This window comes from Lactobacillus crispatus, assembly GCF_018987235.1.
GTDB lineage: Bacteria > Bacillota > Bacilli > Lactobacillales > Lactobacillaceae > Lactobacillus > Lactobacillus crispatus.
In genome coordinates, this window is sequence record NZ_CP072197.1 from 2,132,838 (window position 1) to 2,239,089 (window position 106,252).

95 protein-coding genes, 2 tRNA genes, 4 pseudogenes and 2 other annotated features (1 of these 103 running past the window's edge) are annotated in these 106,252 nt (G+C 37.1%); of the genes and pseudogenes, 45 read left to right on the forward strand and 56 right to left on the reverse strand.

The genetic code is table 11. The features are described from left to right. Positions 1-253, reverse strand: partial view of an adenylosuccinate synthase gene (locus tag J6L97_RS10480; RefSeq protein WP_023487745.1) — the beginning only. 1,037 nt of this gene lie to the left of the window's left edge; the window shows 253 of its 1,290 coding nt (coding positions 1-253); the start codon lies at positions 251-253; its stop codon lies off the left edge, out of view. A gap of 197 nt (positions 254-450) precedes the next feature. Between J6L97_RS10480 and J6L97_RS10485 the strand changes: the two genes are divergently transcribed. From J6L97_RS10485 to J6L97_RS10495, 3 genes are all read left to right on the forward strand, one after another. Further along, positions 451-1,443 carry a GMP reductase gene (locus J6L97_RS10485; protein WP_013087027.1) on the forward strand — a complete coding sequence of 331 codons (993 nt, stop codon included), beginning with the start codon at positions 451-453 and terminating at the stop codon, positions 1,441-1,443. Between the two features lie 197 nt (positions 1,444-1,640). Beyond that, positions 1,641-1,714: transfer RNA gene (locus tag J6L97_RS10490), tRNA-Arg, on the forward strand. Between the two features lie 8 nt (positions 1,715-1,722). After that, positions 1,723-1,796: transfer RNA gene (locus J6L97_RS10495), tRNA-Pro, on the forward strand. A 76-nt stretch (positions 1,797-1,872) separates the two neighbouring features. Here J6L97_RS10495 and J6L97_RS10500 read toward each other — a convergent pair. Beyond that, on the reverse strand, positions 1,873-2,931 hold the full coding sequence (locus J6L97_RS10500; protein WP_005720009.1) for a DUF871 domain-containing protein: 1,059 nt from the start codon (positions 2,929-2,931) through the stop codon (positions 1,873-1,875). 124 nt (positions 2,932-3,055) lie between these two features. After that, positions 3,056-3,305, forward strand: a binding site (T-box leader). Positions 3,306-3,366: 61 nt separating this feature from the next. On the opposite strand from J6L97_RS10500, the gene asnA reads away from it, so the two are divergent. Further along, a complete protein-coding gene (asnA, locus tag J6L97_RS10505) occupies positions 3,367-4,380 on the forward strand; it encodes an aspartate--ammonia ligase (RefSeq protein ID WP_057726671.1) in 1,014 nt (337 codons plus the stop codon). Between the two features lie 64 nt (positions 4,381-4,444). Here asnA and J6L97_RS10510 read toward each other — a convergent pair whose 3' ends face one another. The 12 genes and pseudogenes from J6L97_RS10510 to J6L97_RS10560 form a co-directional block, all read right to left on the reverse strand. Continuing rightward, positions 4,445-5,836 carry an APC family permease gene (locus tag J6L97_RS10510; RefSeq protein ID WP_023487749.1) on the reverse strand — a complete coding sequence of 464 codons (1,392 nt, stop codon included), beginning with the start codon at positions 5,834-5,836 and terminating at the stop codon, positions 4,445-4,447. Positions 5,837-5,848: 12 nt separating this feature from the next. After that, entirely contained in the window at positions 5,849-6,577 is a 729-nt protein-coding gene (locus tag J6L97_RS10515; protein WP_057726672.1) for a gamma-glutamyl-gamma-aminobutyrate hydrolase family protein, read from the reverse strand. A 160-nt stretch (positions 6,578-6,737) separates the two neighbouring features. After that, on the reverse strand, positions 6,738-7,190 hold the full coding sequence (locus J6L97_RS10520; protein WP_223876357.1) for a hypothetical protein: 453 nt from the start codon (positions 7,188-7,190) through the stop codon (positions 6,738-6,740). Positions 7,191-7,218: 28 nt separating this feature from the next. Continuing rightward, positions 7,219-7,713: an HNH endonuclease signature motif containing protein gene (locus J6L97_RS11165; protein ID WP_223876358.1), complete on the reverse strand. Its 495-nt coding sequence runs from the start codon at positions 7,711-7,713 to the stop codon at positions 7,219-7,221. 219 nt (positions 7,714-7,932) lie between these two features. Further along, positions 7,933-8,124 carry a hypothetical protein gene (locus J6L97_RS11170; protein ID WP_023487752.1) on the reverse strand — a complete coding sequence of 64 codons (192 nt, stop codon included), beginning with the start codon at positions 8,122-8,124 and terminating at the stop codon, positions 7,933-7,935. A gap of 231 nt (positions 8,125-8,355) precedes the next feature. After that, positions 8,356-9,456 carry a hypothetical protein gene (locus J6L97_RS10530; protein ID WP_057726674.1) on the reverse strand — a complete coding sequence of 367 codons (1,101 nt, stop codon included), beginning with the start codon at positions 9,454-9,456 and terminating at the stop codon, positions 8,356-8,358. Positions 9,457-9,517: 61 nt separating this feature from the next. After that, the gene (locus tag J6L97_RS10535) at positions 9,518-10,891 is read right to left on the reverse strand and encodes an amino acid permease (protein ID WP_057726675.1); all 1,374 of its coding nucleotides are present in this window, start codon (positions 10,889-10,891) and stop codon (positions 9,518-9,520) included. A gap of 72 nt (positions 10,892-10,963) precedes the next feature. Further along, positions 10,964-12,313: an amino acid permease gene (locus J6L97_RS10540; RefSeq protein WP_057726676.1), complete on the reverse strand. Its 1,350-nt coding sequence runs from the start codon at positions 12,311-12,313 to the stop codon at positions 10,964-10,966. 163 nt (positions 12,314-12,476) lie between these two features. Continuing rightward, positions 12,477-13,109 (reverse strand): signal peptidase I, encoded by a 633-nt coding sequence (gene lepB / locus J6L97_RS10545; RefSeq protein ID WP_005723684.1) that lies wholly within the window; start codon positions 13,107-13,109, stop codon positions 12,477-12,479. A 113-nt stretch (positions 13,110-13,222) separates the two neighbouring features. Next, positions 13,223-15,349: an ATP-dependent Clp protease ATP-binding subunit gene (locus J6L97_RS10550; RefSeq protein WP_057726677.1), complete on the reverse strand. Its 2,127-nt coding sequence runs from the start codon at positions 15,347-15,349 to the stop codon at positions 13,223-13,225. A gap of 330 nt (positions 15,350-15,679) precedes the next feature. Beyond that, positions 15,680-16,570, reverse strand: coding sequence for an alpha/beta hydrolase (locus tag J6L97_RS10555; protein WP_057726678.1), 891 nt, complete (start codon positions 16,568-16,570; stop codon positions 15,680-15,682). Further along, positions 16,551-17,153, reverse strand: a pseudogene (locus J6L97_RS10560) (PTS sugar transporter subunit IIC); the annotation flags it as partial. The gene J6L97_RS10555 and the pseudogene J6L97_RS10560, both read right to left, overlap by 20 nt. Positions 17,154-17,278: 125 nt before the next feature. Here J6L97_RS10560 and J6L97_RS10565 point away from each other — a divergent pair. Continuing rightward, complete coding sequence (locus J6L97_RS10565) at positions 17,279-18,457, forward strand: IS256 family transposase (protein WP_005728142.1); 1,179 nt, start codon at positions 17,279-17,281, stop codon at positions 18,455-18,457. A gap of 61 nt (positions 18,458-18,518) precedes the next feature. Here the strand turns inward: J6L97_RS10565 and J6L97_RS10570 are convergent. Both J6L97_RS10570 and J6L97_RS10575 read right to left on the reverse strand, forming a co-directional pair. Further along, a pseudogene (locus J6L97_RS10570) lies at positions 18,519-19,238 on the reverse strand (PTS sugar transporter subunit IIC); the annotation flags it as partial. A gap of 71 nt (positions 19,239-19,309) precedes the next feature. Next, positions 19,310-20,488: an IS256 family transposase gene (locus J6L97_RS10575; RefSeq protein WP_005728142.1), complete on the reverse strand. Its 1,179-nt coding sequence runs from the start codon at positions 20,486-20,488 to the stop codon at positions 19,310-19,312. Between the two features lie 223 nt (positions 20,489-20,711). On the opposite strand from J6L97_RS10575, the gene J6L97_RS10580 reads away from it, so the two are divergent. The 3 genes from J6L97_RS10580 to J6L97_RS10590 are packed head-to-tail and all read left to right on the forward strand — an operon-like array spanning position 20,712 to position 24,246. After that, complete coding sequence (locus J6L97_RS10580) at positions 20,712-21,413, forward strand: ABC transporter ATP-binding protein (RefSeq protein WP_057726766.1); 702 nt, start codon at positions 20,712-20,714, stop codon at positions 21,411-21,413. 9 nt (positions 21,414-21,422) lie between these two features. Next, complete coding sequence (locus J6L97_RS10585; protein WP_057726765.1) at positions 21,423-23,963, forward strand: ABC transporter permease; 2,541 nt, start codon at positions 21,423-21,425, stop codon at positions 23,961-23,963. A gap of 46 nt (positions 23,964-24,009) precedes the next feature. Next, the gene (locus J6L97_RS10590) at positions 24,010-24,246 is read left to right on the forward strand and encodes a hypothetical protein (RefSeq protein ID WP_005721863.1); all 237 of its coding nucleotides are present in this window, start codon (positions 24,010-24,012) and stop codon (positions 24,244-24,246) included. 102 nt (positions 24,247-24,348) lie between these two features. On the opposite strand, the gene J6L97_RS10595 is transcribed toward J6L97_RS10590, so the two are convergent. Beyond that, positions 24,349-25,965 (reverse strand): putative polysaccharide biosynthesis protein, encoded by a 1,617-nt coding sequence (locus J6L97_RS10595; protein WP_081036415.1) that lies wholly within the window; start codon positions 25,963-25,965, stop codon positions 24,349-24,351. 289 nt (positions 25,966-26,254) lie between these two features. Here J6L97_RS10595 and J6L97_RS10600 point away from each other — a divergent pair, with 289 nt between their 5' ends. After that, positions 26,255-27,205, forward strand: a complete 951-nt coding sequence (locus J6L97_RS10600; protein WP_005719986.1) for a GH25 family lysozyme — start codon at positions 26,255-26,257, stop codon at positions 27,203-27,205. 71 nt (positions 27,206-27,276) lie between these two features. Here the strand turns inward: J6L97_RS10600 and J6L97_RS10605 are convergent, their stop codons facing one another. The 9 genes from J6L97_RS10605 to J6L97_RS10645 all read right to left on the reverse strand — a co-directional run bounded on the left by J6L97_RS10605 (position 27,277) and on the right by J6L97_RS10645 (position 35,332). After that, the gene (locus J6L97_RS10605; protein WP_023487764.1) at positions 27,277-27,993 is read right to left on the reverse strand and encodes a DUF975 family protein; all 717 of its coding nucleotides are present in this window, start codon (positions 27,991-27,993) and stop codon (positions 27,277-27,279) included. 315 nt (positions 27,994-28,308) lie between these two features. Next, positions 28,309-29,250 (reverse strand): serine hydrolase domain-containing protein, encoded by a 942-nt coding sequence (locus J6L97_RS10610; RefSeq protein WP_005719984.1) that lies wholly within the window; start codon positions 29,248-29,250, stop codon positions 28,309-28,311. Continuing rightward, the gene (gene dltD / locus J6L97_RS10615) at positions 29,250-30,536 is read right to left on the reverse strand and encodes a D-alanyl-lipoteichoic acid biosynthesis protein DltD (RefSeq protein ID WP_054832848.1); all 1,287 of its coding nucleotides are present in this window, start codon (positions 30,534-30,536) and stop codon (positions 29,250-29,252) included. Before dltD ends, J6L97_RS10610 begins: the two co-directional genes overlap by 1 nt. Beyond that, positions 30,529-30,768 (reverse strand): D-alanine--poly(phosphoribitol) ligase subunit DltC, encoded by a 240-nt coding sequence (dltC, locus tag J6L97_RS10620; RefSeq protein ID WP_005719981.1) that lies wholly within the window; start codon positions 30,766-30,768, stop codon positions 30,529-30,531. Before dltC ends, dltD begins: the two co-directional genes overlap by 8 nt. Positions 30,769-30,804: 36 nt before the next feature. Then, the gene (dltB, locus tag J6L97_RS10625; RefSeq protein WP_057726764.1) at positions 30,805-32,043 is read right to left on the reverse strand and encodes a D-alanyl-lipoteichoic acid biosynthesis protein DltB; all 1,239 of its coding nucleotides are present in this window, start codon (positions 32,041-32,043) and stop codon (positions 30,805-30,807) included. Then, positions 32,043-33,557 carry a D-alanine--poly(phosphoribitol) ligase subunit DltA gene (gene dltA, locus J6L97_RS10630; RefSeq protein ID WP_057726763.1) on the reverse strand — a complete coding sequence of 505 codons (1,515 nt, stop codon included), beginning with the start codon at positions 33,555-33,557 and terminating at the stop codon, positions 32,043-32,045. Before dltA ends, dltB begins: the two co-directional genes overlap by 1 nt. A gap of 15 nt (positions 33,558-33,572) precedes the next feature. Then, positions 33,573-33,725 carry a teichoic acid D-Ala incorporation-associated protein DltX gene (locus tag J6L97_RS10635; protein ID WP_054832847.1) on the reverse strand — a complete coding sequence of 51 codons (153 nt, stop codon included), beginning with the start codon at positions 33,723-33,725 and terminating at the stop codon, positions 33,573-33,575. 148 nt (positions 33,726-33,873) lie between these two features. Continuing rightward, positions 33,874-34,170, reverse strand: a complete 297-nt coding sequence (locus tag J6L97_RS10640; protein ID WP_013087054.1) for a hypothetical protein — start codon at positions 34,168-34,170, stop codon at positions 33,874-33,876. A 25-nt stretch (positions 34,171-34,195) separates the two neighbouring features. Beyond that, positions 34,196-35,332 (reverse strand): YncE family protein, encoded by a 1,137-nt coding sequence (locus tag J6L97_RS10645; RefSeq protein WP_057726762.1) that lies wholly within the window; start codon positions 35,330-35,332, stop codon positions 34,196-34,198. Positions 35,333-35,915: 583 nt separating this feature from the next. Here J6L97_RS10645 and cbpB point away from each other — a divergent pair. The 3 genes from cbpB to J6L97_RS10660 all read left to right on the forward strand — a co-directional run bounded on the left by cbpB (position 35,916) and on the right by J6L97_RS10660 (position 39,782). Next, complete coding sequence (cbpB, locus tag J6L97_RS10650) at positions 35,916-36,386, forward strand: cyclic-di-AMP-binding protein CbpB (protein ID WP_057726761.1); 471 nt, start codon at positions 35,916-35,918, stop codon at positions 36,384-36,386. Between the two features lie 118 nt (positions 36,387-36,504). Beyond that, complete coding sequence (locus J6L97_RS10655) at positions 36,505-38,367, forward strand: heavy metal translocating P-type ATPase (RefSeq protein WP_057726760.1); 1,863 nt, start codon at positions 36,505-36,507, stop codon at positions 38,365-38,367. 150 nt (positions 38,368-38,517) lie between these two features. Beyond that, positions 38,518-38,574: a sequence feature (sodium ion sensor (DUF1646 type); this cis-regulatory element may regulate processes involved in with the transportation of sodium ions), on the forward strand. 38 nt (positions 38,575-38,612) lie between these two features. Next, positions 38,613-39,782 (forward strand): cation:proton antiporter, encoded by a 1,170-nt coding sequence (locus J6L97_RS10660; RefSeq protein WP_057726759.1) that lies wholly within the window; start codon positions 38,613-38,615, stop codon positions 39,780-39,782. A 39-nt stretch (positions 39,783-39,821) separates the two neighbouring features. Here J6L97_RS10660 and J6L97_RS10665 read toward each other — a convergent pair whose 3' ends face one another. Next, the gene (locus tag J6L97_RS10665; RefSeq protein ID WP_054832846.1) at positions 39,822-41,381 is read right to left on the reverse strand and encodes an ATP-binding cassette domain-containing protein; all 1,560 of its coding nucleotides are present in this window, start codon (positions 41,379-41,381) and stop codon (positions 39,822-39,824) included. A gap of 345 nt (positions 41,382-41,726) precedes the next feature. Continuing rightward, complete coding sequence (locus J6L97_RS10670; RefSeq protein WP_057726758.1) at positions 41,727-42,344, reverse strand: DUF4097 family beta strand repeat-containing protein; 618 nt, start codon at positions 42,342-42,344, stop codon at positions 41,727-41,729. A 94-nt stretch (positions 42,345-42,438) separates the two neighbouring features. On the opposite strand from J6L97_RS10670, the gene J6L97_RS10675 reads away from it, so the two are divergent. Continuing rightward, the gene (locus J6L97_RS10675; protein WP_057726757.1) at positions 42,439-43,299 is read left to right on the forward strand and encodes an Rgg family transcriptional regulator; all 861 of its coding nucleotides are present in this window, start codon (positions 42,439-42,441) and stop codon (positions 43,297-43,299) included. Between the two features lie 77 nt (positions 43,300-43,376). Here the strand turns inward: J6L97_RS10675 and J6L97_RS10680 are convergent, their stop codons facing one another. The 3 genes from J6L97_RS10680 to J6L97_RS10690 form a co-directional block, all read right to left on the reverse strand. After that, positions 43,377-43,733 (reverse strand): hypothetical protein, encoded by a 357-nt coding sequence (locus J6L97_RS10680; RefSeq protein ID WP_013087062.1) that lies wholly within the window; start codon positions 43,731-43,733, stop codon positions 43,377-43,379. 235 nt (positions 43,734-43,968) lie between these two features. Next, positions 43,969-44,622, reverse strand: coding sequence for a CPBP family intramembrane glutamic endopeptidase (locus tag J6L97_RS10685; protein ID WP_013087063.1), 654 nt, complete (start codon positions 44,620-44,622; stop codon positions 43,969-43,971). Positions 44,623-44,691: 69 nt separating this feature from the next. Then, a complete protein-coding gene (locus tag J6L97_RS10690) occupies positions 44,692-45,549 on the reverse strand; it encodes an IS982 family transposase (RefSeq protein WP_118992340.1) in 858 nt (285 codons plus the stop codon). Positions 45,550-45,687: 138 nt separating this feature from the next. On the opposite strand from J6L97_RS10690, the pseudogene J6L97_RS10695 reads away from it, so the two are divergent. The 3 genes and pseudogenes from J6L97_RS10695 to ppc all read left to right on the forward strand — a co-directional run bounded on the left by J6L97_RS10695 (position 45,688) and on the right by ppc (position 51,994). Further along, positions 45,688-46,795 (forward strand): annotated as a pseudogene (locus J6L97_RS10695) (YdcF family protein). Positions 46,796-46,809: 14 nt separating this feature from the next. Then, entirely contained in the window at positions 46,810-49,149 is a 2,340-nt protein-coding gene (locus J6L97_RS10700) for an ABC transporter ATP-binding protein/permease (RefSeq protein ID WP_057726918.1), read from the forward strand. Between the two features lie 106 nt (positions 49,150-49,255). After that, positions 49,256-51,994 (forward strand): phosphoenolpyruvate carboxylase, encoded by a 2,739-nt coding sequence (gene ppc / locus J6L97_RS10705; protein WP_057726917.1) that lies wholly within the window; start codon positions 49,256-49,258, stop codon positions 51,992-51,994. 91 nt (positions 51,995-52,085) lie between these two features. Here the strand turns inward: ppc and J6L97_RS10710 are convergent, their stop codons facing one another. Then, complete coding sequence (locus J6L97_RS10710; protein ID WP_005719951.1) at positions 52,086-52,691, reverse strand: ECF transporter S component; 606 nt, start codon at positions 52,689-52,691, stop codon at positions 52,086-52,088. A 305-nt stretch (positions 52,692-52,996) separates the two neighbouring features. Between J6L97_RS10710 and J6L97_RS10715 the strand changes: the two genes are divergently transcribed. The 5 genes from J6L97_RS10715 to J6L97_RS10735 all read left to right on the forward strand — a co-directional run bounded on the left by J6L97_RS10715 (position 52,997) and on the right by J6L97_RS10735 (position 59,036). Further along, positions 52,997-54,091: a BMP family lipoprotein gene (locus tag J6L97_RS10715; protein WP_057726916.1), complete on the forward strand. Its 1,095-nt coding sequence runs from the start codon at positions 52,997-52,999 to the stop codon at positions 54,089-54,091. 142 nt (positions 54,092-54,233) lie between these two features. Continuing rightward, positions 54,234-55,319: a BMP family lipoprotein gene (locus tag J6L97_RS10720; RefSeq protein ID WP_057726915.1), complete on the forward strand. Its 1,086-nt coding sequence runs from the start codon at positions 54,234-54,236 to the stop codon at positions 55,317-55,319. Between the two features lie 81 nt (positions 55,320-55,400). Beyond that, complete coding sequence (locus J6L97_RS10725) at positions 55,401-56,939, forward strand: ABC transporter ATP-binding protein (RefSeq protein ID WP_023487779.1); 1,539 nt, start codon at positions 55,401-55,403, stop codon at positions 56,937-56,939. Beyond that, complete coding sequence (locus tag J6L97_RS10730) at positions 56,932-58,080, forward strand: ABC transporter permease (protein WP_005726928.1); 1,149 nt, start codon at positions 56,932-56,934, stop codon at positions 58,078-58,080. The genes J6L97_RS10725 and J6L97_RS10730 overlap by 8 nt, the downstream gene beginning before the upstream one ends. Beyond that, complete coding sequence (locus tag J6L97_RS10735) at positions 58,080-59,036, forward strand: ABC transporter permease (protein ID WP_005719946.1); 957 nt, start codon at positions 58,080-58,082, stop codon at positions 59,034-59,036. Before J6L97_RS10730 ends, J6L97_RS10735 begins: the two co-directional genes overlap by 1 nt. 105 nt (positions 59,037-59,141) lie before the next feature. Here the strand turns inward: J6L97_RS10735 and J6L97_RS10740 are convergent, their stop codons facing one another. Further along, on the reverse strand, positions 59,142-59,969 hold the full coding sequence (locus J6L97_RS10740; RefSeq protein WP_057726914.1) for an aldo/keto reductase: 828 nt from the start codon (positions 59,967-59,969) through the stop codon (positions 59,142-59,144). A gap of 125 nt (positions 59,970-60,094) precedes the next feature. Between J6L97_RS10740 and nagB the strand changes: the two genes are divergently transcribed. Next, positions 60,095-60,814 (forward strand): glucosamine-6-phosphate deaminase, encoded by a 720-nt coding sequence (nagB, locus tag J6L97_RS10745; RefSeq protein ID WP_057726913.1) that lies wholly within the window; start codon positions 60,095-60,097, stop codon positions 60,812-60,814. Between the two features lie 136 nt (positions 60,815-60,950). On the opposite strand, the gene J6L97_RS10750 is transcribed toward nagB, so the two are convergent. The 6 genes from J6L97_RS10750 to J6L97_RS10775 all read right to left on the reverse strand — a co-directional run bounded on the left by J6L97_RS10750 (position 60,951) and on the right by J6L97_RS10775 (position 68,990). Further along, on the reverse strand, positions 60,951-61,985 hold the full coding sequence (locus J6L97_RS10750; RefSeq protein ID WP_123811765.1) for an IS30 family transposase: 1,035 nt from the start codon (positions 61,983-61,985) through the stop codon (positions 60,951-60,953). Between the two features lie 104 nt (positions 61,986-62,089). After that, positions 62,090-62,941, reverse strand: coding sequence for a MurR/RpiR family transcriptional regulator (locus J6L97_RS10755; protein ID WP_057726329.1), 852 nt, complete (start codon positions 62,939-62,941; stop codon positions 62,090-62,092). Between the two features lie 12 nt (positions 62,942-62,953). Then, positions 62,954-63,991: a MupG family TIM beta-alpha barrel fold protein gene (locus J6L97_RS10760; protein ID WP_054832968.1), complete on the reverse strand. Its 1,038-nt coding sequence runs from the start codon at positions 63,989-63,991 to the stop codon at positions 62,954-62,956. A 68-nt stretch (positions 63,992-64,059) separates the two neighbouring features. Next, complete coding sequence (pbp4b, locus tag J6L97_RS10765; protein ID WP_057726327.1) at positions 64,060-66,042, reverse strand: penicillin binding protein PBP4B; 1,983 nt, start codon at positions 66,040-66,042, stop codon at positions 64,060-64,062. A gap of 53 nt (positions 66,043-66,095) precedes the next feature. Next, positions 66,096-66,986, reverse strand: a complete 891-nt coding sequence (gene murQ, locus J6L97_RS10770) for an N-acetylmuramic acid 6-phosphate etherase (protein ID WP_057726325.1) — start codon at positions 66,984-66,986, stop codon at positions 66,096-66,098. A gap of 21 nt (positions 66,987-67,007) precedes the next feature. Further along, the gene (locus tag J6L97_RS10775) at positions 67,008-68,990 is read right to left on the reverse strand and encodes a glucose PTS transporter subunit IIA (protein WP_223876335.1); all 1,983 of its coding nucleotides are present in this window, start codon (positions 68,988-68,990) and stop codon (positions 67,008-67,010) included. 398 nt (positions 68,991-69,388) lie between these two features. Here J6L97_RS10775 and J6L97_RS10780 point away from each other — a divergent pair, with 398 nt between their 5' ends. The 3 genes from J6L97_RS10780 to J6L97_RS10790 all read left to right on the forward strand — a co-directional run bounded on the left by J6L97_RS10780 (position 69,389) and on the right by J6L97_RS10790 (position 71,320). Then, complete coding sequence (locus J6L97_RS10780; protein WP_057726323.1) at positions 69,389-70,036, forward strand: deoxynucleoside kinase; 648 nt, start codon at positions 69,389-69,391, stop codon at positions 70,034-70,036. A gap of 24 nt (positions 70,037-70,060) precedes the next feature. Beyond that, a complete protein-coding gene (locus J6L97_RS10785; RefSeq protein WP_057726322.1) occupies positions 70,061-70,747 on the forward strand; it encodes a deoxynucleoside kinase in 687 nt (228 codons plus the stop codon). 114 nt (positions 70,748-70,861) lie between these two features. Beyond that, entirely contained in the window at positions 70,862-71,320 is a 459-nt protein-coding gene (locus J6L97_RS10790; RefSeq protein WP_054832969.1) for a hypothetical protein, read from the forward strand. A 48-nt stretch (positions 71,321-71,368) separates the two neighbouring features. Here the strand turns inward: J6L97_RS10790 and J6L97_RS10795 are convergent, their stop codons facing one another. Beyond that, the gene (locus J6L97_RS10795) at positions 71,369-72,169 is read right to left on the reverse strand and encodes a Cof-type HAD-IIB family hydrolase (protein ID WP_057726321.1); all 801 of its coding nucleotides are present in this window, start codon (positions 72,167-72,169) and stop codon (positions 71,369-71,371) included. Positions 72,170-72,397: 228 nt separating this feature from the next. On the opposite strand from J6L97_RS10795, the gene J6L97_RS10800 reads away from it, so the two are divergent. The 5 genes from J6L97_RS10800 to J6L97_RS10815 all read left to right on the forward strand — a co-directional run bounded on the left by J6L97_RS10800 (position 72,398) and on the right by J6L97_RS10815 (position 76,771). Continuing rightward, positions 72,398-73,705, forward strand: a complete 1,308-nt coding sequence (locus J6L97_RS10800; RefSeq protein WP_005719937.1) for an NCS2 family permease — start codon at positions 72,398-72,400, stop codon at positions 73,703-73,705. 372 nt (positions 73,706-74,077) lie between these two features. Continuing rightward, positions 74,078-74,320 carry a helix-turn-helix domain-containing protein gene (locus J6L97_RS11175; RefSeq protein ID WP_223876334.1) on the forward strand — a complete coding sequence of 81 codons (243 nt, stop codon included), beginning with the start codon at positions 74,078-74,080 and terminating at the stop codon, positions 74,318-74,320. Beyond that, positions 74,304-74,891 (forward strand): XRE family transcriptional regulator, encoded by a 588-nt coding sequence (locus J6L97_RS10805; protein ID WP_223876333.1) that lies wholly within the window; start codon positions 74,304-74,306, stop codon positions 74,889-74,891. Before J6L97_RS11175 ends, J6L97_RS10805 begins: the two co-directional genes overlap by 17 nt. A gap of 204 nt (positions 74,892-75,095) precedes the next feature. Then, the gene (locus tag J6L97_RS10810; protein WP_263974520.1) at positions 75,096-75,620 is read left to right on the forward strand and encodes an ATP-binding cassette domain-containing protein; all 525 of its coding nucleotides are present in this window, start codon (positions 75,096-75,098) and stop codon (positions 75,618-75,620) included. Beyond that, the gene (locus tag J6L97_RS10815; RefSeq protein WP_057726317.1) at positions 75,620-76,771 is read left to right on the forward strand and encodes an ABC transporter permease; all 1,152 of its coding nucleotides are present in this window, start codon (positions 75,620-75,622) and stop codon (positions 76,769-76,771) included. The genes J6L97_RS10810 and J6L97_RS10815 overlap by 1 nt, the downstream gene beginning before the upstream one ends. A gap of 51 nt (positions 76,772-76,822) precedes the next feature. Here J6L97_RS10815 and J6L97_RS10820 read toward each other — a convergent pair whose 3' ends face one another. Further along, complete coding sequence (locus J6L97_RS10820) at positions 76,823-77,548, reverse strand: MerR family transcriptional regulator (protein WP_057726316.1); 726 nt, start codon at positions 77,546-77,548, stop codon at positions 76,823-76,825. A 183-nt stretch (positions 77,549-77,731) separates the two neighbouring features. Here J6L97_RS10820 and J6L97_RS10825 point away from each other — a divergent pair, with 183 nt between their 5' ends. The 7 genes and pseudogenes from J6L97_RS10825 (at position 77,732) to J6L97_RS10860 (ending at position 83,155) form a co-directional block, all read left to right on the forward strand. Next, positions 77,732-79,042, forward strand: a complete 1,311-nt coding sequence (locus tag J6L97_RS10825) for an NCS2 family permease (protein WP_013087079.1) — start codon at positions 77,732-77,734, stop codon at positions 79,040-79,042. Between the two features lie 166 nt (positions 79,043-79,208). Then, the gene (locus J6L97_RS10830; RefSeq protein WP_005720719.1) at positions 79,209-79,475 is read left to right on the forward strand and encodes a type II toxin-antitoxin system RelB/DinJ family antitoxin; all 267 of its coding nucleotides are present in this window, start codon (positions 79,209-79,211) and stop codon (positions 79,473-79,475) included. After that, entirely contained in the window at positions 79,465-79,797 is a 333-nt protein-coding gene (locus J6L97_RS10835; RefSeq protein ID WP_013087080.1) for a hypothetical protein, read from the forward strand. The genes J6L97_RS10830 and J6L97_RS10835 overlap by 11 nt, the downstream gene beginning before the upstream one ends. Before the next feature lie 182 nt (positions 79,798-79,979). Then, positions 79,980-80,745 (forward strand): annotated as a pseudogene (locus J6L97_RS11180) (SDR family NAD(P)-dependent oxidoreductase). Positions 80,746-80,786: 41 nt separating this feature from the next. Continuing rightward, on the forward strand, positions 80,787-81,392 hold the full coding sequence (locus tag J6L97_RS10850) for an AraC family transcriptional regulator ligand-binding domain-containing protein (protein ID WP_057726314.1): 606 nt from the start codon (positions 80,787-80,789) through the stop codon (positions 81,390-81,392). Between the two features lie 3 nt (positions 81,393-81,395). Next, a complete protein-coding gene (locus J6L97_RS10855) occupies positions 81,396-81,773 on the forward strand; it encodes a helix-turn-helix domain-containing protein (protein ID WP_057726312.1) in 378 nt (125 codons plus the stop codon). Between the two features lie 167 nt (positions 81,774-81,940). Next, positions 81,941-83,155 (forward strand): ATP-binding protein, encoded by a 1,215-nt coding sequence (locus J6L97_RS10860; RefSeq protein ID WP_057726309.1) that lies wholly within the window; start codon positions 81,941-81,943, stop codon positions 83,153-83,155. A 37-nt stretch (positions 83,156-83,192) separates the two neighbouring features. Here the strand turns inward: J6L97_RS10860 and J6L97_RS10865 are convergent, their stop codons facing one another. Further along, positions 83,193-83,966, reverse strand: coding sequence for a Cof-type HAD-IIB family hydrolase (locus J6L97_RS10865; RefSeq protein ID WP_013087085.1), 774 nt, complete (start codon positions 83,964-83,966; stop codon positions 83,193-83,195). Between the two features lie 153 nt (positions 83,967-84,119). On the opposite strand from J6L97_RS10865, the gene J6L97_RS10870 reads away from it, so the two are divergent. The 6 genes from J6L97_RS10870 to J6L97_RS10890 all read left to right on the forward strand — a co-directional run bounded on the left by J6L97_RS10870 (position 84,120) and on the right by J6L97_RS10890 (position 88,898). Then, positions 84,120-85,430 (forward strand): NCS2 family permease, encoded by a 1,311-nt coding sequence (locus J6L97_RS10870; protein WP_057726307.1) that lies wholly within the window; start codon positions 84,120-84,122, stop codon positions 85,428-85,430. 99 nt (positions 85,431-85,529) lie between these two features. Continuing rightward, complete coding sequence (locus tag J6L97_RS11185; RefSeq protein WP_057726305.1) at positions 85,530-85,784, forward strand: hypothetical protein; 255 nt, start codon at positions 85,530-85,532, stop codon at positions 85,782-85,784. A 101-nt stretch (positions 85,785-85,885) separates the two neighbouring features. Then, the gene (locus J6L97_RS10875) at positions 85,886-86,326 is read left to right on the forward strand and encodes a CopY/TcrY family copper transport repressor (protein ID WP_054832713.1); all 441 of its coding nucleotides are present in this window, start codon (positions 85,886-85,888) and stop codon (positions 86,324-86,326) included. Next, positions 86,290-86,658 (forward strand): cupredoxin domain-containing protein, encoded by a 369-nt coding sequence (locus J6L97_RS10880; RefSeq protein WP_054832714.1) that lies wholly within the window; start codon positions 86,290-86,292, stop codon positions 86,656-86,658. Before J6L97_RS10875 ends, J6L97_RS10880 begins: the two co-directional genes overlap by 37 nt. 12 nt (positions 86,659-86,670) lie before the next feature. Further along, positions 86,671-86,958, forward strand: coding sequence for a cupredoxin domain-containing protein (locus J6L97_RS10885; RefSeq protein WP_005724722.1), 288 nt, complete (start codon positions 86,671-86,673; stop codon positions 86,956-86,958). Then, positions 86,958-88,898 carry a copper-translocating P-type ATPase gene (locus tag J6L97_RS10890; protein WP_057726303.1) on the forward strand — a complete coding sequence of 647 codons (1,941 nt, stop codon included), beginning with the start codon at positions 86,958-86,960 and terminating at the stop codon, positions 88,896-88,898. Before J6L97_RS10885 ends, J6L97_RS10890 begins: the two co-directional genes overlap by 1 nt. On the opposite strand, the gene J6L97_RS10895 is transcribed toward J6L97_RS10890, so the two are convergent. Then, positions 88,890-89,534, reverse strand: a complete 645-nt coding sequence (locus J6L97_RS10895) for a Crp/Fnr family transcriptional regulator (RefSeq protein ID WP_005720745.1) — start codon at positions 89,532-89,534, stop codon at positions 88,890-88,892. The two genes, J6L97_RS10890 and J6L97_RS10895, sit on opposite strands and share 9 nt — an antisense overlap. Positions 89,535-89,626: 92 nt before the next feature. Here J6L97_RS10895 and J6L97_RS10900 point away from each other — a divergent pair, with 92 nt between their 5' ends. Both J6L97_RS10900 and J6L97_RS10905 read left to right on the forward strand, forming a co-directional pair. After that, entirely contained in the window at positions 89,627-90,181 is a 555-nt protein-coding gene (locus J6L97_RS10900; protein WP_005720746.1) for a hypothetical protein, read from the forward strand. Positions 90,182-90,306: 125 nt separating this feature from the next. Further along, positions 90,307-91,671 (forward strand): MFS transporter, encoded by a 1,365-nt coding sequence (locus J6L97_RS10905; RefSeq protein WP_057726300.1) that lies wholly within the window; start codon positions 90,307-90,309, stop codon positions 91,669-91,671. A gap of 56 nt (positions 91,672-91,727) precedes the next feature. Here J6L97_RS10905 and J6L97_RS10910 read toward each other — a convergent pair whose 3' ends face one another. The 13 genes from J6L97_RS10910 to rpmH all read right to left on the reverse strand — a co-directional run bounded on the left by J6L97_RS10910 (position 91,728) and on the right by rpmH (position 105,777). Next, positions 91,728-91,880 (reverse strand): SPJ_0845 family protein, encoded by a 153-nt coding sequence (locus tag J6L97_RS10910; RefSeq protein ID WP_003624933.1) that lies wholly within the window; start codon positions 91,878-91,880, stop codon positions 91,728-91,730. Between the two features lie 60 nt (positions 91,881-91,940). After that, the gene (locus tag J6L97_RS10915; protein ID WP_057726298.1) at positions 91,941-93,050 is read right to left on the reverse strand and encodes a hypothetical protein; all 1,110 of its coding nucleotides are present in this window, start codon (positions 93,048-93,050) and stop codon (positions 91,941-91,943) included. A gap of 133 nt (positions 93,051-93,183) precedes the next feature. Beyond that, on the reverse strand, positions 93,184-94,323 hold the full coding sequence (locus J6L97_RS10920; RefSeq protein ID WP_081036400.1) for an SLAP domain-containing protein: 1,140 nt from the start codon (positions 94,321-94,323) through the stop codon (positions 93,184-93,186). 109 nt (positions 94,324-94,432) lie between these two features. Continuing rightward, positions 94,433-94,570: a helveticin J family class III bacteriocin gene (locus J6L97_RS10925; RefSeq protein ID WP_041811115.1), complete on the reverse strand. Its 138-nt coding sequence runs from the start codon at positions 94,568-94,570 to the stop codon at positions 94,433-94,435. A gap of 36 nt (positions 94,571-94,606) precedes the next feature. Next, positions 94,607-96,166 (reverse strand): ClC family H(+)/Cl(-) exchange transporter, encoded by a 1,560-nt coding sequence (locus tag J6L97_RS10930; protein WP_054832719.1) that lies wholly within the window; start codon positions 96,164-96,166, stop codon positions 94,607-94,609. Positions 96,167-96,266: 100 nt separating this feature from the next. Continuing rightward, a complete protein-coding gene (gndA, locus tag J6L97_RS10935) occupies positions 96,267-97,670 on the reverse strand; it encodes an NADP-dependent phosphogluconate dehydrogenase (protein WP_005723621.1) in 1,404 nt (467 codons plus the stop codon). Between the two features lie 331 nt (positions 97,671-98,001). Continuing rightward, positions 98,002-98,556 carry a hypothetical protein gene (locus J6L97_RS10940; protein ID WP_223876331.1) on the reverse strand — a complete coding sequence of 185 codons (555 nt, stop codon included), beginning with the start codon at positions 98,554-98,556 and terminating at the stop codon, positions 98,002-98,004. 204 nt (positions 98,557-98,760) lie between these two features. Continuing rightward, a complete protein-coding gene (gene spxB / locus J6L97_RS10945) occupies positions 98,761-100,569 on the reverse strand; it encodes a pyruvate oxidase (RefSeq protein ID WP_057726294.1) in 1,809 nt (602 codons plus the stop codon). 368 nt (positions 100,570-100,937) lie between these two features. Next, complete coding sequence (mnmG, locus tag J6L97_RS10950) at positions 100,938-102,836, reverse strand: tRNA uridine-5-carboxymethylaminomethyl(34) synthesis enzyme MnmG (protein WP_035442900.1); 1,899 nt, start codon at positions 102,834-102,836, stop codon at positions 100,938-100,940. 7 nt (positions 102,837-102,843) lie between these two features. After that, complete coding sequence (mnmE, locus tag J6L97_RS10955) at positions 102,844-104,229, reverse strand: tRNA uridine-5-carboxymethylaminomethyl(34) synthesis GTPase MnmE (protein WP_057726292.1); 1,386 nt, start codon at positions 104,227-104,229, stop codon at positions 102,844-102,846. A gap of 110 nt (positions 104,230-104,339) precedes the next feature. After that, positions 104,340-105,215: a YidC/Oxa1 family membrane protein insertase gene (locus J6L97_RS10960; protein WP_005721891.1), complete on the reverse strand. Its 876-nt coding sequence runs from the start codon at positions 105,213-105,215 to the stop codon at positions 104,340-104,342. Between the two features lies 1 nt (position 105,216). Further along, a complete protein-coding gene (rnpA, locus tag J6L97_RS10965) occupies positions 105,217-105,585 on the reverse strand; it encodes a ribonuclease P protein component (protein WP_005726675.1) in 369 nt (122 codons plus the stop codon). 51 nt (positions 105,586-105,636) lie between these two features. Continuing rightward, on the reverse strand, positions 105,637-105,777 hold the full coding sequence (gene rpmH, locus J6L97_RS10970) for a 50S ribosomal protein L34 (protein WP_003549412.1): 141 nt from the start codon (positions 105,775-105,777) through the stop codon (positions 105,637-105,639). Between the last annotated feature and the right edge of the window lie 475 nt (positions 105,778-106,252).

A 106,252-nucleotide genomic window follows, 5' to 3' on the forward strand; every position in this document is an offset into this window, starting at 1 on the left:
TTTCTAATTCGCCAAACATTACTTCTGGATTGATTACGACACCATTACCAATAACTGTATTGTCCTTGGCTGCAAAAATACCAGAAGGAATTAAACGCATCTTGAAAGTTTGACCATTAATATCAATAGTATGACCTGCGTTGTTACCACCATTTGAACGAACTGCAACTGCAGCATCCTTACTCAAAAAGTCAGTAATCTTTCCCTTACCTTCATCGCCCCATTGGCTTCCTACGACTGCGACTGCTGTCATTTAAAATTCACCTCATAAAAATCTCTATAAATATTACGTATGCTAGTCTAGCAATTAATTTACAAATAATCAATATAAAATCCGAATTATTTTATTTTTAAATTATTTCATAGTTCGATTTTCATATTGACAAACACAAATTATTCCCATATAGTATGTCTCGGTCAACAAACAAGATTAAAGGGAGCAGTTTTAAAATGAGTAACTACTTTAGTATGGAAGCCTTTGACTATGATGATATTCAACTTGTACCTAATAAGGGTATCATCAAAAGCCGTCGTGATGCAGATACCAGTGTCAAATTCGGAAACCGAACATTTAAAATACCGGTTGTTCCTGCCAATATGGAAAGTGTCATTGATGATAACCTTGCTATTTGGCTAGCCCAAAACGATTATTATTACGTAATGCATCGTTTTGAACCCGAAAAGAGAATTCCCTTCATCAAAATGATGCATCAAAAAGGATTATTTGCATCTATTTCGGTCGGCATTAAAGACAGTGAATATGATTTTATTGATGAATTAGTCAAGGAAAACCTTAAACCAGAATATATTACTATTGATGTAGCTCATGGTCACTCCGTTTACGTGATTAAGATGATCAAGTATATTAAGGAAAAATTACCTGATTCATTTTTAACAGCGGGCAATATTGCTACGCCAGAAGCCGTACGTGAACTCGAAAATGCAGGCGCCGACGCAACCAAGGTTGGTGTGGGACCTGGTAAAGCATGTATTACGAAATTGAAGACTGGCTTTGGTACTGGTGGTTGGCAATTAGCCGCATTAAGAATGTGCAGTAAATCTGCTTCTAAGCCATTAATTGCCGACGGTGGGATTCGTCATAACGGCGATATCGCTAAGTCAATTCGTTTTGGCGCTACCATGGTTATGATTGGTTCAATGCTGGCCGGTCATGAAGAATCACCTGGTAATGTAATCAAAATTAATGGTAAAACTTACAAGCAATACTGGGGCTCAGCCTCTGAGGTTCAAAAAGGTGCTTACAAAAATGTAGAAGGTAAGCAAATGTTAGTGCCATACCGTGGCTCAATTAAGGATACTTTAAAAGAAATGAAGGAAGACTTGCAGTCATCCATCTCATACGCTGGTGGTCGCGATCTTAATTCCATTAAGTTAGTCGACTACGTAATCGTTAAAGACAATATTTTTGATGGTGATAAGTAATTTTAATAAAGTTTTTGCATTTTTATTATTTTCCTGTTAAGAATATTACGATAATATAGTATTATCTATCTTTTTTCGATAGAATAATATAGGTCGAGTTATTGTAGGGTAGTCAATAACTCGGCTTTTTTTGATTATTTTTTAAAAACGATTGGACAGAGTTTTAAATTGTGTTATACTAGTTGTCGTTGATGAATGCGCCCTTAGCGCAACTGGATAGAGTGTCTGACTACGAATCAGAAGGTTGAAGGTTCAAATCCTTCAGGGCGCACTTAAAAACGGGAAATGGCTCAGTTTGGTAGAGCACCTGGTTTGGGACCAGGGGGTCGTAGGTTCGAATCCTGTTTTCCCGATAAGTTAACCGCACTTCATTGAAGTGCGGTTTTTTTGTGTAAAAAAATAAGTATTTCCTCGGAAATACTTATCATGCTATGCCCCTTTAGTAGCTCGTCTAAAGATAATCTGTGTATCTGAATCTACATATTTCAATAACGGTAAATCGTAATCCTTAACCTGGGCCAAAACATTTACTTTCTCATTGCATGGCAAATCGCGTTTAGTAATCTCGATTTCGCCTTCATAACGCGGATACAAATGATTATCAATCGTCACGCTGCCAGTTGGTCTAGCATAAATATTATCTTGCGGCTCTGTTGACAAAAACATCTTTTTTCTGCTTTCCTTTAAGCGAACTACGTCACGCGCCACATCTGGACGATTATGCCAATCATTGCCAAACAATTCTGGTATATCAGTATCTAAATGCAGTGTAATTGCACCCTGTTTTTGATAATTAGTAATCGATTCAATTGCATCCCTCGTAAGTTGCGGATCTCCTACAAAAATGTGATCGCAATCATAATCTTTCAATTCTAAGATCGCAGCTAATGGGTTTTCATATCGCTGCTTCTCTAACGTTGGCAATCCTGCAAAAATTGGTCCACGCAATTTGCCATTTCCTGAAATAAAGGCTGCTGTTTTCAAACCATATTGCTTAAGCCACTCATTCTTCTTTTGCATCCAGTGTGCATCAAGACCTGTTTCAGGACGTGGGTAGAAGTTATGTCCTGCTGTTAATTTTTCAAAATTTGCATTGCTATAACGCAGATCATCAATATTTTGTTGCGTAATAATGCTGGCATTTAGAACTATCGGCATTTCTTTGGACAACTTGGCAATAATATCAGTAGAAAATCCATGATCTACTCTAAGACCAGTTAGACTCAAACTTTTAATTTGCTCAACACTATTGACATTAATACCCAAATCTTGCAGATCATCTGCCGTGACATCTGCAATAATTTTCAAGTCTAGTTTTTGACACCAATTAGTTAAGTCCGCCAGCCGATTTAAAATCGTCTCACTATCAGTATCAGGTACAGCTAGCTGAGTAAAAACGCAGGTAAATCCACTATTGCGCATCGTCAGCAAATAATTGTAATTCTCGGACGTCAAATCGTGTCCTAGATAAACAGAAAATCCTAACATTCTTATTCCTCTAAAATTAATTAATTTCTTTTATTATCTATAACTTAAACGCTTTCCTAAATATCTTACTACATTTTTTGCTTGCTTTTTTCTAAAAAATAATGTTAAATACATATAAACAAATTAAAAAGCGATGAAAAAGACGAGTAAATAATCTAATTCTTCCCAGTGAATTAGTGCTAGTGTGAAACTAATAGACCCTGGATTATTGAAAAACACTTTTAGCAGCTCACCGAAACAACAATTCTTAGAGTAGGTTGAGACGTCTCCGGTACGTTACCACGCCGGTGGAGCATGATAGTGCTTCATGAGTCGGTCTATTAAAATATAGACAATGTGGGTGGTACCGCGGAAAAAAGCCTTTCGTCCCTGTTTTTTTTAGGGAGCGAAGGGCTTTTTCTTTGCTCTAAGTACATTAGAAAGAGGACTTATATTATGACACTTATTTTACCTAAAGATTATCACCCAACATTAACTGTGCGCGACACTGAAGCTGCGATTGTATTTATTCGTGAAACCTTCCAAGATAAATTGGCAGAAATTCTCGGTTTACAAAGAATGTCAGCTCCAATGTTTGTCGAAAAAAAGACCGGCTTAAACGACAACTTAAATGGTGTTGAGCGTCCTGTTGCCTTTGACATGAAGGCAATGCCTAAAGAAGATACTATCGAAGTAGTTCACTCATTGGCTAAATGGAAGAGATTGGCTTTAAAACGCTATGGTTTCGGAATGCATGAAGGACTTTACACCAACATGAACGCCATCCGCCGGGACGAAGATCTTGATAACTTCCACTCCATCTATGTTGACCAATGGGACTGGGAAAAGATTATTAGTAAACAAGAACGCAACACCGACACACTTGAAGTTACTGTGATGAACATTTTTAAGGCAATTAAGGCAACTGAAAAGCTGGTTGCTGCACGCTACCCTGGCTCTACTTACCGCTTAGCTGATCACGTTTCATTTATTACTACTCAAGAATTAGAAGATCGCTGGCCTGATCTTTCTCCAGAAGAGCGTGAAGATAAGATTGCTAAAGAAGAAAAAGCCGTCTTTATTATGAAAATTGGTGACAAGTTAAAGCGTAGTGGTGAACCACACGATGGCCGTGCACCAGACTACGATGATTGGCAATTAAACGGTGACTTAGTCTTCTGGTACGAACCTTTACAAAGTAAGCTCGAAATTTCTTCAATGGGTATCCGTGTTAGTGAGGAAAGCTTACGTGAACAACTAAAGAAGGCACATTGCGAAGATCGCGAAAAATTACCATTCCACCAAATGCTTTTGAAGGGTGAATTACCTTATTCAATCGGCGGTGGGATCGGTCAATCACGCTTATGTATGTTGCTGTTAGGTAAGGCTCATATTGGTGAAGTACAAGCTTCTATTTGGCCAGAAGATATGGTTGAGGCTTGTGAAGCTGACGATATTAAGTTGCTGTAATTTTAAGATTTTTTTACATACCAAAAAAGATCCTGCAAAATGTAGGATCTTTTTTCTATTGATTTTATTTCCGTTCTCTTCTAGAAATCCAAGCCATAATGAGTGGCAACAATACAAAGCCAAAGACCATCATCGCAATGGCATACCAGTTAACACCGATAACTTGCCCTGCTGCGTTTACTACACCAAATTGTGCCTTCCAGTTATATTCAACTAACAAGAAGATCACAATCACAACAGATAAAATTGGCACAATAACATCAGTTATAACGCTCTTATTAGCCTTTAAGATACCTTCTTTTGCCTTACCACGGTAAAATTGAATAACTGCTAGAGGTACCACGATGAAACCTAAGAATCTAACCATCGCGCTCAAAGTAATCAAGTTGACCATATTGTATTCAAAGGCCATCGGAATCAAAATTGCCAAGCCAACAGAGATAAAGAAAGTTCTAATTGGGAAGTTATTCTTAGTTCTCTTAGTTAAAGCTTGTGACATCTGACCCTCTCGAGCCATAGCTTCCAGAATACGTGGAGCATTAAAGCTGGAAGCTACGTTGATCCCAAACATTGAAACCAAGGCACCAACTAAGATCACATCACGTAAGATTTCATTATTAAAAATAGCCGCAATCGCTACAACTTGCTTAGTCGTCATTAAAGCGCGTGGATTAAGTACCATCGCTACCGCTACAACGCCGATATAGACAACCGCAATAATTAAGATTGCCAATGGAATTGCTCGTGGCAAGTTCTTTTCAGGGTTCTTCATATCTTCTGAACCAGAAGCTACTGATTCAAAGCCGGTAAAGGCATAGAAGGCTGAAACAATTGCCATGACAAAGGTAGTTGTAGTTAAAGTTGGCACAATTTTTTGACCATTCTGAGTCAATTGATCTACTTGTCCTAGGTTGCTTGATGCACCAGTAGTAATTAACAAAACTACTCCAGCAATAATAATTAACACCAATGCAGCCAACTTACCGATCGTGGCTAAATTCATTACATACTTAACTACTTTTTGACCAAACAAGTTGATCACGGTAATAATTGCCATCAAGATCAAAAAGCCAATTGTGACATTTATTGCCTTATTGGGATTTCCGCCAAAAATTGAAATAGTTGACTTAATTACCCCAACAGCCATTACGCCCCAAGCTACACTGGCTGAGAAGTAACGCAGAACTCCCATATAAAAGCCAATTTTTTTACCAAAAGCGGCCTTGGAATAAGCATAGGCAGCACCAGATTTAGTGACATACTTTGAAGCTGCCGCAAACGAAATGGCCAGAATCGCTGCAAAAATTGCCGCAATTAAATATACAACTAAGGCTTTACTACCAGCTTGTTGTACCACACTACCAGGTGTTAAAAAAATACCTGAACCAATAATGGCATTAATCGCTAACAGCACAATTGACCAAAAGCCTAATTTATCTCCTGTTTTTTCATTCATCTATTTGCTTCCTTACTTTGCATTATCAACAACAAACTTAAATAAGTTATTCATAAACGCTACATCGGAATTACGGTGCAACATTTCAGGGTGCCACTGCACGGCAATGACATTACCTTTTTTATTTTCAAGTCCTTCAACCACACCATCAGGAGCTGTTGCCACTGCTTTTAAATCTGGTGCAACGTCTTTAATTAATTGATGGTGGAAAGAATTAACGCGGAATTCAGTTTTACCCAAAATTTCAGCCAATTTACTATCAGCTTCCACTTCCATACTATGAGTAGGCAAAGTTGGCGTATGACCTTGCATGTGTTTCAAAGTAAGTTCTTTTCTGTATGAAAGATCTTGGTAAAGCGTACCGCCATGAGCCACATTAATAATTTGAGCACCACGACAAATGCCGAGTACCGGAATACCATTTTCTTCTGCTAACTTTAACAAGCGCATATCAAAATGATCGCGTTCAGGCCAAGTAGCACCAATCTTTTGCATTGGTTCTTCGCCATAAAAACGTGGATCAACATCATGCCCACCAGATAAGATCAAGCCTTGAACATGATTAAGCTGTTCACGAATTACCTCATCATTTTCATTGAATGGAATAATGTAAGGTACACCGCCATTTTGAACTACTGAATCTACATAGTCTTCGTTCACATAACTACGATGATAACCAGGGAAAATTCCTCCATCGTCAATAATTACAGAACCTGAGATACCGATAATTGGTTTTGTCATTTATGCTCCTCCTTTTGCTTACTTTTTGTATGTAATATTATAGAGAATTTCTTTGAAAAAGTACAATTAAAAAATTGCATTCTTGTCTATAATTTTTGCATATCTTTAAATATAGTAAAAAACAGCAAGCCTTATTTTCTAGCTCACTGTTTTATGCTATTTATACCAAATTCCAAAAAGGATTTCCATTACATGCTAAATATGTTTCTAGCCACTTTTTAAAAGAGAAATCAAAATATTGTTCCTCTATTCCAGGATACGTCAGATAGGACTGGTTTTGATTGTAGCGATCTAAATTAATGCCCATTTCTCCCTCGTCTCTTAACCAAAGTATAGGTAGATAATTAGGTGTTTTAACTAACTGATTTAAGACATACTCAATAGTGTAAATTCTACACCTTGCTCCACCTAATTCGATACCCTGAAAAGAATCAATGAATAATTCTGCACCGTTAGCCTGTATCCAAAACTCTATCAAATCATTTGGGACAGATATGCCTGACAACCTATTTATTTCATTTTCAGCTACTGGCGGATTTAATTTAAATTTACAGTAATAGACGCCACCAAAACCAAATATTGGTACGTCGACACTGCATTTTTTACTAATCAAGTTTATATTATCTATTATATTATCCATTTTAATAATTAATAAACCATTTAGTTATAAGCTTATGTGCTTCAATTGGTACTGGCATTAAGTTGTCAAAGTCATTATTTCCACCATAAATTCTAGGTCTTATATGATGAACTTGATTTTCAGCCCAATACTCTTTTGATTGATTGCCATAACGCTCACTAAACTCTTTTATATAGTAATATCTATCCATCGTAGTCCATACTGGTGAAGAAGGAAGTCTAGACCAAGTAGTATTGATTGGTGTTTCTGCATCTTTTTTAGAGACAGGATCAACATATTCAGGAAAATTTTGACCAATTTTATTTTGTAAATAAATAGAACTAAGTGAAATTGGATAAGTAGCGCTATTTCCATTATAGCCTACCATTCCCCATGCTCCTCCAACAGCAAAAAATGTTGTAGCAGCTGGAAATACAGCAGACCCTAACAAACCAGTAGTAATATTTCCTTCTTTTACAATTGGACTAGCTGTATTTGTAGTAATTGGGCCGGACAATGATGGTTCACTATAGAATTGCAATTGAACTGAAATTGCAGCAGGAGCTGGACCAGTTATTGAATCAATATAAAAATTGATTTTAAATTGTCCATCTACATACTCTTGTGAAGTATGAAATTTAACAACTGTATCTGGAATCTCTGCAAAAAAAGTATATGCAGAGTAATGACTGCCTGTTGCATTAAAATTATTATGAATTTTTACAGTTCCATTTTTTTAAATAGGGACATCTTTTTTTACATTTTCATTCTTTAACTTATCTTGAGCTAAAGAATGAAAATTTTGTTCATTAGCTATTTTAGCAACATTCTTATTTACATCATTTAGCGAGTCAGCCTTTGCATTTGTATTGATAGCTATAAAGCACACGATAGTGGCTAAAAAAGCAAATAACTTTCTGTATTTCATGTTTCTTTCCTCATTATCTATAATTTTTTAACACAATTATAAGGATCTTTCTATTATTCTACCATACAACTCTATCACATAAGCAAGTGCTCCCACACTGTAGCATCAGATGCTACTGGGATTTACACTCTAGATTGATGTATACGAAGAACACAATTACAATCAGAATAACATGAAATACTACTATAGCGACAATTTAAAATATACAGTAAAATCTTTAAACTGTATTTCTTATTCTAACCCTTGTTCAAAGCGATACTGCCGTAATACATATTCCTTGAAAAACGGTAAAGTAAAGGCCACTTCACCATAATTAGTAGATTTGATAACTTGATCATCTAACAAGCGTCTACGATAGTTAGCAACAAAATTGCTTGGACGGTTTAACCTTTCATGAATTTCTTTAATTGAAACACAATGTTTTGGGCTCTGAGCCATAGCTAAAACAAATTTTCGGTCTTGCTTTGACAAACTACTAAGTACTTTGGTATAAACATTTTGCTTTAGCACCAATAAGTACTCTGATTTAATACATTCTAAAGTGTTTTGATCTATTACCTTACTTTTTTTAGCAGCTTTCAAAACTAAATAACCTAGCAACTGAAAGGCATATGAATAGCCCATTGTCATCAACGCCATTTTTTCAAGAATTTTTTTCGACACTTGATAACCTGATTCTTTAAAAACTTTACTATAGCTAGCTTCAACCTGTGAGAGATTCAATGCTGATAAAGCTATTCGCTTTCCACGTAGTAAGAATGAAGTTATATTTTCGTTTTTCAATTCAGAGATATTTTCAGAAAGACCAGCTATCATTAAGGCTATAGGATAACCCTGCCGATTTAATAATTGATAACATCTTGCAAAATCTTTCAACTCCTGACATAGTTTTACTTCGTCTAAGGTAATCAACACTTTAACGTCATTTTTTCTTACTTCATCAAACATGTTCGTTAAAATATCTTGATATGTTAACTTACTAATGTCTGTAGAAAGCGATAATCCAAAATTAGAGAAATTTAGTCCTTCAATAGATTTAAATGATTTTTTTAGTTTTGAATCTGCATTCAGATATAAGCTATTAATAAAAGAAGGCAACAACTTCATCCCCATGGCCAAATTAACAACAATCCAATCTGGATATGCACTAATCTTTCTGTCCATTGCTGTCAAAAAGACAGTTTTGCCTATTCCACGCATTCCATAAACAATCGAAATTGTATATGAACTATTTAAATTCTCTATTCCTTGAGACACATCAGCAATTAGTTTTTTTCGCTGCAAATACACTGCTGGAATTCGGCCAAAGCTAGGATTAAACGGATTATCCATATTTTGTCCCCAATCATTTTCTTATCAAAAAAGCAGCAGGCTTCTTACCTACTACTCAATTTTATTTATCTTTTTGATGCTTAACCACATAAATCAGTGCCGCAATAATCAACACTGCTGCACCAACCGCTACTGAAATTTGCGTCTCCGGATTAATGAACATGAAGACAACAATTACTACCAGCATAATCAAAGCAAAGTAATTTGAATATGGATAAAGCGGCAATTTAAACGGGTGATTCTCCATCAAGTGTGGATTCTTTCGTCTAAAGCGTAACTCTGCTAGCAGGATCACAAACCAAGCTACCATCCCTGGCAAAACAGACGAACTATAGACAATCACGAAGATATTAGCCAATGATTTATTCAAAAATTGGGCTAACACATTAAGCATAAAACCAACGAAAATTCCACTGGTAATTCCAATGATCGCATGACTAGGCACGATTCTCTTAGATACGTGACCAAAAGTCTTAGGTGCTTCACCTTCGTGTGCCAATTTATACAACATTCGACTTGATGAATAAATTCCTGAGTTTGCACCGGACAAAGCTGCAGTCAAAACTACAAAGTTAATTACTGAAGCTGCCGCGGTAATTCCCACCTTGGCAAAGGTCGTTACAAACGGTGAGCCAATGCTATCTAATTTATTCCATGGATAAATTGTGACAATCACAAAAATTGCCCCAACATAAAAGATCAAAATCCGCCACAATACTGACTTCACGCTTTTAACAATGGCCTTATGCGGATCAGATACTTCACCAGCTGAAATCCCAATTAGCTCAATTCCTTCATAAGAACCAACAATAATGGCCATTGAGAAAAAGAAGCCCTTGAGACCACCAGTGAAGAAGCCGCCATGACTCCACAAGTTAGAAAAGCCTACTGGATGACCGCCATTACCAAAGCCAAATAGAATTACCGCAAAGCCAAGCAAAATCATTAAGATAATCGTTACAACCTTGATCATGGCAAACCAGAATTCCAAGGTTGCATAAGCTTTCGCACTAGCTAAGTTAGCCACCAGCAAAAATAAAATAATAATTACGCCGGCAGCCCAATCAGAGGTGCCTTTCCACCAAAAGCGCAAATACTCTGTTGTTGCCACCACCTCAGAAATTCCGACAACAATGTATTGAAACACGTTTGCCCATTCGGCTAAATAGCCGGCAATTGGATGCACATGCTCTGAAGCATAGTCTGCAAAAGAACCAGTACCTGGATCAACATAAAGCATCTCACCTAATGCCCGCATTACGATATACAAAATAACCCCAACAAAAATATAAGCTAGCAGTACTGAAGGACCGGTCCACTTAATGGTTGAGCTAGCCCCCATGAATAGTCCAACACCAATTGCTCCTCCAAGTGAGATCATTTCCATCTGTCCGGCTGTCATCGACCGCTTTAATTCAGGTGCTTTCTTCGCCATTTCCAACTCCCTTTCTTTAGCATCTGTAAAAATTTCCTAGGAAATATATCTATTCTCATTTATCTTTAATCACTATACCTTATCATTTTTTCGAACAAAACTGTAGCTGATCGCTAAAAAGATTGCAAATAAAATCGAAATAATCAAAGCCAGCTGCGTTGATTTGATAAAGAATAATAAGATTAAAATACCAATGTAAAAGGCAAGCGTAAGCCAGCTAGTTACTGGGTAGCCCGGCATTTTAAAGCTGCCTAAATTCTGCTTATTCTGTTTGCGATAAACAATATATGCTGCCATAATCATGATCCAAACAATCACAAAACAAATCGTTGAAACAGTTGAGACAACGGAGAATATTTCTGCTGGCATTAAATAGTTTAAGGCAACTACTACAAATAAAATTAATGAAGAGGTCATCAAAGCGTTCATTGGAATTGCTTTTTTGGTCAATTCACCTAGTCTTTTAGGTGCATGGCCGTTACGTGCTAATGAATAAAGTGATCGACTAGTTGAAAAGATTGCACTATTAGTCGCTGACATAGCTGCAGTCAAAACGACAAAATTTAAAATCCCTGCAGCCGCTGTAACACCGATGCCGGTAAAGACCTGGACAAAGGGACTTGAAGTAGTTGTAATGTGATTCCATGGATAAACAGACATAATTGCCAACATTGAGCCCACATAAAAAAGGCCGATTCTAACTGGCAAAGTGTTAATTGCCTTAGGAATATCCTTTTGCGGATTAGCTGTTTCACTAGCAGTTTGACCTACAATTTCTACCCCAACAAAGGCAAAAACAACCATTTGAAATGATAAAAGAAAGCCCCAAATCCCAGTTGGGAAAAAGCCACCATGATTAACTAAATTAGTTAGTGAAACATAACCGCCCTTTACATGCGTATGAAGTAACAACATTACAGCACCGGTAATGATTAAGACTACAATTGCCATTACCTTAATCATTGAGAACCAACTTTCCAGTTCACCAAATAATCCGACATTTACCATGTTAATCAACATCAATAAGATCACAATTACTAAAGGGCCAACCCATTGCGGTAGCCACGGAAACCAGTATCTTAAATAAATTCCTGTCGCAGTCAAATCAGCCATAGCTAAACTAAGCCAGCAAGCCCAGTACATCCAGCCCGCTACAAATTCGGCACGCTTACCTAAATATTTTTTGATTGATTCTAAAAATGAATGACTATCAGGATCGGCTAAAATAAGCTCTCCTAAAGCACGCATCATAAAAAAGGTGATAATCCCTACGATTAAGTACGACAAAATAATTGAAGGGCCAGCACTATGAATGGCTGAACCAGAACCTAAGAATAGGCCAGTACCAATGGCTCCTCCTATTGCAATCATTGTTACATGACGACTTTTAAGCCCGCGTTTTAATCTCGGCTTCTCATCCATAATTACTTCACACCTTCCTCAAAATAAAAAATGGAGCGGCATGTTTTTTAAATGAAACATTTTGCTCCATCAAGTTTGCTTTTTTTGAATTATATAGTCTTATGCCAATTCATGCAATTATTTTTTATCTAAAAAAGATATTCCCTTAGGAATATCTTCATTATTAGTAAACTTTAAATTGGTTCAACGGCCAGTAACGTACTTTAACTACGCCAACGATACTACTACGCTTAATGGTTCCGATATAACGGCTATCCTTAGAAACGCTCCGGTGATCACCCATTACGAAATATGTTCCTTTCGGAATGCGCCCAGTATCCTGCACATATTTAATCTGCGCTCTAGTAAAGTATTGCTGGTAAGTCCGCGCCCGCATCAGTGACTGCATAGTAAAATTCTGAGTCTCAGAATAAAATGTATCTGAGCCATTATCAATTAACTTCGTTCCTTGTTTCAACCAAGGTTGAGCAATCTTTTTATTATTAATGTAGATTTGATTATTTTTGCTGACGATTTTTTCACCAGGCAAACCAATAACACGCTTAATGTACAAAGCACCTGGTTCATCTGGTGCTTTAACAATCACTACTTCACCACGCTTGATTTGCGCATGACGCTCAGCGATTAGCCGATCACCATTTTGAAAAGTAGGTTGCATCGAAGGACCTGATACTGTATCGTTGCTCAAGACGAAGTGGAAAAGCAGCAGATAGGCACCGATCAAAATAACCCAGATAATTAAGATATCTAGGAAAAACTTACCCCATGATTCTTTTTCTTCTTTTTTCTCAGCCATTATTTTTCTCCATTTATCTTTTTCCACAGTTTACAACTTTATGGAGAAATTGCCAAATTACAAAAAAGAGGTATTTCCTCGGAAATACCTCTTTTATTATTAATGACTATTAATTAATCTTCTTTTTTATCTTCGGCTTTAGTTTTGTCTTCCTTAATTTTTTCTTCAATCTTTGGAGAAATATCGAAGATTGCTTCACCGTTTAAGTACAAGTGCTTGTCATCTGCAGTGAATTCAAGCTTCTTAGTTTCAGGTTTTCTCAGGATCAACTTAGCAGCTGGAGTTTCAAGATTTTGTTCAACTACTCTTCTAAGTGGACGAGCCCCGAACTTCTTGTCGTAGCCCTTTTCTGCCAAGAATGCCTTAGCTTCGTCTGAAACTTCTACCGTTACACCCTTCTTAGCAAGAACATGAGACATATTCTTCAAGTAAATGTTGATGATCTTGCCCATGTCTTGTTCAGTAAGTGAGTTGAATGGAACGATTGCATCCAAACGGTTCAAGAATTCAGGTCTGAAGTAGTTTTCAAGGGCTGAGATTAACTTGTCTTGGTCAACCTTGCCATCTTCAAGCAACTTGTCTGAGAAGCCGGCGTTTGAAGTCATAATCAAGATAGTATCCTTGAATGAAACAGTTCTACCTTGTGCGTCAGTCAAACGACCGTCATCCATAATTTGCAATAATGCGTTGAAGACTTGTGGGTTAGCCTTTTCAATTTCATCAAATAAAATCAATGAGTATGGTTGGTGACGAACCTTTTCAGTTAATTGACCACCTTCACCGTAGCCAACATAGCCAGGTGCTGAACCGATCAACTTGTTAACTGCCATTTCGTCTTGGTATTCACTCATGTCCAAACGGATTAAGTGTTCTTTGTTACCAAATAATTGAATTGCTAATTGTTTTGCAAGTTCAGTCTTACCAACACCAGTAGGTCCAGTGAGTAAGAATGAACCAGTAGGTCTGTCGCTGTCTTTGAAGATTTGCTTACGAGCAATAGCGTCAGTAATTACATCGATAGCTCTGTCTTGATCAATAACATTCTTCTTAAGTTTCTTAGCTAAGTCCAAGTTCTTTTGAGCTTCATCAGCGTGGAGTTCACTCATTGGGATCTTAGTCTTTTGTTCAATAATTGCGTAGATGTCTTTTTCAGTTACTTCTGGAGTATTCTTAGAATCTACATTCTTAAGTTGTTTCTCAAGTTCAGCAATCTTACTCTTAATTTCTGAAGCCTTGTCGTAATCCTCTGCCTTAGCAGCTTCAGTCTTCTTAGCTTCAAGAGCTGAGATTTGGTTCTTTAAGCTCTTTTCATCAGTTGGTTGTACAAGCAATGCCTTCTTAGCACCAGCTTCATCCATCAAGTCGATAGCCTTGTCTGGTAAGTAACGGCCTTGAATGTATCTTTCTGATAATTCAACAGCTAATTTAAGACTGTCGTCACTGTATTTTACGTGGTGGTAGTCTTCGTACTTCTTCTTTAAGCCTTCCAAAATCTTAACAGCTACATCAGTAGATGGTTCTGGAACTTGAACAGCTTGGAATCTACGTGATAAAGCTGGATCTTTTTCAATTCTTTGAAATTCACTAGTAGTAGTAGCACCAATTAACTTCAATTGACCACTTGCCAAAGCTGGCTTCAAGATGTTAGCTGCATCCCCATTGTTGTTTTCTGAATCAGTAGAACCAGCACCAACGATGTTGTGAATTTCATCGATGAATAAAACAATGTTAGGATCGCTCTTGGCCTTATCGATAACCTTCTTTAATCTTTCTTCAAAGCTACCACGAAGACTTGAACCAGCAACCATGTCATTAATGTTTACTGAAATGATATGCATGTTAGCCATTTTAGCTGGTACATTGCCTGAAGCAATTCTTTCAGCTAAACCTTCTACAATAGAAGTCTTACCAACACCAGCAGGTCCGATTAAAACAGGATTATTCTTCTTACGTCTTGAAAGAATTTCAATTACGTTATCAATCTGTTCGTCACGGCCAATTACTGGGTCAAATTTATTGTTCTTAGCTTCCTCAACTAAGTCAACACCAATTGGCTTTTCATTGGGTTGTTGTGGGTTCTGTTGAATTGTTTGTGGTGCAGCACCCATGCTGCTGGAGTAATTAATTGGAATTGAACCTGAACTGCCTTTGCTATTTCTTCTGCTACCAAAGTCATCATTAAAGAATGAGCTGTTCAATTCGTTAAATAAGTTATCAAAGTCATTGTCAAAGTATGCCATATGTGCAACACTCCCTATCTCAAATTTACGTCTTTAGCACTCTAGCTTATCGAGTGCTAACTCATTACATTTAATAGTATAGCAGGTTATCCACAGATTGCAAGCTAAAAAATAAAAGTTTTACACATTTTCCTTTATTTTTGTGATTTTTATTTAAAAAAGCACTACAAATGCTGTAATATCAACATTCGCTGTGCTTCACAAATTCTAAAGAATTTCTTAAGATGGTCAAAAATTGATGATTATTTTGCTTAAAACTGTTGAACTTTAAGGAAGTTTTCCACAGATAAGAATAAGTTTATTACCATAAACTATTTCTGCCTACCTCTATTATTGCCCTTTTGCTTGTCCAGTATTTTGCGGTTCGCTCAACTTTCTCGGCTCAAGCAAATACTGTTTAATTACTTTGATTACCTGCTTATTCTGAGGTAAATCCGAGTGATCCGCTTCTACACCCGTTACTGTCATTGCAGTATAGCTCTTGACTTGATTCTGAAAAATATATTTTCCGGCTGCTACGCTAGCTTCTGGTACAATTCCATCAGACTCATAATTTTTTCCACCAGATAAGGAATAAACAATCAAGTTTTTCGGTAGTTTATCTTTGTTCTTGATAAAGGTTTCTAGCATTTGCGTTTTATGATTAATATTTTTTTCACCAAAATTATATGGCGTTCCTAGCGTCATCAGACGTTTGATTTTAATTTCATCAGAATAGTAACAGTAGTAATGTTCTAACCAATAGGTCCAGATCAAGCCACCGTTAGAATGCCCAAAGGCTTTAAAATTATTAAACTTATAGCTCTCTGATAAGGCATAAAAGGCTTGATCAAACCAGCTGGCTTGCTTCTTAATATTGCTATAACCATCGTGATTATTTTCAAAACCGACAATAATGAAAGGTTCGTTGTCGTTTTTATTAATTTTGCCTGAATATGACAGCGTTCCATTCGTTGAAACTTTAATTTTAAGCACGCTATGCTTAGTCGGTGTGTTCTGATTTAGCTGCTTCACTAATTGGTTAAAACGTTCAGTCGTTGCACTAGAACCTGGAATCATAATTACTGGTGACAAAAGCGATTTGCGTCTTTCAGCTCTAGCGTGGTTATCAGCCTTCATCCAAGAATAACCCGGAACAGCCAAAGCTACTAATAAGACTAAGACGATTGCCAACCATTTAAAATTAGGATTTTGAACTAAATTAATCATTCTTTTCTTCATAATCCTTTAGTCCCCTTTCAAGTCGCAAACCTAATTTCATAGTTGGAATAAACATTATTATATCTAAAATGAATAACAAAATAGAAAATACCAAGTTGCTCCAGTCACCATTAGAACCAAAGAAAGAGACCAAAATTCCTGGTGTCCCACTTAAAACGGGGTAAGCACAAGGTTGAATTAAATGGCAAAAAATTGCTCCAGCGGCTAGTAGAATATTAATAATTGGAATAATCACAATCGCCGGCAGTAACAATGGATTTAAAATAATCGGCATCCCGACCATCATGCCTCCAGTTGAGCCAAAAGCTGCTGGAAGCAGGTTAACCTTGGCAATATTTTCACTATCCTTATTTTTACTATAAATTAGGATAATTACAATCATCGCTAAAACAATACTCGCACCACCCATTTCTGCATAAGGATAAAACAAAGAACTACCCAAATACTTATATGGCACATTCCAAGCACTCCCATGTTTTAAGGCAAAATTTAAGTTAGCTGCTGCTGAAATACTATTAGAAGTAGTTGACAAAGAAGCTAGAGGATAACCTATTCCCATCCAGCTAAGTAAAAAGACGAGACTGTAAAATAGTTTGTGTAAGGATGAATGATTCCTTAAATTTATTTCTTTAAACATTAGAAAAAGGAGTTCCTTTCTCGTATGATTGGTTTGAACAAAAAAACACATACAGAAAGAAGAACTCCTTCATGAATGATTTTACCAAAGATTTTGCTCAAGCTCTATTCAATCCAGACAAAATAAATGATTTATTGCGCAAAGAGCTACAACAGGCTGTTAATAACTTGCTAGAAGCTGAGTTGACTGCCTTTCTAGGCTATGATCCCTATGCCAGAAATGGCTGGAATACTGGCAATTCTAGAAATGGTGCTTATTTCCGCAAGGTTGATACCCAGTTTGGACCAATTGAAGTGCAAGTGCCTCGAGACCGCAACGGTCAGTTTCATCAGCACACGCTGCCTGACTACAAGCAGCACTCTGATGTTTTGGAAAGCACGATTATCAAGCTATACTCCAAAGGCGTAACTACCAGAGAAATCGCTGACTTGATTGAGAAAATGTATGGCAGTCATTATAGTCCAGCTCAAGTATCAAATATTTCCAAGCAGATGCTCCCCAAGATTGAGGCTTATCACAAGCGCAAGCTAAGCGACAAGTTTTTCTGTGTCTATTTGGATGCGACATACCTTCCTTTGCGCCGAGAAACGTTTGAGCGTGAAGCAGTATATATTGCCATTGGCATTAAACCTAATGGACATAAGGAAGTCATTGACTACTGCATTGCTCCTAGTGAGAACATTGAAGTTTGGACAGAGATGCTTCAAAACATGAAGTCCAGAGGCTTGAAGCAAGTTGAGCTTTTTCTTTCTGATGGTGTTGTTGGCATGAAAACAGCCTTGGCCAGGACTTATCCTAAAGCTCATTTTCAACGCTGCCTGGTTCATGTCATGCGCAATATCTGCGCTAAAGTACGCGTCGACGATCGTGAAAAGATCATGAACGAATTCAAGCAGATACATCAACAGACAAGCAAAAAAGAAGCTGCAGCTGTCTTGCACAAATTCTATGCCAAATGGAATAAAGCTTATAGCCATGTCATCAAAGGTTTGAAGGAAATTGAGCCCGATCTGCTAGTCTTCTACAATTATCCCAAACAAATCAGAGCTTCAATTTATTCAACCAATATGATTGAATCCTTTAACAACGTCATCAAGCGTAAAGCTAAGCCTAAGGCAGAATTTCCAACTGAACAGTCGCTTGATGCATTTATTGGCATCCAGGCAATGAGCTACAATGACCGTTATTTCAATCGAATTCATAAAGGCTTTGGTCAGGTTCAGGACACCTTAGAATCCTACTTTGATTAAATAAATAATTAAAAAATCAATTTACGAGAAAGATCTATTTACACAAAAGATTTGACAGTTTCAAAAAGACTGGGATAGTCAGTAAAGCTATTAACAAAATATTATTTGATTCCTGTATTTGAGTAACTAGGCCTTTAAAAGTACTAGAATTCAAGAATTTGATTTGAAATTCATAAATTATAATCCCCAGAACTATCCCACAAAAAATTGCAAATATTGTCGGGATAAACGCATTCCAGGCTCTTTCCTTAATTCTAGCGGCATGTTCAAAATCGACTGGCTTGTGTTCCTTTCCTAGCCAATGAAAAATTTGCCCTACACCATAGCCAATTAACAAGGCCAGCAAGACAGCATTAATTTTTAAAACACTGGAAGAAAATGGTGAATGATCGCTGGCATTATTAGCTAAATTATTGGCATAAGCACAAAACATGATAACGATGACAGCCGTCATCCCGGCCATGGTTGAATCTTTACGGTATAAACGCGCAGTATAACGTGCCGCAAAATAAGCCGCATAAATACCAAATAAGCCGAAGGTTACCCGAACCATCCCCCGACTGACAAATGCTCCCGCATACCAAAAACGATCTGGCAAAGTGATATCAAAATTAAAAATATTGTAAATAAAACTATCGGGCGAAAAAACGGCATCTCTGAACAACTTAAAATATGCCCCAATTACCGCGATCGGCATCAGCATAACCAACGTTCGCTGAAAAATTCTAAAGATTGCCAATCTTCTTAGTTTAAGAAAGATATTTGTGATTCTGTTTACCATGGTATTTCCGAAACTGTCAAATCTTTTGTGTAAATAGATCTTTCTCGTAAATTGATTTTTTAATTATTTATTTAATCAAAGTAGGATTCTAAGGTGTCCTGAACCTGACCAAAGCCTTTATGAATTCGATTGAAATAACGGTCATTGTAGCTCATTGCCTGGATGCCAATAAATGCATCAAGCGACTGTTCAGTTGGAAATTCTGCCTTAGGCTTAGCTTTACGCTTGATGACGTTGTTAAAGGATTCAATCATATTGGTTGAATAAATTGAAGCTCTGATTTGTTTGGGATAATTGTAGAAGACTAGCAGATCGGGCTCAATTTCCTTCAAACCTTTGATGACATGGCTATAAGCTTTATTCCATTTGGCATAGAATTTGTGCAAGACAGCTGCAGCTTCTTTTTTGCTTGTCTGTTGATGTATCTGCTTGAATTCGTTCATGATCTTTTCACGATCGTCGACGCGTACTTTAGCGCAGATATTGCGCATGACATGAACCAGGCAGCGTTGAAAATGAGCTTTAGGATAAGTCCTGGCCAAGGCTGTTTTCATGCCAACAACACCATCAGAAAGAAAAAGCTCAACTTGCTTCAAGCCTCTGGACTTCATGTTTTGAAGCATCTCTGTCCAAACTTCAATGTTCTCACTAGGAGCAATGCAGTAGTCAATGACTTCCTTATGTCCATTAGGTTTAATGCCAATGGCAATATATACTGCTTCACGCTCAAACGTTTCTCGGCGCAAAGGAAGGTATGTCGCATCCAAATAGACACAGAAAAACTTGTCGCTTAGCTTGCGCTTGTGATAAGCCTCAATCTTGGGGAGCATCTGCTTGGAAATATTTGATACTTGAGCTGGACTATAATGACTGCCATACATTTTCTCAATCAAGTCAGCGATTTCTCTGGTAGTTACGCCTTTGGAGTATAGCTTGATAATCGTGCTTTCCAAAACATCAGAGTGCTGCTTGTAGTCAGGCAGCGTGTGCTGATGAAACTGACCGTTGCGGTCTCGAGGCACTTGCACTTCAATTGGTCCAAACTGGGTATCAACCTTGCGGAAATAAGCACCATTTCTAGAATTGCCAGTATTCCAGCCATTTCTGGCATAGGGATCATAGCCTAGAAAGGCAGTCAACTCAGCTTCTAGCAAGTTATTAACAGCCTGTTGTAGCTCTTTGCGCAATAAATCATTTATTTTGTCTGGATTGAATAGAGCTTGAGCAAAATCTTTGGTAAAATCATTCATGAAGGAGTTCTTCTTTCTGTATGTGTTTTTTTGTTCAAACCAATCATACGAGAAAGGAACTCCTTTTTCTAATGTTTAAAGAAATAAATTTAAGGAATCATTCATCCTTACACAAACTATTTTACAGTCTCGTATTTCCTTTACCTATTTATTATAAATATGATTGAATAAAGTTAATTAAAACAATTATTAATTATACATCTATACTAGAAAGCTGATTATGATGGCTTACATTAACTTAAAAAATAATACTAAAATTTACCAATCTGGTGACACAACCATCTATGCCAATAAGAACATTACTTTTTCTATCGATAAAGGCGAACTAGTCATTATTCTCGGCTCATCAGGAGCTGGAAAATCTACTTTGCTTAATATTTTAGGCGGAATGGAACCAAATACAAGTGGCGATGTAATTGTAGCGGGAAAAAATATTGCAAAATATAACGCTAAAGAATTAACTACCTATCGGCGCAACGACGTTGGCTTTGTTTTTCAATTTTATAATTTGATTTCCAACTTAACAGCAAAAGAAAACGTTGAATTAGCTGCTCAAATTGTCCCTGATGCGATGAGCGCCGATGATGCCTTGCAGTATGTTGACCTAGGGCGGCGAGAAAACAATTTTCCCGCTCAACTATCAGGCGGTGAGCAGCAACGTGTGGCAATTGCCCGAGCCATCGCTAAAAAGCCAGCCTTACTTTTGTGCGATGAGCCCACCGGTGCCCTTGACTATAAAACAGGCAAACGAATCTTAAAAATTTTGCAAAATATGAGCCGGCAAAATGGCTCGACGGTCTTGATTGTAACTCATAACGCCGCTATTGCCCCAATTGCTGATAAGGTCATCCGTATTCACGATGGAAGTATTCAAAAAGTCCAGCATAATCTACATCCCGCTGATATTAGTACAATTGAATGGTAGGTGAGCGACATGCAAAAAACTATTCTATGGAAAGATGCTTGGCAAGCAATCACCCATTCACTTGGCCGTTATATCGCCATTATTCTATTAATTGCACTGGGGACTTTTGCCTTTACAGGTTTAAAAATGGCTGGTCCTGATATGCGAGCAACAGGGGCAGACTTTTTTGCTAAACATAACCTAGCTGACGTCACTGTCACTTCAAACTATGGCATTAATTCAACTGATCGCCTTACTATTCAGAATTTACCAGAAGTAAAAGAAGCTACCTTCGGCTATTTTCAAGATGTTAAAATCAAAAATCAGCCTGACACGCTCCGCGTCTTTTCTCAGTCAGATAATCTTTCAAGTTATGAATTGATTAAAGGACATTTTCCTAAGAATAAAACAGAAGTTGCACTGTCATATTTATTGCAGAAAAAATATCACTTGGGACAAAACATTACTTTTAATAAACCTGGCATTTTAAAAAATAAGACTTACAAGATTGTTGGCTTCGTCAAAGCTAGTGAGTTCTTAGATAAAAATCAAATCGGTCAAACCAACATTGGCAGTGGCCATTTAACTGGAATTGCGGTTGCTAATCATAACGCCTTCGCCGCACCAGTTTATCAAATTGCCCGAATCATTTTCAAAAATACCGCCAATTTAAGTCCTTTTAGCATAGCTTACCGCAACCGTGTTTATAACGATCAAACCAAATTGCAAACTGCTTTAAACCAAAATCGAGCCGACAAATATGACAAATATCGGGCCATGTATCAAAAGCAATATCGGCAAGCTACAGCTAAACAATTACTTAAACGTAGCATCGTAGTTAACCCGGCGCAAATTAAAGTACCACAAAACAAGCTTAAAATTGCTTATCCTAACTACGTAATCAACAGCCGTGAAGAAAGTCAGGGTTATGCTTCTTATCGAGCAGATTCTGAACGAGTTGAAGTTTTGGCTAATGTCTTTCCTGTTTTCTTGTTTGCTGTAGCGGCTTTGGTCAGCTTAACTACAATGATGCGTTTTGTTGAAGAAGAACGGACTAATATTGGTACGCTAAAAGCACTAGGCTATGGTAATGGAGCAATTGCCATTAAGTTCTTGCTCTATAGCACCTCAGCTGCAATTTTAGGTGTTATTCTGGGGGCTAGCTTAGGTTACACCTTTTTGCCTAACTTAATCATCAAGGCCTATTTAGCTAGCTCAACCTTAGGAACTGATTACCAGCTGAATTTTGCTTGGGGACCACTATTAATTTCATTGACGATTGCACTACTTGCAACAACCGTCGTTTCAATGATTACTTTAGCTCAAACTCTGCGTGAACAGCCTTCAGCTTTACTTTTACCTAAACCACCTAAAAATGGTTCACGTATTTTACTAGAATATATTCCATTTTTATGGAAGCACATGAGCTTTTCAGCTAAGGTAACAGCCCGCAATATTTTCCGTTATAAGAGCAGAATGCTGATGACCATCCTAGGCGTTGCTGGTTGTACTGGATTACTAGTAATGGGATTTGGTATTCGTGATTCACTACACGGAATTGGCAATATTCAATATTCTGAAGTACAAAAAAATGATGTCATCGCTTTGAAAAATCGCCATGTTAACACGACTGAGCGACAAAAATTAAACAAAATTTTTACCAGCCATGATGTTACGCAAACTACTGCTGTACAATATCAACAATTGACTAAACACCTTGATAGCACTGGAGCAACTGAAAATGTAATGCTAATTGCGCCACAATCAACTAAAAACTTTAGCAAATCTATCAATTTGCAAGAACGTCAAAGCAAGAAAAAACTTGTTTTGTCAAATAATGGTGTAGTCATTTCAGAAAAATTAGCTACTATCTTGCACGCTCATAAAGGTTCAACAATTTCCTTAAAAAATGAACATGGGAAACTACTTAAGTTCAAAGTTAGTGGAATCTGCGAAATGTATCTCGGTCACTATATCTTTATGAGCCCAGCTGAATATGCCAAAGCAACTGGCAAAAAATTTACTACTAATGCTTATTTAGTAACCATGGCCAAACATTCCCCAGGAAATATCAGCCATATTAGTCAAAAAATGATCAAAACAGGCGCAATCGAAACGGTTGTCTCAACTTCATCAAATAGAGAATTGCTGAGCAGTTTTACTGGTAGTCTAAATGAAGTCATTCTAATCCTAATTTTAATTTCAGGGATGTTGGCCTTAGTAGTCATCTATAACTTAACTAATATCAATGTCGCTGAAAGAATTCGCGAATTATCGACCATCAAAGTGCTAGGATTTTACGATAATGAAACAACGATGTACATTTATCGCGAAACAATCATCTTATCGGCACTAGGAATTATCGTAGGCTTTGGCTTCGGTTGGTGGCTACACCACTTTATTATCACTAGTTTGCCACCAGATGTCGCGATGTTCGATCCGAATATGTACCCGTTGAACTTCGTCTTCTCTGCGCTAATTCCCGCTATTATCACCGCTATTTTAGCAATTGTTGTCCATCACAAGATCAAGCGAATCAACATGCTAGATGCCTTGTCCTCCATTGATTAAGCGCTGTTATGCTATAATAATCACTATAGAAAAGGGTGGAAAAAACATGCCAAGAAAGCACTTTGAATTAAACAGTGATGTTAATAAATTAATCGAAAAATATGATGAAATTAATAATGTTGATTTCAATAAGTTAGTTAACAAGGCCTTGAGATTCTACCTTGTTAATCAAATGAACTACAAAGATGTTCAAGACGCCCTGAATAAAGCTGATAACGAAGCTTCTAAGTATATTGATGAAGCAATGCGTTCCAGCATGGGTGATATTAATCGAAATTATTAGAACATAACTAATCATGGAAAAAGCCATCTGTTTTGACAGCAGGTGGCTTTTAGTATTCATTACAAGATAATTTATTATAAAAACAACTAATTGATAATTTCTTTACTCAAAATGCTTATACCGATAATATCGATAACCTATCTTTTTACCAAAAATCGTCTCCGAAGTTTTCATCCAATTAGCCAGCAAAACATAAATGCCTAAAAAGACTAAACCGAAGATTGCTAAATAACCAAAACTACCAACACGGCCTAAGTAGTTGAAACGATAGCCAAATAAAATTTGGTAAACAAAGAGCAGGATAATGTAAATCTCGTTTGAAACAATGATCGGCAACAAACTCCCCATCTTAACGCCATATGTCTTATTAAGCTTGTGATAACTGAGCCAAATTACCAGTAAGAACGAAATATCAGTTGAAAGAATTGCACCATCTGCATTCATGAACATAGTCATCGGTACTTGCAGAATTATTTTTACTAAGACACCTTCAACCATATAGATCACAGCCAGTTTGTTCATGTTTAAAGCTAAAAGCAGTGTTAATGAATTCATCACCAAACCAGCAAACAAACTTTGAACAATATTTTCAACCAAATAATACGCACCTAAACTATCGTGTGAGAACAAGACCGTATAAATTGGAGAAGCCGCAAAAGCACCAAGTGCAACAACAGGAAGCAAGACAAATAATAGTAGTCTATAGTTCTCTAAAAGCAGCTTTCTAATGCTTTCTTGACTATCATTAGCCTTATACTTAAGCCCTGCTAAAAGCGGCAGACTAGTCTCAGAAACGGCTGTCGCAAGTGAAATAATCACCGTGGTAATCTTGCTTGGATTAGCCGAGAAAATTGTGTACAAGTAACTAACATAGCTTTTACTCATATGACTGAAGCTAATCAGGATTTGTTTAAACAAAAGTTGATCAACTAATTGCGTAACAGTAATGAACGATCCCAGCAAAACAAACGGAATTGAGGCATACCATAAGTTAAGCAAACTACGAGAAACATTATTAAGTGCTCTGTGCTCGCTATTTTCAATTAATTCTCGGTAATGTCCCCACTGCTTGCGCATATATGCAAAAAGATACAGGTAACTAGCTATAGCACCAACACAGGCGCCAAACACACTGAAATAAACCGCCGTTACGTAATCATGATGGAAGACTTCAATAATCAACAAAGTAGCCAGCAAAATAAACAAAATTCGAGCAAATTGTTCCCATAATTGGGAAATCCCATATGGCTTCATATCATTATTTCCCTGAAACCAACCTCGAACCATACTCATTGATGGCAGAATTACTACGGCTGGCACTAATACTCGAATAGAAATTGTTGCACTAGCCACTGAATCCACTGGACTATTTTTGGCAATCATTGGTGCCGTCACATAAAGCAAAATACCACACGCTATTCCCATGACCAGCATAATAGCGAAGCCTAATTTGGTAATGTACAAACTGTCTTTATATCTATTTTGCGAATTTAATTGCGATACTTCCCGGGCAATAACTGAAGGAAGTCCTGCCGTCCCAATTGATAAAAACAGCGCATACGGCGTATATGACGAATTGAACAGCGCCTGTGCGTTTAATTGGTTGTGGTAGCTTCCCAGCATAATTAGCCAGGGAATCAAATAAACAACCCCGAGAATTCTAGATACAATGCTACCAAACGATAGCCAAAATGAACCGGATAGGATTTTTTTATTCAATAGAATAGCCTCAAATCTACGTTAGTTTCTCATTGTGCCTTCTTATTATACGTGGATTTTATAACTTTGTGGGAAATATGTACCAACTAGTTACCCTTTTTTAACAAATTTTTCAGCTCTAATAATACAAATCAGTTACATTATTTACTATATTGTTACCCAGCCTTTAATTTTACGTTAGACCCCTTGACCTAACCTTCTTTAATTATTATCCTTAAAATGTTTCTGTTAAAGGTCATAATTAGACAAAAATAATAATGTATTAAGAATATTCATCGGGGGAATTAAGTTGTCATTCAAGAAAAAGATTATCACTAAATTAGCTTATGTTGCTATGCTTTCAACTACTGGCGTTGCCGCAGCTGCAATCGTGCAACCACAAGCACATGTCCAAGCTTCTACCACTTCAGTTGCTGCTCGCTCACTCGGAATCGATGTTGCTAGTTACCAAAGTGCTGATCTTTCAGCTCACGCTAAAAGCGGTGCTAAGTTTGCTGTTGTTAAAGTAAGTGAAGGTACCAGCTACAGAAATCCTAAGGCTAGTGCTCAAATCGCTAGTGCCCGCGCTAAGAATATGATGCCAATGGGCTACCACTTTGCTACATTTTCTGCTAATAGCGCTGCTGCTAAAAATGAAGCCAACTACGCAATCGCATCAGCTAAGGCTGTTGGTCTTGGTGCTGGCTCATACCTTGCATGTGACTATGAGTCAGGTGACGGCAACAATATCTATGGTGGTAAGAATCCTACTGCTAATGCAATTAATGCCTTCATGAGCAAGGTTAAAGCTGCTGGTTACAAGCCACTTCTTTACGCTAGTTCATCAGTTTTAAGAAACAACATTAACACTAACTCTGTTGTTAACAAATTCCCTAACTCATTATGGGTTGCTGCATACGCTGTTTCAGGTCGAGTAGACAATCCTAACTTTGACTACTTCCCATCAATGAAGGGTGTTTCAATTTGGCAATTTACTGACAACTGGCGTGGTCTTAACGTTGACGGTAACATTAACGTTTTACCTCTTACTTCATCAGGTAGCGCTGTTTCTCAAGCACCTAAGAAGGCTCGCGTATTAAAGAAGAAGGCTCATGTATATAACAAGGCTGGTCACCGTACAGGCAAGACTATTAAGAAGGGCACTTCTATCACTACCCATGGCAAGAAAAAAACTATCAATGGTAAGAAGTACTACAAGATTGCCAAGAATCAATACATTAGATCAGCTAACCTTTACTAAAAAGGCAAAATAAGTCATCAAAAAATGCACCAGGTAGAAATTACCTGATGCATTTTATTTTATCCAATTTTTTACTTGGCGAATTGTTCACCAGCTAAGTTACGGTAGAAGTTAGCCTTAGCTTGACGGTAATATGGGTTAACCCACAATAAACCGATCCCGCAGGAAATAATACCAAGTAGCCACCAGCCGATGAAACTTAAATCAAAAATAAACAAGTCCATCTTATGGCCATCCATCAACTTACGGCTGGCACTGATAGCTTCTGTGGCAGTCGGCTCATGACCACTATCTAGCATGTCACGCAAGATATATGGTGTCATTGCATATGAATAAGCCTTGATCAGCCCTGGAATAATCAGTAACCAAGTCCACAAAATAAGAAAAATTTCATACAAAATATAAGTTAAAAAGTTACTCTTAAAGTTTCTGGTAAATGGACTAAAGATACCTGAAAGAACATTTTCCTTAGTACCATTATCTCTAAAATGCAAGATAGTATAAATTACGCCCCATGTGATTAAACCAATTGCAACTGAAACTACCAAAGTAATCAGCCATGCAAAAGGATTAACTCTTACTTTGTCTAGGTACATCAATTCAGCATTGTTACCGAAGCGGCGGACAATACCGTACACGATATCTTCGCCCTTTTCAAAAAAGTTTTCGATATCGGTCAAAATATAAACGATTAGCCAGCCAACAAATGACAGCAAAACTGCCCAGCCCCAGTTACCACGTAACTGGTCTCTAGCTTGTTCTTTTAATTCTTTTCTTGTAGTAGCCATTTTCTCTCCTCCTCACTTTTCTAATCATGAGTATTGTCGCCTAAAATCAGGGCAGAATCAATTAAAAGCACATCAAAAAAGCCTAATTCCACCAACATCGGAACTAGGCTCACACAGTGTTGACCGCCACTCTGACCACATATAGAAGATAACATTTTCGCTACCGGAGAAAATGACTACTAATAGCGACGGTACATGATAGATTTTAGCATTCAACTACCTAAAAAACAAGCAAAAAGACGGGTTGAATTAGCGGAATGGATACCAAAATTTACGGATAAAAAAGACGAGGTCTAAACCTCGTCTTCTTCATTACTAAAATTCAAGCATCATCGTCATTGCACGATTGATCTTCTTTTTAATCTTTTTAAACTCACCAGAAGCAGTATGATTATCCTGCAAAATGATCATGTTCTGGCCATCTTTAGTTGCCCGCATAAAGGTATAATACCCTTCACCAGCACCATTAGCAGCTTTATAATGCTTTAAATTATAAAGTCCACCATTGTAATAGCTAGGAGCCTGACCCTTGAACAGAACTTTTCTACTCTTGTTAGTCAAAATCTTACCAGCAAGAATATACTGCATGGTCTTAGCTAAATCTGCGTTAGACATTACGATTGAACCAGCACCCAGCTCATTGTGAGCATCCTTAACGGCTTTAGCATGGTTCACTTTGACATATTCACCCTCACGCATTTCATAGCCTGGTACCCAATGACTAGCCAATAACTTAGCCTTGTCTGACCACAAGAATTCACTATGGGTTAGCTTCAGTGGCTTGATATATGTGTCATGGAACAATTGCTCGTATGACTTTTTCTCAAGCTTGGACAAGATTCCACAAAGGAAAATATAGTTTACTGAAGTATAGTGCCACTTACCTAATTTGCTAGCATCAAACACAGTATATTGTGCATCATGCTTGATGTTCGCTTCATCAGAGATAAACTCAGGCGTACCTAATTGTTGACCAGCTTTCAAATCCAGCCCTGATGTCATATCAATTAAGTTGCTAATCTTGACTGAACTAGCACCATCTACATTTGGGTAGAATTTTGAAAGTTTATCGCTAAGCTTCAACTTTCCTTTCTCTACCTCATGCATCACCATTGCAGCTGTCATTGACTTTTGAACTGAATTGATCAAATAGCTAGTGTCAGGTTTATTGTCCGTCGCATAATTAAGCAAAACTTTGCCATGATTTATTACTAAAACTGAGCCTTTAACGCCCACATGGTCAATAGCCTGGCGCACTATTCCGCTTTTAAACGGTCTTTATTGCTTAAATCAACTCGCTTAACGTTATCCTTGTTTTGCCACTTCTTGGAGTAGAAGTAGTTAGACATATCATAGTCATAACGCTTATTAGGTTCCTTCATGAATGGACGAACAGCTTGATCAACTGCAACCCAGCCTTTCCAGCCTAGGTGAATAGTATCTTGCATAAAGTACTTTTCATTGCCTCGTCTTGAAAGATCTGCAATATTTTCAAAGCCTTGACTGGTCAATTGGTGTTCCATCTTAGCAACAGATTCTTGGTACATCTTGCTGGATAAACCAGTGTACTTCATCCACTTACCATTAATTGGTGGAATAATGAATAAAACATTGGTATGTTGTTTAGCAAATTGTTCCAACATCAACTGGAAATCACCATATTCTACTGAATGTACATAGTCAAAAGCACGCTGACTACCCTTCAAGCGTTTCAATACCTTCTTTGGTAAACGTGTTCTAAAGAAGGTATTATCAATACCTAAGTTGTTTGAGTTAGTGTGTATAGCAGCTTGCTCTGCTGCAACCTTATTCAAAGCAGCTACAGAATACTTGTTAGGTAAAACCTTAGCTCTCTTTTGAATCTTATTTACACGATCACGCAATTGGAATGAGCTGAAGAAATTATCTTCGTTACGCAACATTCGACGACGATTTTGTAAATAAAATTTTTGGAAGCTAGTCAACTTCTTGCCTTGAGCAATTTGCTTCAGACTATTCTTGATTTCACCTTTTACATCTGGCATTTCCAACAGACGTTTAGCTGCATAACGATCAGTTTTATTATTCTTGGCACTAAGCAAGAAATTACATGCTTGCAATGGTGAATAATACAATGCAAAGGCATTAGGATCTTGACCCCGCTTAGTAAACCATTGTGGTGAAATGATCACAACAGCCTTCTTGTTTCTAAGCTGCTTAGCTGTCCCTTGCATCCCCAAGAACTGAGCCAAAGATTGACTACCCGGTCCACCTAATAAGAATGGACGGTAGTTTCTATGATACTTTTCCGCAATTACACTAGGGTGAAGTGGGTCGAATCTTGACAACTCACTTGAACCATAGAATGGCACGTAGCCATCTTCAAAAGCTTCCTGCTTCATTGTGCTGCCCTTGAAGACAGTTGTGTTTTGTGAAGCTGCAGCCTCGTAAATCGTTTGCTTAGAAAAAGTTCTTTCCCAAGGAATAAGGAAAACAACTAACAAAAGGATAAAAGCGCAAAGAACTGGGCCAAAGATTTGCCACAGCCGGCGTTTATTACTCATTTTCTAAGCTTTCCACCTTTGCCACAATCTTGTTTGGAGTGTCCCATTCTTCACGGTTAAATTCTGAAACAGGAACATCAATATCAAACTTTTCTTGCAAGTTCAAAAGCATTTGTACACTTGCCATTGAGTCCATCAAACCATTGTCAAAGATGTTTTCATCCATTTGGTCTGATAAATCTTCACCAGTTAAGTCATTTAAAATATCTAATACGCCTTGTTTTGTATCCATAATTAATACCTCTCAAAAAACAACTCAATACTTATTCTACTTCCAGCCGAACCACAGTTGACTTAGGAACCCTGAGAAAATCAAGAAACTGAAACATACCACATTAAAGGTTAAGAAAATGGCGAACCATTTAGTAAACTTGTTAGATGGAATTTGCTTCTTATGCTTTCTCTTGAATCTAAGCCACATATCGTTGATACAAATAGCTGAAGCATGGAAGATACCATAAACAATATAATACCACGTTAAGCCATGCCAGAAACCCATGATTAAGAACAACAGGAAGTAAGAAACTTGTGATAATCTAATTCGATTCTTAAACATTTTCTTCTTCATTGCAAAGAAAGTGAATCGCATGTAGATGTAATCACGGAACCAGAATGATAAGGTAATGTGCCAACGGTTCCAGAAATCCTTAATGTTCTTAGAAATAAATGGCTTGTTAAAGTTCATTGGTGTATGAATTCCCATAAAGTATGAGATTGATACAGCAAACAATGAGTAACCTGCAAAGTCAAAGAACAAGTACATACTGTAGCAATACATGTAAGCTACAAGCCACCATGATAGCTTCAAGCCGCCATTTGCATTACCCACGGCTAAAGCAGCGACACTGATTTTTGGTAGCCAATAAGTACCGAAGAACCAACCAATAATAAATTTATATAAAAAGCCTTGGAATAAGTATCTAACAGCATACTGCATATCTGTAATGTATGCATCACGCGTAGGTACCTTATCATAATCTTTTTTAAATCTACGGTAACGGTCAATAGGACCTGAAGAAATAGTTGGGAAGAAGAGTAAGAACCTTGCATAAGTAATCGGATCTACCTTCTTAATTGCCCCATCACGCATTTCCATAATAACTTGTACTGTCTTAAAGGTTACGTATGAGATCCCCAAGAAACCAATGACAAAGCCAATTGAGTTATCAGGAAAAGCGGTCAAATATTTAACTGCGGCTAATGGAATAATTGCCAAAATCACAGCCAAACTAAAGATCCAAGTCTTATTTTTACCGTGGTGACGATAATACTGATAAGCAAAGGTTAAGGCAAATTCGTAAACCAACCAGATTAACAGGTTAACCCCTTGCTCCCAGTGATCACCATCAAAAATCAAGAACAAGAAAACAATTGAAAAAATTGCTTCATATGTCTTGAGTCGATGACCGTAATATAGCCCAATGATAATTGGAATTAATGCGATCATCAAATAGATGAAATATTGCGGATTAGAATAAGGCTGTAAGTTAATGAAATTAAAATTCACTACTTATTAACCTCCTTAATTACCGCCTTAATATCTACCTTACCGTTTTGTGAAATAGGTATTGCATCTTGGTAGATGTAACGCTGTGGAATCATGTAAGGCATTATATTCTTAGCTAAGTCTTCACGAATCATCTTAGTTAAAGCAGCGTCAGAATATTGACGACGAACGCCTTCTTTTAATTCGATTTCGGCAACGATCTGCTTAACGGTATGATCCTTATTGTACTTAGGAGCCGCAACGCCATAACGGACAAGCTTGTTCTTAGTTAAGTAGAAATTGATTTCTTCAAGCTCGATTCTGTAGCCGTTGAACTTGATTTGGAAGTCAATTCGACCGCGGTAAAATAGCATATCGCCATCAAAGAAACCAGCATCCCCACTCCGGTAGCTACGATACTCAGCACCATCTTCATGGAAAAAGGCAGCTTCCGTTTTTTCAGGATTGTTCATATATCCTTTAGAAACACTAGGACCACTAATGATAATTTCACCTTCGCCAGGCTTATCACCCTTAGAAGTATCAATTGTAATCTTAGTGTCTTCTTTAACCTTACCGATTGGCAAACGGTCATACTTTTTAAGAACTTCATCAGTAATTTCAACTTGAGTAACAGCAACTGTTGTTTCAGTTGGACCATAGGTGTTGAAAATATGACTATCTGGGAACTTCTTCTTAAGCATCTCAGCTTCACTGTGTGGCAATTCTTCACCACAGAACAAGAAATGACTTAAGTCTGGATGGTGTTCTGCATCAAAAGTCTTGTCCAAGAAGCACATCTGTGCAAATGACGGAGTTGATACCCAAACATTGAACTGCATCTTTGGCAAAGTTTGGAATAATTTACCAAAGTTTTGAGTAACATCATGAGGCAAAACTACCAACTTACCAGCAGAAACAAGTGCTGGATAAAGACTCATTACTGACAAATCAAATGAGTAAGGTGCTTGTGCCAAGAAACTTGGATGTTCTGGCAAATTAAAGTCTGACAACTCCCAGTTAACGAAACTAAGCAAATTGTCGTGACTAATTTGTACACCCTTAGGCTTACCAGTGGTACCTGATGTAAAGATAATGTAGTAGTTGTCATCACCTTCAACGAAGTTCTTCTCGTCAACTTCAAAATTGCCGTCTTCAACTTCGCTAGCCTTAAGAACCTTAACATCAGTTAAATCAACTTCTGGTAACGGATCAATTTCCAAAACTAGTGGTGACTTAGAAACGTCTTGAATCATCGTTAAACGTTCTGCATTAGAATAGCTAGCAATTGGAATATAAGCGTGACCTGACTTAACACAACCAAGAAAACTAGCAATCATTTCAAAAGTTTGTCCGCCCCAAATCATAATTGGAGCATGCTCTGGAATATCTAAGCTAGCAATTTTATGTGCCCACGCATTTGAACGCTTTTTAAGGTCACCATATGTATTAGTTTCACCGAGATAGTCGTAAACAACACGATCTGGTTCGTTTGCGGCGATCTCATCAATTTTCTTAATAACATCTTGAATCATGTGATAGCACCTACCTTAAAATTCATTATAAATGAAGTGAACAGATGTTAGTCCACTATATTCATATAAATAGATAAGAGCCATCAGGATTCCAAAATAAACAATTGTTTTCAAAACAAACATACCAATACGTTTGCCTCGAGAATCAACCTTCGTCTTTTTATTCATTTTTTCTCCCTTAGGTAATCTTACTTTTGTCTTTGCCCTATATTACTACAAATAGTGGCAACAAATGCACTAACAGCTTATATTTTAACAAATTTAAACTTTTTCTTAAATCTTCAGTTATTTGTTTCAAATTGCGAATGCGTTTTCTTTACTGTTGTCTCTTGCAATCCCGATAAGCAAAAAATAATGGAATAAAGATAATAATTGCCACAAAAATTAATGCAAAAATCATCAAACGCATTACATTTTGTGGTTTAGCCCACATCTCACTTTTCGCGGTTGCCAACAAAAATGCCGCAAATAATGCAATGATAACCACTTCGCCTAAACAAAAGACTAAATGCGTGCTTTGCCACAAATACAAATACGTTGTTGCTGGAAATAAGCAAAACCAGCCTGAAAAACGTAAAAGAAAAATCTCTCTTTTCCGGTAGTCAATCTTCATTTTTCTTTATTTGTTCCTTTCTTGATTAGTTACCAAACAATGCATTTATATTCATCGATAAAATACGGTCCATAACGACGATCTCTGGTCTAGCATAGATCTTTGACCCAGATTCAAATACACAAAGCAGTTGACCTTTATAAGCAGTAATTTGTTCTAAATACGGTGGCATGGTAATCACCAACTCCGCATTTTTTTCGTCCAGAGCATTCAAAGCTGAGGTGGGAAAAACATAAAGCTTTGAATCACCACTACCATAAGATTGACTCAAAAAGATCTTATTTTGATAAATAGCAATCCCCTGAATTTGCTTATCCATTGACGTTTCACCAGTTGGATCGGACCAGCGTAGCGTTCCTGTAACGGATTTAACTTCATTATTAGTAATCGAGCCGCGATTTTTACCGCTACGTGCAATTGTATAAGCTGCAACCTTGCCGCGACCATACATGTTAAAGAAGCCTACGAACAGTTGACCATCATAATAGGTTACAGTTGAGGCTTTTTCAACCGCTGGAATCGCAATTTGATACTTATATTTAATCGGTATTTGGCTACCGGCTTTGTAAGACTTTAATTCCGCCATCGAAAAAGCAGCTAGCGCCGATGACTTTCCCATTGATCCAGTTACCCAAATATTTTTAGCAACCGGATCATAAGCAATGCCACCTAAGTGCGGCCGCCCTGCTACTTGAATTGTCTTGAGATATTTACCCGTCTTTTTGTCCAAAACATAGACGACTGAAGCATGTTCGTGTTCCCCATCATAGGCGGTTAACAAAATATACTTACCAGCTATAGTAATCCCTTGCGGTGTCATCGCAGTAGCTGTATTTACCTTTTTAGTTTTAAAATCATAGCTTTTGGTCGCCAGCAGTCCTGGTAAAACAAAGTCTTTTCCATCCCACGTGCGTGGTGGAACGTAGTTAGATACCTTATTAATAAAGGAATATTTTTCACGCAATGCCTTTTGATAATTAGAGAAATTATGCCAAGCAGGACTAGTATTTGTCCCATCTTTAGCAAGTTTTTCCTTTGGCCGTTGCCGAATCATCTCCTGCTTCTGCCACCATTGGTAACCGAAATAGCCTCCTGTTCCAACTCCTGCTAAAAGAAGAAGCACTAAAAAGAAGCGCAAGGTTCTTTTACCAAACTTCTTCAAAAGATTACTCCTTTCTCATTTTTGTTTTGCTATGCACCTAATTATAGCGAAAAATAATTATTTTTTTGCTTTTAGCCCTTTGCTATAAGCAATTTTTACTAAAAAGATAATTTTTTTTGCAAATAAAGCACATTCGTCACACTTTTTTCACAATTTAAGGTTATACTATTAAGTGTAGTAAGGAGAAAAGATTTCTTACTACAACTCAACTTTTTTGTTTTTCATTCATACTCCTCCAAGTAAATAATGAAAATAAAAAGAATTGACTTACTCCAATTAGTCAATTTCATATCTATCCCTTTCGGCTCACGTGCGTTGCGTGAGCTTTTCTTATGCCTTAACTTCTTCTCAAACAAATCTTTACCTTTTCATAATAAATTGAACACTTTTACTTCACATTTACCCAGTATTATATAAACCGTAGCAAGATGGTAGAAACTTGCTACAATACTCCCACTTTTTTATTTCATTCATTCTTACTCCTCCAAAGTAGATGAAACTAATAAGGTCCGCAAAAACTTGCGGGCCTTTTCCTTTTTCAGCACTTTTTTCTGTATAATTAAGGTAGAAATGAGGTGCCGCTATGTTTTCACCATCAATCAAACACTTAATAGAAGAAAAATCTGGTTCATTTTTAATCCCTGCTAGCCGAATTGCCTTTGTCCAAGCAGACAATCCTCTTTATCATGCCTTTTTGATTTTGACTAAGGTTAAATATTCAAAAATTCCAGTTTTAGATAAAGAAAAACGAGTCGTTGGCCTGCTTAGTTTGGCAATGATTACGGACAAGATGCTGACGACTAATGAGATCTCCACTGCCCCTTTGGATAAATTAAAGGTCGAAGATGTAATGCAAACTAAGTTTGATAAAATAAACTTCATTGAAACTACCCTAGAAACGCAACTGCATCTGTTAATCAATAATGCTTTCTTGCCCGTTGTTGATGATCGCGGCGTGTTTCAGGGACTACTTACTAGACGCGAATGGATTAAGGCATTTAACTATGTAGTTCACACTTATGACAAACACTACGAAACAAAACGAATAAAATAACCTCCAAGCAGCCTTTAAGGCTGCTTTTTTTAACTCCAACATTTATTTGTGTCCAGACCAATAAAGAATGTTAGAATTAAGCGGTAGACAGATATGTTTGTATTTTTGGGAGGCAATTATGAAAAATTTAAAACGTCAATGGAAGTTTATTGTCGTTTTGATTGCTGGTGCAGTCGGATTAATTAGCCAATTTGCATTGCATTCAAAGAGCCTCTTCTCAATCGGAAATCTTCAATTTCCAGTTCATGCCATCATTATTGATATCATTGGTATCTTGATGGCAATTTCTTTACTATTGGAAATTTTCCACGATTGGAAGACAGGCCGTTACGGCGTAGACATCCTGGCTGTTATCGCTGTTGTTTCTACCATATTGATTGGTGATGTATGGGCTGAATGGATGATTTTGGTAATGATGACCGGTGGTGAAACGCTGGAAGATTACGCAACTGGTCAAGCCAACAAGGAATTACGTGCCTTGCTTGATAAAACGCCACGTATCGCCAACAAGTTAGTTGACGGGAAGATCACCGAAGTTAAGGTTGATGACCTGCAGGTCGGTGATACTGTTTTGATCAAGCCAGGTCAACAAGTTCCTGTCGATGGTCAAATCGTTAAGGGCACTTCAAGCTTCGACCAATCTTCATTAACTGGTGAATCAGTTCCTGTGACCAAGAACCCTGGCGACGACTTAATGTCCGGTTCAGTGAACGGTGATGTAGCGGTAGAGATGAAGGTAACTAAGGCTGCTAAGGACTCAGAATATCAGTCTATTGTTGCGTTAGTTAAGTCTTCACAAGCTCAACCTGCTAAGTTCGTTAAGATGGCTGACCGTTACGCCATTCCGTTTACCGTTATATCTTTGATTATTGGTGGTGTCGCTTGGGCTGTGTCTGGGGATGCAACTCGCTTTGCGGAAGTTATGGTTGTTGCTTCTCCATGTCCACTGTTGATCGCTGCTCCTGTTGCTTTGGTATCAGGGATGAGTTCAATGTCAGCTCACCATATTATTGTTAAGTCTGGTCCAACCCTAGAGAAGTTGGCTCGCGCTAAGACCTTTGCTTTTGATAAGACTGGTACTTTGACTGAAAACCAATTGATCGTTGACCAAGTCGTTACTGATGACAAATCATTTGATCAAAAAGAATTGCAAAGCTTAGCTGCCAGTGTTGAACAACAGTCAAGTCACGTTATCGCTAGTTCTCTAGTTAAGGCTACTGACAAGGATTTAATTCATCCCGTAACTAACCTTAAGGAAACTACCGCTCAAGGTGTTGAAGGTGATGTTGATGGCAAACACGTTAAAGTTGGTAAGTTATCCTTTGTTGCGCCAGGTCATGAAAAATTAAACGTCACTTCAACTGCTGTTTACGTTTCAGTTGACGGTAAGTTTGCTGGCTACATCACTTTGAAAGATAAGATGCGTCCAGAGAGTCCTAAGACTATTGAACGTCTTCGTCGTCAAGGTGCAGAAGATATCATGATGCTTACCGGTGACCACAAGCAAGTTGCTGAAAAAGTTGCTAAAGAAGCTGGTATTACTGATGTTCGCTCAGAACTTTTGCCATCACAAAAAATTCAAGCTATCAAAGATGTACCTAAGGATCTTCGTCCTGTCGTTATGACTGGTGATGGTGTTAACGACGCGCCTAGTTTAACTGCCGCAGATGTTGGTATTGCCATGGGGGCTAAAGGTGCTACTGCTGCCAGTGAAAGTGCCGATGCTGTTATCATGGTTAACGATATTTCTAAAGTTAACGATGCAGTCGCTATTTCTAAACACACAATGAAGGTTGCTAATATCGATGTTTTAACTGCAATTGGTGTCGTTATTATCATTGAATTGATTGCCTTCACTGGTGTTATCCCAGCCTTCTGGGGCGCTATTTTGCAAGAAGTAGTCGACATGATTACGATCAGCTTAGGTTTACTTGCTAAGACTAAGCCAAGTGATAAGCAATTTGGTTTGGAAGAAAAATAAATTAGATATTAATAAGATGTAAAGAAGCTCCAGAATCGATTTGGTTCTGGAGCCTTTTTTCATAAATAATTATGCGTAGCACTGCACTAGTTCAATTTGCATCTAAGTTAAAAAACTATTAAAATTATACTCAACTAAATAATTTTTAGTGGTTGGGTTTTTATCACAATAAAAACTTTCAAGATTCGCTTCTTTGGGTCAGGAAGCACTTGAAAGTTTTTTGTTTTTTTACAGAAGGGGAAAATATGCATTTTTTAGGACAACTTATCTTAATCCTCTTAACTACAGTTTTGCTGGGGCAATTATTCGCCCGCTTCAATATGCCTGCAGTTATTGGACAACTATTATCAGGAATTTTACTGGGACCAGCTATCTTAAATTGGGTTAAGCCAAATGATATCATCAGTCTATTCTCCGAGTTCGGGGTTATTCTGCTGATGTTCTTAGCTGGGCTTGAGAGCGATCTAGATTTATTAAAAAAATACTTCAAGCTAAGCTTTACTGTCGCCACAGTCGGCGTTATCCTCCCCGTTGTTTTCATGGGCTTAGCCAGTTACTTCTTTGGCATGCGCCCTCTTGAAGCACTCTTTATCGGGATTGTCTTTGCAGCAACTAGCGTTTCTATCTCCGTTGTGGTGCTGCAAGAAGCACACCAACTGCACACCCGTGCCGGCACAGCCATTTTAGGTGCTGCCGTAGTTGACGATATCTTAGCCGTGGTTGTTCTGAGTCTATTCACTACATTCAGTCATAAAGGTGGCAAGAGCGGCTTAACTAATAACTTTTTGCTTAATATCTTGATTGAAGTAGTTTACTTCGTAGTTGTTTGGCTGATTTTTAAATTTGTTGCGCCATACTTTATGAAAGCTTCTGAAAAAATCGACGTTGACTATTCCGTCGTTATCGGTTCATTGGTTTTAGCCTTAACCATGGCTTGGGCCGCTGATTTTGTTGGTCTTTCAGCTGTTGTGGGTGCATTTTTCGGTGGTTTAGCAATTCGTCAAACACCACAATACAAAGAAGTTCACTCTTCTGTTTCCGCAATCGGCTACTCTGTCTTCATCCCCGTCTTCTTCGCTGATATCGGTCTTTCAATGACTTTTGCCAGCTTTTTCAAGGATATCTGGTTCATTATCGTTATGACCGTTTTAGCTATTTTATCAAAATTCTGGGCCGGAAAATACTCCAGCGAAATCTTTGGCTTCAATAAGAATGAAGGCAATATCGTCGGTGCTGGAATGGTATCACGTGGTGAAGTTGCACTGATTGTAGCGCAAATCGGAATTAACCACCATCTCTTCCCTGAGGATATTTATTCAAGTCTGATCCTAGTAATTATCGTTACTACAGTTATTTCGCCGTTTATCTTGAATTACTTTATTAAAAAGCAACAGAATTCTACAGAATTTATGTAAGCAAAAAAATCCAGTCAAGGCTGGATTTTTTTATTATCTTTAATTTAATTCGATTACTTGATCATACTTTTTCAAATCTGCTGGTTCATAGTGGTGAATTACTTCAAGAAAGGTAAGGTTTGAGTTTAACAAGTAATCATGGATTTGATCTGATGTGTTCTTATCAAGGGATGCATTAATTTCATCTAGTAGCAAAACAGGTCTATTAGCCAAAATAGCCCGTGCAAGCTCAATTCTGGCTAATTGTCCTCCAGACAATTGATCCGCGTTATCACCCAAGGAATAGTCCCAGCCCTTTTCAGCAATAATTTGATCCAAGCCTAATTTTTGGCACACCTCGCTCACCTTTTCCCGGGAAATATTTGCACCTAAAGTGAGATCAAACCACAAGGTATCGGCAAAAATTACTGGGGACTGGCTAGCATAAGCGAATAAATCTGTAAACGAGCCTGGCTTTTGCTTTTTATCGTTAAGCAATATTTCCTTGGCATGACCATGCTTTCCGGTTAATAGGAATTGTAATAACGTTGATTTACCTACACCAGATGGTCCAATAACTGCAACTTTTTGGCCTTTAGCAACTGCAAAGTTAATTTGATTAGCTAATTCTTTACCTTTTCTAGTAAGATCAAGATCTTCTACTTGAATTTTTGCAAAATTATAATTGGTCTCTTTCTTTTCAACCTTGCCCTTGGCAATATATTTTTCTGCCTTAGCGACAATTTTCTTAGTTGTTGATAATTTGTTTCGATCTTCTAAAATAGTCAAAATTGGATTAAGAAATGAATTTGACAGTTGAACGATTGCAAATAAGGCACCTAAAGTAGTTTGACACTTAACCACCATGTAAATTCCCACTAAGAATGGGGTTAAGAACGTAAATAAACTAGCAATCAAGTTAATCCAAGAACTAGTATCTAGATTGAGTAAGTTCATTTTACGCAAAGCATCTTCTAATTGATTGATCAAAACTTGATTTTTCTTAACCGCATTATCGCGCTTGTTGTATAAATTTAATGTTGTGCTGCCAGCCAGAAAGTTTTTAATATGACTAACATATTTATCATTAGCAGTTGTCCAATTTTCTGCTGCAGTTTGAATCTTCTTTTGAAATAAATTAGAAACCAGCATCGGCAAACATGAACCGATTAAAAATAATAATGTAACTAACCAATTAACATATAAAGCATACCCTAGCGCAAAGACAATCATATAGGCCTGCATCATTATTTCAATTTCGGCATCAAAACGATTAGTTTCCAGCAGTTTAAAATCTGTAGTTAAAAAGCCTAAGCTAGCAGTATTTTCTTCGCTAGTCTGACCCAGCATCCCCTTTAAAATACCAGCTCGCAGCGTCGTATTAGTCTCTTGAATAGCACTTGTTTTTAACCGATTGAAAATCAGCGAAGCAATAAAAGTCGCAATAAACGCCCCAATAACAATAACTAGAAATTGTGCTAAATCGCCAAACCTTCTTTGCGTACCAACATTGGTCAATGTCTGTACCATATATGCAAAAATAATTTGTTGTGTACTAGCAATCAAGCCTAAAATAGTTAACATAATGAATTTTGCATGTGAAGAATATTTGTAAATCATTTTTTGTCCTCCTGTATTTTACTTGAGGCTAGTATCGCAGGATAATGACGAAAAATGCGGGAAATTTGCAGATCTGCAAATTTAAGCTGGTTAAAACTAAGTAAAAATCGAGAGGAGGATTTATTATGTTGCCGTTTTGGGCTTCAATGAAGCAAGAGCTATTTTACCTACATATAAATGGCTAAATAATGATGGATTTAGCCAAGAACAAATCAAGTTTTTCGAAAAGTTTATGCATTCCAATGCTCACTTAATTTTCAAATATGCAAAGCAACATAAGCCAGATCTTCTTGATTAAAAGCATTAAAAAAGCGCAATCTACAAAATTGCGCTTTTTTATCATTCCTAATTTACTGTGATATTTCCATTTGAAGTATCAATCTCTAGCACATTATCCCCGACGTCATTTTGGCTATATGTGTCGCCTTCATCTTGTCCATTTACTGTAATTCGTCCGTTAGATGTATCAAGGTCATATCCTTGAGCCACACTATTTCTAACCACAACACTACCGTTCGAAGTATCGATTTGACCTCGCTTAAGAGAAACATCCCTCACCGTTACATTACCGTTTGAACTATCGATCGTCACTTTATCAAGCTTCTTTTTAGGTATTTCAATTGTAATCGTAGGTACAATCGAATTCTTCTTAAACAAATCAAAAATATTTGCATTAATATTTACAGATCCATTATTACGTTCAACCTTTAAAACACTATTTTCAACTTTAACTGCCGGTACCATTTTTTCTCTACCGTTATAGATTACACGATAACTGTCACCTTTTTGAATCTTAATATTTGCGTTAGCAACATTTACATCGATTTGATTAAACTGTTGATGTGTCAGCTCTTTTTGGACGATCGGACCTGCATTACCTTTTCTAAACATTAAACTCGCTCCAATTACTAAAGCCAAAATTACTACTAATATAGATACTTTCAAAACTCTTTTACCTTTCATTTTTTCCTCCAAGTACTTGATGTATTTTGATTATCGCAAGATAATAAGCCTAAATCTAACATATTTGCAGATCTGCAAATCGAGGTGAAAAATTATGTTCAAATATGGTTCAGTTTACAAACAATTGCGCAAAGATCAAGAAATCACTCAAACTGAAGCCTGCAAGGGTATTTGTTCAATCTCCAAGTTATCACGCTGGGAAAACAATCAGGTAGAAGTTGAGTTTAGCACCGCCATTGCATTACTCAGGCGCAGCAACATTACGCTTGACGAATTCACGCATTACGCTGCAATGAAAACAGAATTTACATTGCCAGACGACATTATAACGGCCATTAAAGACAATGATACAAAGGTACTCGAAAAATTTGTTCAGGAGCAGCTAAATCATTATCACGCCACCAAAAATATTCTCGAACTCAAAAACATCATTCTTGTCTGCAATCAATTATTTCTCATGACTGGTAAAAACTATCTAACACCTGCAGACATTAATCGAATCGGTTCATACCTGCTTCACAACACCGTTTGGTCTAAATACAATATCTTGCTCTTTGCTAACTCACCGTTTTTGCTAAATTCTAAAATCGGCTATCAAATTGCTCTGCGAATTATTCACAACTTTCATCCTACAGAAAGTTTGAACGAAAACACCACCATTTTCATAGGCGGTTTATCTGATACAGTTATTGCCTTAGTTTTCAAAAAGAAGCTAGATTACGCTCAAAAAATTCTTAATGAATTAAAAAAGATAGAACTTCCCTTCTATCTCATGTTCTTTAGTTTAACATTGACCCTTTTACAAAAAATTATCGACTACTGTCATACTCTCGACGCACAGCCTGTATTGGCAATGATTGATACCATAGTTCAGTTGAATTGCATGGAAGTTGCTCAAAAATGGCTTGAAATTTTTAAAGACGTACAACAAATCTGGCCAGAAAAAGAAAATTAAAAACCGTAAAAGTAATTTACTTTCACGGCTTTTGACATGGTATTCATTATGCAAGCTTACAAATTTTTAGCTTTTAATTAATCCTTTACAACGTCTTTGATGTTCAACCATTGACTCTTGTTGATCTTGACGATCTTCTTGCCAGCAGCTTTCTTAACATCCTTAACGGTGTAAGTTGAACCCATTGAAACCTTTTGGCTAGTCTTGTGACCTTGTGCGTCCAAAACATTAACTTTTTGGTTCTTAGTGTCCTTTACAGTAACAAAGATCTTGTCACCCTTTTTAATTGCAGGATCAGTTGGCATAGTTTCGGCAACACCTAACTTTGGAGCAGGAAAACTAGCTGCTTGACTAACTGAAGCACCAACACCCATTAAACTCATTGAAGCAACTGCGATTGAAACAACTTTAACTAAATTCTTTGAAACTAACATAATGAATACCTCTAATTTATATATCACTTAACTTGTTGGAACTTTTTGTTCCCTTATTCCTTGCATCTTTATTGTATAACATATGTTATTAATTGCAAGGGATAATTCAAAGTTTTTCAAAAATAATTCAGTCGTCTGAAAGTGTTGCTATAATAACGATTGCGGGGATTTTTTGTCCAAAAGCATTAAAAAAGTGTCTGAGAAACCGTTCTTTCCCAAACACTTGTTTCAATCTCTAAATAAAACCTAACGCGTTATAGCACATGTGCACCAAAATTGAATAGCGCAAATCCTTGGTTGACATATAGACCCAAGCTAAAACCATGCCTAAGACCCAATATACTAAGATATACTTACTTAATGCCGGATCATGCATATAGCCAAATAAAAATCCGCTTGCAACAATACCTAGCCACTTATTTCTAGTATTTTTCTTAGTGAAAAAGATATTGAAAAACATCCCTCTAAAGATATGTTCCTCACAAAATGGCGCGATGAAAACTACTAGGATCCTAAATAAACCTGCATTGTATTCCGCTATTTTATTCAAGCTTTCCTGGTTCTTTGAAACGCCGCCACCAACTAGATTAAGCATCACAATCGAACCTACTACAATCAGTACAAAACCGATCATCGCTATTCCGATTCTGCGCCAGTCCCAGTGTGGTGTTTCATCAAAGCCCCAATCATTTTCTTCTTTTAATTGCCTGCGATAAATATAGGAAATTGCAAACAAAACTATTACCGTAGCAAGCGCCGTAACGAAGACGCGATATTGCCCCAAATCAAATCGCTGAGGTCTAAAGTAAAGTACTTCTAATTCAGAATACATTACCAAAGCCAACACAGCCCCTGCAATATTTCCCAGGTAATGTCCAAATCTCTTCATTTTTCATTCACACCTTGATTCTTTCAACTAGTAATCATTGTTTCTATTATAATGTAAATACGCGTGGTGCTAGTTAAATCTTTCTAGACAATAAGCCAAATTATAAGCTAAAATTGCAATTTCCAACCGGCTTTGAAAGCCTATCAGACTACGTGCTCGATTGTTCTCGGCATTGTAATAGGTCAGAAGCGAAAAGTCGCTTTCAATTGTTCTGCGAATAGCCATCAATTGATGATCATTGTGCTTTTTAGCTCCTGTCATATTTTTACGATATGGTGTCCAAAGTTCATAACCCATTTGTTTTAGCTGTTGATGCAGTTCTTTGCCTAAATAGCCTTCGTCGCCAAGAAGATAGTAATTAGATGGATGTGCATTTTCCATCAGTTCAACTGTCTCCTTGGCATCATGAACTGATGCTTTTGTTACGACATAATCAAGAATGTAACCGTCATCGCTAACAATGGCATGAACTTTGAAACCATAGAAGTAAATTTTCTTGGTGGCCTTATAACCAATGTTGGCATAACCGCGAAAAATTTTAGCACGATAGTTGCGAATTGGTTGGCAAACAGGTACCGGAAAGCTGTCAATGATCAAGAAATGTCCATTCAGGTCAACCTTTTTATTCATTTCTTGCCGTATCTGATAAATCAATTGCAATAGCTGACGTGAACGCCGATTAAAACGTGAGTGTGATAAACAATTGAAACATTCACAGAATCTTCTTTGTGATTCAATTCCTGTCTTAGCTTGCCAGATAAGTAAAGCCAAAATCAGACTGTCCGTAGTTTTAATTTGATCAATATTTCGCCGATGAGTAAACTCAGCCGGTGCATACAAACGATACCAGTGCCGACAAATTATCACTAAATCTTTAAAACTAACTTGTAAATGGTGGCTAAAACGCTTAAGCTTAAGGCAGTTCAATCAGATCAGACTCTTTTCTATTATTACTATTTACAAGTCGAGTCTAACAAGATTGGACTTTTTTATTAACTAAAACGATTTAACTAGCACCACGCGTAATGTAAATAAGAAAAAATACCTAAGGAGGAGTATCTATCTATGCTTAATCAGATCATCGCTTTTTTGGGGAGACGCGGTGAGTTCTTCTACATTTCAGTCTTTATGTTACTGATATTTTTTGTCTTTTTAATCTCTTGGCTTATCGAACCAAGACGTTTGATTAATGGCGTTTTGTTTACTATCTTTATAGTCTCAATGCTCTCTTGGATCACCGTTATGGTGCACAAAAGTACGAGTCACGGCTTGCAACGTGCCTATGACCTACTAGTTCTAGCTGCATTATTTTGCATTGTCTTATTATTAATTTTCGCCTGGATTTTTCTATTCTGGAATGCCTATTTCGTTTGGAAATATGAAAGCCATACTTTGCCTAACTTGCTTACTTTAATTACCGGATTTTTAGCATTAATTATTAGTATTATCGTGCTCTTAGGACCAGGTAAGTACTTGCCACGTTGGCTTAGTCTCGCATTAGCTTCAATTCCCGCGATTGCAATTTATTTGGGATTGGTGCTTTATTTACAACTTTTTGGTAAACTTACTTCTATATCAAATTTATCCTCGTACCTACCACCAAGACTATTTAATCGTTCTAGGGGCTGGGCTAATCAATGGCGACCAAGTATCAAAACTGCTTGCGGCTAGAATTAATCGAGCAATTCAATACTCTAACCGCCAGTATCAAAAGGGCCGCAAGCGCCCTATCCTGATCATGTCAGGTGGTCAAGGCGCTGACGAAAAAATCTCTGAAGCACTCGCTATGTCTCGTTTTGCACAACGGCGTGGCGTTAGTGTTGACCGTATCTTATTAGAAGATCAATCGAAAAACACATACGAAAACATGCTCTTTTCTAAGCGTATTGCCACAAAAGATTTTGGTAATTCCCACTTCAAGGCACGCTTCTTTAGCAATAATTACCATATTTTTAGAGCTGCTCTCTTGGCTAAGGAAGTTGGTTTAAAAGCCAATGGTGTCGGTGCTTACACCAGATTCTACTACTTGCCTAACGCAATTATCCGCGAATTTGCCGGTGTGTTTGTCATGCATAAACGCCGTCATTTCGTTATCATGGGATTAATCGTTTTATTCTTTATCCTGCAAGCTATCTTAGTCATGACAGGATTAGAAAGATTTACTGTAATTTAGAAAAGAGGGATGCAATGCTTCAACTAAAGCATATTTTTAAGTCATATAAAGTGGGGGACAACATCACCCACGCTTTAGACGACGTTACAATCTCGTTCCGTGACCAGGAATTCGTCGCTATCTTAGGTCCGAGTGGTTCTGGAAAAACTACCATGTTAAACGTAATTGGCGGACTTGACCGTTACGACCAAGGTGACTTGATCATCAACGGCAAATCTACCAAGAATTTTAAAGAGACCGACTGGGATGCTTACCGCAACAATACCGTTGGTTTTGTTTTTCAAAATTATAATCTAATCCCCCACTTGTCGATCATCGCCAATGTGGAACTAGGGATGAATTTGTCTGGTGTGCCTAAAAAACAGCGCCATGAAAAAGCAATTGCGGCGTTAACAGAAGTGGGATTGAAAGACCATCTAAATAAACGTCCTAACCAGTTGTCTGGCGGTCAGATGCAACGAGTAGCGATTGCTCGAGCAATTGCCAACGACCCTGATATTCTACTTTGTGATGAACCAACTGGTGCACTTGATACTGAGACTTCTGTCCAAATTATGAAGTTGATCAAAAAACTATCTAAAGATCGACTCGTTATTATGGTGACCCACAATCCTGAATTAGCTAAAGAATACGCCACAAGAATCGTTAATTTCCAAGACGGTAAGATTCGTCATGATTCTGATCCTTTTAGCCCTAATAAGGAAGAAGACAAATTTAACCTCAAGCGTACCAAGATGTCTTACTGGAACGCCATCAAGTTGAGTTTCACCAATATTATGACCAAAAAAGGTCGAACTCTGCTAACTGCTTTTGCTTCAAGCATCGGGATTATCTCAATTGCCGTAGTTTTAGCTATCTCTAATGGTTTTCAAAAGCAAATCAATACCACAATGAGCAAGGCCTTAGCAAAATATCCGATTTCTATTTCACAGACCGCAACTGACATTACTTCAGCTAATGCACGTAAAGAATCGGATAAAAATGTCAAAAACCGCGGCTATGTAACGGCAGAACAAGACCAAAGCGAACAGGCCCAACACGTTAATAAAATTAGCACAAAGTATGTTAACTACATCAAGAAGATCAATCCTAATTATGCCAATAACGTGTCTTACCAACGCGGCGTAAGCTTGAATTTATTAGCTAAAAACAAGGGAAAAATTGAACGCGTGCAATTTTCAAATACGGATCCTGATCAGACTAATTCTGTTCTAGCTGCTAGATCCCAAGCGATGAGTTCAATGGGACTGGGTTCAAGTGTCTTTCCCACTACTTTAAATAAAGAGAAAGGCTCATTTTTGAAGCAAAATTATCAATTGCTCTCAGGCACTTGGCCTACTAAGGCAACCGACTTGGTTTTAGTTACTGACAATAAAAATACTGTTAACATCAATGCCTTAAAAAATCTTGGTTTCGATTTAAAGAATAAGGAACACGTCAAATTCGGCCAATTAGTAAATAAGCAATTTCGTGTAGTTGCCAACAATGATTACTATCAGCAATTGCAAACTGGCATGTTTATTCCTAAAAAGGTAAATAACGCCATGTATAACGGTGCTCAAACCAAGCTAAAGATTGCTGGTGTCATTCGTCCTAAAAACGAAGATTCAATGGCCTTGTTATCAACTGGAATTGCTTATAGCGATCAACTTTCACAACGCGTGATTAATGAAAATAAAAACTCTGCAATTGTAAAGGCACAAAAGAAGAGTAACCATAGCGTATTAACTAACCAAAAACTAAATGCCAATGAAAAGAAAGCTACAATGCAGACTCTTGGCGGTACCAGCATCCCTACTGGCATCATGATTTATCCCAACAATTTTGATGATAAAGATAAAGTACTTGATTATCTTGACAAATGGAACAAAGGGAAGAAAAAATCAGACAAGATTCTCTATACTGACATGTCAAACGCTGTTACCACAATGACTGGCGGCCTCTTAAGCGGGATAACGACGATCCTTGTCGCATTTGCTGGTATTTCATTAATCACATCTATGATTATGATTGGTATTTTAACTTATACCTCAGTACTTGAGCGAACTAAGGAAATCGGGGTACTCAAGGCATTAGGTGCCCGTAAAAAAGACATTACTCGTGTCTTTGATGCCGAAACCTTCATCCTAGGTGTTTTCTCTGGTGTATTAGGCATTCTGATTGCTTACCTACTAACATTCCCAATTAACAGTATCATTTACAAGATTACTGATCTGGCAAATGTAGCCCAACTAGATCCTACTGCTGCTATTGTTTTGATCATTATTTCAACTATCCTCACCCTCTTAGGTGGTCATATTCCAGCACGAATGGCTGCAAAGAAAGATGCTGCAATTGCATTGCGGAGTGAATGAATTTAATAAAGAATTTGTTACGTTGTTCACAATAACCTAAATTTTTAGCAAAATATGTGGTATCTTAGCTTTAGCAAAAACAAGTAAGAAAGGAACTTTTTTCACCATGACTGTTAAAAAATTAGAAAATAACAGCGATGTTAATGTAGTGGCAGAAGAAAGCAAAGTTTTAACTGATTTACTGAATGAATCAACTAAGCAAGTAATCGGTCAAGCAGCTTTCGATAAGATCCAAAACTTAATTAAAATCTCTGCCGCCAAAGATTATCAAGAACTTGAAAAGCAAATTGCTAGTCTTAACAATCGCGAAATGATTGTTGTTGCACGTTATTTTGCTACTCTCCCACTCTTGATCAACATTTCAGAGGATGTAGAACTAGCAAGTAAAGTTAATGTGCTTAACAATACTCATCAAGATTATCTAGGTAAATTGAGTGACACAATTGACATTGTAGCCCAAAAGAAAAATGCCGAAGAAATCCTTGAACATGTAAATGTAGTACCCGTTTTAACTGCCCATCCTACTCAAGTACAAAGAAAAACCATTTTGGAATTAACCGATCAAATTCATCAACTTTTGCGCAATTATCGTGATGTGAAGAATGGCACAATTGATCGCGATGAATGGACTGAACAAATGCGGGCTTGCATTGAAATTTTGATGCAAACTGACATTATTCGTGGTCACAAATTAAAGGTAGCTAATGAAATTACCAATGTTTTGGCTTACTACCCTAAGGCTTTAATCCCTGCAATCACCAAATTTACTAGTCGTTACAAGGAATTAGCTAAAAAACACGGGCTAAACGCTAGTCATGCTACGCCAATTACCATGGGAATGTGGATCGGCGGCGACCGTGACGGTAACCCTTATGTAACGGCTGATACGCTAGAACTAAGCGCTACTTTGCAAAGCCAAGTAATCTTTGAATATTACATTAAGCAAATCAATAAGCTTTATAGAGCCATTTCCATGTCTACTTCTTATATGGAGCCATCTGACGATGTAATGCACCTATCTGAGCTTTCTAATGATGATTCACCATTCAGAACTAACGAGCCATATAGACGGGCATTCTACTATATTCAAAGCCGTTTAGTGCACACTGAACAAAAATTACTGAATATTACTAACAAGAACACTTTCTTAAAGAAACGTGACCTCCAAAATCTTGATAAAATCCCTTGTTATCAAAATGCTCAAGAATTTAAAGCCGACTTAGAAATCATCAAAAATTCACTTGAAGAAGACCATGATCACGCCGTAGTAGACAGCTACTTTACTCAAATTCTTGAGGCTATCAACATCTTCGGCTTCCATCTAGCTACAATTGATATGCGTCAAGATTCTAGCGTTAACGAGGCCTGTGTCGCTGAGCTACTTAAGAGTGCTGGAATTTGTGACAATTATAGCGATTTAAGCGAAGACAAAAAGATCAAGCTTTTACTCAACGAATTGAACAATGATCCACGTAACTTACACGCCAATAACAAACCCAAGTCTGAGTTACTACAAAAAGAATTAAAGATCTACAAGACTGCTCGTCAATTGAAAGACCGTTTGGGTGAAGACGTCATCAAGCAACATATTATTTCTCACACTGAGAGTGTTTCAGACATGCTAGAACAAGCAATCATGTTAAAGGAATACGATTTACTTGATAATCAAAAAGCCCGAATTCAAGTGGTACCACTATTTGAAACGGTTGAAGACTTGAATAATGCCCGGGAAATAATCAAGGAATTCTTAAGCTTTGATATCGTCAAGAAGTGGCTTGTTTCTCAAAATAATTATCAAGAAGTTATGCTAGGCTACTCAGATTCTAATAAGGACGGTGGCTACTTAGCTTCATGCTGGAACCTTTATAAAGCTCAAAAGGATCTAACTAAGATCGGTGAAGAAATGGGTATCAAGATTACCTTTATGCATGGCCGTGGCGGTACCGTTGGTCGTGGTGGTGGTCCATCATACGAAGCAATTACAGCACAGCCATTCAAGTCAATTAACGATCGGATGCGGATGACTGAGCAAGGTGAAATTATCCAAAACAAGTATGGTAATAAAGACACCGCCTACTACAACCTAGAAATGTTAGCTTCAGCAACAATCGATCGAATGGCTTCTAAGCAAATTGTTAGCGAAGATCATGTCGCAGATTTCCGTTCTTCAATGGATCAAATCGTAGCTAAAAGCAACGAAGTTTATCGGAAACTAGTATTTGAGAATCCCAACTTCCTTAAATACTTCTTCCAAGCAACTCCAATCAAAGAAATCTCTGGTCTTAACGTAGGATCACGTCCAGCTTCAAGAAAGAAACTCACTGACTTTTCTGGCTTAAGAGCCATCCCTTGGGTTTTCTCTTGGTCACAAAGCCGAGTAATGTTCCCTGGTTGGTATGGTGTAGGTTCTGGTTTCAAATCATTCATCGATGCCGATCCAGCCAACTTGAAGGAATTACAAAATATGTACCAAGGTTGGCCATTCTTCCACTCCCTGCTTTCCAATGTTGATATGGTTTTATCTAAATCAAATATGAGAATTGCCAAGCAGTATGCGGATCTTTGCGAAGATGAACAAATTAAATCAGTCTTTGATATCATCAATCAAGAATGGGAACTAACTAAGAAAGTCATCCTACAAATTGAAGGTCATGATGAATTAATCGAAGATGCACCTACTCTTAAGAAGAGTCTGGAATACAGAATGCCTTACTTCAACATTTTGAACTACATTCAATTAGAAATGATCAAACGTGATCGTGAAGATGAGATTCAAGGTGTTTACCAAAGTATAATTCCTATTACTATCAACGGTGTGGCTTCCGGTTTACGTAATTCAGGATAAAAAACACATAAATTTTAGCTAAAAAAGGCTCCTCATTGCCTGTTTTATCAAGCATTTGAGGAGCCTTTTTTCAATTTATTAAACTTTTTAGTTACGCCTTTTTCATAACTAAGTTAAGTGGCGTTACAATTACTGGAACGACAATAGCTGTAAAAATTGCTTCTACTAAACCGTTCATGCCCAGTGCCATAATTAAAATTAAAATCAATGGCGTACCTGAACTATAATTTCCTAGGTAATGAGTTAAGCTTGCTGGATCATGCATGAAGAAAATACTCGTCAGCAAAATAACCATCACGGTATTAGTTAACGAAGTGACTGCTCCACTTATGATATAACCCAATTTCGCATATTTAGTCTTACTCATACCCTTCGCAATAATTCCCGGGAAATAGCCAGCCAAAATACTTGGTACCAATGAAATTACCGGATTTTGGAACAACATTAAGCTGACCATATCGCCAGGTTGAGTATATGCAACAATCAATCTGGTAATACCCCAGAATAAGCCAAAGCCTAGACCCGCCTTTTGTCCCATTAACGTGCCATAGACGGCAATTGTCATTGGAATAGTAGTTACAGCTGGCAAAGCCGGGATAATTCTTACATAGCCAACATTTGGCACAAAAGTCTGTACAATCAATAAAGCAGCAAAGACAGCAGTAATTGCTAATCTTTTAGTTTCTTCTCTTCTCATATATTTCTCCAACTTAATTCTTTAGACTCAATTAAACCATAATTAAGATTTTTTCTCAGCAAAAAAGTTCATTATACAATATCTAGGTATATTTTATCTAATATGACAAGATATTGTATTTTTTATTATTTTTTTACTTAATTATGCATTATCCTTACTCTCTCTAATGCATAATCGTGTTCTATACCAATTAAGAATCCCTTTATATCAATACTTTATGTTGTATGTCAATTTTGACATAGCCACTAAATATTGTTAACCTCGTTTTATGTTAAAAATCATTTGATGGAGAGAGGATCAATTTTATGAATAAAAAAGTCAAAAAATTACTATCTATTGGTGTGCTTGCATTGAGTTTAGGTGCAATTTTAACCGCCTGCTCTGGTAAAAAACAGGGTGCAAGCAATAATAAATCAAGCGATGCCAAGCACTCTATTGCATTAATTACTGACGGTAATGGTGTAAATGATAACTCTTTTAACCAATCTGCTTGGGAAGGATTTCAAAGTTATGGCAAAGAGCACAACTTGAGCCGCGGTCGAAACGGTTATCAATATTTTCAATCAAGTAGTGCTGCTGATTTCACTCCTAATTTTGATCAAGCAGCTAAAGCTGGTTATCAAACTATCTTTGGCGTTGGTCACAGTTTAAAAGATGCCGTAGCTTCTGCCGCTAAACGCTATCCTAAAAAGAATTTTGCCATTATTGACGATGTAATCAAGGGACAAAAGAATGTTGTCTCAGCTAATTTCAAGAGCGAACAAGCTTCCTACTTAGCTGGTGTCGTAGCTGCTAAAGAAACCAAAACCAACACGGTTGGCTTCATCGGCGGTGCTCATGGCGATATTGTCGACCTTTTTGATGCCGGATTTACTCAAGGTGTTAAAGATCAAGCCAAAAAAATGCACAAAAAAGTTACTATCTTAAACCAATATATTGGCAACTTTACTAGTTCAGACAAGGCCAAATCAATTGCTCAATCAATGTACACCAAAAAAGCCGACATCATCTTCCATGCTGCTGGTGGTGCTGGTGATGGTCTTTTCCAAGAAGCTAAAGCCATTAATCAAACTAGACCAGCTAAAGATAAAGTGTGGGTAATCGGAGTTGATGTCGATCAATCTCATCTCGGTAACTACACTGCTAAAGGCGGACAAAAATCTAATTTTGTTTTGACATCAGTAATAACTGGAGTAAATGTTGCTGTTAAAGATATCGCCAATAGAGCTTATAATAATAAATTCCCTGGTGGTAAAAATTTAGTTTATGGGCTTAAAAACAATGGTGTTTCTATTGAACGAGGACAGATTTCAGCTTCAACTTGGAAAGATGCCCAAATTGCTAGAGCTAATATCCTAAAAGGCAAAATTAAGGTTGCCATTCATCCTAACAATAAATAAAAGCATACTAGTATAGTTTGCTTTTTTATAATTACAATCAATTATTTTTTTGCCTGATCAATATTTTTGTTGACAAAATACGTATTAATTAATAAACTTATTTATAAATTGTTCGGTATTAATATTGTGGAGGACAGAAATAATGAACGTAAAGTTCAAGAAAATTTTATCATTTGGTGTCGTTTTAGCATCAGTTGGCTTGATTCTAACTGCTTGTTCGGGTAAAAAGTCTGGTCAATCAGCCAACAAAGATACTAAACATGGCATTGCCCTAATCACAGATGAAAATGGTGTTGATGATCATTCATTTAACCAAGCTGCATGGTCAGGATTTAAAGCATACGGCAAGGAACATGGTTTAAAACAAGGAAAAGGTGGTTATCAATACTTCCAGTCTAGCAGTGCCGCAGACTTCACTCCTAACTTTGATCAAGCCGCTACAGCCGGCTACCAAACCATTTTCGGTGTTGGCTATCAATTAGCCGACGCAGTCAAGCAAGCAGCCAAGAAGAATCCTAAAAAGAATTTCGTTATCATTGATAGCGTTGACTCTGGGATTAAGAACGTCGCTTCTGCCACCTTTGAAAGCAATCAAGCTTCTTATCTTGGCGGATTGGCCGCAGCTTACACCACTAAAACCAACAAAGTAGGTTTCATTGGCGGTGCTAAGTCATCTATTATTGATTTATTCGAAGCCGGTTTTAAGCAAGGTGTTACTGACGGTGCTAAAGCTCTTCACAAGAAGATTTCAGTTCAAACCCAATACATCGGTAACTTCACTTCAACCGATAAGGCTAAATCAATTGCTCAATCAATGTATGCTAACCGCGCTGATATTATTTACCAAGCAGCCGGTAACGCAGGTAACGGTGTTTTCCAAGAAGGAAAAGATTACAACCAAGCCCGTCCAGCAGCTAAAAAGGTTTGGGTAATCGGAGTTGACGTTGACCAATCTAACCTAGGTAACTACAAGTCAAAAGATGGTAAGAAAGAGAACTTCACTTTAACTTCCGTCTTAAAGGGCTTAGATGTTGCTACTAAGTCAATTGCTAATGATGCTTACAATGGTAAATTCCCTGGTGGTAAGCACTTAGTTTACAGCTTAAAGGGTAATGGGGTTTCAATCACCAAAGGTAATTTAAACGCTAAAACTTGGGCAGCAGTACAAAAGGCTCGTCAACAAATTATTGATGGCAAGATTAAGGTTGCTACTGCTCCAACTAAGTAATTCAGCTGCTTAGTATTTTGAGAACTCTTCGTTTTTTAGCGAAGAGTTTTTCTATAGTTAATTAAGGAAGTATTTATTTACATGAAAGAACAGAGAAATAAAGTAATCGAGATGCGCCATATTGTCAAAGATTTCGATGGTTTCAAGGCAAATGACGATATTAACCTTACGCTCTATCAAGGTGAAATTTTGGCTTTGCTTGGCGAAAATGGCGCGGGTAAATCTACCTTAATGAGAATTTTATCTGGCTTACTTGAACCAACAAGCGGTGAAATTCTGGTTAATAATCAAAAAGTAAATATTAAAGATCCAACTGTCGCTAAAAAATTAGGCATTGGGATGGTACACCAGCATTTCATGCTTATGGATTCATTTACCGTTTTAGAAAATATTATTCTAGGACATGAATCAACTAAGGGACCCGTTATCGATCTGAAAAAGGCAAGAAAACAGGTCCTAGCTCTTGCACAAAAATATGGCTTTGCTATTAATCCAGATGCCAAAATCTCTAGCATTACTGTCGCCCAACAGCAAAGAGTTGAGATTCTAAAGGTACTTTATCGTGGTGCAGATATTTTAATTTTTGATGAACCAACTGCTGTTTTAACCCCACAAGAAATTTCTGAATTTATTAAAGTACTCAAAAATTTAGCTAAAGAAGGCAAATCAATCATTTTGATCACTCATAAATTAGAAGAAATCAAGGCTGTTGCAGATCGAGTTACAGTTATCAGACGTGGTCACGATGTTGGTACTTTTGCTGTTGATCAAGTTAGTGATGAGCGGTTAGCCGAATTAATGGTGGGGCGGCATGTCAACATGAAGCTAACCAAACCAGCACCTAACTTGGGCAAGCAAATTCTAGCAATCAAAAACTTACAGGTAAAAGGAAATCACGGTGCCTTAAGCGTTAAAGACCTTTCCCTTTCAATCCGTGGAGGTGAAATTTTAGGGCTAGCCGGAATTGACGGCAATGGACAAGATGAACTGGTTGAAGCAATCACTGGTTTACGCCATGTTAAGTCAGGGCAAATTTTAATTAATGGTCAAAATTTAACCAACCAAAAAGTTCGCAAAATCACCGAAGCTGGCGTAGCGCATATTCCTGCAGACCGGCAAAAATATGGCTTAATTCTTCACATGTCATTAGCTGATAACTTAGCGCTGCAAACTTACTACCAACGTCCCTTCTCTAATCATGGCATCATTAATCATCAAGCAATCTTGAAGCATGCCGTAGATTTAATTAAAAAATTCGATATTCGAACTACTAGCCCTGCATTGCCAGCTAGCGACCTATCGGGAGGTAACCAGCAAAAAGCAATTATCGCTAGAGAATTAAATAGAAACAGCGATCTAATCATTGCATTCCAGCCCACTCGCGGTTTAGATGTTGGTGCAATTGAGTATATTCATAAGCAGCTTTTAGCTCAAAGAGCAGCAGGAAAAGCTATCCTATTAATTTCATATGAACTTGATGAAATTATGCAATTATCTGACCGGATTGCTGTTTTGCATGATGGTCAAATTTCAGGCGAAGTATTACCTGAAAAAACTACAGATCAAGAACTAGGTCTTTTAATGACCGGTGTTAAGAAAGAAGATGCAACAATTGATTAAAGTTACACCTAAAGTCAAAAATATTCTAGTACCAGTTATCTCAGTAATTGCTGGTTTTATAGTTGGTGCTATTATCATGCTGATTTGGAGCTATAATCCTTTTCAAGCATACAGCTCCATGTTCTCTAGCGCACTGGGCAATATGAATGGTATTGGTGAAACTATTCGTGAAGCTACGCCATTAATTTTTATTGCTATCGGTTTTGCAATTGCCTCAAAAGCTGGCTTTTTTAACATCGGTTTGCCAGGTCAAGCACAAGCTGGTTGGTTGACTTCTATTTGGATTGTATTGGCCAATCCTCAATTGCCTAAGCCAGTATTATTGCCTTTAGCTATTATTGCAGGCGCTATAGCTGGTGCTATTGTGGCAGGAATTGCTGGCTATTTAAGAGCTCAATTTGGAACTAATGAAGTAATTACTACTATCATGCTTAACTATATTGTGCTCTATACTTGTCAATATTTAATGCAACAAGTAATGTCCTCAAAATTAAGAATTGATACCGATACTACTAAAACAATTCCAGCCAATGGCAGCTTAAAGCTTAACTGGTTAACTAGCATGTTTGGTGATTCGCGAATCAATGCTGGTATTTTCTTAGCAATAATTGGACTTATTTTTTATTGGTATTTAATGAAAAAAACTACCGTTGGTTTTGAAATCAAGGCAGTTGGACTCAATCCTTTTGCTAGTCGCTATGCCGGGATGTCTTCTAAAAAGAATATTATTATTTCAATGTTACTTTCAGGTGCATTTTCTGGCTTAGGCGGTGTAGTACAAGGACTTGGTACCTACCAAAACTACTTCACTCAAACAACTAGTTTGGATATTGGCTGGGACGGGCTTTCAGTTGCCTTACTTGGTGGTGGAACTGCAATTGGTATTTTATTAGCTTCACTTCTTTTCTCAATTTTAAAAATTGGTGGTTTGGGCATGCAAACTATTGCCGGTATTCCTTATGAAATCGTATCTATCGTAATTGCTGCCATCATTTTCTTCATCGCTATCAATTACGTCATTGGTTTGCTTTTTAAAACTAAGAAGAACCGCAGTGATTACTACATTCCAACCAGAAAAGAAAAAGGACCCAACAATGGTGTTGATGGTCCAGGTAGAAAAGTAATCGAAGGAGAAAAATAATGAATTTCGTTACAATGATGGCGTTAATTGTTTCATCCACTTTAGTTTATTCTGCGCCTCTAATCCTAGCTTCTCTTGGTGGTGTTTACAGTGAAAACTCTGGGATTGTTAATATTGGCCTGGAGGGTATCATGACCATGGGAGCCTTTGCGGCGATTGTCTTCAACCTAACTTTCGCTTCAACTTTTGGTGCAGCTACTCCTTGGCTTGGCACTCTAGTCGGCGGAATTGTTGGTTTGATTTTTTCATTGCTTCATGCTGTTGCCACAATCAATTTTCACGCTGATCATGTCATTTCCGGAACAGTGCTGAACATCATGGCACCACCTTTAGGTGTTTTCTTGATCAAAGCAATTTATGATAAAGGCCAAACTGAAAATATCACCGCTAACTTCGGCTACTTCAGCTTTCCTGGTTTAAGCAGCATTCCCATCGTTGGGCCAATCTTCTTCAAAAACACCTCTGCCCCTGCTTGGATTGCCATTATTCTTGCTATTTTGATGTGGTGGATTTTATATAAGACTCGCTTTGGCCTACGCTTACGTTCATGTGGTGAAAATCCTCAAGCAGCTGACACAATGGGGATCAATGTCTATGGCATGCGTTATGCAGGTGTATTAATTTCCGGCTTTATGGCAGGTCTTGGCGGTGCCGTCTTTGCTCAAGCAATATCTGGTAACTTCTCTGTTTCTACTATCGTTGGACAAGGATTCATGGCTTTAGCTGCCGTTATATTTGGTAAATGGAATCCAATCGGTGCAATGCTCTCATCCCTTTTCTTTGGTTTTGCTCAAAGCTTAAGTATTATTGGACATCAACTGCCAGGAATCGATCAAATTCCATCCGTTTACATGCAGATTGCACCTTACGTTATTACAATCATCGTTTTGGTCCTCTTCCTCGGCAAGTCAGTTGCACCTGCCGCAGATGGGGTTAACTACATCAAATCGAAATAAGAAAAAAAGGCTGTTTCACATGAAACAGCCTTTTATTTTACACATGTCCACATAGTTATCCACAAGATATAGCGCTTATATGTGGTAATCTTACTATATCTTGTACTAAATAACAGCTAACGGCGTTTTTTCAGTTGGCATTGGAAAATCACTGTTAAGCAATCTAAGCTCATCATCTGTAAGTTTAATCTTTTGTGTTGCAATATTTTCCTTCATGTGTTCTACACTACTTGCCTTAGGAATCGTTAAAACATTGCCATTGCGCATCGTCCAAGCTAGCATTATCTGATGAGGCGTAACGCCATGATCACGTGCAACGATTTTTAAATTACGCGTAATTCTAATAGTATCGCCCTTGCCTGAATTAAATGGTGAGTAACCAATAAAATTCACTCCATGCTCCATTTGCCAAGTCTGCAAATCAAATTCTGTGCCGCGTTCACTAATATTGTACAGATCCTCATTGGCAAAACATTCTTCTCCGCCTGGTACTGAAAAAAGTTCCTGCATATCAGCCGTATCAAAGTTGGATACACCCCAATAGCGAATAAGACCATCCTTTTGCAGTGCCTGCAAACCGCGAATTGTATCAGACAAGCGGTGACTGCCCCGCCAATGTAATAAATAAAGATCTAAATGATCTGTCCCAAGTCGTTTCAGACTAGCTTCTAGACTTCGGCGTTCTAATTCTGGCGTTGCATGGTAGGGATAGAATTTTGAAATCAAAAACAGCTGATCACGATCATATCCCTTAATTGCTTCACCAATTAATTGTTCACTCTGACCATCACCATACATCTCAGCTGTATCAATTACCTTCAAGCCATGATCTAAACTATAACGAATAGCTGCTATTTCATCTTTTTTCTTTTTAGGATCTTCACCTAAGCCCCAAGTACCGATCCCTAAACCGGTTAGCTTTTCAAAATCCATCCTCGCTCACTTCCTTATACTCAAATTCTAACATACTTACTTTACAATTATTTTGCTTTACCAATTGACAAAATGGTCTATTCCATTTTATAATGGACTAGACCATTAAATAAGGAGGATTTATTATGAAAGTTATTGTTACTGAAAACAAAATTCAAGGTGGAGCAAAGGCATTCGAGATTTTTGAAAAAGGCATTAAAAATGGTGCTAAAGTCTTAGGTTTAGCAACTGGCTCAACCCCTGAAACACTTTACCAAAATTGGGTACAAAGTGATCTTAATTGTGAAGACCTCACTAGCATCAACCTCGATGAATATGTAGGCTTAACCCCAGATAATCCTCAAAGTTATCACTACTTTATGCAAAAGCACTTATTTGACCAAAAGCCATTCAAGAAGACTTACGTTCCAGATGGTATGGCAAAAGATATTCCAGCATTCTGCAAAGAATACGACCAAATTATTAAGGACAATCCTATCGACATCCAATTATTAGGTATCGGTCGTAACGGCCACATCGCCTTCAACGAACCAGGTACTCCATTCGACATTGGTACTCACGAAGTTAAATTAACCGAAAATACTATCAAAGCTAACGCTCGCTTCTTTGATAGCATCGATGAAGTGCCAAAGAGTGCGATCTGCATGGGTACTGCTAATATTATGCAATCAAAGAAGATCGTTTTAATGGCCTTTGGCGAAAAGAAAGCTCAAGCAATTAAAGAAATGATTGAAGGACCAGTCACTGAACAAGTACCTGCATCCATTTTACAAAAACACCCTGATGTAACTGTTATTGTTGATAAGGCTGCAGCTCAAGAGCTAGACGACAAATACAAGAACTAAATGACAATTTATCTCTAAAAATAAAAGGCTAGGCTTTCTACAATCGTAGAAGACCTAGCTATTTTTGTTAATTTTAAATCAAATATGTTTTATACTAATTAGTCCCTGAATTGTCAAATTAAGTGCAACAGTTAGGCTATGAGGAAATATATTGCTTGAAGAGTTCTTCTGCTGTGTGATATTGAAGGATTCGACGATGTTTGCGGTTAATGGCATCAGTTGCCTGTTGAACATAAGCAGCTGACTTATCTTTCATGCTTTTGCCTTTAGGGAAGAATTGACGCAGAAGTCCATTGCAGTTCTCATTGGTGCCTCTTTCCCATGGAGAATATGGGTGGGCGAAGTAGATCTGGCAGCCTTTGATCTTGGTCATATCCGCAAACTCAGAGCCATTGTCAAACGTGATCGATTTAAACCAGGCAGGATGTCTGTCAATCTCATTTTGAAGCAGCCTTTGGCATGTGCTTGCCCGATAGTCAGGAATCTTGATAACTACTTCAAAGCGTGTGGTTCTTTCGGTCAAAGTCATTAAAGCAGGCTGATTCTTGCGTCTGACGCCTTTAACCAGATCTCCTTCCCAGTGCAGCGGCGTTTTTCTGTCTTCAATCTCTTTAGGACGCTGTTCAATGGAATTGCCAAGATTCTTCTTGTGCAAAGCATGACCGCTCTGGCCGTGATGACGCTTGTTCCTGCGTCTTTTGAGCTTCATAGGCAGATCAATATTGCTTATGTCCAGCAAGCCCTGATCAATATAGCGATAGACAGTTGGTGTGCTGGGACAAGGGTAGCCTGGCATAGTCCTTTTGAATTCACCAACGAATTCATCGATGCTGGTGGCATCAAATTTAGCTTTGAAGCGTCTGGAGAGCATTCTCAAAAAGACAGCATAATGCTTCAATGGATTGCGCTGATAGCAGTTTTTGCGACGCTTCTCATAATAAAGCTGTGCAGTATCAGCGTAATAGTGCTCATACAATAAATAGCTGCTGTCTCTTTGCAGGACGCTTCCGCGTTTGATTTCGCGACTGATTGTCGACTTATGGCAGCCGACTTCTTGAGCGATAACAGTACGGGAAGTTATGCCGGAATCCAGCATTGCTTGAATTTGTCCACGTTGTACGCTGGTTAATTGATGATAGTGCTTAGAAATGCTAGAATTTGAATTGGTCATGAAGATCTTCCTTTCTTGATTTTTCGTCACTTCAAGTTTAGGTCTTCATGGCCTTTTTGTTTAACACTTGGTGTTGCACTTCAATTTTAAATCCGGGATACTAATTAGTCCTTTATTTTTAAATAATCTGTTAATTTTTGGGTAATCTCCATTTTTTCTTTTAGCTCATTTAATTTAGGCGAAATTAAACTCAAATATAATAGACTTGAAACAAACATCTCCGAAAATAATGAATTTACTGCTCCAAATCGTAAAAGTTTTTCATTTGTTGGCAAAGAGATTACTACATCAGAGATTTGTCTTAAAGGTGATTTTTTCTCTCGTGTAATTAAAACTATTTTTGCGTAATTTTTTCTAGCCTGCTTAGCCATTAATAGTGGTTCCTGTGTCATTCCACTATAAGAAAAAATAATCAAAACATCATTTTTTGTGATATTTGTAATTCCCTCTAAGGCAATGTGTGAACTTCTTATAAAAGTGACCTCTTTGCCACTACGAAATAACTTATCAAAAAAATCTTCTGCGGCTAACCCTGAAGCTCCTTCACCAGCAATAAATACCACTCTCGCTTTATCAATCAATTCAACAGCTTGGTTCAGTTCTTCATGATCGATAGATCTGCCCAGGTCAACAAGATTTTTGCTTAAACTAGTTTGCAACTTAAATAGTACACTTGTAGGGTTATCATTTTCAGTTATAATCGTTTCAATTTGATTATTAATTTTTACCGGTTGTTCCTGAGCACAAGCTATTTGAAAGTCTTTAAAACCCTTAAAGCCTAAATTCTTACAAAATCGAATTACAGACGCACCACTAGTTTTAGTAATATCGCCTAGTTCTTTAATATTTTTACTTAAAAAAATACTAGGATTTTTTAAATAGGTATCTGCTATAAGAGCTGAAGTTTTATTAAAAGTTGGATATGCATTAGAAATTTTGCTGGTTAAGTTAGACATACAGATCATCCCCTAATCTATTTTTTTAAATACAATCTTAGTTTGATCATCAATATAGTTTAACAAATTAACATATTCAGGTGTAACCCAGCCTATCACATTACTACGTACTTCAAACGGTAAATCTTGTTTAACAATATCTATTTCTCCACTGTATCGCTGGGCTAATTTATTTTGCATAATAATAGAACCTTTTCTTCGATTTAATGCATGTTCAATTGCCACACCAGGTGTACGAGGGCAAGTTAAACGGACGATATTCTCAGGAATATCTTTACGTATCTCAAATTTTTGATCATATAAAGTTTGGTACTTTTTCAAAAGATGACACTCAATATTCATGACACCATTTTGTTGAAAATCATGAATATATCTTAATTGTTTAATCGAGGCACGACTATCACCAATAAAAATATCGTCAACATTAGCTTCTTGCATCAATTCAACTGCAGCAACATACGGTAACTGTCCACGGTGTTTTTCAACTGTTGGTAGACCTTCATATAAAGGGAAACGCTTGATTTCATCCCCTGGTACAAAAGCTTGTGTACGTAAACCTAAATCTTTAAAAAGCCAATTTTTACGTTTAAAATCATCCCACCCCATACCAGTATCCGTATGAGGATAAAAGTTATAAGTTAAAGTTAATTTATTTAAATCTACATTTGCTTCTTTAGCTGTCTCAATATATTTGGGTGTAACAACACTAGCATTTAACAAAATATTGAAATCTTCTTGTAGCCTTTTTACCAATTTAAAATCATCAAAACCATAATCTAGTCTTAAAGCTTTAAATCCTTTTTCTTTCAATGCTTTAAAATTGTTTTTAGGTATATCTAATCGTTCTAAAGTAACAGGTGATACATCTGGTATTACTTCAAGTTTTAAGTCATTACATAATTTGAAAAATTTAGGTAATTTTTGATCAAGATTAGAATAATCTTCCTCAGGAATTTGCAAAGAAGTAAAAACATATTTAGCACCGGCTTTAGCTGCTTCTTTTAAGTACTCCTCATCATAATCACGAAAATAAACGGAAATCCCTAACATCTTTCTTTCCTTTCTGATAAAGAAAAGCCATTCTTGACGAATGACCTTCTTTTTTTAATACTATTTAATTAATTTCTATTTCGAACATTATTTACAGCTGATCTATTTGCTTTAACATACGCTGTAATTTTTTTACCAGTTGAACTGGATAGAAACTTCTTGATTGCTTTATTATGCTTACGAGAAACTACAGCATCATAAATTCCACATAAATCTGCTTTATCTGCATTAGTTTGGTCATCTTTATTCTTTTGAATCTCATTATATCTTTGAGTAACTAAACTGATTAATTTAGCATCATTAGCGGATTGTTTATCATCATTAACAGCGGCAAATGCTAAGCTTGCAATATCACCATATTTAGACAATAAATAATGTCCACCTGCAAAATCATTAGCAGTTGCAATTGTTTCAGGCTTTAAAATAGGTGTATTTCTTTCATTAGTTAACAATATTACCGCAGTATTATCATGTGGATCAACAACAGTCAACGTACCAGTCCAACCAGTATGTCCAACAGTAGACGCATCTGATAATCCTGAGAATGCCCATCCATAAGCATTACTTGCTTGTCGTCTCCAACCTAAACCATAACTAGAATTAGTTGATTTAGGCTTAATAAATTCATCAAGTGTATCTTCATCAAATACTTGATGATTACCATATCCACCACGATTTATTACCATTTGGGCAAGAACAGCTAAATCTGAAGCATTTCCAAATAGGCCAGCATGTCCACTTACACCATGCATTGTGTAATATGCCTTCTCATCATGTACTTGTCCTTGTAAAGTATAACGACGAATATTATTAAAACTAATTTGCCCGTCACGACTATTACCATTTAATTCTGTAGCGGCGATATTATTCTTAGTTATTCCTTTTTCTAATGGTTTATACATCAAGTGAGTTAACCCTAACGGTTTATAAATATGGTTTTCTACATATTGGTCTTCTCTTTCACCTGTTATCTTTTCAATAATAAGGCCTAAAAGCATGTAATCAACGTCGGAATAAATAGTTTTGGTACCTGGTTTATACTGTAAAGGCGTAGCAATAATCTTTTCTAGAATATTGTTCCTATCTTGCGTATAAACTGGGGTGGCATCTTTTTTGCGTTTATTAGAATTATTTGGATCATAATTATTATTATGATATTGAGGGTCTGCTGGAAATCCTGCTTGATGCATTAAAATATCACGAATAGTCAGATCTGTTTTACCTTTAATCTTATCACTCGCTTTATCCTTAAAAGTTGGAAAAATAGTATTAACTTTTGCATCAATATTTAATTTTTTCTCTGATACTAGCTTCTGAATCGCCATATTGGTTGCCCACATCTTTGTGTTTGAAGCTAAGTCATATAAAGTTGTATTAGTTACTTTAGGTGCACTTTTAATTTGCTTACCATCTTGCGTATATGCATTTACTCTACCATAAGCAGTGCGCTTGATAATTTGTCCATTATGTATAACAACTATTTGTGCAGATGGATAACCATTTTTAATCTCAGCTTTTATTAACTTATCCATAGCTTTAAAAGTATCGTTATCACGATATTTTTTAGTATTATCAATCAGAACCGGATATGGTAATTTTACATCGATTTTATCACTAGCGGATATTCCTTTTTGAGGTGAAATTTGCAAAGCATTATTACCATTTTTTGTATACTTACTAATATCTAATTTTACCCATTTATTACGACCTACTTTAGTTAATTTAATATTCCGACCGTTAATATATAGACTAAATTTCTTAGGATTATTACTATAAACCCAAACTGAACCTTGACCTTTAAAGCCATAAAACTTTCTATTAATGTTGTCTAATAAAGACCACGTATCGAATCTAGGATTATCATCCTTTTCATCAATAGGAAAACTTTCATTAATTTGATATTGCCCAGCAGGTTCTTGAGAACGTTTACTAGTAGCTGCAAACACTGGCTGATTTATACTATTAGGAATACAAACAACAGATGTACTTGCTAACATTAATAAAGATAAAGCTGCAGTACAACTCTTTGTAACTAAATGCTTACGATTCATAGTATTTCCTCTTCTCATACAGTTAAACAAAATTATTATATTTTTATATCAAATTATTTTAAAACGTCGCTAACATTACTATGATTTTCTGCAAGTAAAGTCTCCGCTTGTTCTTTATTCATTTTTGTTTTAGCCATTACAATAGCCAAACCAACATCTTTATCAGCTTCTTTTAGAACACGTGATGCTTGCTCTTTTGAAATTCCTGTAACAGTACTAATTATTCTCTTAGCTCTTTCTACTAATTTTTCATTAGTTGGAAGAACATCAATCATTACATTTTCATAAACTTTGCCTTGGCGGATCATAATTCCTGTAGAAATCATATTTAAGATCATTTTTTGCGCTGTGCCGGCTTTCATTCTAGTAGAACCAGTAACTACTTCCGGACCAGTTACAGCTTCAATTGCGATTTCTGCATGTTGACCAATCAAACTATTTTTTACACAAGCAATTGCTACAGTAGCCGCACCAACTTTTTTGGCATAGTCAAGACCACCAATTACATAAGGAGTACGACCACTAGCTGCAATTCCTAAAACCATATCTTTTTCAGATAAATTTATTTTCTTTAAATCTGCTTCAGCTAAATCTGGATCATCTTCAGCGCCTTCAACTGCTAAATACATAGCACTCTTGCCACCTGCAATTAAACCAATAGCTCTTTCAGGTTTGATACCGTATGTTGGTACAAGTTCAACTGCATCTAAAACACCCAATCTACCGCTTGTACCAGCACCAATATAAATTAAACGTCCGCCATCATGATATCGTTTAGCTCCAATATCAATTGCCTGTGCAATTTTTTTATCTTGCGTACCAACCGCTTGAGCAATCTTTTCGTCTTCACTATTAATAGTTTTAACCATCTCTAATGTTGACATAGTGTCTATATGTATTGTGTTTTTGTTTCTCTGCTCAGTAGTTAATTTATCAAGTGACATTTATATCAATTCTTTCTTTTATTATTTAGTAATAACATGAAACACATCTTTACCGGCTTCTACTTCTCCATCACTCATTCTCACAACATGATCAACATGATCCATATTTGCAATAATAGTTAATACAACTGGTTCTTTACCAGCTTCTTTGATAGCTTTAATATCCATTGAGCCAATCTGTGTTCCGGCCTTAACTTTGTGACCTGGTTTAACATTAATGATAAAAGGTTTTCCTTTTAATTCCACAGTATCAAGTCCTAAATGCATTAACACATCAAGATGCCCTTTATTTGTTTTCAATGTAATAGCATGCTTTGTATCCATAACAGAATCAATAGTTCCATCAATAGGAGCAATAATTTTTCCATTGCTTGGATCAATTGCAAAACCATCACCTAACATTTTCTTTGAAAATACGTCATCTTTTACATCTTCAAGTTTTTGAAGTTTACCTGTCACAGGTGCTTCAAAAGTAACTTCTACTTTTTCACTAGGCATATTTAAGTTGTCAGCTTTTGCTTCAGTATTTCTTCTTTCTTCAACTGCTTGAGTTGGCTGTTTTACTTCACCTTCCATAGCAGTCTTAGGAACTCCCCAGAAATAAGTGGCAACAAATCCGCCAGCATAGGCACATAATAAACCGATAACGTAACCCCACCACATGTTGTTAGCAATCAATGGGATCAAAGCAACACCTGATGGTCCAATAGCAATAGCTCCGACATGACCAAATGAAGCTACTACAGCACCACCGATACCACCACCAATACATGCAGTGATGAATGGACGACCTAAAGGAAGAGTAACACCATAAATTAATGGTTCACCAACTCCTAAGATACCTACAGGCAATGCGCCTTTAATTAATCTAACTAATTCTTTATTTTTACGACACTTTACCCACAAAGCAATAGCAGCACCAACTTGACCAGCACCGGCCATAGCCAAGATAGGAAGTAATGGAGTATATCCCATCTTTTGAATCATTTCCAAGTGAATTGGAGTCAAAATTTGGTGTAATCCTAACATTACCATTGGTAAGAAGAATAGTCCGAGAAGGAATCCGGCTACAGGTCCACCAACATTTAATACCCAATTAATAGCACCAACTAATGAATTTGAAATCCATCCAGCAATAGGCATAACTACAAATACTGTAAATAAGCCCATGATTAATACTGTTAAAAATGGAGTAAAGATAATATCTACTGAGTCTGCAATGTGCTTGTGGAACCATTTTTCTACATATGACAAAATCCATACAGCAAACAAAACCCCGATGATACCACCTTGTCCTGCAGCTAACGGCTTACCGTCCAAAAAGTTAGGAATAGTAACAGGAGCAACAATTCCTGGTAACAGAACTACACCACCGATAATACCACCGAGGCCAGGTGTAGCTCCAAACTCTTTAGCTGTATTAATACCTACATAAATATTCAAGTAGCTAAATAAAGCACTTGAAATCATACTCAAGATTGTTACACCTAAAGCCCAACTTGCTGGAAGCATCTTGACAGTAAGCATGTTCTTTAAAATACCAGCAACACCTGAGATCAAACCAGCACCAATAAATGCAGGAATCAATGGAATAAAGATGGCTGAAATGTGGCCTAAAGCCTTACGCCACCAGGTTTGCTTAAGCTGTGCTTTATGCTGAGCATGTACCTCAGCTGCCTTAGCTTGTACTTCAGATTTTTCTGACTGATAATCGCTGGTTACATTAGTAGGAAATTCTTCGTTTTCTTTAACTCCTACTTGGCTAACCATATCTTGAGCAACTTTAGCGTTTACCCCGGAACCTAAAACAATTTCCAAAGTATCAGCATCTACCACTCCTAGCACACCATCAATATTTTTCAAACCAGCAATATCTACTTTAGAATTATCACGAATTTTAATTCTAAGTCTGGTCATACAATGGTACATTGATTCAACATTATTAGGTCCACCAATATTAGCATATATTTCTTGACCTAATGTAGAATACTTATCTGCCATGATGTTCTCCTCCTAAAAATAGATTATTAAGCGAGCCGTGTAAGCCCTTACATGAATTATAATAACTCTTTTAAATTAATAATTCAATATTATCTATAAAGCAAACTTTTAATTTTATTTTTGAATTTATAATTCATATTAATTAAAGAGAAATTATCAAAATATAAAGTTAATTTACATAAGTACTTATTTTTTGAGTACTAGAATTATCTGCTTTATTTTTAGATAACTTTATTTTTTAAAATTTTTCTGTTCTAATTGAATTATGTTTCATTCCTATTCGATTTTTTATTTCTACCCTTGACTTTTGAGTGTGAAACATAATTAAAAAATCGCTTGTGTGCCACAATATCTCGTATTAAACTTATTAATTGTACAATATATGGTATTTAAGAAAGAATGTGATTCAAGTTATTGTTTTAAGTGGGCCAATTGGAGCCGGTAAATCCAGTTTAACCAGTATTTTAGCAGAACATCTAGGAACACAAGCCTTTTATGAAGGTGTTGACAACAATCCTGTTTTACCTCTGTACTACAAGGATATGAAGCGTTATACCTTCCTGCTCAATACTTATCTTCTTAACCATCGTTTAGCCCAAATTAATCAAGCCATTCAGGAAAAAAATAGCGTTTCTGACCGTTCTATCTATGAAGATGCTTTGTTCTTCAAGATGAATGCCGATAGCAAGGTCGCTGATCCAACTGAGTTCAAGATCTATGACGACTTACTCGATAATATGATGGAAGATACGCCAGGCAATCCTAGCAAAAAGCCTGATCTTTTAATCTATATCCATGTATCACTTAATACAATGCTCAATCGGATTAAGAAGCGCGGCAGATCTTTTGAACAAATTAGTACTGATCCTGGCTTAAAGGACTACTACGCAAGACTTTTAAAGTACTATGAGCCATGGTACGAACAATACGATGCTTCACCTAAGATGGCAATTAATGGGGATAAGCTAGATTTTGTTTCTAGCATGGATGCTCAAAAAGAAGTATTAAAAGAAATTGATAACAAGTTGCACGAAATCGGCAACTTATAAGACTGAATAAAAAGAAGGAACGTGATGACAGTTATTGTTTTAAGCGGGCCAATTGGAGCCGGTAAATCCAGTTTAACAGGTATTTTATCTAATTATTTAGGAACTAAGCCCTTTTATGAAAGTGTTGACGACAACCCTGTCTTGCCACTTTTCTACGCCGATCCTAAAAAATACGCATTCTTATTGCAAGTATATTTCTTGAACACACGCTTTCACAGCATTAAAGACGCGCTTACTGAAGATAACAACGTCTTAGATCGTTCTATCTACGAAGATGCCCTCTTTTTCCAAATGAACGCTGATATTGGCCGTGCTACTTCTGAAGAAGTCGATACTTACTATGAGTTATTGCACAATATGATGGGCGAGTTAGAACGGATGCCAAAGAAGAACCCAGATTTGCTTGTTCATATTAACGTTTCATACGACACCATGATTAAACGTATTAAAAAGCGTGGCCGTCCATATGAACAATTGAGTTATGATTCAACTTTAGAGGACTATTACAAGCGTCTGCTTCGTTATTACAAACCTTGGTATGAGAACTACGACTATTCACCAAAAATGGAAATTGACGGTGATAAACTCGACTTTATGGCAAATGAGTCTGATAGACAAATAGTCTTGGATCAAATCACAGCTAAATTAAAAGAAATGGGAAAGCTTCCTGAGGATTGGAATAAGTCAACTGATATCCAGATCGAAGCATAAATAAAAACATTCAATTTGCATACGAATGCATTTTGAATGTTTTTTGTTTACAGTGAATTCTTCGCTTTATTCTTGTATAATTTGAAAAAGGTTGTGTTTAAAGGAGGAGTTTTTATGTTATCAACCGTAACTGGTGGACAATGGTTTTTCCCACTTATCATAGTTTGCTTAATTTTGGGCATTGTCGCAATCATCGCTCAAAAGAAAAAGTTAACTAAACTAAAAAGAATAACCGATAACTTTGCCTATACAATATTAGTTATCCTCTTAATCATCGAATGGATTCTATATTTTAAAAAACAATTTGATTTTGTTACTCCAGCAATCTATACCACCATTATTGTCTATCTTCTTGGACGGCAATTATTATCCAAATATCGCTCTTCACTATTGAAAAAATTAGGAAGCAAATATAAGCAACTGACAATTGGACTTGCTACTATTTATATTCTCCTGGTTGCCCTATTACTTTTAATTGGATCTAAATTTTCAACTTTGGGCTGGATCATTGCTGGGTTAGTTATCATAATCTTTAGCTTCGCTAGCTATATCATCGAAAAAGCCAAACAATAATTTCCCAGGAAATAATAAATCGCATAGAGCTTCTATGCGATTTATTATTTATTCAATTTTTGCTAATGCTTTCGCAACCCCATCATGATTGTTATCAGCAGTAATTTGTGCCGGAGCAAATTTTTGTTTTAGTTCTGCTGGGGCATTACCCATTAAAAATGGATACCCCACTTCTTCCAACATATCTTCATCGTTATAGTTATCGCCAAAAGCAATGCAATTTTGCAAGTCTACGCCATATTCTTGAGCAACTATTTTGACTGCACTAGCCTTGCTTACACCCTTTAAAACAATTTCTAATAAATTCTCTGCTGATCTAACAAAAGTTAAATCAGGATATTTAGCAGCTAATTCTGCTTGCATCTGGTCAAGATCCGCTGCTTTTCCCATAATCAAGCCTTTGTGTACACCCTGCAATTTGGCAATTTGCTTAATCGTTGCTGGTGTTGCCTGCACTTGGACAATATTTTCTTCATGCTCAATCCTTGGGCTCTTTTGTTCACTGCAATACCAAACATAACCGCTATAAATATTCCAGGCCGCATCATTGTCTTGCTCATCTACGTAACGGCAAATTTCTGCTGCTTCTTTTGCCTTAAAAAAGCGACTAATAAGCACTTTACCTGTTTCATCAAACGCTAACGCACCGTTATATGCAATAAATGGACAGACCTTCAAAATCTGATTAACAACGGTCATCATGCCTTTAGGCAAACGAGCCGAGGTCGGAATAAAAATATTGCCATTAATAATTTGCCTGCGGATTGCGTCCCGCGTTTTGAGCGTTACCTCTAAATCATCATTAATCAATGTGCCATCAAGATCTGAAAAAATAAGTTGTGCGGACATTCTTTCACCTTTATTTCTTTTTTAATTCTTATATCCTAGGATAATGCTTTATTTATGCTAATGAAAGCTGATTCAATTAAATGCTTTTCCTATCATTTAAAGATAAATTGCAATAAATGCCCAAGTAATGATTAAAATAATTCGCGTTTACAAATTTATTTATCAATGCTAAAGTATAAGAGTTGTGTTCAAGAAGTTAAAACACGAACAATATTTTGGGGAGATAAAATGAATTTTATAAAAAGCTACTTTCAATTAGATAAGTACAAAACCAACATTCGAACTGAATTTATTGCTGGTTTAACTACCTTTATCAGCATGTCCTATATTTTGTTTGTTAACCCTAGCGTACTGGGCGCCAGCGGTATGAATACCGGTGCAGTCTTCACCGCTACTGCTTTAGCTGCCGCTCTTGGTACTGCAATCATGGGGATCGTTGCCAACTACCCGATCGGTGAGGCACCAGCTTTGGGAATCAATGCCTTCTTTGCTTACACCGTATGTATTGGGATGCATGTTTCATGGGAAACAGCCTTGGCTTCAGTTTTCGTTGCATCAATTATTTTCATCTTAATTACTTTATTCAAATTAAGAGAAAAGATCATTGATTCAATTCCAGCTGACTTAAAGTTTGCCATTTCTTCTGGGATCGGCTTATTCATTGCCTTTTTAGGTTTACAAAATGGTAAATTGATCGTTGCTAATAAATCAACTTTGGTAGGTTTAGGATCATTACACGATCCCCTCGTTTGGATCACTATCTTTGGTTTGCTAGTAACTGTCATTTTGATGATCTTGAACGTTCCTGGTGCAATCTTTATCGGAATGGTTCTTGCCGCTATCTTCGGGATCTGCACTGGGCAAATTGCATTGCCACACAAGGTGATTTCTACCGCACCTAGCTTAGCTCCAACCTTTGGTCAAGCTATTTTCCACGTAAAGGACATCAACTCCGTGCAAATGTGGGTTGTTGTCTTAACATTCCTGCTTGTTACTTTCTTCGATACTGCAGGTACCTTAATCGGACTTGCTCAACAAGCTGGTTTCATGAAGAACAACAAGATGCCACGTGTAGGTAAGGCCTTAGCAGCTGACTCAAGTGCGATGGCTGTTGGTTCAATCCTTGGTACTTCACCTGTTGGTGCCTTCGTTGAATCAAGTGCTGGTATCGCCGTTGGTGGCCGTACCGGTTTAACCGCAGTTTTTGTAGCGATCTTTTTCTTAATCTCAATGATTTTCAGTCCATTGCTTGGTGTTTTCACTAGCCAAGTTACTGCTCCTGCCTTAATCATTGTTGGAGTATTAATGGCACAAAATACTGCTCATATTCATTGGAACAAGTTGGAAATTGCAGTTCCTGCATTCTTGATTATTTTAGGGATGCCTCTTACTTACTCAATTTCAGACGGTTTATCATGGGGCATGATCACCTACCCTATCTGTATGCTTGCTGCTAAGCGTGGCAAGGAAGTCACACCGATGATGTGGGTACTGTTTGTAGTATTCCTGATCTTCCTGTGGGTGTTGAATTTTTAAGGAAATAATTAAATTTTGAAAAAGAGGACCAGCCAATTTTGACTAGTCCTCTTTTATTGCGGTTATTTTTCAAGCAAAAAATCAATAATATTCTGATGAATTATCCCATTGCGACTCATATCAAACTTGTCCATTGAAAGGACATATTTTGGATAATTGTCCGCAATGCCATCATATGCACCGAATTCACGTTCGATTTACCTCATTTATTATCGATTATAATCGATATAAATACAAAAATCATCAATCTTATCGATTATAATCGATAAGATTATTAAAAATGGGTGCTTTATCGAATATAGTCGATGTTTTTTGATAACTTAGCCTTTTTTTAGTATTATTCATCAATAAAAAATAAAAGAAGGTAGTCCTGTGACCATTGGTGAGGCATTAAAACAAATTAGACATGAATTATATCTTACTCAAGAGCAAATGTGTGCAGGTGTTGTAACTCGCTCCTTTTACGCTAAAGTTGAAAGCGGAAGAAATAGAATCAGCGCCGATAAATTAACTGAAATTCTATTTGAACACGATATTGATATTACATATTTTTATCAATTGCTTCGCAATACCTATAGCTCCCAATCTAAATTAAAAGATGAACCAGGCTTTTAATAGTGGAAAAATTGAACTAATTGAACAAAATTATCATAAAATTCTTCTTCAATCTAATTCAAGCATTCTAAAACTGAGAGCTATGATTTCAGTAGCTAATCTAAAAGATGAATTAAACTTAATTGATCCCAAAGTAAAAGAAAAGCTTTTCGTTGAATTTGATGAAGGAGCAAATTGGATGACCAGACCTGATTTACTGCGATTATTTACAGATACAATGCCACTATGGGATTCATCTGACTTATCATTTTTTATCGGCAGGCTACTTGCGAAAGTACAAAAGGAGCATAATATACCTGAATTACTACAAGAAAGATATCTTCGCGTCTTCGAGAATTATTTAGCGGTATATTATAAGAAAAATAATCCTGTAAAAACCATAGATGTAAATGTTCAAAAAATATTTGATTATATTCTTAATCTAGAACCTACGGTACATTTCTTGCTTTACAAGATTGCTGCAGTATATTTGCAAAATTTATTTCTTGGTAACAAGGAAGAGGCACAAAAAATTAAAGACGAAATGAAAAAATATGGCTATCAAGATATAGTTAAAACTTGGCCAAAATGATTTTGTATAGTATGTGATACGAAACAACTCGATGCTGATTAATATCCTGTATGATTTAATTATTATTTATAGGCATGGCACAACAGCCGTGCCTTTTTTGAAAGGATATTTATGATCAAAGTTGAAAACCTAACTATCACAACCAGACAACCAATTTTAAAGAGTTTTACGACTACTTTTAAAACTAGAAATATCTATCAAATTATGGCAGAAAATGGTGCTGGCAAAAGCACCTTTCTTAAAGCATTAACCCAACTAGTTAACTATAAAGGGGCTATCACTTTTGATAATATGCCATTTAACCAAGCTAAGGAGAAAATATTTTTCTTCGAAGAAAACAATTGGATGGATTCAAACCTAAACAGCTTAGATTATCTCCAATTTGTGAAAGTTTCATGGCATTCGCAACACGATATAGATACAGAACTCAGCTTTTGGGGAATAGATCAATTTGCAAAAGTACCCATTAAAAAATATTCTCTAGGGATGAAACAGAAATTAATTATCGCTATATACTTAGTCAGTGATGCCCAATATTTATTAATGGATGAGATTACCAATGGCTTAGATGAAGAAAACAGAAACAAGCTCTACTGTAGATTAAACGATTTGATCAGTTTAAATGACAAATGCATTATTCTAACCTCTCACTATGCAAACGAAATTAATAATTTACATAACGTCACCAAGTTAAAACTAGAGAATTTAACAATGAATGAGGTGAAATAATGGCTTATATTCAATTTCAGCTAAAGAAGGTTTTCAAAAATAACATTTTTCTAATTACAGTACCATTATTACTAATAATTTCTTTTATCGTGCTCGGTCTTAATGCGACCACTTCTAGGAGTATGTCCTTAGAAAATCAAGCTAAGGGAAATTTAGCTATGCAAAATAACGCTATTGAACAAATGGAACATTCCTTAAAGCATTACAAAAAGAATGGCGAAGCATATAACTTAACCAAACAAAGTATTTCAGATACTAAAAAACAGCGCAAAGATAGTCAGAATCTACTCAATGCATTCAAGCAACAAAATTGGCAAGAAGTTTATCACTATCAGCTAAAAGCCGCAAATTTGGCTAAAAATATTCAATTAAAAAATCATAATGTCAGCAACGATGAAAAAAATGCTCTAACTAAAAATGTAAAATTTTTTGAATATTTAACTAAACATCCACTTCCGTATGAAGACACTCCACCCGTGACTGGAATTCAATTTTTATTAGATTTAAATCAACTATACCTGCCATTTTTATTCATTTTAGTAGTCACCTTTATTTTGACTCAACTCTATACTTCAAAATACAAAAACAAAGCAGATATTAGTTCATTGCTGCCAATCACTAATAATCATAGATATGTATTTGATAATTTAATTGGCATAATCATCGCAGGTGGTATTTTCTACCTACTCAATATTTTAATATTCATAGTTGCAACACTAATTTTTAAAACTGGCAATCTGAATTATCCATTCTATCTCTACAAAAATCTAACCGGACAAACACTTAACGAGTATGTACCAACGCTAAAAATTATCATGCCAATCCTAGTACTTCAGCTTTTAGTGGGATTATTTATCATCAACTTTATCCAATTAATTTCTAATGTCGTACGTGACAAGTTTCCTACCTTATTTATTACGCTGATTTTGTTAATAGGAGTAAGTGTTTCAAGCACCGTGATTGAGCCGTTGCAAAAAGCAGCAGCATGGTTACCTACCACCTACTTTAATGTTATTGGTATAGTTTCTGGGAAAATTGCAGTGCAATATCATAATAATCAAGTAACTTTTATCTCTGGCTTAATCACATTGATTGCTGGCATACTAATTACCTATTGCCTAGGCTTAATTATCAATAAAATTAGACATTAACCAAAAAAGATTGCCTCAAACGACAATCTTTTTTTCATTCCCCAGGAAATATTACCGCCCTACTTCCAAACAATAGGACTTTTCATGACAATCGGGGCAGCGCAGTCTTCTCATCTTGGGCGTATGTGCAGCAAATATGAACGTTCTAAACGATGGAACAAAAGTATGACCACAATGCGGACACACATACGCTACTGCCTTGTAATAGTTTAGACTTAGCTTAAATGCACCAAATACAACAACGAGTAACATTATTCCAACTGAAGCAATTACACCAATATCATTTCCCCGCTTGCCAAAATAGAAAGCTAAAATAATCCCTATAATCTCAATTGCATCTAACAATAAACCATAAACCAACATTCTTCTTCTGAACTTCTTTAAAATAGTCTCATTAGTCATCATCTTCGTAAGGTCAGTTAATTCTAAATTACTTTGTTTGGTTAGTATTTTTTGCAAATCATGAAGTTGCTTCTGTTGTGTCTGAAACTTTTCTATTTCTTCATTATTACTCTGCAATTGCGCATTCACCAATAAAGCCAACGATTCTTGCGCATGGTCAGCCTGCAATAATGTTTTTATCTTAGCTAGAGAAAAGCCTAATTCTTTTAAATAAATAATCACCTGTAATTGCTGCACTTGATCCTCGTTATAAAAGCGATAGCCATTTTCTGCCTTAGTTGGTTTAAGTAGCCCTTTTTGATCATAAAAACGTAATGTACGCGTACTTACTTGCAATTTTTTAGCAACTTCACCAATTCCATGTCTTTCTGACATTACTTTTCACCTGCTTTCTAATTCAAATATACGGTTTTACGCAAGGTAAAGGTCAAGAGTTTTTCAAAATAAAGCGTATTCATTATCAAAATCGAATAAAGTCGTTTTATTCTATTGAAATTATTAACTATTTAAGTATAATTCTAATTGAATGTTCATATTATACAGACTATGGAGGAATAAATGAATTCTATCAGCAAGTTTTTTCATCTAAAAGAGAACAATACCTCTTTTAAAACAGAATTATTGGCTGGTCTTACTACTTTTGTAAGTATGTCATACATTCTGTTCGTTAACCCAAACGTCCTAGGTGCCAGCGGTATGGATAAAGGTGCTCTATTCACCGTTACTGCATTGTCGGCTGCCTTTACCTGTATCGTAATGGGGCTTATCGCTAACTACCCAATTGCTTCCGCACCAACTTTGGGCTTAAACGCCTTCTTTACCTATACTGTTTGTTTAGGCATGAAGGTTAAGTGGCAAACTGCTTTAGCAGCTGTTTTCGTTGCATCAATTCTGTTCATTTTGTTAACTGTCTTTAAGGTACGTGAAATGATCATTGATGCCATCCCTGCCGATATTAAATATGCTATTTCCGCAGGTATCGGCTTATTCATCGCCTTTATCGGTTTGCAAGGTGGTAAGTTGATTCAAAACAGTGATTCTACCTTAGTTACTATTGGTAGTCTCAACAACCCTACTGTTTGGATCACTATCTTTGGTTTAATCATTACTATTTTCTTAATGATTGCCAGAGTTCCAGGTGCCATCTTCATCGGAATGATCGCCGCTGCTGTTTTTGGCATAGTGACTGGTCAAATTCCCATGCCTAAAGGCGTTATCTCTTCAGTTCCAAGCATTGCTCCAACTTTTGGTCAAGCAGTCTTCCATATTGGCGATATTAATACCGTTCAAATGTGGATCGTTGTCTTTACATTCTTACTTGTTACTTTCTTTGATACCACTGGTACCTTAATTGGTTTGGTTCAACAAGCAGGTCTGATGAAGGACAACAAGATGCCACGTGCTGGTGAAGCTCTAGCAGCTGATTCCAGTGGTATGTTGGTCGGTTCTGTTCTTGGTACCTCACCTGTCGGTGCCTTCGTTGAATCAAGTTCTGGTATCGCTGTTGGTGGTCGTACCGGTTTAACTGCCGTTTGGGTTGGTATTTTCTTCCTTATTTCAACTATCTTCAGTCCAATTTTGAGTGTTTTCACTACCCAAGTTACAGCACCCGCTTTAATTATTGTTGGGGTATTAATGGCCGAAAACTTGGCACACGTTCACTGGACTAATCTTGAAATTGCCATCCCATGTTTCTTAATCGCATTGGGAATGCCTCTTACATACTCTATTTCAGACGGACTTGGCTGGGGTTTGATTGTCTACCCTGTATCAATGATCGCAGCCAAGCGTTTCAAAGAAATCACGCCAATGATGTGGATTTTGTTTATTGTTTTCGTAATCTACTTCGTTGTGCTGAATGTAAAATAATTCTATCTTATAAACCCTATCTTACTTTTACATTAATAGATACCCCCATCTAACCAAGTAGCATGTCTACTTGGTTTTTATTCTAAAAAGATGTCTGTTAATAGTATGGATGATGACAGCAGATTCTATTAGATGATATAATAATCAAAGAAAGGCTGTGACTAAAATGAAATCATATAAAAAAATTCAAGCTAATGTTGACTCCTCACTAGCACTTCAAGCAGAAGGAATTTTTCAAGATATAGGGCTCAATACCACTACCGCAATAAATGTGTTCTTAAAGAAAGTTGTGGCAACTGGTGGTATCCCATTTGAATTAAAAGAAACTCCTGAACAAAAAGCCTCAAGAGAATTAATTCAAAGCATCTCAAAAATCCCCCACAAAGAAGCTAAAACCAAAAAAGAAATTGAGGATTGGCTAGATGAGGACTAATGATATTGTAGATATTTATGTTGCTTACATTGATAAGCCTGGAGGAAAAAATAGGCCTGTATTAATAATTAAATTACTAAACAGTAAAGCTTGGCTGCTAAAAATCACTTCAAAATATAAAGAAAAAAGTGAAAATATCCGAAAGCATTACTTTCCCATTTTTGACTGGAAAAAATATAATTTAGATAAACCATCATACATTGATACTAAAAATTATTTAATAGTTAATATTAGTGATTTAAATATCGAAAAATACCGAGGCCATTTCTCAATAGCAGATTTACGCAAATTAAAAGATTTTATTGACGAAAATTCAAACTAAGAATTAAGCTATATGTTTTAGTTCCTAAACACAATCTCAAATATGAGATTGTGTTTTTATTTATCCAAATGGCATCTTTTGATAATCATTTGACGCCTTATGATGTTCGGATTCTTCTAAATTGCCGCTATACTATTTTCAACAAATCGAGTTATGAAAGATTTATTTAGGAGGAATTCATTATGACAACTCAAGAAGGAAAAACTGCTTTAATTACTGGTTCATACGGTGGGCTTGGTACCCAATTCGTTAACATTCATGCTTCACACGGGGGTGACCTAATCCTAGTTGGTCGCAATGCTAAGAAATTAGCCGATCAACAAAAAGAAGCCCGTAGAAAGTACAACGTAACGGCACATATTATCGATGTTGATCTCTCACAACCAGATGCTGCGCAAAAGATCTATGATACTTGCAAAAAGAACGGTTGGACTATTGACTACTTAATCAACAATGCTGGCTTTGGTGGTCAAGGCGAATTCATTAAAAGAAGTATGGAACAAGACATGTCCATGATCGCCGTTAACATTGAAACGCCTACTCGTTTAACTAAATTATTTTTACCTGACTTCGTAAAACGCGGCCGTTATGCCTGGCCCACTTCAAGCCGTTTACTACGCTACTAAAGCATACGTTACAAGCTGGTCAAATGCGTTATGGCGTGAAGTACAAGGCACAGGCGTTACGGTAAGCTGCTTAATGCCTGGCGCTATGCAAACCGGTTTTATCAATCGTGGTGATTTGAGTTCAACTCAATTATTCGCCCATGCGGTTAGTCCAGAAGGTGTTGCAAAAGCTGGGTATGAAGGAATGATTGAAGGCAAGCTTAACATTACCGCTGGTTTAACTGCAGCCCAAAAACCATTCATGAAATTAGCACCAATGTTACCTAAGAAGATGCTCATGAACAATGTTTATAAGATGCAAGAACAAGGTAGTAGAAAGTAATCAACTTATCTTATAATATGGATCAAAAGGATGGTATTTGAATGAATCACTTTATTTTAGATGGTCGCTATGAAGACCTACTCTCTCATTATAAATTTAACGTTGAAGAAGCACTTAAAAAAGCCAATATTCCTGAAGATTGTTTCAAAAAACTCCATCCTTCAATGAGTGAACAACAATACTACAATTTTATGGCGGCTATTGGTGATCAGATTAGTGATCCATTCACTCCAATTGAAATTGCAACTACAAATCCAATTGAATCTTTCTCCCCACCAATTTTTGCGGCATATAGTAGCCGTAACGGAGATATTTTTATCAAGCGTCTAGCCAAATATAAAAAGCTGATTGGCCCATTATCTTTTAAAATTGATGAGGATAGCAAGCAGCTCTCTATTACCCTAACTCCAAGTAATCAGCAATATTCCCTACCCTCTTTTCTAGTTTTATCAGAATTTGCATTTTTAGTGGGACTTTTGCGCAAGACGACCAAAGAAGCTATTTCCCCGCTGAAGATCACAATGACATCCCCCGTCAATGATGAGCAGGTCATTAACTTCTTTGGCTGCAAAATCGAATCGGGTAAAAGCAACACCATCACTTTTGCCAAAAAAGACTTGCAGGTCAATTTTATTAGTTATAACTAAGCAATGTGGGATTATTTCAAGCCTGAATTAACTAAACGCTTATCTGAATTATCCGTTGATGATTCAACTAGTGCTAGAGTACGTAGCATATTGACCGAATTACTCCCTAGTGGTAAATTTACAATTGACGATGTAGCTAAAAAGTTAGGTTATTCTAAACAGACTTTACAGAGAAAGTTGAGTAGCGAAAACACTACTTTTCAAAAACAACTGAACTCCACCCGAGAAGTTTTAGCGCTAAATTATTTACAAAACACCGATATGACAACTAGCGATATTGCTTACCTTCTAGGCTATCAGGAATTTAATTCGTTCTTACGTGCCTTCAGCATCTGGAAAGGCATGAGCATTAGCGAATATCGTGAAAAAATGAATAAATAATAAAAAGCAGATATACTTTCTGTTTTTTTACTTTATAAAGGAAATAATATAAAATTTTTGCTATAATTTACTTTATAAAGGAAATAATATAAAATTTTTGCTATAATTTACTTTATAAAGGAAATAATATAAAAATTGCTAAAGATTTACTTTATGAAGGAAATAATATGCAGTTAAATTTAATTAACCGCCCACAGTATTTAAATCAATTACTTCAATTTCAAAATACAGAATTCATCAAAGTACTGACGGGAGTACGAAGATCAGGCAAATCTTATATTTTAATGCTTTATCGTGAATATTTACTCAAACACAACATAAATGAACATCAAATCATTTATATTTCTTTTGAAGACTTTGATAATATAGATCTTTATGAACCTAAAAAGCTTTATTCATACTTAAAAGAACGAATTATTAGTGACCAAAGAATGTACATTCTACTTGATGAAATCCAATATGTATCAGATTGGCAAAAAGTAGTAAATAGCCTTCGACTTAATCCTCTACTTGATATCACAATTACTGGCAGTAATTCCAATCTATTAAGTGGAGAATTAGCAACCTTACTATCAGGAAGATATGTAGAAATACATGTTTATCCTCTTTCTTTTAAAGAAATGCTAGATTTTAAACATATTTCTGAACCATCAGAGCGTCAGATTGATAACTTATATGATGAATACATTAAATATGGTGGTTTCCCCGCGGTAGTGTTAGCAAAAGAAGAATTAAAACAAACTATTCTTTCTGGAATTTACAATACCATTATTGTCAATGATATCGGCTACAAAAATGGATTAAGAGAACCAGAATTAGTTGCATTAGTAGCTAAATATCTAGCAGATTCGATTGGTCAATTAATTAATCCGAACAAGATTGTAAATACACTAAAATCAGCAAATTTTGATATCTCTTATAACGCTGTGCAGCGTTACCTTAAATATTTTGAAGAAGCATATCTTTTTTATAAATCTAGTCGTTATGATATTAGAGGGAGAAAGATTCTTTCTACTCAAGGTAAGTATTACATTGTAGATACTGGTTTGCGTACCCAAGCTTTAGGAGAAAGAAATAATGACCGCGGTAGTGTTTTAGAAAATATAGTTTATGTCGAATTACTTCGCCGGGGCTACACAGTTCAAATTGGTAAATTAGATAATAAAGAAATTGATTTCATCGTTTCCAAGGTAAATGATAAACAATATATTCAAGTAACCTACCAGCTTCCAGAAAATTCTACTAGAGAAACTGATAATTTACTTCAAATTCCAAATAACTACAAAAAAATAGTCATCACTGGCCGATATGAAAATGAAGAAATGATTTCCGGTATTCCAATAATCAATATTAAAGATTGGTTATTAAGCTCTAAAAACTGATCAAAATAGGATCGACTAACTCATGTCGATCCTATTTTTAAATTAAATTATGTTTTTTACAATAAGTAAAAATTCCGTCATCTTGCACGCTGCCACAGATGTCATCAGCAATTTCCTTCACATCGTCTGTTGCGTTCCCCATTGCAACGCCGTGACCAACAGTCTTTAACATTTCAATATCGTTGCCGCCATCACCAAAGGCTATTGCTTCGCTCACAGGGATTTGATAATAATCTAACACTTTTTCAATTGCTACACCCTTACTACCAGTAGCTGGAATAATATCTGCTGCTCTATCCCACCAAGCTGTTACCTTAGCATTTTGCGTATTAGCTACAAGTCTGTCATAATCTTTTTCACGACAGCCTACCATTATTTGATAAACCGTATCCTGATCGACAACCACATCAAAATCTGGCGCCACTTTCAAATCCGTTCCACCAATAGCAAAGTATTCCTTTAAATCCTCATCAACACCATTAGCTGCAATCCGTGTTTTGGTAGCTACAGCTAACGGCCGATTTATTTTCTGAGCATTTTGAATCATCTGCAAGACATCTCCTTGCCTTAACGGATTATCAAAAACAATGTCTTGATCGTTATAGCAGTAAGAACCATTAAAAGTTAAATATGCATCAAAATCTACACCCAACTTAGGCAGTTGCACTGGTGGTCTGCCTGATGCAATACAAATCATAATGCCGTTGTCTTGTAAAGCATGCAGTGTCTCTAGCATTTTAGGTGTAATTGATTTTTTCTTTTCAATTAAAGTACCATCTATATCAAAAAATATTATCTTAGGTTTGCTCATTATTTTTACCTTCTAAAGAATTTTCTACTAATTATTATACTTTAACCGATATTTCCCAGGAAATATTAAAATTGAGCTCTCTTCCTCAACATCTGTGCTAAACTAGATACAATTAGTTTCTTTAAAAGTTAATAGTTACGGAGGAATTTTTAAATGCAGACATTGGAAAAAGTCTTTCATTTACAAGATGCTCATACCACTGTTAAACGTGAGTTAATCGCTGCTTTAACCACTTTTGTCAGTCTCTCCTACATCTTATTCGTTAACCCAAACATTTTGCACGCAGCTGGTATCCCTAAAGGTGCCGCTTTTACTGTAACAGCTCTTGCCACAGCAGTTGGGTGTTTTTTAATGGGTTTTATTGCTAATTATCCGATTGCCTTAGCTCCAACCTTAGGTAGCGGTGCCTTTTTCGCTTATAACGTATGTGTTGGGATGCATATTTCTTGGGAAACAGCTTTGGCTGCAGTCCTTGTTGCTTCAGTTTTATTCATTTTAATTACTGTCTTTAAATTACGCGAATTAGTGGTTAATGCCATTCCACAAGATATGAAGTATGCTATTTCAGCAGGAATTGGGTTATTCATCGCTTTTATCGGTTTAAAAAATGGTCAATTAATTGTTAACAGTGACTCAACCTTAGTTACTTTAGGAAAATTTAGCACCCCAGCAGTTTGGATCACATTATTTGGCTTAATTTTGACTGTTGTATTAATGGCATTAAACGTGCCTGGTTCTATCTTTATTGGAATGATTGTTACTGCCATCTTCGGTATGATCATTGGTCAAATTCCATTACCACATAACATCGTTTCTGGTGCCCCAAGTATTGCACCAACCTTCGGCCAAGCTGTCTTCCATATTAAAGACATTAATACCGCTCAACTTTGGATGGTTGTACTAACTTTCCTGCTGGTTACTTTCTTTGATACTGCTGGTACTTTGATTGGCATGACTGAACAAGCTGGCATGGTTGATAAAAACGGTAAGATTCCACGGATCGGTCGTGCCTTTTTAGCTGACTCTACTGCCATGGTTGAAGGTGCAGTCTTTGGTACTGCCCCACTTGGTACTTCTGTCGAATCAAGTGCCGGAATTGCCATGGGTGGTCGTACTGGTTTGACTGCTATCTTTGTTGGTATTTTCTTCATTATCAGTATGATTTTCAGCCCATTGTTACAAGTAATTCCAACTACTGTAACGGCTCCTGCTTTAATTATCGTTGGTGTACTGATGGCCAGCAACTTAAAGAAAATCGATTGGGAAAGGTTCGAAATTGCCTTTCCTGCTTTTCTTACCGTTGTAGGGATGCCACTGACTTACTCAATTTCAGATGGTTTGGCATTAGGCTTGATTGCCTACCCAATTACCATGATTGCTTCTAAGCGTTATAAGGAAGTTAGTCCAATGATGTATATCTTGTTTGTGGTGTTTGTCATCTTCTTCTTGGTGACGAATTTATAACATGCTATTACGACTCATTCTTTTAATTAAGAATGAGTTTTTTCTTTATAATAAAATATAGGTAGTTTCACATGAAACACACATACGAGAGGTATAATCATGAAGTTAAACAAAAAAGCACTTTGGATCATCGGAACTTTAATATTATCTGCCATTACTGGTATATTTTTCTATGTCAATGGACACAGTACGTCTACCACCACTATCGGGGTTATCTTAGCGGGAATAACTTTATATTTTCTATTTCAGACTGGTCAATTGTATAAAAAGATCTGGATTAAGATCTTAGTTTATCTTATTGATGCAGTTTGGATTTTAATTGTGTTATTGATAATTAGCTTGTTTATTTACTGATTTCACAAAAACTTGCAAACTTATACATAATTTATTGCTTTAGTGTTTACAAACGTAAATTTAAGTAGTATAGTTACATATGTAAACGATAGGAGGAAAAAATGGTTAAACTGCAAGAAAAAGAGAGCACAATTTCTGACAGTGAGTGGGAAATCATGCGAATTATCTGGACGATAGAACCCGTGAGCTCTACTAAAATAATTCAAGAACTTCAAGCTAAGAAAGATTGGTCTGAATCAACGATCAAAACCCTACTACGCCGTTTAGTTAATAAAAACTTATTGAATACTACTAAGGAAGGTCGTCATTTCGTTTACTCGGCTAAAGTTAATCAGGCGCAAGTAATGACTGAAGCAGCACAAGAATTGTTAGATCGGATGTGCAATATGCATAAAGGAGAGGTAATCTTGCAACTCCTAGCAGATTCTCCTATTTCTAAAAATGACTTAGCTAAAATGAAGCAGATCATTGATCAAAAAGAAAAGACTGCCCCTGAAACAGTGCCATGCAACTGTTTACCAGGAAAAGAGCATCTGTGCTAATTGGCTTTATCCTCTGGTGGTTCTTTGGTAAACATACAGAAACTGTCGGGACCGCTAATGTAGGCCAAGGATCACAAGAAGCAGATATCGTTGTTAAAGGCGGTTACTCCCCTTCAACGATTGTCTTAAAGCAAGGCGTTCCCGCCAAAGTGAACTTCGACATGCAGGACTCAACTGCCTGTTTATCTCATGTCGTCTTTGAACAACTTGGCGTTGACAAAGATTTAACTAAGCAAAAAGTTACTACAGTTGATATTCCGACTGATAAGAAAGGTACATATAATTTTGCCTGCGGGATGGATATGTTCCACGGTAAAGTCATTGTTAAATAAGGAGTTTACAAAATGAGTATTTTTTCAAAGAATCAAACTAAAAAAGTTGTTGTTAATGCAGAAAATCATGGTTATAAACCAAACACAGTTACTTTCAAGCAAGGTAAACCAGCTCAATTAAAGTTTATTCCATCAGATAATATGGGCTGCATGAATGAAGTAGTCTCTAAAGATTTAAATTTTGACCAAAAATTAGATGGTAAAAAAGAAGTTACGATTGACATTCCAACTGACAAGCCAGGTACTTACACCTACGCTTGTGGAATGGATATGTTCCGCGGAAAGGTTGTTGTTAAATAATGAAACTTTCAAACATTAAGCGCTTCTGGATCTCATTTATTCTAGCTATTCCAATGCTAATCCAGATGTTCGCCATGCCCTTTCACTGGATGATGCCAGGCTATAATTGGATCGCTTTTATCACGACTACAATCATTATGGCGATTTCCGCTGCCCCTTACTGGAGCAGTGCTTGGGCCGCTTTTAAACACCATAACGCTAATATGAACACATTAGTAGCCGTCGGTACTTCTGTAGCTTACTTTTACAGTATCTTTGCTATGTTTACTGGACGTGAAGTCTACTTTGAAAGTGCTGCTTTCGTCACCGTCTTCGTTTTGCTCGGGGATGCAATGGAAGAAAAGATGCACAATAATGCCTCGAATGCTTTAGCTAAACTAATTGATCTGCAAGCTAAAGATGCTGAAGTTGAACGTGATGGCAAATTCATTAAGTTGCCACTAGATCAAGTTAAAGTTGGTGACATCATTCGCGTTAAGCCTGGTGAAAAAGTCCCTGTAGATGGCGTGATTGTTGACGGTTCATCGACTCTTGATGAATCAATGGTTACGGGTGAAAGTATGCCAGTTACTAAGAAAAAAGGCGACGATGTTGTTGGCTCAACCATCAATACTAATGGGACTTTTACCTTCAAAGCAACTAAGGTCGGTAGTGACACGATGCTTTCGCAGATTGTTGATTTAGTTAAAAAAGCTCAAACCAGCCATGCGCCGATTCAAAACCTAACTGATAAAATATCTAATATCTTTGTCCCAGTTGTTTTAATCATTGCAATTCTGACTTTCGTTATCTGGTACGTCTTCTTAGGTGCAACATTAGTTAGCGCCATGCTCTTTGCCGTCTCAGTGGTTGTTATTGCTTGTCCTTGTGCGCTAGGTTTAGCTACTCCAACTGCCTTAATGGTCGGTACAGCACGTAGCGCCAAGATGGGCGTTTTAATCAAGAACGGTGAAGTCCTCGAAGAAGTTAGCGACATCGATACCGTTGTATTTGACAAGACTGGTACGATTACCGTTGGCAAGCCACAAGTTACTAATGTTGTAGGTGATAAAAACAAGGTCTTAACTATTGCAGCTAGTTTGGAAGAAAATTCTGAGCACCCACTAGCAACTGCCGTAGTTAAAACAGCACAAGAAGCCAATATTACAATTAAGCCTGTCAAAAACTTTGCAGCTATTGAAGGCCGCGGAGTTAAGGCAAACTATGGCAATCAAGAAGCTTTTGTTGGTAGCGATCGTTTATTAGAAGATATTTCTATTTCCCAGGAAATGAAAGATCAGGCTCTCCAACTTCAAAAAGAAGCAAAAACTGTAGTCTATGTTGGCCTAGGTAATGACATCATTGGCTTAATTGCCATTCAAGATGTACCTAAAGCAAGTTCTAAGCAAGCAATTGCGGAACTTAAAAAGCGTGGTTTAAAGACGGTGATGCTTACCGGTGATAACCAAAATGTTGCCGAAGCTATTGGCCGTGAAGTCGGAATTGATCAAGTTATAGCAGGCGTTCTGCCAACTGAAAAAGCTACTGAGATCAAGAAACTACAAAATGAAGGCAATAAAGTGGCCTTTGTCGGTGATGGTATTAACGACGCACCTGCACTGTCTACAGCTGATGTCGGCATCGCCATGGGATCAGGTACCGATATTGCTATTGAATCTGGTGGCATTGTTCTCGTTCAAAATGACTTAATGGGCGTAGTTAGAGCGCTTGAGATCTCTAAGAAGACTTTCAACAGAATCAAATTAAACCTCTTCTGGGCTCTTATTTACAACACTATTGGTATTCCAATTGCAGCAGGTTTATTCATGGCCTTTGGTCTGCAGCTTAGTCCTGAACTTGCAGGTTTAGCTATGGCCTTCTCTTCTGTTTCTGTTGTAACTAGTTCACTTTTATTGAATAAAACAAAAATTGCTGGTGAAACAGCTCAAGTTTCAAAGTAAAATAATTCTCCGACCGGATATTTTAATCCGGTTTTCTTTTTGTAAATTTTTCAATTTGCGACTTAAAGTTTCAGCAGTAATACCCAAATATGATGCTAAGTCTTTCTTTTTTAACTTTAATTCCACATTTTTACTCCCCTGTTTTTGAGCTAAGTCTTGCAAATAGGCCATTAAGCGTTCCTGAGCATCCATTGAATTGCGCCGAATAGAGTTAGTTTCGATTGTAACCAGCTGCTCGCCAAAATTATTAAGCAAATTCAATGCTAAATCTGGCGTCTTTTTCAATAACTTTTGAAAATCACGACGCTCAATAGAACAAACATAAGTATCTTGTAAAGCCTGCACAAAGTTTTCCTGGGCATGTTCTTGAAAAAGATTCTGCTGTCCATTAGCATCGCCTTGATTCAGCACACCTAATACGGTCTCTTTACCGTCTTCGTTGAGATTGTAAATCTTGGCACTGCCTTGATCCATAAAAAGCATTCCGTTCTTACCATCACCTGGTTGTCGAATAATACTGCCTTTTGGAAAATATTCTTGGTGCGTTGAAATTGGTACTAGTTTTTCTAACATTTCATTTGGCAAATTTTTAAATATGGCTGCTTTGCGAATACAAGCCATGGGTGAATGTTGCATAAAAGCCTCATTTCTTGATCTAAGTCAATTTATTTTTATCTGCATCTTAATACAATGTATTTAACAACTCAAGCAGAAAGGAAATATTAATCATGACTAAATACATCGCACATATTGAGCCTTTAAACGCTGAAAAAATTGGTACTAAGGCACACGGTACTGCCACTTTTGAAGAAAAAGGTGATCAACTACATATTCACGTTGAGATGTTTGATACTCCAGCAAATATTGAACACTGGGAACATTTCCATGGCTTCCCGAATGGTCAAAAAGCTCATGTACCAACTGCAGCTCAAGACGTTAACCATGATGGCTTTATTGATTTACCAGAAACTGAGCCGGTCTCAGGAACTACAATGGTGCCACTTGATGATGCCCCAGAAAACATGAATATTCCTCATGATGGTTATCCTGTTGCCGACAGTAATGGACATTATGAATATGAGATTGATGTCTCATTAACAAAGCTACAAAAGAAATTCAAAGCTGCCTTTGGTAGCGATAAACTACAACTAGACAAGCGTGTAGTTTACGTTCATGGTGTACCTGCAGATCTGGAATTACCTGATACTGTAGGTGGTTGCGTAATGAGTTATGATGCCCATACTACCTTGCCAATCGCAGCTGGTGAAATTGAAAAAGCTTAAGTTAAAAGCCATTCCTTGTGAATGGCTTTTTGCATCCTTTCTTATTTTTTGATAGCATAGATATAGATTATGTAAAGTATCTAAGAAAAGGAGATGTTTTATAAGTAGGCTTAGATCCTACTCTTATGGAGAATAACGAAAAAATTATCCAAGAAAAGAAACGCGAAAAATTTATTAAAACTAAAAAGAATTACAAGCGTGCACCACTAATGTCAGTTCACTTAAGAGTGATGATGGCCGTTATCTTAGGTCAAATCGCCTGTGGCTATTCCCTGGGAATTAGTGGTACCGCTCTTTCTAATGCAGCTAAATATATCAACATTAGTGACTTCTGGACTGGATTAATTGGGGCTGGTGCTTTAATTGGCCTTGCTGGTAGTCTTTTGGTCGGTCGACTTTCTGATAAAATCGGTCGCCGTAAACTCTTAATGTGGAATATGTATATATTAGCTGCTTTTTCTTTATTACATCTAATAACCGCTAATTTTAGCTTAACCTTTATCCTCCGTATTGGAATTGGTTTAATGATTGCTGTTGACTATACTGTAGGGAATGCCTTGTTAACCGAATGGCTACCTAAGGGTGAAGACAGCAAGCGCCAGAGTCATTTATTAATCTACTGGACTATTGGTTTTATTTTGTCTTACCTAGCTGGTAGTTTTATCACTGGATTTGATAGTTATACTTGGCAAATAATCTTAGCAACAAGTGCAGTACCTGCACTAGTAACTGCTATCTTCAGAAGTCTTTTCCCACTCCCTGCTTCACCAGGCTGGCTAGCAAGTAAGGGTAAGATTAAGACGGCCAACAAGGTCATTCGTAAGCACATGGGACGCAAATGGAGATTACCTGCCCGCTTTATGAAGCGGAATAAAAAGAAAACGCCTAGAAATATTTCCTGGGCAATTTTATTTTCCAAGCAATATCTGCGACGTACTCTAGTAGGTGGGGTTTTCTATGCCTGCCAAGCCTTCTCATTTTTCGGTATTAGTATCTTCTTGCCAATTTTATTACAAAGCATGAATATCACTAGTGGAAATATCTCAGGAATTATCTACAATGGTGGGATGTTCATTGGTGTGCTAATCGGTACCTGGATCTTTAACAAGGTTAGCCGCCGCTTCTATCTTATCAGTAATTTTCTAATCTCAGGTCTGCTAATCGGCATTTTAGCAATAGTACCTAACTTAAATTCAATACTTAAATTAGGTATTTTTACGTTATTTGCGATTATTTTATCAGCTGGTTTGATCCTAGATTATCCTTATCCGACTGAATTATTTGATCTGAAGGTACGAGCAACTGGTGTAGGTACTTGTATTACAATCAGCCGAATCGGGGCTGCCGCAGGGACTTTCTTATTGCCCGTCTTAACTAATGTGGGTGGTGCTAGCCTGGCAATGCTAGTTTGTGCGATTGTTTTACTCTTTGCCTTTATCGTTTGCCTCATCTGGGCACCGGAGACCTCACCCCAATTTATGAAAAAATAAAATAATCAATATTCTACACAAAAAGACAGATTACATATGATGCAATCTGTCTTTTCTTATTTCTTATCTTTTTTCTTCTTGTCCTTAGAATCCTTATTTAATAATTCTTCTGGATCCTTATGCTTAGGCGTCTTCTTTGGATCTGGTACAGTCGCAAAGCGATCAAGCATCTTCTGTAAGTTATTAGGGTTGTCAAAAGTTAATCCCATAAAACATCTTCCTTTCGTTTTCTCAATTATATTAAAATTTCAATTCAAATGACAATAATTTTAACCCTCATTATCAATAAATTGTTGCATCTTAATCATTTCTGAACCAGCCAGATCAACACTAATTAAATCACTATAATCATGATCGCTAGTATCTCCTAAACCATATTCAGTTACAATTTTTAGGTCGAAGCCACTATCAGAGCGATCTTCAATTAAGCCTAACCGATCAGGATAATGATAAATTGAATCACTAATTTTCACTATTTGATCTTCGGGCCAATTATCAATAATTTCTGCCGGTGACTGAATTTCATCCCGTAATTTAACTGAACGCTCCAGCCTGTCCGGATCAAAACTGCCATTATTTTTTTGCCATTGAACTAAAAAATTAAAGAAGAGCAAGCGCTCGGAATCTTCAGTAATATGCGTTATATGGCTCCTAGCAATCACTGCAATTGATTCAACCTGCCCTAACTCATTGATGCTCTCGAATACCAGATTATCATCGTCATACTTGAGTACTTTACCAATAGCAAAACTACCATATTGATCATCAAAGGTATAATCAAAATAAATTTCAACCAGATCCAAGTCGTTAGTGAATTCTTGCTTCTGTGATTGCCGCAAATATTGGGTAAATAAGCGATTATCAATGGCATTAGTGTCGACACAAACAATATCGTCAAGTGGTATAACGGTGGCATAATGCTCTAAAGTTAATTCATTGCGTTCTAAAATACGCACCTCTTGCTGATCAAGTTGAGTAATTAAGCCAGTGTAAGTAGCACCTGTATTCACCTCAAAAGTTGTAAAAGGTTGCGCGTCAGCTACGTTAATCAGTAAATCATGCAGATTAGTAAAATCCCAGGCTAACACTGTCTTATTTAATTGCTCTAGGTTAAATGAATCCTTAACTTGGGTAATCATATAATAGCGTAGATTAGGCGTATCGTCTTCAATCTTAGCTACTTGATCTTCTTTAATAAAGACGATTCCACCTAAATTACCGCCTTGATCGATTGATTCAAAGGTAATCCAGCCATGATGTTGCGTGATAATGCGGCCAATATAGTAAGAATTTGCATCAACTACCGTAATACTTGAATCCCCATCTAAGTTATATTTTTCTTGATCAGCCTTAAGCGTGATTTGTACAAGTTTATTCAATTTTTCGCCCCCTCTTTTTTCTTCCGTGAATTTAATTGTCGCCTAATCATTATTTTTCTGCAAGAAAAAAGAAGATGGTTTAGCCATCTTCTAATATTGAGTTAATTCTGTAGAATTTTGGAGCTAACGAATATTACTTCTTTTTTGCAGCTGCCTCAGCTTCTGCTGCTGTGTTTGAAGGGGTTAACGAAGTACTGTTTGGATCAAAACGCACATCGCTTGCTTTTACATAACCATCAGCAAATTGGACTTCACCTTGATTACTATAGACAGATTTACCAACTAAGTGATAAAACAGTTCTGCCTTATTTTCACTTGGTACCCAGATGTAAAGCAACTTATTTACCTTGTATCTTCCACCTTGTTTTCTAACTTGATCGCCCTTGAAGTCAATCTTGTTTCCGTTAGCATCATAGATATCAGTTGGCTTAATAAATTGAATTAGTGATTTTTTAGTATGATAATAATTTTGAACTGGAATATCTTTAGCAGCTTTAACATTGAAATTATAAATCCAATAATCAGTTCCCTTAATATGATAGATTGCTAATTCGTTGTCATCGTCACCATCTCTACCAGTATCAGCACGTGTCCCTTGCTCTAAACGATCCACTGTAAACTTATCACCTTGTTTTGCGTATTTTCCTGAAGGCTGAACTGCATCTTTATCAGGTACTTCAACAAAAAGAGCAGCACGTTTATCAGTTACAGTAACAGTCGTTTCTTCTGATTTAGTTGTTTGAGACGAAGAAGAACTAGTGTTGTTATTTGTATTAACACTAATTACAGGACCTAAATTATAAGACTTAATGTACTGTTTATTAGGTCCACCTATTCTAAAGTAATGCTTTCCGTTCTTAAATTTGTATGAACCACCATAAGTCGTGATAGTTTCACCCTTATACAATTTCCAACGGTTATTGTAAGATGTTCTGCCAGTTGAGGTACGATAAATGTAAGTATTATGAGTAATCTTACGTGTTACACCATCAATGTTGGTAGCCTTTATGTATTGATCCTTGCCGCTTACTTTATAGTAAAGCGAGCCGTCAATTTTTACAGGGTTGCTTTCAACAGTGACATATTGATAGGCATTGTATTTTACACCTGTGCTGTTACCATCCTTGTCGTAAGCTAAAGCAGTATGCATAACTGCTTTAGTCGTAGCAGCTTGTACTTCATTAGTTGTATTAGTCAAAACAGCCAAGGGTGCAACTGTCATTAATGCAGCTGCAGAAATTAATGCAATCTTATTTTTCTTCATCATAATCATCCTTTTCAAATCTCTACACTGCTATTATATTCTCTAAAGCTAATTAAAGCATTAAAAAGAGCATCAAATCGTATCGATTTAATGCTCTAAATTAATTATTCAACTAAAACTATTCGTTCCAGCTTACCTCATAGATCTTGTTAGAAATGGTCTTGTTCTTACCGCCAACAGTCTTGTGGTATGCCACAGTTAAGTAGCAGTGATTTTCATTAAGAATTTGAATACTTTGTGAAATAAAATCGTACACAAAAACCCATAATGTAGTGAGAGTAACGATCTTTTTCTATCCATCCAGCTCGACGCCCTGCAGCTGTTTCATTTTACTATAAACCGCGCCACGTTGACTTGAATCAAACTCCAGAATAAGCATATCTCCGCCGCGAATTACCGTTTGACCATTTGGTATGATCTCATCCACATCACGGTGAATTGTTCTTACCCTAGTATCAACTGGCCATTGAACCTCAGAAATGGTTTTATCAACCAGTCTACTGCTCTCATAGACTGGCAGAGCCATTGTATCAGCCTGACCAGTATAGTTAGCTTTGTGGTCACTACTCTTGTCCATAGCGGCTGCGAGCAAGCCATAAATTGGTTTCCCGCCAAGCAGTTCATCAACTAACAAAGCAATAAAAGCAACTACAGCTAGCGGCATTAAGTGAAGTAAGGATCCGACCATTTCGGTAATCAAGATAATTGCCGTAAACGGGGCCCGAATAATTGCCGCAAAATAACCAGCCATTGAGAAAATCACTAGGTTAACTACTAAACGCTGCGGTAACAAGCCTAACTGTACCATCATCAGTCCATAAGTTGCACCAATCAAAGCGCCCATTGTCAAAATTGGCAGGAAGATACCACTAGGAAGACCTGAATCATAAGCAACAATGGAGAAAACAATTCTCATGACATAATAGAAGGCTAGCATCCCTACAATGCCCCAACCTGTTTTAGTGATTATATTCGGCAATGCCAGAATTAACCGATTACCTGGACCGGTGATTAATGGCCAAAAGTAAGCAATCGGGATTAATATTGCCAAAGGAATAAGTCCATGCAGCCAACGAGGTAAAATGGTGATTTTAGCATAGACCTTCTTTAAACTAAATAAACCAACTTTATATAAATGACCCAATAAGCCTAATAAAATCCCTAAGATAAGCAAGTGCCAGTACAACGAAATCGGAAATGAATAGTTATATTGAATTGCTAGGGCGTGACGAATGCCAAACAAGTTTGAAACGACAAAGTTTGAAGCAATTGCGCCAGCTAAAGCATTCATCCAAACTAATGGTGAAAAGTTATGGAATACTTCTTCTAAGACAAACAAGGCACCACTCAAAGGAGCGCCAAAAGCGGCAGACAAACCACTTGAAGCCCCTGTTGCAAGCAGAATTCTAGTTTTTAATTTGTTCTGCTTGCATCCCTGAGCAACACCTTGACCAATTGTCGAGCCCAGCTGCAATGATGGTCCTTCTGGTCCTAGGAATAGCCCTGTGCCGATAACCAAGATACCACCGATTAATTTCCGCCATAAAATTGGAAACCATTGTAGTGATAGCTTCCCTTGCAGTTGCAATTTTACTTCTGGAATACCAGAACCACCAACATGGGGATATTGTTTAACAAAATAACCAGCAATTACCGCTACCGCAATAAAGCCAATGATAATCGCAATAAACCACAACGGATTCTGGTGCGCTAATTGAAACAAGTATAACCAAAAACCAGATGTCTTTTCGATTCCAAATCTAAATAAACCAACTACTACGCCGGTACATATTCCGACAAGTAGTGCTTGGAGCAACAGTTTAATATTAGTTCTGTTTGCCTCGTCTTTCATTACTTTCTCCCTCACAATAAAAAAACGTGTCACAAACTATTGTACACTAAAAAGCCAGCTAGAATTGTTCTAACTGACCTTTTGTTTCATGTGAAACTAATTATTTTTCTTCATACCATTCGGTGTGGAAGACGCCTTCACGATCATTTCTAAGGTAAGTGTGCGCACCGAAGTAGTCACGTTGTCCTTGGATCATATTAGCTGGCAAGTTTGGATTAAAGATTGATTCCAACCAGTTAAGAGCTGCGCTCAAAGTTGGAGTTGGCACACCACACTTAGTAGCAAACTCAACTGATTTACGCAAAGCTGGCAAGTTTTCCTTCATCAAGCCGCGGAAATAATCGTCTTGGAATAGGTTCATTAGCTTGCCGTTCTTGTCATAGGCTTTTTCAATATCCTTAAGCATTGCGGAACGAATGATACAACCTGCTTCCCAATCTTGAGCAATTGACTTGTATCTTAAGTCCCAATCATAAGCTTCAGCAGCCATTGTCAATTGTTGGAAACCTTGAGCATAGGCAACAGCTTGGGCTAATTGCAATGATTTTTCGAATACGTCAACCATATCATCAGGAATTTCACCATTGTATTCAAACTTAGTTGGTTTAACGCCCTTTTCAATTGTCAAGTGTGCTTGCTTACTCATGAAACGTGCCATTACAGCCTCGGCTACCACCGTTACAGGAGCGCCAAGTGCAACACCATCTTCGAGCATCCAGTTACCAGTACCTTTGTATGAAGCAACGTTCAAAATGTGATCGATTACGTGATCTGGCGTTAAATCATCTTTTTGTGCCAAAACCTTTGAAGTGATTTCGCTAAGATATGCTTCTACCTTACCATGATTCCATTTATCAAAAATTTCTGACATTTCATCATCGCTCTTGTGAGCAACGTCACGGAGTAAGTTGTAAACTTCTGAAAATTCCTGCATAATACCGTATTCGATACCATTGTGCACCATTTTGACATAGTGACCAGCACCTTCAGGTCCCATGTAGTAGACACATGGCTTGCCTTCAGTATTCTTAGCGGCAATAGCTTCAAGAATTGGAGCAACTTCCTTATAGGCTGGTTCATCACCACCTGGCATCAAAGCTGGACCATTCAAGGCACCCTCTTCACCACCGGAAACACCCATACCAATAAAATGAATGCCGTGCTTTTCCATTTCGTGGAAACGACGGTTAGTATCGTGATAATTTGAGTTACCACCATCGATTAAAATATCGCCTTTATCCAAAAGCGGCAGCAATTTTTGCAAAGTTTGGTCCACTGGATCGCCTGCCATAATTTGAATCAAAATCTTGCGTGGCTTTTCAAGTGAGTTTACGAACTCTTCCCAGGTGTAGCAAGGCTTTAATTTATCATCTTCATATTTTGCGAAAGCATCAACTTCAGGTTTATCAATTGAGAAACCTGATACGGAGAAGCCGTGATTTCTAACATTCAAAGCAAGGTTTTTGCCCATAACAGACAAACCGATAACGCCGAATTGTTGCATGTTTAATAATTCCTCCATTAATCAAAATTCATCAAGTATTATTATACGTTCTAGCACGCAAAAAAGCGAAACCAAATGGTTCCACTTTTCAATTCCGCTTAATAATCTTTTTGTTATTGGGCAAAAATGTTTCACACTAGTTTTAGACTTATTTCCTAGGAAATATTGTTTCTATTGATCAATTCCCCAGAGCAAGATATTAAAGGCTAATGGTAATGTTAGCTTGGTAATATACCCTTCCTTTTTGGCCTGCTTTAAAGATGCTAGAACGAATTTACGTTGTTGACCCTTTAGTTTTTGGGCTGCTTTAACAGCTAAATTAAAGTCATGCTTATTTTTTTCTAATTCTAGTAGCTCTAGCTTTTTTAGAAATCTTTTGCCATTTATAAGTTGGAAATTGAGCGGTAGCTCTCTTGCTTATTCTGTTAAGTGGTTTAACTACTCCTTGAAGTGCTTTGCTATTAAAAGCACAGTATTGCATACCAGGATTAGTAGTCCAGGTGCTATATTTGTTGTCTTTAGAAGTAATTAAATACATCAACGCACCGTTATGATGTTTAGCATATGCAATTTTTACCACTTTGAATTTAACATTCTTCACCTTTTTAGGACTGATAGTATTTCCACTTCTAAATTCAGAGTCATTTAGCATTTTTTGATAACTATCTTTGCCCACTGAAATAGGTTGAGAATCGGAGTTTACAGTTACAATGTAGCCCCACTTGCTAAGTCGAGGAATATTTTTAATTGTTATAGCTTTATCAAACTTAGCTACTACAGTTGAATTGCTGTTGTCTGCAGCGTTGGCAGTGACAGATGATGCTGAAAATAATGCTGCAAGTGAAGCAGTAGCAAGTAAACTAATTAGAGCCTTTTTAGATTTCATAATTTAGCCTCTTTTTACACATAGCGCTTATTGGCTAATAAGCATTAATTCATATCCAACACTATCTATTATAAGCATCTGTATTTCATTTATTAGCTATCTATGTTTAAAATCATATATAAAATAAGGATATTTCCCAAGAAATATCAATCCCAACAAAAAAAGCGGGACAAACGTCTCGCTTTTTCAGGTTACTCAACCAAATTAGTGTTGTGAAGCACCTGAAACCGTATCAGGAGCAGGATCCTCTTCTGGTTCTGATTCTTCATGTTGAGATGCACCTGTTGCAGCGTCAGCTTCTAAGCCGTACTTTTCTGCAAAGTAACTGAATGGCTTCAAGTCTTCAGCTTGATACTTCTTGACAAAGGCTGGGTCGTCAAGTGAGTTCAATTCAGTTGAGTAAGGCATTTCGTGAGTGTACTTGACGTCGATCAACATTGGACCGTCCATCTTCTTGAATTCGTCGACAGCATCTTCGAATTCCTTCTTGGTGCGAACCGTTACACCCTTAACATTCATACCTTCAGCAGCCTTTGCCCAGTCGTTATCAGGGATAATAACACCAGATAATGGTTGGTTAGATTCATCTTCTTGTTCTGCTTGGATGTAACCCAAAGTTTCATTAGTGAAGACGATGTTCAAAATATGCATGTTGTAACGAGCCATAGTAAGAAGTTCTTGGTTCATCATAGCAAAACCACCGTCACCAGCTAATTGCCATACTTCACGGTCTGGGTAAACAGTTGCTGCAGTAAGAGCAGCTGGAGCACCATAACCCATAGTTGCGTGCAAGCCTGAAGTAGTCCACTTTTGATCATCATGCAAGTTCAAAAGACGGCATGAGTCAACGTTAACGTTACCAACATCAATAGCAAAGATGGCGTTGTCATCAGCCTTCTTGTTGATAACATCCCAGATTGGTTCAGGACGTACAGGCATTTCATCTGAGTTCTTAAAGCTTGCTTGCCATGCATCCCAGTTCTCACGGTCTGCAATAGCAGCCTTGTAAAGTGGTGATTCGCTACGTTCTTCACCAGCGTCAATAATTGCTCTCAAAGCCTTCTTAGCATCTGCAAGCATTGAAACATCAGTTGAGTGACGCTTACCAAACTTAGCTGAATCAACATCAATTTGAATAACCTTAGCATCCTTAGGGAACCATAAAACTGAGAATGGTGAGTTGTTACCTACCCAAACAACTAAGTCAGTTGCGCTTTGGACTTCTTGAGCAGCCTTAGGTCCGATACGGCCGATAGTACCCATGTATGCTGGGAATTTGTCTTCTACTACACCCTTGCCTAAGTATGATGACATAATAGGGGTCTTGAACTTTTCAGCAAATTCCTTAACTTCTTCACCAGCATCCTTTGCACCTAAACCAATGTACATGGTTGGGTTCTTAGCTTCTTTCAAAAGCTTAACAGCTTCTTCAACTGAAGCCTTAGTTGGTGCTGGATAATTGTCTGCTGGATGAGCATCCTTGTTTACACGGAAGGTGTCATCAATCTTTTGCCAACCGTAGTCCTTAGGAATAATGATAACTGCAGGACCCTTTCTTGCGTAGGCTTGACGGATAGCTTCATCAGTTAAAATTGGAATTTGTTCAGCGGTCTTAGCTTGGCGGCACCAAACACTAGCGTTCAAGAACCACTTGTCTTCATCAAAAGCTTGGAAGAAGTCAATATCTTGACGGCTAGTTGGAACGTTAGCAACAATTGCTACCATTGGAGTCTTGTCAAACTTAGCATCATACAAACCATTGAATAAGTGGGCAGCACCAGGACCAGCTGAACCGAAACATACACCCAACTTACCAGTTAACTTATATTCTGCAGAAGCAGCTAAAGCACCAGCTTCTTCGTGACGTACTTCAATAAATTTCATCTTATCTCTAAAGTCATAGATAGCGTTCATACTTGAGTCGAATGAACCACCTGGGAAACCGTAGATATGATCAATTCCCCAATCGTAAATAACTTTAAGCATTGCATCAGAACCATTAATTTTTGTCATATAAGTGCATCTCCTTAACTTTTGTTCTTTCATAATGTATTAAAACACTTTTTTTCACATTTGCAAACCGATAAAATCACCGTTATTACGCAAATGAAAACGCTTTTGTAATAATAATCACTTCACAAGCTTTACCAAATTCAATATCTCAAAAAGCTGAATGGTAGCGTTTTATATTGTGATTTGATGAACATTATTATACTAAATTTCACTTATTTTATGTATATTCATTGTTACTTATAGTAAAAATTTAAGAAAAAATTTTTTACAATTTATTTCATAGCTATCCAACTTAGAAAAACGTTATTTTATAATTTTGCGCATAAAAATAACGTAGAATACTATTCCTACGCTATTTTTGTGCTATTCTACTTTTTCACTCTAGAGTAACGCCCATTTTGAATGTAAACACTCAAGATTGCCAAGTCAGCTGGGTTAACTCCTGAAATTCGTTCTGCTTGAGCTAAAGTTTCAGGACGAATTTTTTCAAATTTTTGCCGTGCCTCAGTAGCTAAACCTTCGATTTGGTCATAATCAATATCTGCTGGGATTTTTTTGGCTTCTTGTCTCTTTAAGCGAGCAATTCTGGTTTCTTCTTTCTTGATATAGCCAGCATACTTGATACCAATCTCAACTTGTTCTTTAACGTAACGATCGCCTGGAACTTTTTCACCAGTTAACCGTTCAATATCAGCAATAGTAACATTAGGGCGACGCAAGAAAACATCGGCCTTAACACCGGCCTTCATCGGTTCCTGACCAATACTTTGCAAAAATTCCTGCACTTCATCAGTTAAATGAACCGTAATTTCATGCAGTCTCGTCTTTGCATCTTCAATCGCATGCTTCTTTTCTTCAAATCGTGCGAAGCGTTCGTCAGAAATTAAGCCCAGATCATGACCATATTCAGTCAAACGCAAGTCTGCGTTATCATTGCGTAAAATCAAACGATATTCTGCTCTACTAGTAAGTAGACGATATGGTTCATTCGTCCCTTTGGTTACCAAGTCATCGATTAACACGCCAATGTAAGCATCGTTACGGCCTAAGGTAAATCCTGGCTTATCTTGAGCAGATAATGCCGCATTAATTCCTGCAATTAAACCTTGACCAGCTGCTTCTTCATAACCTGATGTTCCATTCATCTGGCCTGCAGTAAATAAATGCTTTACGTTTTTGGTTTCCAAAGTATGCTTCAATTGCCATGGTTCAACCACATCGTATTCAATTGCATATCCTGGTCGCATCATTTCCGCATGTTCTAATCCCGCAACAGAATGAATCATCTTTAATTGAATTTCTTCTGGCATTGAAGTTGAAAAGTCGCCTACATAAACTTCCTTGGTAGTCTTTCCTTCTGGTTCAAGGAAAATTTGGTGGCGATCCTTATCTGCAAAGCGGACAACTTTGTCTTCAATTGAAGGACAATAACGTGGGCCTACACCCTTGATAATTCCAGAGAACATCGGTGCACGGTCAAGATTGTTTCTAATAATCGTGTGTGTGGTTGGATTAGTATAAGTCATCCAACAAGAAATTTGTTTTTGTAAATAATCTTCATCACGACTTTCATATGAAAAGTGCCGTGGAGTTTTATCACCAGGTTCTTCCTCAGTTTTAGAATAGTCAATTGTATTGCCGTTAACACGTGGAGGAGTACCGGTTTTAAAACGACGCAGCTTAAAACCTAACTTTTCTAGATTTTCCGACAGCTTAATTGAAGGAGTAGTGTTATTTGGACCTGAAGAATAAGTCAATTCCCCAATAATAATTTTACCGCGAGCCGCTGTACCTGTAGTCAAAACAACGCTTTTAGCATGATACTTCGCACCAGTATTGGTAATCACACCTTTGCAGACGCCATCTTCAACTACCAATTCATCCACGATAGCCTGACGCAAGGTCAAGTTGGGCGTATTTTCGATCGTATCCTTCATGTGTTCATGATATTGCCACTTATCAGCTTGAGCACGTAGCGCACGCACAGCTGGCCCCTTACCCGTATTTAACATCCGCATTTGGATATAGGTAGCATCAATGTTCTTTCCCATTTGACCACCTAAAGCATCAATCTCACGGACAACTGTCCCTTTAGCTGGTCCACCAACAGATGGATTACATGGCATAAAGGCCACCATATCCAAACCAATCGTAACCAGCAAAGTTTTTTGTCCCATGTGGGCACTTGCCAACGCAGCTTCACATCCAGCATGCCCAGCACCGACAACGATTACATCATATTCATTTGAATCATATGTTTTAACCATTTTCATCCTACTTTCCTAAACAGAATTGACTAAATAATTGCGTGATTAATTCATCTGGGGCACTTTCACCAGTGATTTCACCTAAAGTATCCCAAGCACCAGTAAAATCAATTTGTGCAATATCAACAGGGACGCCATCTTCAACTGCTTGAATTACATCTTCCAATTCTTTCTTAGCCTTATGCAATAAGGAAGCTTGGCGTTGATTGGTTACCATAATTTGATCATTAGAATTTTCAATCCCAGCAAAAAATAGCTTATTAATCAATTCTTCAAGCGTATCTAAGTTTTGTTCTTTCAAAATCGAAGTTGAAATAACATCACTACCCGTTAGTTTCTCCATCTCAGTAGTTGTTATTTTTTGACCTAAATCCGACTTATTTAAGATCACGATTCGCTTCTTGTCCTTTGTCGCTTCAATTAAGGCTTGATCTTCAGCTGTTAATGCTTGACTAGCATCGATTAACAACAAGACCAGATCTGCTCGCTCCAAGGCCTTTTTTGATCTTTCTACACCAATTTTTTCCACCTTATCTTCAGTGTGGTGGATTCCAGCAGTATCAATTAGCTCTAGCGGTACTCCTTTTACAGACACATATTCTTCTAGCGTATCACGCGTTGTTCCAGCCACATCGGTCACAATCGCTTTGTCGCTTTGAGTCAGATAATTCAATAAAGAAGACTTTCCCACATTAGGACGACCAACAATTGCAGTAGCCAAACCATTGCGCAAGATTTTTCCTTCTTGTGCTGTCTTCAATAAGCGATTAATTTTATCAATTACTGATCTAGATGTGTCTGCCATCTGTTTTGCGGTAACAGTATCTGCATCATACTCTGGATAATCGATATTAACCTCAACGTTAGCCAAAGTATTCAGAATTTCCTGCCGCATTGCCTGAATCTTGTGTAACAATCCACCAGCTAATTGACCAACAGCCACTTGTCGTGCCTTATCCGTCTTGGCCCGAACGATATCCATCACACTCTCAGCTTGAGTTAAGTCAATTCGTCCGTTCACAAAAGCACGTTTAGTAAATTCACCAGGATCAGCCATTCGCGCACCGTGACTCAGCAACAATTGTAAAATATGATTAGTTACAACGATTCCGCCATGGCAATTGATTTCTACAATATCTTCACGTGTAAAGGTCTTGGGCGCACGCAGCACTGTCACCATTGCTTCATCAATCGTTTTCCCAGTATCCGGATCGATAATATGACCATAGTGAATAGTATGTGTCGGCACCTTGCTTAGATCTTCGCCTTTAAAAACCTTATCAGCAATCTTAATTGCATCCTCACCAGACATTCTTACGATTGAAATTCCGCCTTCACCGATGGGGGTTGAAATTGCTGCAATAGTATCGAACTCTGTCAAAGTTTGAGCCATAATTCTTCCCTTTTCTCAATAAAAAAAGCGCATTATACCACCACGAATAACCATGATGGATAAAGCACTTTGACTACTTTATCTAAAAATCATTTTAGACTAATATTCTTTTATTTCTTTTTGCGTCCTAAACGCTTGTAAGCCCTTCTTAGTTTACGTTTGCGTTCACGCTCAGCCTCAGCCTTTGCTTCTTGCTCTCTTCTATATTTAATAGGGTTTTGCAAGATAAAGGTTTGAAGCGCCTGGAACAAGTTGGAAATTACCCAGTAAAGTGTAATAGCTGACTGGAAGTTTAAGGCCATCACACCAACCATGATAGACATTCCGTACATCATTACTTTGGTCATTCCATTTTGCGATGATTTTGGCGTCGATAATTGACTAATATACGTCGATAAGAACGTAAAGATCATTGCTAAAATAGGCATGATGTAATATGGATCGGGCTTGCTTAAATCCATCCATAAGAAGCGCCCAGTTTGTAACTGTGGTGTACGTAAAATCGCACCATACAGTGCATACATAACTGGCAACTGGATCAGGACAGGCAAACATCCAGTATAAGGATTTACGCCTGCTTCTTTATAAAGCTTGTTAGTTTCTTGTTGTAATAATGTTCTTGATTCAGTGTCACGTCCTGGATATTTCTTACGCAACTCATTAATTTGTGGTTGAATGCTTTGCATCTTAGTAGTACTTCGAATTGAAATAGCATTCAAAGGTACTAAGATGACACGAACAATGACGGTGAAGACAATAATTGCCCAGCCATAACTGTTCCCCATTAACTTAGCTAGCCACAAAATAAAAGCTGACATGTAATAAACGATCCAACGGTCCCACCAATTACCACTTGTATGTGAGATTGGCGTTGCTTGACCATTTGCTCCCGTAGTAGCACATCCTGTCAATACAACAGCAAGTATTGCTACTGCTAAGACTGCAAGAAGACGTTTGACATTTCTCTTGGTCAGAATGTCCTTCAATCTATTTTTCCTCAACTTTATCTGGCATTTCTTCAATAATATGAGCTAACGATAATGCGTGAAGCAAGTTTTTACGCACCTGAGCCATATTAAAATCGCGAGCATAAGGTCGCGTAATGATTAAAAAATCAACATGCGGATTAATCTGCAATTTTTCTTCATCAATCACGGCCCGAATATAACGCTTGAGTCGATTACGTGCGACTGCGGTATGACCAACCTTTTTGCCCACAGAAATTCCTACTCGAAAGTGTTTATTTTCTGTTTTTTCTACCTTATAAATGACAAAAGCTCGGTTAGCGACTGAGTCGCCAGATTCGAAAACTTGCTGGAAATCTTTTTCAGATTTTACTCGATAAGACTTTCTCAAAACGTTTCATTCCACTCTAGTAGACTAAAAAAACCACTGGGATTCAGTGGTTTAAGCAGATAAGACTTTTCTACCTTTTGCACGGCGTCTTGCTAAAACCTTACGGCCATTTGATGTGCTCATACGCTTCATAAAACCGTGAACACGTGAACGGTGACGCTTCTTAGGTTGGTAAGTTCTCTTAGTTGTCATATTAAACTGCACCTCCATAAATTTTTGTGCCAATTGCACAATTTCTTATTAAGGATAGCACGAAAAGCCATAAAAACCAAGTATTTTAAGAAAAAAAGACTTTTAAATCCCGTGAATATTTTCTAAAAATTCATTGTTTTTCATGTGGATAAAAAATAAAATATTTTTCTTACGTATAATTTCCACAAGATAATTCCCAACGTTTTCCACAACTCACATGGTGTTAAAAACTTAATTCACACCATGTGGATAACGCATATGGTATTTTACCTCAAGTATTGATAGAATAATATCCATAATTCACAGCTGTACTGTGCATAAATTAACAGTTTTGCTCTTATCATGTCAAAATGTGCATATCACTTTAATAGTTATCAACAGGCTGTGTACTTTGTTGATTTCTTTTTCACCTGTGGAAAACCAGTTAAGTAAATGGTAAAATAAATTTGCTTTTTACTAACTGGGGGAATGTACA

Bases quoted from the DNA above. Each gene is read 5' to 3' on its own strand.
- J6L97_RS10500 (WP_005720009.1), bottom strand. From the start codon at position 2,931: ATGTTAGGATTTTCTGTTTATCTAGGACACGATTTGACGTCCGAGAAT.
- J6L97_RS10800 (WP_005719937.1), top strand. From the start codon at position 72,398: ATGAATTTTATAAAAAGCTACTTTCAATTAGATAAGTACAAAACCAAC.
- J6L97_RS10485 (WP_013087027.1), top strand. From the start codon at position 451: ATGAGTAACTACTTTAGTATGGAAGCCTTTGACTATGATGATATTCAA.
- J6L97_RS10850 (WP_057726314.1), top strand. From the start codon at position 80,787: ATGAATCACTTTATTTTAGATGGTCGCTATGAAGACCTACTCTCTCAT.
- J6L97_RS10585 (WP_057726765.1), top strand. From the start codon at position 21,423: ATGCAAAAAACTATTCTATGGAAAGATGCTTGGCAAGCAATCACCCAT.
- J6L97_RS10795 (WP_057726321.1), bottom strand. From the start codon at position 72,169: ATGTCCGCACAACTTATTTTTTCAGATCTTGATGGCACATTGATTAAT.
- J6L97_RS10535 (WP_057726675.1), bottom strand. From the start codon at position 10,891: ATGGCGAAGAAAGCACCTGAATTAAAGCGGTCGATGACAGCCGGACAG.
- J6L97_RS10910 (WP_003624933.1), bottom strand. From the start codon at position 91,880: ATGGGATTAACTTTTGACAACCCTAATAACTTACAGAAGATGCTTGAT.
- J6L97_RS10810 (WP_263974520.1), top strand. From the start codon at position 75,096: ATGGCAGAAAATGGTGCTGGCAAAAGCACCTTTCTTAAAGCATTAACC.
- J6L97_RS10815 (WP_057726317.1), top strand. From the start codon at position 75,620: ATGGCTTATATTCAATTTCAGCTAAAGAAGGTTTTCAAAAATAACATT.
- lepB (WP_005723684.1), bottom strand. From the start codon at position 13,109: ATGGCTGAGAAAAAAGAAGAAAAAGAATCATGGGGTAAGTTTTTCCTA.
- mnmE (WP_057726292.1), bottom strand. From the start codon at position 104,229: ATGGCTCAAACTTTGACAGAGTTCGATACTATTGCAGCAATTTCAACC.
- J6L97_RS10805 (WP_223876333.1), top strand. From the start codon at position 74,304: ATGAACCAGGCTTTTAATAGTGGAAAAATTGAACTAATTGAACAAAAT.
- J6L97_RS10555 (WP_057726678.1), bottom strand. From the start codon at position 16,570: ATGAAGAAAAGAATGATTAATTTAGTTCAAAATCCTAATTTTAAATGG.
- J6L97_RS10760 (WP_054832968.1), bottom strand. From the start codon at position 63,991: ATGTTAGGGATTTCCGTTTATTTTCGTGATTATGATGAGGAGTACTTA.
- J6L97_RS10855 (WP_057726312.1), top strand. From the start codon at position 81,396: ATGTGGGATTATTTCAAGCCTGAATTAACTAAACGCTTATCTGAATTA.
- asnA (WP_057726671.1), top strand. From the start codon at position 3,367: ATGACACTTATTTTACCTAAAGATTATCACCCAACATTAACTGTGCGC.
- J6L97_RS10830 (WP_005720719.1), top strand. From the start codon at position 79,209: ATGAAATCATATAAAAAAATTCAAGCTAATGTTGACTCCTCACTAGCA.
- J6L97_RS10700 (WP_057726918.1), top strand. From the start codon at position 46,810: ATGCTTCAACTAAAGCATATTTTTAAGTCATATAAAGTGGGGGACAAC.
- J6L97_RS10875 (WP_054832713.1), top strand. From the start codon at position 85,886: ATGGTTAAACTGCAAGAAAAAGAGAGCACAATTTCTGACAGTGAGTGG.
- mnmG (WP_035442900.1), bottom strand. From the start codon at position 102,836: ATGGTTAAAACATATGATTCAAATGAATATGATGTAATCGTTGTCGGT.
- J6L97_RS10510 (WP_023487749.1), bottom strand. From the start codon at position 5,836: ATGAATGAAAAAACAGGAGATAAATTAGGCTTTTGGTCAATTGTGCTG.
- dltC (WP_005719981.1), bottom strand. From the start codon at position 30,768: ATGGATACAAAACAAGGCGTATTAGATATTTTAAATGACTTAACTGGT.
- J6L97_RS10755 (WP_057726329.1), bottom strand. From the start codon at position 62,941: ATGTCTAACTTAACCAGCAAAATTTCTAATGCATATCCAACTTTTAAT.
- J6L97_RS10740 (WP_057726914.1), bottom strand. From the start codon at position 59,969: ATGGATTTTGAAAAGCTAACCGGTTTAGGGATCGGTACTTGGGGCTTA.
- J6L97_RS10680 (WP_013087062.1), bottom strand. From the start codon at position 43,733: ATGTTAGTTTCAAAGAATTTAGTTAAAGTTGTTTCAATCGCAGTTGCT.
- dltD (WP_054832848.1), bottom strand. From the start codon at position 30,536: ATGAGTAATAAACGCCGGCTGTGGCAAATCTTTGGCCCAGTTCTTTGC.
- J6L97_RS10895 (WP_005720745.1), bottom strand. From the start codon at position 89,534: ATGCAACATTCACCCATGGCTTGTATTCGCAAAGCAGCCATATTTAAA.
- J6L97_RS10635 (WP_054832847.1), bottom strand. From the start codon at position 33,725: ATGAATAAAAAGACGAAGGTTGATTCTCGAGGCAAACGTATTGGTATG.
- cbpB (WP_057726761.1), top strand. From the start codon at position 35,916: ATGTTTTCACCATCAATCAAACACTTAATAGAAGAAAAATCTGGTTCA.
- J6L97_RS10930 (WP_054832719.1), bottom strand. From the start codon at position 96,166: ATGAAAGACGAGGCAAACAGAACTAATATTAAACTGTTGCTCCAAGCA.
- J6L97_RS10825 (WP_013087079.1), top strand. From the start codon at position 77,732: ATGAATTCTATCAGCAAGTTTTTTCATCTAAAAGAGAACAATACCTCT.
- J6L97_RS10665 (WP_054832846.1), bottom strand. From the start codon at position 41,381: ATGATTTACAAATATTCTTCACATGCAAAATTCATTATGTTAACTATT.
- J6L97_RS10870 (WP_057726307.1), top strand. From the start codon at position 84,120: ATGCAGACATTGGAAAAAGTCTTTCATTTACAAGATGCTCATACCACT.
- J6L97_RS11185 (WP_057726305.1), top strand. From the start codon at position 85,530: ATGAAGTTAAACAAAAAAGCACTTTGGATCATCGGAACTTTAATATTA.
- J6L97_RS10530 (WP_057726674.1), bottom strand. From the start codon at position 9,456: ATGGATAATCCGTTTAATCCTAGCTTTGGCCGAATTCCAGCAGTGTAT.
- J6L97_RS10835 (WP_013087080.1), top strand. From the start codon at position 79,465: ATGAGGACTAATGATATTGTAGATATTTATGTTGCTTACATTGATAAG.
- J6L97_RS10750 (WP_123811765.1), bottom strand. From the start codon at position 61,985: ATGACCAATTCAAATTCTAGCATTTCTAAGCACTATCATCAATTAACC.
- J6L97_RS10735 (WP_005719946.1), top strand. From the start codon at position 58,080: ATGAATTTCGTTACAATGATGGCGTTAATTGTTTCATCCACTTTAGTT.
- gndA (WP_005723621.1), bottom strand. From the start codon at position 97,670: ATGCAACAATTCGGCGTTATCGGTTTGTCTGTTATGGGCAAAAACCTT.
- J6L97_RS10940 (WP_223876331.1), bottom strand. From the start codon at position 98,556: ATGAAATCTAAAAAGGCTCTAATTAGTTTACTTGCTACTGCTTCACTT.
- J6L97_RS10660 (WP_057726759.1), top strand. From the start codon at position 38,613: ATGCATTTTTTAGGACAACTTATCTTAATCCTCTTAACTACAGTTTTG.
- J6L97_RS10790 (WP_054832969.1), top strand. From the start codon at position 70,862: ATGTTATCAACCGTAACTGGTGGACAATGGTTTTTCCCACTTATCATA.
- J6L97_RS10890 (WP_057726303.1), top strand. From the start codon at position 86,958: ATGAAACTTTCAAACATTAAGCGCTTCTGGATCTCATTTATTCTAGCT.
- J6L97_RS10920 (WP_081036400.1), bottom strand. From the start codon at position 94,323: ATGATTATGATGAAGAAAAATAAGATTGCATTAATTTCTGCAGCTGCA.
- J6L97_RS10540 (WP_057726676.1), bottom strand. From the start codon at position 12,313: ATGGATGAGAAGCCGAGATTAAAACGCGGGCTTAAAAGTCGTCATGTA.
- pbp4b (WP_057726327.1), bottom strand. From the start codon at position 66,042: ATGAATCGTAAGCATTTAGTTACAAAGAGTTGTACTGCAGCTTTATCT.
- J6L97_RS10880 (WP_054832714.1), top strand. From the start codon at position 86,290: ATGCAACTGTTTACCAGGAAAAGAGCATCTGTGCTAATTGGCTTTATC.
- J6L97_RS10590 (WP_005721863.1), top strand. From the start codon at position 24,010: ATGCCAAGAAAGCACTTTGAATTAAACAGTGATGTTAATAAATTAATC.
- J6L97_RS10675 (WP_057726757.1), top strand. From the start codon at position 42,439: ATGTTCAAATATGGTTCAGTTTACAAACAATTGCGCAAAGATCAAGAA.
- dltA (WP_057726763.1), bottom strand. From the start codon at position 33,557: ATGATTCAAGATGTTATTAAGAAAATTGATGAGATCGCCGCAAACGAA.
- J6L97_RS10515 (WP_057726672.1), bottom strand. From the start codon at position 6,577: ATGACAAAACCAATTATCGGTATCTCAGGTTCTGTAATTATTGACGAT.
- J6L97_RS10905 (WP_057726300.1), top strand. From the start codon at position 90,307: ATGGAGAATAACGAAAAAATTATCCAAGAAAAGAAACGCGAAAAATTT.
- J6L97_RS10605 (WP_023487764.1), bottom strand. From the start codon at position 27,993: ATGGCTACTACAAGAAAAGAATTAAAAGAACAAGCTAGAGACCAGTTA.
- murQ (WP_057726325.1), bottom strand. From the start codon at position 66,986: ATGTCACTTGATAAATTAACTACTGAGCAGAGAAACAAAAACACAATA.
- J6L97_RS10550 (WP_057726677.1), bottom strand. From the start codon at position 15,349: ATGGCATACTTTGACAATGACTTTGATAACTTATTTAACGAATTGAAC.
- J6L97_RS10865 (WP_013087085.1), bottom strand. From the start codon at position 83,966: ATGAGCAAACCTAAGATAATATTTTTTGATATAGATGGTACTTTAATT.
- J6L97_RS10720 (WP_057726915.1), top strand. From the start codon at position 54,234: ATGAACGTAAAGTTCAAGAAAATTTTATCATTTGGTGTCGTTTTAGCA.
- J6L97_RS10885 (WP_005724722.1), top strand. From the start codon at position 86,671: ATGAGTATTTTTTCAAAGAATCAAACTAAAAAAGTTGTTGTTAATGCA.
- J6L97_RS10655 (WP_057726760.1), top strand. From the start codon at position 36,505: ATGAAAAATTTAAAACGTCAATGGAAGTTTATTGTCGTTTTGATTGCT.
- J6L97_RS10565 (WP_005728142.1), top strand. From the start codon at position 17,279: ATGAATGATTTTACCAAAGATTTTGCTCAAGCTCTATTCAATCCAGAC.
- J6L97_RS10670 (WP_057726758.1), bottom strand. From the start codon at position 42,344: ATGAAAGGTAAAAGAGTTTTGAAAGTATCTATATTAGTAGTAATTTTG.
- J6L97_RS10685 (WP_013087063.1), bottom strand. From the start codon at position 44,622: ATGAAGAGATTTGGACATTACCTGGGAAATATTGCAGGGGCTGTGTTG.
- J6L97_RS10725 (WP_023487779.1), top strand. From the start codon at position 55,401: ATGAAAGAACAGAGAAATAAAGTAATCGAGATGCGCCATATTGTCAAA.
- J6L97_RS10860 (WP_057726309.1), top strand. From the start codon at position 81,941: ATGCAGTTAAATTTAATTAACCGCCCACAGTATTTAAATCAATTACTT.
- J6L97_RS10710 (WP_005719951.1), bottom strand. From the start codon at position 52,691: ATGAGAAGAGAAGAAACTAAAAGATTAGCAATTACTGCTGTCTTTGCT.
- J6L97_RS10640 (WP_013087054.1), bottom strand. From the start codon at position 34,170: ATGAAGATTGACTACCGGAAAAGAGAGATTTTTCTTTTACGTTTTTCA.
- J6L97_RS10820 (WP_057726316.1), bottom strand. From the start codon at position 77,548: ATGTCAGAAAGACATGGAATTGGTGAAGTTGCTAAAAAATTGCAAGTA.
- nagB (WP_057726913.1), top strand. From the start codon at position 60,095: ATGAAAGTTATTGTTACTGAAAACAAAATTCAAGGTGGAGCAAAGGCA.
- J6L97_RS10715 (WP_057726916.1), top strand. From the start codon at position 52,997: ATGAATAAAAAAGTCAAAAAATTACTATCTATTGGTGTGCTTGCATTG.
- J6L97_RS10580 (WP_057726766.1), top strand. From the start codon at position 20,712: ATGGCTTACATTAACTTAAAAAATAATACTAAAATTTACCAATCTGGT.
- J6L97_RS10900 (WP_005720746.1), top strand. From the start codon at position 89,627: ATGACTAAATACATCGCACATATTGAGCCTTTAAACGCTGAAAAAATT.
- J6L97_RS11170 (WP_023487752.1), bottom strand. From the start codon at position 8,124: ATGAAATACAGAAAGTTATTTGCTTTTTTAGCCACTATCGTGTGCTTT.
- J6L97_RS10785 (WP_057726322.1), top strand. From the start codon at position 70,061: ATGACAGTTATTGTTTTAAGCGGGCCAATTGGAGCCGGTAAATCCAGT.
- spxB (WP_057726294.1), bottom strand. From the start codon at position 100,569: ATGACAAAAATTAATGGTTCTGATGCAATGCTTAAAGTTATTTACGAT.
- J6L97_RS10575 (WP_005728142.1), bottom strand. From the start codon at position 20,488: ATGAATGATTTTACCAAAGATTTTGCTCAAGCTCTATTCAATCCAGAC.
- rpmH (WP_003549412.1), bottom strand. From the start codon at position 105,777: ATGACAACTAAGAGAACTTACCAACCTAAGAAGCGTCACCGTTCACGT.
- ppc (WP_057726917.1), top strand. From the start codon at position 49,256: ATGACTGTTAAAAAATTAGAAAATAACAGCGATGTTAATGTAGTGGCA.